General features: G+C 69.7%; 107 protein-coding genes and 1 pseudogene (2 of these 108 running past the window's edge). 51 read left to right on the forward strand and 57 right to left on the reverse strand.

The window, feature by feature from the left end:
- Positions 1–326: the end of an MFS transporter gene (locus A3CU_RS43050; RefSeq protein WP_052371359.1), read on the forward strand. The gene continues 1,093 nt to the left of window position 1, outside the view; only the last 326 of its 1,419 coding nucleotides appear in the window; the start codon falls outside the window, past its left edge; its stop codon occupies positions 324–326.
- A gap of 128 nt (positions 327–454) precedes the next feature.
- On the opposite strand, the gene A3CU_RS0101625 is transcribed toward A3CU_RS43050, so the two are convergent.
- The 5 genes from A3CU_RS0101625 to A3CU_RS0101645 all read right to left on the reverse strand — a co-directional run bounded on the left by A3CU_RS0101625 (position 455) and on the right by A3CU_RS0101645 (position 6,229).
- Positions 455–1,627: an ROK family transcriptional regulator gene (locus A3CU_RS0101625; protein WP_027940784.1), complete on the reverse strand. Its 1,173-nt coding sequence runs from the start codon at positions 1,625–1,627 to the stop codon at positions 455–457.
- A 22-nt stretch (positions 1,628–1,649) separates the two neighbouring features.
- Complete coding sequence (locus tag A3CU_RS0101630; RefSeq protein ID WP_027940785.1) at positions 1,650–3,080, reverse strand: sugar ABC transporter permease; 1,431 nt, start codon at positions 3,078–3,080, stop codon at positions 1,650–1,652.
- 174 nt (positions 3,081–3,254) lie between these two features.
- On the reverse strand, positions 3,255–4,028 hold the full coding sequence (locus tag A3CU_RS0101635) for an ATP-binding cassette domain-containing protein (RefSeq protein WP_027940786.1): 774 nt from the start codon (positions 4,026–4,028) through the stop codon (positions 3,255–3,257).
- Between the two features lie 84 nt (positions 4,029–4,112).
- Positions 4,113–5,240 carry a sugar ABC transporter substrate-binding protein gene (locus A3CU_RS0101640; RefSeq protein ID WP_027940787.1) on the reverse strand — a complete coding sequence of 376 codons (1,128 nt, stop codon included), beginning with the start codon at positions 5,238–5,240 and terminating at the stop codon, positions 4,113–4,115.
- 92 nt (positions 5,241–5,332) lie between these two features.
- A complete protein-coding gene (locus tag A3CU_RS0101645; protein WP_027940788.1) occupies positions 5,333–6,229 on the reverse strand; it encodes a LysR family transcriptional regulator in 897 nt (298 codons plus the stop codon).
- A gap of 71 nt (positions 6,230–6,300) precedes the next feature.
- On the opposite strand from A3CU_RS0101645, the gene A3CU_RS0101650 reads away from it, so the two are divergent.
- Complete coding sequence (locus tag A3CU_RS0101650; RefSeq protein WP_027940789.1) at positions 6,301–8,097, forward strand: gamma-glutamyltransferase family protein; 1,797 nt, start codon at positions 6,301–6,303, stop codon at positions 8,095–8,097.
- 21 nt (positions 8,098–8,118) lie between these two features.
- Here A3CU_RS0101650 and A3CU_RS0101655 read toward each other — a convergent pair whose 3' ends face one another.
- On the reverse strand, positions 8,119–9,696 hold the full coding sequence (locus A3CU_RS0101655) for a hypothetical protein (protein ID WP_027940790.1): 1,578 nt from the start codon (positions 9,694–9,696) through the stop codon (positions 8,119–8,121).
- The gene (locus A3CU_RS43055) at positions 9,599–11,650 is read right to left on the reverse strand and encodes a hypothetical protein (protein WP_245616842.1); all 2,052 of its coding nucleotides are present in this window, start codon (positions 11,648–11,650) and stop codon (positions 9,599–9,601) included. Before A3CU_RS43055 ends, A3CU_RS0101655 begins: the two co-directional genes overlap by 98 nt.
- 133 nt (positions 11,651–11,783) lie before the next feature.
- Between A3CU_RS43055 and A3CU_RS0101665 the strand changes: the two genes are divergently transcribed.
- On the forward strand, positions 11,784–12,722 hold the full coding sequence (locus tag A3CU_RS0101665) for a ribose-phosphate diphosphokinase (protein WP_027940791.1): 939 nt from the start codon (positions 11,784–11,786) through the stop codon (positions 12,720–12,722).
- A 9-nt stretch (positions 12,723–12,731) separates the two neighbouring features.
- On the opposite strand, the gene A3CU_RS0101670 is transcribed toward A3CU_RS0101665, so the two are convergent.
- On the reverse strand, positions 12,732–13,493 hold the full coding sequence (locus A3CU_RS0101670) for a CE1 family esterase (protein WP_027940792.1): 762 nt from the start codon (positions 13,491–13,493) through the stop codon (positions 12,732–12,734).
- A 293-nt stretch (positions 13,494–13,786) separates the two neighbouring features.
- On the opposite strand from A3CU_RS0101670, the gene A3CU_RS43060 reads away from it, so the two are divergent.
- The 10 genes from A3CU_RS43060 to A3CU_RS0101725 all read left to right on the forward strand — a co-directional run bounded on the left by A3CU_RS43060 (position 13,787) and on the right by A3CU_RS0101725 (position 23,914).
- Positions 13,787–15,232 (forward strand): class I adenylate-forming enzyme family protein, encoded by a 1,446-nt coding sequence (locus A3CU_RS43060; RefSeq protein WP_169739577.1) that lies wholly within the window; start codon positions 13,787–13,789, stop codon positions 15,230–15,232.
- Complete coding sequence (locus A3CU_RS0101680) at positions 15,229–16,389, forward strand: acyltransferase (RefSeq protein WP_027940793.1); 1,161 nt, start codon at positions 15,229–15,231, stop codon at positions 16,387–16,389. The genes A3CU_RS43060 and A3CU_RS0101680 overlap by 4 nt, the downstream gene beginning before the upstream one ends.
- Complete coding sequence (locus A3CU_RS0101685; protein ID WP_027940794.1) at positions 16,382–16,780, forward strand: VOC family protein; 399 nt, start codon at positions 16,382–16,384, stop codon at positions 16,778–16,780. Before A3CU_RS0101680 ends, A3CU_RS0101685 begins: the two co-directional genes overlap by 8 nt.
- Positions 16,781–16,837: 57 nt before the next feature.
- Positions 16,838–17,464: an L-threonylcarbamoyladenylate synthase gene (locus tag A3CU_RS0101690; RefSeq protein WP_027940795.1), complete on the forward strand. Its 627-nt coding sequence runs from the start codon at positions 16,838–16,840 to the stop codon at positions 17,462–17,464.
- A gap of 108 nt (positions 17,465–17,572) precedes the next feature.
- On the forward strand, positions 17,573–20,338 hold the full coding sequence (locus A3CU_RS43065) for an AfsR/SARP family transcriptional regulator (RefSeq protein WP_043840470.1): 2,766 nt from the start codon (positions 17,573–17,575) through the stop codon (positions 20,336–20,338).
- Positions 20,339–20,384: 46 nt separating this feature from the next.
- The gene (locus A3CU_RS0101700) at positions 20,385–20,693 is read left to right on the forward strand and encodes a hypothetical protein (RefSeq protein WP_027940796.1); all 309 of its coding nucleotides are present in this window, start codon (positions 20,385–20,387) and stop codon (positions 20,691–20,693) included.
- Positions 20,690–21,979: a hypothetical protein gene (locus A3CU_RS52120; RefSeq protein WP_027940797.1), complete on the forward strand. Its 1,290-nt coding sequence runs from the start codon at positions 20,690–20,692 to the stop codon at positions 21,977–21,979. Before A3CU_RS0101700 ends, A3CU_RS52120 begins: the two co-directional genes overlap by 4 nt.
- Positions 21,972–22,727: an ESX secretion-associated protein EspG gene (locus A3CU_RS0101710; RefSeq protein ID WP_027940798.1), complete on the forward strand. Its 756-nt coding sequence runs from the start codon at positions 21,972–21,974 to the stop codon at positions 22,725–22,727. Before A3CU_RS52120 ends, A3CU_RS0101710 begins: the two co-directional genes overlap by 8 nt.
- 189 nt (positions 22,728–22,916) lie before the next feature.
- Positions 22,917–23,366 (forward strand): YbaB/EbfC family nucleoid-associated protein, encoded by a 450-nt coding sequence (locus A3CU_RS43075; RefSeq protein WP_052371361.1) that lies wholly within the window; start codon positions 22,917–22,919, stop codon positions 23,364–23,366.
- A 143-nt stretch (positions 23,367–23,509) separates the two neighbouring features.
- Positions 23,510–23,914 (forward strand): hypothetical protein, encoded by a 405-nt coding sequence (locus A3CU_RS0101725; protein ID WP_027940799.1) that lies wholly within the window; start codon positions 23,510–23,512, stop codon positions 23,912–23,914.
- A gap of 123 nt (positions 23,915–24,037) precedes the next feature.
- On the opposite strand, the gene A3CU_RS43080 is transcribed toward A3CU_RS0101725, so the two are convergent.
- The 6 genes from A3CU_RS43080 to A3CU_RS49595 form a co-directional block, all read right to left on the reverse strand.
- On the reverse strand, positions 24,038–25,246 hold the full coding sequence (locus A3CU_RS43080) for a sensor histidine kinase (protein WP_052371362.1): 1,209 nt from the start codon (positions 25,244–25,246) through the stop codon (positions 24,038–24,040).
- Positions 25,243–25,908 carry a response regulator transcription factor gene (locus tag A3CU_RS0101735; protein WP_027940800.1) on the reverse strand — a complete coding sequence of 222 codons (666 nt, stop codon included), beginning with the start codon at positions 25,906–25,908 and terminating at the stop codon, positions 25,243–25,245. Before A3CU_RS0101735 ends, A3CU_RS43080 begins: the two co-directional genes overlap by 4 nt.
- Complete coding sequence (locus A3CU_RS0101740; RefSeq protein WP_027940801.1) at positions 25,905–26,603, reverse strand: FAD:protein FMN transferase; 699 nt, start codon at positions 26,601–26,603, stop codon at positions 25,905–25,907. The genes A3CU_RS0101735 and A3CU_RS0101740 overlap by 4 nt, the downstream gene beginning before the upstream one ends.
- Positions 26,603–27,016 (reverse strand): FMN-binding protein, encoded by a 414-nt coding sequence (locus A3CU_RS0101745; RefSeq protein ID WP_027940802.1) that lies wholly within the window; start codon positions 27,014–27,016, stop codon positions 26,603–26,605. The genes A3CU_RS0101740 and A3CU_RS0101745 overlap by 1 nt, the downstream gene beginning before the upstream one ends.
- A gap of 28 nt (positions 27,017–27,044) precedes the next feature.
- On the reverse strand, positions 27,045–28,373 hold the full coding sequence (locus tag A3CU_RS43085; protein ID WP_211246307.1) for a ferredoxin reductase family protein: 1,329 nt from the start codon (positions 28,371–28,373) through the stop codon (positions 27,045–27,047).
- Between the two features lie 84 nt (positions 28,374–28,457).
- The gene (locus A3CU_RS49595; RefSeq protein WP_027940803.1) at positions 28,458–28,817 is read right to left on the reverse strand and encodes a peptidase inhibitor family I36 protein; all 360 of its coding nucleotides are present in this window, start codon (positions 28,815–28,817) and stop codon (positions 28,458–28,460) included.
- Between the two features lie 167 nt (positions 28,818–28,984).
- Here A3CU_RS49595 and A3CU_RS53835 point away from each other — a divergent pair, with 167 nt between their 5' ends.
- From A3CU_RS53835 to A3CU_RS43095, 3 genes are all read left to right on the forward strand, one after another.
- Complete coding sequence (locus A3CU_RS53835) at positions 28,985–29,617, forward strand: 5-oxoprolinase subunit B family protein (protein WP_027940804.1); 633 nt, start codon at positions 28,985–28,987, stop codon at positions 29,615–29,617.
- The gene (locus A3CU_RS0101765) at positions 29,607–30,467 is read left to right on the forward strand and encodes a 5-oxoprolinase subunit C family protein (protein ID WP_027940805.1); all 861 of its coding nucleotides are present in this window, start codon (positions 29,607–29,609) and stop codon (positions 30,465–30,467) included. Before A3CU_RS53835 ends, A3CU_RS0101765 begins: the two co-directional genes overlap by 11 nt.
- A 222-nt stretch (positions 30,468–30,689) precedes the next feature.
- Positions 30,690–31,769 (forward strand): glycoside hydrolase family 172 protein, encoded by a 1,080-nt coding sequence (locus A3CU_RS43095; RefSeq protein WP_052371363.1) that lies wholly within the window; start codon positions 30,690–30,692, stop codon positions 31,767–31,769.
- Between the two features lie 40 nt (positions 31,770–31,809).
- Here the strand turns inward: A3CU_RS43095 and A3CU_RS0101775 are convergent, their stop codons facing one another.
- Complete coding sequence (locus tag A3CU_RS0101775; RefSeq protein WP_027940806.1) at positions 31,810–33,693, reverse strand: GMC family oxidoreductase; 1,884 nt, start codon at positions 33,691–33,693, stop codon at positions 31,810–31,812.
- A 104-nt stretch (positions 33,694–33,797) separates the two neighbouring features.
- On the opposite strand from A3CU_RS0101775, the gene A3CU_RS0101780 reads away from it, so the two are divergent.
- Positions 33,798–34,940 carry a sulfite oxidase gene (locus tag A3CU_RS0101780; protein WP_245616843.1) on the forward strand — a complete coding sequence of 381 codons (1,143 nt, stop codon included), beginning with the start codon at positions 33,798–33,800 and terminating at the stop codon, positions 34,938–34,940.
- 48 nt (positions 34,941–34,988) lie between these two features.
- Here A3CU_RS0101780 and A3CU_RS0101785 read toward each other — a convergent pair whose 3' ends face one another.
- The gene (locus A3CU_RS0101785; RefSeq protein WP_027940808.1) at positions 34,989–35,603 is read right to left on the reverse strand and encodes a hypothetical protein; all 615 of its coding nucleotides are present in this window, start codon (positions 35,601–35,603) and stop codon (positions 34,989–34,991) included.
- A 96-nt stretch (positions 35,604–35,699) separates the two neighbouring features.
- Positions 35,700–36,227: an SHOCT domain-containing protein gene (locus tag A3CU_RS54260; RefSeq protein ID WP_245616844.1), complete on the reverse strand. Its 528-nt coding sequence runs from the start codon at positions 36,225–36,227 to the stop codon at positions 35,700–35,702.
- Here A3CU_RS54260 and qcrB point away from each other — a divergent pair.
- Positions 36,205–37,854 carry a cytochrome bc1 complex cytochrome b subunit gene (gene qcrB, locus A3CU_RS0101795; protein ID WP_027940810.1) on the forward strand — a complete coding sequence of 550 codons (1,650 nt, stop codon included), beginning with the start codon at positions 36,205–36,207 and terminating at the stop codon, positions 37,852–37,854. The genes A3CU_RS54260 and qcrB overlap by 23 nt on opposite strands.
- Here the strand turns inward: qcrB and A3CU_RS43100 are convergent.
- The gene (locus A3CU_RS43100) at positions 37,849–38,118 is read right to left on the reverse strand and encodes a DUF3040 domain-containing protein (RefSeq protein WP_043840472.1); all 270 of its coding nucleotides are present in this window, start codon (positions 38,116–38,118) and stop codon (positions 37,849–37,851) included. The genes qcrB and A3CU_RS43100 overlap by 6 nt on opposite strands.
- Here A3CU_RS43100 and A3CU_RS54265 point away from each other — a divergent pair.
- Both A3CU_RS54265 and A3CU_RS0101810 read left to right on the forward strand, forming a co-directional pair.
- Positions 38,117–38,545 (forward strand): LapA family protein, encoded by a 429-nt coding sequence (locus A3CU_RS54265; RefSeq protein WP_245616845.1) that lies wholly within the window; start codon positions 38,117–38,119, stop codon positions 38,543–38,545. The genes A3CU_RS43100 and A3CU_RS54265 overlap by 2 nt on opposite strands.
- A 58-nt stretch (positions 38,546–38,603) precedes the next feature.
- Complete coding sequence (locus tag A3CU_RS0101810; protein WP_027940811.1) at positions 38,604–39,476, forward strand: LLM class flavin-dependent oxidoreductase; 873 nt, start codon at positions 38,604–38,606, stop codon at positions 39,474–39,476.
- 328 nt (positions 39,477–39,804) lie between these two features.
- Here A3CU_RS0101810 and A3CU_RS0101815 read toward each other — a convergent pair whose 3' ends face one another.
- The 3 genes from A3CU_RS0101815 to A3CU_RS0101825 all read right to left on the reverse strand — a co-directional run bounded on the left by A3CU_RS0101815 (position 39,805) and on the right by A3CU_RS0101825 (position 42,805).
- Positions 39,805–40,743: a GNAT family N-acetyltransferase gene (locus tag A3CU_RS0101815; RefSeq protein ID WP_027940812.1), complete on the reverse strand. Its 939-nt coding sequence runs from the start codon at positions 40,741–40,743 to the stop codon at positions 39,805–39,807.
- A 122-nt stretch (positions 40,744–40,865) separates the two neighbouring features.
- Positions 40,866–41,531, reverse strand: coding sequence for a response regulator (locus A3CU_RS0101820; protein WP_027940813.1), 666 nt, complete (start codon positions 41,529–41,531; stop codon positions 40,866–40,868).
- Between the two features lie 8 nt (positions 41,532–41,539).
- A complete protein-coding gene (locus tag A3CU_RS0101825; RefSeq protein ID WP_245616846.1) occupies positions 41,540–42,805 on the reverse strand; it encodes a GAF domain-containing sensor histidine kinase in 1,266 nt (421 codons plus the stop codon).
- A 236-nt stretch (positions 42,806–43,041) separates the two neighbouring features.
- On the opposite strand from A3CU_RS0101825, the gene A3CU_RS0101830 reads away from it, so the two are divergent.
- Positions 43,042–43,680: a GntR family transcriptional regulator gene (locus tag A3CU_RS0101830; RefSeq protein ID WP_027940815.1), complete on the forward strand. Its 639-nt coding sequence runs from the start codon at positions 43,042–43,044 to the stop codon at positions 43,678–43,680.
- A 61-nt stretch (positions 43,681–43,741) separates the two neighbouring features.
- Here A3CU_RS0101830 and A3CU_RS0101835 read toward each other — a convergent pair whose 3' ends face one another.
- From A3CU_RS0101835 to A3CU_RS49600, 3 genes are read right to left on the reverse strand one after another with little or no spacing between them, the layout of a single operon-like run.
- Complete coding sequence (locus A3CU_RS0101835) at positions 43,742–44,497, reverse strand: SDR family NAD(P)-dependent oxidoreductase (protein ID WP_027940816.1); 756 nt, start codon at positions 44,495–44,497, stop codon at positions 43,742–43,744.
- 48 nt (positions 44,498–44,545) lie between these two features.
- Positions 44,546–45,376 (reverse strand): SDR family NAD(P)-dependent oxidoreductase, encoded by an 831-nt coding sequence (locus A3CU_RS43110; RefSeq protein WP_043840541.1) that lies wholly within the window; start codon positions 45,374–45,376, stop codon positions 44,546–44,548.
- A gap of 27 nt (positions 45,377–45,403) precedes the next feature.
- Positions 45,404–46,408: a zinc-dependent alcohol dehydrogenase gene (locus A3CU_RS49600; RefSeq protein ID WP_084143030.1), complete on the reverse strand. Its 1,005-nt coding sequence runs from the start codon at positions 46,406–46,408 to the stop codon at positions 45,404–45,406.
- Positions 46,409–46,538: 130 nt separating this feature from the next.
- On the opposite strand from A3CU_RS49600, the gene A3CU_RS0101850 reads away from it, so the two are divergent.
- Complete coding sequence (locus A3CU_RS0101850) at positions 46,539–47,435, forward strand: amidohydrolase family protein (RefSeq protein WP_027940817.1); 897 nt, start codon at positions 46,539–46,541, stop codon at positions 47,433–47,435.
- A 163-nt stretch (positions 47,436–47,598) separates the two neighbouring features.
- Here the strand turns inward: A3CU_RS0101850 and A3CU_RS43120 are convergent, their stop codons facing one another.
- The 3 genes from A3CU_RS43120 to A3CU_RS0101865 form a co-directional block, all read right to left on the reverse strand.
- Positions 47,599–48,627, reverse strand: coding sequence for a transketolase family protein (locus A3CU_RS43120; RefSeq protein ID WP_052371366.1), 1,029 nt, complete (start codon positions 48,625–48,627; stop codon positions 47,599–47,601).
- Positions 48,624–49,520, reverse strand: coding sequence for a transketolase (locus A3CU_RS0101860; protein ID WP_084143032.1), 897 nt, complete (start codon positions 49,518–49,520; stop codon positions 48,624–48,626). Before A3CU_RS0101860 ends, A3CU_RS43120 begins: the two co-directional genes overlap by 4 nt.
- Before the next feature lie 268 nt (positions 49,521–49,788).
- Positions 49,789–51,189, reverse strand: coding sequence for a 3-oxoacid CoA-transferase (locus tag A3CU_RS0101865; RefSeq protein WP_043840473.1), 1,401 nt, complete (start codon positions 51,187–51,189; stop codon positions 49,789–49,791).
- Between the two features lie 280 nt (positions 51,190–51,469).
- Between A3CU_RS0101865 and A3CU_RS43125 the strand changes: the two genes are divergently transcribed.
- The 6 genes and pseudogenes from A3CU_RS43125 to A3CU_RS55530 form a co-directional block, all read left to right on the forward strand.
- Entirely contained in the window at positions 51,470–52,147 is a 678-nt protein-coding gene (locus tag A3CU_RS43125; RefSeq protein WP_084143033.1) for an ABC transporter permease, read from the forward strand.
- Complete coding sequence (locus A3CU_RS0101875) at positions 52,144–52,950, forward strand: SDR family NAD(P)-dependent oxidoreductase (RefSeq protein ID WP_052371368.1); 807 nt, start codon at positions 52,144–52,146, stop codon at positions 52,948–52,950. Before A3CU_RS43125 ends, A3CU_RS0101875 begins: the two co-directional genes overlap by 4 nt.
- An 11-nt stretch (positions 52,951–52,961) precedes the next feature.
- On the forward strand, positions 52,962–53,426 hold the full coding sequence (locus A3CU_RS0101880) for a Rieske (2Fe-2S) protein (protein WP_027940821.1): 465 nt from the start codon (positions 52,962–52,964) through the stop codon (positions 53,424–53,426).
- Positions 53,427–53,428: 2 nt separating this feature from the next.
- Entirely contained in the window at positions 53,429–54,499 is a 1,071-nt protein-coding gene (locus tag A3CU_RS0101885) for an amidohydrolase family protein (RefSeq protein WP_027940822.1), read from the forward strand.
- Positions 54,500–54,659: 160 nt separating this feature from the next.
- Positions 54,660–55,706, forward strand: a complete 1,047-nt coding sequence (locus A3CU_RS43130) for an amidohydrolase family protein (RefSeq protein WP_043840545.1) — start codon at positions 54,660–54,662, stop codon at positions 55,704–55,706.
- A gap of 27 nt (positions 55,707–55,733) precedes the next feature.
- Positions 55,734–55,859 (forward strand): annotated as a pseudogene (locus tag A3CU_RS55530) (IS982 family transposase); the annotation flags it as partial.
- An 11-nt stretch (positions 55,860–55,870) separates the two neighbouring features.
- Here the strand turns inward: A3CU_RS55530 and A3CU_RS0101895 are convergent.
- The 9 genes from A3CU_RS0101895 to A3CU_RS0101935 form a co-directional block, all read right to left on the reverse strand.
- Positions 55,871–56,245: a hypothetical protein gene (locus tag A3CU_RS0101895; RefSeq protein ID WP_027940823.1), complete on the reverse strand. Its 375-nt coding sequence runs from the start codon at positions 56,243–56,245 to the stop codon at positions 55,871–55,873.
- A 147-nt stretch (positions 56,246–56,392) separates the two neighbouring features.
- Positions 56,393–56,875: a GreA/GreB family elongation factor gene (locus A3CU_RS0101900; RefSeq protein WP_027940824.1), complete on the reverse strand. Its 483-nt coding sequence runs from the start codon at positions 56,873–56,875 to the stop codon at positions 56,393–56,395.
- A gap of 99 nt (positions 56,876–56,974) precedes the next feature.
- Positions 56,975–57,979, reverse strand: a complete 1,005-nt coding sequence (locus A3CU_RS0101905; protein WP_027940825.1) for an amidohydrolase family protein — start codon at positions 57,977–57,979, stop codon at positions 56,975–56,977.
- An 18-nt stretch (positions 57,980–57,997) separates the two neighbouring features.
- Entirely contained in the window at positions 57,998–59,113 is a 1,116-nt protein-coding gene (locus A3CU_RS0101910; RefSeq protein ID WP_027940826.1) for a zinc-dependent alcohol dehydrogenase, read from the reverse strand.
- A complete protein-coding gene (locus A3CU_RS0101915; protein WP_027940827.1) occupies positions 59,113–60,417 on the reverse strand; it encodes a phenylacetate--CoA ligase family protein in 1,305 nt (434 codons plus the stop codon). Before A3CU_RS0101915 ends, A3CU_RS0101910 begins: the two co-directional genes overlap by 1 nt.
- Before the next feature lie 50 nt (positions 60,418–60,467).
- Positions 60,468–61,592, reverse strand: coding sequence for an NDMA-dependent alcohol dehydrogenase (locus tag A3CU_RS0101920; protein ID WP_027940828.1), 1,125 nt, complete (start codon positions 61,590–61,592; stop codon positions 60,468–60,470).
- On the reverse strand, positions 61,589–62,518 hold the full coding sequence (locus A3CU_RS0101925; protein WP_052371401.1) for a TIGR03560 family F420-dependent LLM class oxidoreductase: 930 nt from the start codon (positions 62,516–62,518) through the stop codon (positions 61,589–61,591). The genes A3CU_RS0101920 and A3CU_RS0101925 overlap by 4 nt, the downstream gene beginning before the upstream one ends.
- 28 nt (positions 62,519–62,546) lie before the next feature.
- Positions 62,547–64,013: an aldehyde dehydrogenase family protein gene (locus tag A3CU_RS0101930; RefSeq protein WP_027940830.1), complete on the reverse strand. Its 1,467-nt coding sequence runs from the start codon at positions 64,011–64,013 to the stop codon at positions 62,547–62,549.
- A gap of 194 nt (positions 64,014–64,207) precedes the next feature.
- Positions 64,208–65,323 (reverse strand): NDMA-dependent alcohol dehydrogenase, encoded by a 1,116-nt coding sequence (locus A3CU_RS0101935; protein WP_027940831.1) that lies wholly within the window; start codon positions 65,321–65,323, stop codon positions 64,208–64,210.
- 138 nt (positions 65,324–65,461) lie between these two features.
- Between A3CU_RS0101935 and mdlC the strand changes: the two genes are divergently transcribed.
- The 3 genes from mdlC (at position 65,462) to A3CU_RS0101950 (ending at position 69,223) form a co-directional block, all read left to right on the forward strand.
- Positions 65,462–67,048, forward strand: a complete 1,587-nt coding sequence (mdlC, locus tag A3CU_RS0101940; RefSeq protein WP_027940832.1) for a benzoylformate decarboxylase — start codon at positions 65,462–65,464, stop codon at positions 67,046–67,048.
- A gap of 237 nt (positions 67,049–67,285) precedes the next feature.
- Complete coding sequence (locus A3CU_RS43135; RefSeq protein ID WP_043840474.1) at positions 67,286–68,599, forward strand: MFS transporter; 1,314 nt, start codon at positions 67,286–67,288, stop codon at positions 68,597–68,599.
- A 69-nt stretch (positions 68,600–68,668) separates the two neighbouring features.
- Entirely contained in the window at positions 68,669–69,223 is a 555-nt protein-coding gene (locus tag A3CU_RS0101950) for a UGSC family (seleno)protein (protein ID WP_027940833.1), read from the forward strand.
- 74 nt (positions 69,224–69,297) lie between these two features.
- On the opposite strand, the gene A3CU_RS43140 is transcribed toward A3CU_RS0101950, so the two are convergent.
- Positions 69,298–69,894, reverse strand: a complete 597-nt coding sequence (locus tag A3CU_RS43140; RefSeq protein WP_043840475.1) for a VanZ family protein — start codon at positions 69,892–69,894, stop codon at positions 69,298–69,300.
- Between the two features lie 174 nt (positions 69,895–70,068).
- Positions 70,069–70,659: a helix-turn-helix domain-containing protein gene (locus A3CU_RS0101960; protein WP_027940834.1), complete on the reverse strand. Its 591-nt coding sequence runs from the start codon at positions 70,657–70,659 to the stop codon at positions 70,069–70,071.
- A 91-nt stretch (positions 70,660–70,750) separates the two neighbouring features.
- Between A3CU_RS0101960 and A3CU_RS43145 the strand changes: the two genes are divergently transcribed.
- The gene (locus A3CU_RS43145; RefSeq protein WP_052371402.1) at positions 70,751–71,758 is read left to right on the forward strand and encodes an NAD(P)/FAD-dependent oxidoreductase; all 1,008 of its coding nucleotides are present in this window, start codon (positions 70,751–70,753) and stop codon (positions 71,756–71,758) included.
- Complete coding sequence (locus tag A3CU_RS0101970; protein ID WP_027940835.1) at positions 71,755–72,951, forward strand: MFS transporter; 1,197 nt, start codon at positions 71,755–71,757, stop codon at positions 72,949–72,951. The genes A3CU_RS43145 and A3CU_RS0101970 overlap by 4 nt, the downstream gene beginning before the upstream one ends.
- Positions 72,952–73,059: 108 nt before the next feature.
- Here A3CU_RS0101970 and A3CU_RS0101975 read toward each other — a convergent pair whose 3' ends face one another.
- Complete coding sequence (locus A3CU_RS0101975; RefSeq protein ID WP_027940836.1) at positions 73,060–74,661, reverse strand: ABC transporter substrate-binding protein; 1,602 nt, start codon at positions 74,659–74,661, stop codon at positions 73,060–73,062.
- A gap of 283 nt (positions 74,662–74,944) precedes the next feature.
- Between A3CU_RS0101975 and A3CU_RS43150 the strand changes: the two genes are divergently transcribed.
- Complete coding sequence (locus tag A3CU_RS43150; RefSeq protein ID WP_342668879.1) at positions 74,945–75,748, forward strand: IclR family transcriptional regulator; 804 nt, start codon at positions 74,945–74,947, stop codon at positions 75,746–75,748.
- 8 nt (positions 75,749–75,756) lie between these two features.
- On the opposite strand, the gene A3CU_RS0101985 is transcribed toward A3CU_RS43150, so the two are convergent.
- Positions 75,757–76,215 (reverse strand): MarR family winged helix-turn-helix transcriptional regulator, encoded by a 459-nt coding sequence (locus A3CU_RS0101985; RefSeq protein ID WP_027940837.1) that lies wholly within the window; start codon positions 76,213–76,215, stop codon positions 75,757–75,759.
- A gap of 47 nt (positions 76,216–76,262) precedes the next feature.
- Here A3CU_RS0101985 and A3CU_RS0101990 point away from each other — a divergent pair, with 47 nt between their 5' ends.
- The gene (locus tag A3CU_RS0101990) at positions 76,263–76,661 is read left to right on the forward strand and encodes a DUF5313 domain-containing protein (RefSeq protein ID WP_027940838.1); all 399 of its coding nucleotides are present in this window, start codon (positions 76,263–76,265) and stop codon (positions 76,659–76,661) included.
- Between the two features lie 38 nt (positions 76,662–76,699).
- Complete coding sequence (locus A3CU_RS0101995) at positions 76,700–77,062, forward strand: DUF488 domain-containing protein (RefSeq protein ID WP_027940839.1); 363 nt, start codon at positions 76,700–76,702, stop codon at positions 77,060–77,062.
- A gap of 11 nt (positions 77,063–77,073) precedes the next feature.
- Here A3CU_RS0101995 and A3CU_RS53375 read toward each other — a convergent pair whose 3' ends face one another.
- Positions 77,074–77,394 (reverse strand): DUF3040 domain-containing protein, encoded by a 321-nt coding sequence (locus A3CU_RS53375; protein WP_169739578.1) that lies wholly within the window; start codon positions 77,392–77,394, stop codon positions 77,074–77,076.
- Positions 77,395–77,567: 173 nt separating this feature from the next.
- Positions 77,568–78,431, reverse strand: a complete 864-nt coding sequence (locus A3CU_RS0102005) for a sigma-70 family RNA polymerase sigma factor (protein WP_027940841.1) — start codon at positions 78,429–78,431, stop codon at positions 77,568–77,570.
- A gap of 272 nt (positions 78,432–78,703) precedes the next feature.
- Between A3CU_RS0102005 and A3CU_RS0102010 the strand changes: the two genes are divergently transcribed.
- A complete protein-coding gene (locus A3CU_RS0102010; protein ID WP_027940842.1) occupies positions 78,704–79,264 on the forward strand; it encodes a YceI family protein in 561 nt (186 codons plus the stop codon).
- Positions 79,265–79,287: 23 nt separating this feature from the next.
- Here A3CU_RS0102010 and A3CU_RS0102015 read toward each other — a convergent pair whose 3' ends face one another.
- The 3 genes from A3CU_RS0102015 to A3CU_RS0102025 form a co-directional block, all read right to left on the reverse strand.
- Complete coding sequence (locus A3CU_RS0102015; protein ID WP_027940843.1) at positions 79,288–79,869, reverse strand: TetR/AcrR family transcriptional regulator; 582 nt, start codon at positions 79,867–79,869, stop codon at positions 79,288–79,290.
- Positions 79,866–80,063, reverse strand: coding sequence for a DUF5708 family protein (locus tag A3CU_RS0102020; protein ID WP_027940844.1), 198 nt, complete (start codon positions 80,061–80,063; stop codon positions 79,866–79,868). The genes A3CU_RS0102015 and A3CU_RS0102020 overlap by 4 nt, the downstream gene beginning before the upstream one ends.
- 79 nt (positions 80,064–80,142) lie before the next feature.
- Positions 80,143–81,048, reverse strand: a complete 906-nt coding sequence (locus A3CU_RS0102025; RefSeq protein ID WP_027940845.1) for a phytoene/squalene synthase family protein — start codon at positions 81,046–81,048, stop codon at positions 80,143–80,145.
- Between the two features lie 368 nt (positions 81,049–81,416).
- On the opposite strand from A3CU_RS0102025, the gene A3CU_RS0102035 reads away from it, so the two are divergent.
- Together A3CU_RS0102035 and A3CU_RS0102040 are read left to right on the forward strand one after the other, a co-directional pair.
- Entirely contained in the window at positions 81,417–82,451 is a 1,035-nt protein-coding gene (locus A3CU_RS0102035; protein WP_027940846.1) for an LLM class flavin-dependent oxidoreductase, read from the forward strand.
- A 32-nt stretch (positions 82,452–82,483) separates the two neighbouring features.
- Entirely contained in the window at positions 82,484–83,032 is a 549-nt protein-coding gene (locus A3CU_RS0102040) for a Chromate resistance protein ChrB (protein ID WP_043840476.1), read from the forward strand.
- A 4-nt stretch (positions 83,033–83,036) separates the two neighbouring features.
- Here A3CU_RS0102040 and A3CU_RS43155 read toward each other — a convergent pair whose 3' ends face one another.
- Positions 83,037–83,990 carry a DNA adenine methylase gene (locus A3CU_RS43155; protein WP_169739579.1) on the reverse strand — a complete coding sequence of 318 codons (954 nt, stop codon included), beginning with the start codon at positions 83,988–83,990 and terminating at the stop codon, positions 83,037–83,039.
- A gap of 80 nt (positions 83,991–84,070) precedes the next feature.
- Here A3CU_RS43155 and A3CU_RS0102050 point away from each other — a divergent pair, with 80 nt between their 5' ends.
- Complete coding sequence (locus A3CU_RS0102050) at positions 84,071–84,478, forward strand: PaaI family thioesterase (protein WP_027940848.1); 408 nt, start codon at positions 84,071–84,073, stop codon at positions 84,476–84,478.
- A 149-nt stretch (positions 84,479–84,627) separates the two neighbouring features.
- On the opposite strand, the gene A3CU_RS0102055 is transcribed toward A3CU_RS0102050, so the two are convergent.
- Together A3CU_RS0102055 and A3CU_RS0102060 are read right to left on the reverse strand one after the other, a co-directional pair.
- A complete protein-coding gene (locus A3CU_RS0102055; protein ID WP_052371370.1) occupies positions 84,628–85,143 on the reverse strand; it encodes a cupin domain-containing protein in 516 nt (171 codons plus the stop codon).
- Positions 85,144–85,525: 382 nt separating this feature from the next.
- Positions 85,526–86,434: a LysR family transcriptional regulator ArgP gene (locus tag A3CU_RS0102060; RefSeq protein WP_027940850.1), complete on the reverse strand. Its 909-nt coding sequence runs from the start codon at positions 86,432–86,434 to the stop codon at positions 85,526–85,528.
- Between the two features lie 60 nt (positions 86,435–86,494).
- Here A3CU_RS0102060 and A3CU_RS0102065 point away from each other — a divergent pair, with 60 nt between their 5' ends.
- Positions 86,495–87,106 carry a LysE/ArgO family amino acid transporter gene (locus tag A3CU_RS0102065; protein ID WP_027940851.1) on the forward strand — a complete coding sequence of 204 codons (612 nt, stop codon included), beginning with the start codon at positions 86,495–86,497 and terminating at the stop codon, positions 87,104–87,106.
- A gap of 218 nt (positions 87,107–87,324) precedes the next feature.
- Here the strand turns inward: A3CU_RS0102065 and A3CU_RS43160 are convergent, their stop codons facing one another.
- Positions 87,325–88,017, reverse strand: a complete 693-nt coding sequence (locus A3CU_RS43160) for a TetR/AcrR family transcriptional regulator (protein ID WP_052371371.1) — start codon at positions 88,015–88,017, stop codon at positions 87,325–87,327.
- Between the two features lie 278 nt (positions 88,018–88,295).
- Between A3CU_RS43160 and A3CU_RS0102075 the strand changes: the two genes are divergently transcribed.
- Positions 88,296–89,870, forward strand: a complete 1,575-nt coding sequence (locus A3CU_RS0102075; protein WP_027940852.1) for a Re/Si-specific NAD(P)(+) transhydrogenase subunit alpha — start codon at positions 88,296–88,298, stop codon at positions 89,868–89,870.
- 3 nt (positions 89,871–89,873) lie between these two features.
- The gene (gene pntB / locus A3CU_RS0102080) at positions 89,874–91,322 is read left to right on the forward strand and encodes a Re/Si-specific NAD(P)(+) transhydrogenase subunit beta (RefSeq protein ID WP_027940853.1); all 1,449 of its coding nucleotides are present in this window, start codon (positions 89,874–89,876) and stop codon (positions 91,320–91,322) included.
- A gap of 118 nt (positions 91,323–91,440) precedes the next feature.
- Here the strand turns inward: pntB and A3CU_RS0102085 are convergent, their stop codons facing one another.
- On the reverse strand, positions 91,441–92,910 hold the full coding sequence (locus A3CU_RS0102085) for an amidohydrolase family protein (protein WP_052371373.1): 1,470 nt from the start codon (positions 92,908–92,910) through the stop codon (positions 91,441–91,443).
- Positions 92,911–93,269: 359 nt separating this feature from the next.
- On the opposite strand from A3CU_RS0102085, the gene A3CU_RS43165 reads away from it, so the two are divergent.
- The 3 genes from A3CU_RS43165 (at position 93,270) to A3CU_RS55050 (ending at position 98,235) form a co-directional block, all read left to right on the forward strand.
- Positions 93,270–93,623: a hypothetical protein gene (locus tag A3CU_RS43165; protein WP_052371374.1), complete on the forward strand. Its 354-nt coding sequence runs from the start codon at positions 93,270–93,272 to the stop codon at positions 93,621–93,623.
- Between the two features lie 3 nt (positions 93,624–93,626).
- Positions 93,627–98,000: an HAD-IC family P-type ATPase gene (locus A3CU_RS43170; protein ID WP_052371375.1), complete on the forward strand. Its 4,374-nt coding sequence runs from the start codon at positions 93,627–93,629 to the stop codon at positions 97,998–98,000.
- Between the two features lie 109 nt (positions 98,001–98,109).
- Positions 98,110–98,235 carry a hypothetical protein gene (locus A3CU_RS55050; protein WP_281174074.1) on the forward strand — a complete coding sequence of 42 codons (126 nt, stop codon included), beginning with the start codon at positions 98,110–98,112 and terminating at the stop codon, positions 98,233–98,235.
- A gap of 59 nt (positions 98,236–98,294) precedes the next feature.
- Here A3CU_RS55050 and A3CU_RS43175 read toward each other — a convergent pair whose 3' ends face one another.
- The gene (locus A3CU_RS43175; RefSeq protein ID WP_027940855.1) at positions 98,295–98,693 is read right to left on the reverse strand and encodes a hypothetical protein; all 399 of its coding nucleotides are present in this window, start codon (positions 98,691–98,693) and stop codon (positions 98,295–98,297) included.
- A 724-nt stretch (positions 98,694–99,417) separates the two neighbouring features.
- On the opposite strand from A3CU_RS43175, the gene A3CU_RS43180 reads away from it, so the two are divergent.
- Positions 99,418–100,917, forward strand: a complete 1,500-nt coding sequence (locus A3CU_RS43180) for an MFS transporter (RefSeq protein WP_052371376.1) — start codon at positions 99,418–99,420, stop codon at positions 100,915–100,917.
- A 273-nt stretch (positions 100,918–101,190) separates the two neighbouring features.
- Positions 101,191–102,399 carry an FAD-dependent oxidoreductase gene (locus A3CU_RS0102115; RefSeq protein ID WP_027940856.1) on the forward strand — a complete coding sequence of 403 codons (1,209 nt, stop codon included), beginning with the start codon at positions 101,191–101,193 and terminating at the stop codon, positions 102,397–102,399.
- A 242-nt stretch (positions 102,400–102,641) separates the two neighbouring features.
- Here A3CU_RS0102115 and A3CU_RS0102120 read toward each other — a convergent pair whose 3' ends face one another.
- The 5 genes from A3CU_RS0102120 to A3CU_RS0102140 form a co-directional block, all read right to left on the reverse strand.
- Positions 102,642–103,451: a class I SAM-dependent methyltransferase gene (locus A3CU_RS0102120; RefSeq protein WP_027940857.1), complete on the reverse strand. Its 810-nt coding sequence runs from the start codon at positions 103,449–103,451 to the stop codon at positions 102,642–102,644.
- A gap of 50 nt (positions 103,452–103,501) precedes the next feature.
- Positions 103,502–104,344 carry an SAM-dependent methyltransferase gene (locus A3CU_RS0102125; protein ID WP_027940858.1) on the reverse strand — a complete coding sequence of 281 codons (843 nt, stop codon included), beginning with the start codon at positions 104,342–104,344 and terminating at the stop codon, positions 103,502–103,504.
- A 66-nt stretch (positions 104,345–104,410) separates the two neighbouring features.
- Positions 104,411–105,268 (reverse strand): bifunctional 5,10-methylenetetrahydrofolate dehydrogenase/5,10-methenyltetrahydrofolate cyclohydrolase, encoded by an 858-nt coding sequence (locus A3CU_RS0102130; protein ID WP_027940859.1) that lies wholly within the window; start codon positions 105,266–105,268, stop codon positions 104,411–104,413.
- A 51-nt stretch (positions 105,269–105,319) separates the two neighbouring features.
- Positions 105,320–106,189 carry a formyltetrahydrofolate deformylase gene (purU, locus tag A3CU_RS0102135; RefSeq protein WP_027940860.1) on the reverse strand — a complete coding sequence of 290 codons (870 nt, stop codon included), beginning with the start codon at positions 106,187–106,189 and terminating at the stop codon, positions 105,320–105,322.
- 46 nt (positions 106,190–106,235) lie between these two features.
- The gene (locus A3CU_RS0102140; protein ID WP_027940861.1) at positions 106,236–107,117 is read right to left on the reverse strand and encodes a methylenetetrahydrofolate reductase; all 882 of its coding nucleotides are present in this window, start codon (positions 107,115–107,117) and stop codon (positions 106,236–106,238) included.
- 368 nt (positions 107,118–107,485) lie between these two features.
- Between A3CU_RS0102140 and ligM the strand changes: the two genes are divergently transcribed.
- Positions 107,486–108,886: a vanillate/3-O-methylgallate O-demethylase gene (gene ligM, locus A3CU_RS0102145; protein WP_027940862.1), complete on the forward strand. Its 1,401-nt coding sequence runs from the start codon at positions 107,486–107,488 to the stop codon at positions 108,884–108,886.
- 87 nt (positions 108,887–108,973) lie between these two features.
- Here the strand turns inward: ligM and A3CU_RS0102150 are convergent, their stop codons facing one another.
- On the reverse strand, positions 108,974–109,513 hold the full coding sequence (locus A3CU_RS0102150; RefSeq protein WP_027940863.1) for a DinB family protein: 540 nt from the start codon (positions 109,511–109,513) through the stop codon (positions 108,974–108,976).
- Positions 109,514–109,937: 424 nt separating this feature from the next.
- Here A3CU_RS0102150 and A3CU_RS0102155 point away from each other — a divergent pair, with 424 nt between their 5' ends.
- The gene (locus A3CU_RS0102155; RefSeq protein WP_027940864.1) at positions 109,938–111,209 is read left to right on the forward strand and encodes an HNH endonuclease signature motif containing protein; all 1,272 of its coding nucleotides are present in this window, start codon (positions 109,938–109,940) and stop codon (positions 111,207–111,209) included.
- A gap of 206 nt (positions 111,210–111,415) precedes the next feature.
- Positions 111,416–111,712, forward strand: the 5' end (the start) of a protein-coding gene (locus A3CU_RS0102160) for a phosphotransferase family protein (RefSeq protein ID WP_027940865.1). 456 nt of this gene lie beyond the right edge of the window; 297 of the gene's 753 nt are visible here — the first part of the coding sequence; it begins with the start codon at positions 111,416–111,418; its stop codon lies off the right edge, out of view.

The raw sequence follows: 111,712 nt of genomic DNA on the forward strand, positions 1-111,712 counted from the left end.
CGACGGCGTTGGCGCTCAACGGCGCGGCGCTCGGACTGTCCATGCAGGCTTACACCGTGTTCGCCCAATCCCGTGCGCCGAAAGACATCCTCGGCGCGGGGATGGCCACCCTGACCTTCGCGCGCCAGATCGGCGGGTCCGTGGGCATCGCCGCATTCGGCTGGACCACGGTGCTGTTTGACGGCAGTGGCGGACTGTCCATGGTGTTCCTGCTCGCCGCCGTGGCGCTGCTGGCCGGTGTCGTCATCGCGCCACGCGCGAAGCACGATCCGCCGCCTTCCCTGCCGACCGGCACGGTCGCCGGAAGCGGGAACACGAGTGCCTGAACCGGGAACTCGGACGCCTGGAGCGGGGACACGCCGACCGGAACCGGGATTTCGCGTGGCTGGAGCGGGGATTCGCGTGGCTGAAGGGGGTTCGTGTGAAGGGGCGGGGGCGGGCGGTGTGGGTGGGGCTACCAGGCGGAGAGGACGGTTTCGAAGGCGAGTTCGGCGGCGCCGAGCAGCTTCGCGTCCGGGCCGAGGGCCGAGGTCACCACCCGGGTGCCGCCGAGGGCACGGCTGACCAGGCTGCGTTCCCGCACGGTCCGCTCCAGGTCGGCGACCAGCGCCGGGGGCAGCGCGGTGAACAGGTCGCCGAGCACGACGAGCTTGGGACACAACAGGTTCACCACGTTGGACAGGCCGATCGCGAGCCACTCGGCGAACTCGCCCAGCCGCTCCGGCGCCGACAGGGTGCGGGCGGAGCGCAGTTCCGCCACGATGGCGCCGACGGGCGAGTTCTCGTCGAGGTCGAGCGCGCGGCACAACGCCCGCTCCCCGACCTCGGTCTCCCAGCAGCCGTACGACCCGCAGTAGCAGGGCAGCCCGCCGGGCCGGACCACCATGTGCCCGACCTCGCCGATGTGGTGCCCGCCCGCGCCGCGCATCGACACACCGTTGGAGATCACGCCGCCGCCGACGCCGACGTCCGCACCGATGTAGACGATGTCGTCGGCCCCGCGGGCGGCGCCGCGCAGGTGCTCGGCGAGCGCGCCGAGCTCCGCGTCGTTTCCCATGTGGACATTCACCTCGAGCGCCCGGGACAGCCACCCGCCCAGCGGAACGTCGCTCCAGTGCAGGTTCGGCGCCTCGTGCACGAAGCCGTCGGAGTGCCGGACCACGCCCGGCACGGACACCCCGACCGCCACGGGACGGACCGCCAGTTCGTCGATCAGCGGGCCGGCGGTGTCCACGATCTTGGTGAACACCTCGGCCGGTTCCCGCCTGCCCTCCCGCGCGTTCCAGCTGCCGCGGGCAAGGATCGCGCCGCCGATCCCGACCAGCGCCATCGCCACGCGCTCGACGCGGATGTCGACCGCGAGCACCACGGCGGCCTGCGGCTGCGGCAGCACCAGCAGCGACGGCCGGCCGGCACCGCTGCGCTGCACCGGCACCCGCTCCTCCACCACGCCGTCCTCGGCGAGGCCGTCCACCAGTGCCTTGATCGTGCTGCGGTTGAGCCCGAGCGTGCTGGCGAGCTTCGCCCTGGTCGCCGGGCCGTCCACATGCAACCGTCGCAGCAGGGCGGCACGATTGTGCCGGCGAACGTCGTCCGGGCGGGTTCCGGCCGTGGCTGTGGTCGACAAACCTGGGCTCTTCTCTGGCGCTTTAGCCGGTCACGCTGGCGCGGCGGCGGGACAGCGCATCCACCGTGGCCGCGAACAGCAGCACCAGGCAGGTCACCATGTTCACGATCTCCGCCTGGTACCCGAGCAGCCCGAGTCCGTTCTGGACGGTGGCCAGCACGAGCCCGCCGATCACGGCGTCCCGCAGGCGGCCCCGGCCGCCGAACAGGGACGTGCCGCCGATCACCGCGGCACCGACCGCGAACAGCAGGGTGTTGCCGCCGCCGGAGTTCCCGTCCACGGCACCGACCTTCGACGTGTAGACGATGGCGCCGAGTGCCGCGACCGAAGAGCAGATCACGAAGACACTCATCCGGATCTTGTCCACTTTGACGCCCGCGCGACGGGCCGCTTCCGCATTGCCGCCAACAGCGTACACGTGCCGTCCGTACTGGGTACGGTCCAGCACGAAGGTCCCGACGACCAGCAGCACCAGGATGATCGGCACCACATACGGGACGCCCTTGATGACGCTGTTGGCGTTGCTCGCGCGGTTCAGGGTGAACAGCGCGGTGGCCACGCCGCCGAGGACCACGACCGCTCCGGCCTTGACCGCGACCAGCGCGGTGGGCTGGGCCACCAGGCCGTTGCGCAGCCGGGCGAAATGCCGGTACAACACGACCACGGCGTAGCCGCCGCCCAGGATCACGAACATCACCCAGCTGCCCAGCGTGCTGAGGTTGCCGTTGGCCACCTGGTCCAGCACGTGCGACGAGCCGACCGGGACGGTGCCGTCCTTGCCGACCAGCGCGAGCAGCAGGCCGTACCACCCGATGAACAGTGCCAGGGTGACCACGAACGCCGGGATCCGGATCTTGGACACGAGCGCGCCGGTGAGACTGCCGATCACCGTGCCCACGCAGACCGCCAGGACGATCTCCACCCACGGGTTCGCCGGGAACCCGGCGAGCAGGATCACCGCCGCCACCGCGGAAAGCGCGGCGCCGGCCCAGATCCGCAGCACGGCGCACAACGCGACCGCGGCGAGCGAGCCGATCACGAACCCGTAGAACACGACCGGCCCCATCGCGCCGAGCAGGTTGCCGTGCTGCTTGAGATGCAGCGCCAGCACGCCGGCCGCCACGCCGGACGCGGTGCCGGCGGACAGGTCGATCTCGCCGAGCAGCAGCACCGGCACGATGCCCATGGCGATGATCGTCTGGCCGGCACCCTGCGCGAACAGGTTCCCGATGTTGTTGAGCGTGAAGAAATTGCCCGACAGCGCGGTGAACACGATGACCAGCACGAGCAGACCGAGCAGCGCAGGCAGCGCGCCCAGCTGGCCGCCGCGTACCCGGCGGAAGTAATCGCCGATCGCCTCCAGGGTGGAGCGCGACGTCGTGTCGATGCCGAAGTCGGAGACGACCGCGCCGGTGGCCACCTTGCTGGGAGTATCAGTGGGAGTGTCAGTCATGGCATTTCCTTCGCGAGTTTGCGCGCGACCGCGATCGTGTCGACAGGGCGCTCCAGACGAATTCGAGTCACCTCACCCATAGCGGCGCCCTGCCGCCCCGATAGCGGGACAGAGGCGCGCGCTCGGTGGTCACCGTGACTGCCGCGGGTTGACACAAGGGGTTCCATGTTTGGCTTAAACCGCCGCGGCTTCCGGCCGCGCCAGGCCGAGATCACCGGAACGGCCCGTGGTGATGAGCTCGACGATCTGGCTGTTGGTGACGTCCTTGGTGGCGACGTCCGCGGCGAGCCGGCCGAGGTAGAGGGTCGCGATCCGGTCCGCGACCTCGAAGACGTCGTTCATGTTGTGGCTGATCAGCACCACCCCCAGACCCTGCTCGGCCAGCCGGCGCACCAGGTCGAGCACCTGGCGGGTCTGGGCCACGCCGAGCGCGGCCGTCGGCTCGTCGAGCAGCACGACCTTGCTGTCCCACAGCACGGCCTTGGCGATCGCGACGGTCTGCCGCTGGCCGCCGGACAGCGCCGAGACCGGTGTCCGCACCGATTTGACCGTGCGCACCGAAAGCGAAGCCAGGGTCCTTCGGGCGTCGAGTTCCATGGACGCCTCGTCGAGCACACCGCGCCGGAGCCGTTCCCGGCCCAGGAACATGTTCTGGACGACGTCCAGGTTGTCCGCCAGCGCGAGGTCCTGGTAGACGACCTCGATGCCGAGCGCGGCCGCGTCGCGCGGGCTGGAAATGTGGGCCGGCTTGCCGTCGAAGAAGATCTCGCCGGAGTCGGTCGGGTGGATCCCCGCGATGCACTTGACCAGGGTCGACTTGCCCGCGCCGTTGTCGCCGACGAGCGCGGTCACCTCGCCCGGCCGCACCGAGAAGTCCACATCGTGCAGCACGTGGACGGGGCCGAAGCTCTTGTTCACGCCACGCAGGGCCAGGATCGGCTCGTTCACTTCGTCAACCTCCACAGTGGATCACCGAGCCGGTGATGGCGGGAACTCCGACGGCCCCCGCCACCACCAAACGAACGGGCATCGCTACGAGATGTTCAGCGTGGCGCAGACACTGGCGGTGTCCCCGTCGCAGATCTCTGACGCCTTCACGTAACCGGCGTCGACCACGGTCTTCACGTTGTCGTAGGTGATCATCTGCGGCGTCAGCAGCACGGACTTGACGGTGCGGTTGCCGGTCGGGTCCGTCGAGGAGTCCTTGGCGACCTTGTCCGCGGCGGCGGTGTCTCCCTTGACCAGGTCCGCGGCGAGCTCGGCGGTGGCGTCGGCCTCCTGCTGGATGGGCTTGAACACCGTCGAGTACTGGACCTTCTGCAAGATCGCCTTCAGCCCGGCGGCGCTGGCGTCCTGCCCGGTCACCGGAATCTTGCCGGCGAGGTTGTTCTTCCGCAGCACGGTGATGATCGCGCCGGCCAGGCCGTCGTTGGCCGCGAGCACGCCGTCGACCTTGCCGCCGTTGGCCGACAGGAGCTGCTCGAAGGTGTTGCCGCCCTTGGCGTTGTCCCAGCCGTCGATCCGCTGGCTGTTGACCAGCTTGAGTGCGCCGGAGTCGTAGAGCGGCTTAACGATGTTCTGCTGGCCGTTGTAGAACAGCGTCGCGTTGTTGTCGGTGGGCGAGCCTTCGATCTCGATCACCTGCGCGCCCGGCTTGTCCGCCAAGGACTGCTTGAGCGCCTGGCCCTGCAACTCGCCGACGCGCACGTTGTCGAAGCTGACGTAGTAGTCGGCGCTGCCGCCCAGGTTGAGCCGGTCGTAGTCGATCACCGGCACGCCCTGGGCCTTCGCCTTGCGCTCGACGGTCGCGCCGACGTCCCCGTTGGGTGCGGCGATGATCAGCACCTTCACGTTCTGGCTGAGCATGCTGTCGGCCAGCTGCGAGAACTTCTGGTTGTCGCCCTGGGCGTTCTCGATGATCGGGTTGAGACCGGCCTTGACCAGCGCGGATTGGAGCATCGGCTGGTCGAAGGCCTCCCACCGGGCCGAGGTGGCCGTCTCCGGCAGGATGACCCCGACCTTCGGGCCGTTGCTGGCGGCCTGGCCGCCGTTGGTGTCGGCACCGCTGGAGCCACCGGAACTGTTCGCCCCACACCCGGCCAGGGCCAGGACGAGCCCGGTGCCGGCGGCCAGGAGGGCAAGGGTCTGACTGCGCTTCATTGCGTCCCCTTGATAAATGTTGTGGTCAGCAACATTCAAATGTTGTGGGCGACAACATACTGCGCTTCACAGATCGCCGGAACCCCTCGGAGTCACAGTCCCGTAACACCCGTGGCCTGGGCGAGCGTGGTCTCCACGAACGCCCGGGTGGCCGCGCTGAGCGGGCCGGTGCGGTGGATCAGCCACTGCGGAAGCCGCTCCGGCGGGTCGAACCGGTACACCTCGGCGCCCGCCCGGCGCGCGAGGTCGTCCCAGCCGTCCGGCATCAACCCGACCCCGATCCCCGCGAGCACCATCGGCAGGACGACGCTGCGGTCGCCCACCTCGGCCACCACGGTCAGGTCGCCGACCTGGGCGGCGAGCCGGTCGAACAGGGCGCGGACGGCGCTGGTCGGCCGGGTCATCACGAACCCGAGGCCACGCAGGTCCGCCGGGTGCACCCAGCCGCGCCGGCCGAGCGCCGTCCCGGGCGGGGCCACCACCAGGAACTCCTCGTCCCGCAGGTGATACGCGACCAGCCCCGGCCCGGCGGGCCGCTCCGCGCTGCCGCACACCCCGACCTCGCAGCGTCCCCGCACGACCATCCCGATCACCTCGGCCGCCGACAGCGCGGACGACGTACTGACCGTCACGCCCGGCTGGCGCCGGCGAAGCTCGGCGACCGTGCCGGCCACCGGGTCCAGCGCCGAGGAGGGGGTCGCGGCGACGTCGACCCGCCCGACCGCCCCGTCGCCGATCGCGTGCGCGGCCGCGCGCAACGCGTCGAAGTCACGCAACACCAGGCGTGCCCGTTCGACCAGCAACTCCCCCGCGGTGCTGAGCACGGCGTTGCGGCCGACCCGGTGAAACAGCGTGACACCCAGGTCGCGTTCCAGGTTGCGGATCGCGCGTGACAGCGACGGCTGGGCGACGCGCAGCGATCGCGCGGCCAAGGTGAACCCACCGTGCTCGACGATCGCCACGAAGTATTCGAGCTGCCGCCGTTCCATAGCGAGAAGCTATTCGACCGGTGCCCGGCATGTCTTGGACGTCGCCGAAGATCGGGTGTTTTACTCAGGATATGTTCAGCACTCGCCCCACTCTGCAAGGCACCTTCGGCATGGTGTCATCCACCCACTGGCTCGCCTCGGCCACCGCGATGGCGGTACTGGAGGACGGCGGGAACGCCTTCGACGCCGCGGTGGCCGCGGGGTTCGTGCTGCACGTGGTGGAGCCGCACCTGAACGGGCCGGCCGGCGAGGTGCCGATCATCCTCGCCCCGGCCGGCGGCCGTCCGACGGTCCTTTGTGGACAAGGTCCGGCGCCGGCCGGCGCGACGATCGGGCACTACACCGCCCTCGGCCTGGAGCTGGTGCCGGGCACCGGCCCGCTGGCCGCCGCCGTGCCGGGCGCCTTCGACGCGTGGATGCTGCTGTTGCGCGACCACGGCACGAAGCGGCTCGCCGAAGTCCTCGGCTACGCCATCGGCTACGCCGAACGCGGGCACCCCGCGGTGGAACGGGTCGGCGAGACCGTCGAAACCGTGCGCCGCCTGTTCGAAACCGAATGGACCACCTCGGCCGAGCTCTACCTGCGCGACGGCAAGTCCCCCGCGCCGGGTGCGCTGCTGAAGAATCCCGCGCTCGCCGCGACGTGGAAGCGGCTCATCGCCGAGGCGGAGGCGGCCGGGCCCGGCCGGGAAACCCAGATCGACGCGGCCCGCCGGGTGTGGCGCGAAGGCTTCATCGCCGACGAACTGGCCGCGTTCGCCGCACTGCCCACAATGGACACCTCCGGCGAGCGGCACGCCGGCACGCTCACCGCGGATGATCTCGCCGCGTTCTCGGCGAGCTACGAGGAACCGGTGACCCACACCTGGCGCGACTGGACGGTCGCCAAGGCCGGGCTGTGGAGCCAGGGACCGGTCTTCCTCCAGCAACTCGCGCTGCTGGGAGACGATCTGGAGTACGGCACGCCTGACTACGTGCACACCCTCGTCGAAGGCACGAAGCTGGCCATGGCCGACCGCGAAGCCTGGTACGGCGACAGCACGGACATGTCCGTGGATGCGCTGCTTTCGGTGGAATACAACGAAAAACGGCGCGCCCTGATCCGCGAGCAGGCGTCGCCGGAAATACGCCCGGGCAGCCCCGATGGCCGGGAGCCGCGGTTGAGCCGGCAATCCCGGCGCATCAGCGAGGGCGGCGACCTGGAGGTGCCGGCCGGTGCGGGCGAGCCGACGGTGGCCATGTCCGTGGCGATGAACGGCGCCACCCGGGGCGACACCTGCCATGTCGACGTGGCGGACCGGTGGGGCAATTTGGTCGCCGCGACGCCCAGCGGCGGCTGGCTGCAGTCCAACCCGGTGGTGCCCGGCCTCGGCTTCCCGCTCGGCACCCGGCTGCAGATGGCCTGGCTCGACGAGGGCCTGCCCAACTCGCTGATGCCCGGCAAGCGTCCGCGCACCACGCTGACCCCGTCGCTGGCGCTGCGCGGCGGCGAGCCGGTGCTGGCGTTCGGCACGCCCGGCGGCGACCAGCAGGACCAGTGGCAGGTGCATTTCTTCCTCGCGGTCGCGCTGCGCGAAAAGGTGCGCGGCGGCCTCGACCTGCAGGGCGCGATCGACGCGCCGAACTGGCACAGCGAAAGCTTCCCGAGCTCGTTCTACCCGCGCTCGATGGTTCCCGGCGGGTTGACCGTGGAATCGCGGATCGGCGAGGCGGCGATCGCCGAACTCCGCCGCCGCGGGCACCGGGTGACCGTCGCGGACCCCTGGTCGCTGGGCAGGTTGTGCGTGGTCGCGCGCGACCCGGAAACCGGGGTGCTCTCGGCCGCGGCCAATCCGCGTGGCATGCAGGGATACGCCGCGGGGAGGTAGGGGAAACCGTCGCCTCGGCGCTCACCGGTAGGCCCAGTGGCCCAACCAGAACTCGCGCCAGGCGACGGTCACCTCGCTCACACCGTCCACACCGGACTTCTCGACGCGCGCTCGCCACGCGTCTTCGAGCGCGGCGCACAACTTGGCCGCCGGGGCTTCCGCGCCGGGGCCGGAAAACCGCCGGAGCACCGCCTTGGGCACGGCGAGCTTCGCCTTCCCACGTACCACGGACTGCTCGGTCGCCCGGCAGATCAGGTAGTCGACCCCCGCCACCTCGCTCAGCGGCACGCCCGGGGAGTCCGGCACCTCCGGCACCACGTCCCCCAGCGCCTGGTACAGGCACCGCAGCGGCGCGGCCAGCCCGTCGTCCCGGCGCGCCACCTCCCAGGAAACCCACACCGCGAGGGACTCCGGCCCGGCGCCCGGCCGGGGGGCGAAGGCCGGCCCGGCGAAGGTCTGGTAGTCGCCGGCCGGATCGGACGCCCCCGGCTGGGCCTGCGGCCCGGCCTCCTCCGGCCGCAGGCCCAGGCGGCTGAACAGTTCCTGGAGCAGTCGGCGTGGTCGCGCCGGCGCGCCCTGCTCGTGAAGGAGCTTGCCGAGGATCCGGTTCAGCCGCTCCGTGCCCACCCCGGGTACCGACAGCAGCAGGTGGATGAAGGCCACGTCGGAAAGCGAAGTCTCGGCGCAGCCGATCACGCCGACCCGGGGATAGCGTTGCAGGAACGACACGATGGCCAGCGTCGACCCGGCGCGTGCCGGCCCGGCGCAGGTGATCGGCAGGCAGGTGCCGACCCGCTGACGGGGCCGGAGATCGCCGTTGTAGAGCGGGGAACGCGCGTCGTCGGCCGGGCAGACCTCGAACCAGTTTCCCGGCCGGTGGCCGGGGCGGGTGTCGGCGATCCACAACCCGAAGCCCTGTTTCTCGCACAGCTCACGGATCCGGTCGCCGAGCTCGAACCGCATCGTTGCGGAAACGTCCCGCAGGGCGATCGCGAACCGCACCGCCAGCGACCGCGGCGACGACGGGGTCTCCTTGCGCGTGGACAGGTCGTGGTTGCGAGTCTTGACGATCGTGGGCAGCTGCGCCGGGCACTGCACGGAAACCAGCGGCGCCCCGGCCACGGCGACCGCGGCCTCGGCGATCTCCTTCACCACGTCGCGGACGGCCAGGCCATGCCACTCCCCCACCTCGCGCGCGGCCGGGTCGATCGCGACCAGCCCCTCGAACGTCTCCGCCGACTCGTAGATGAACGTCGGGTTGGGCCACGCCGTCTGCCCGAAGATCCAGCCGTCGGCGCCGGGTTGCGGCGGCTCGGCCCGCTGCTGCCCGTCGTGGGGCCCGACGGCCTCCGCGTCGTCGGCCCGCTTGCGGGTGCGCGTGCCGATCGCGACCCCGACCCCGGCCGCCGATGAGCACAGCGTCTCGAGGAAAGCCATGGTCTCCTCGCCGCCACCGGCGAGGTCGCGGAGGTAGCCGGGGCGGTCCCGCACGTGGTGGACCTCAAAGTCCACTTTGGTCACCGGCTGGCGGGCGATTTCGAAGCCGGCCCTGGCCAGATCGGCGAGGGTGCGGATCGAGGGGCGCGGGTTGAGCGACATCACCACTCCCGGACGAGTCGAATCGGACGTTCGCATCCACCGGGCGCCAGCGTTCCGCGCCATCGGCCACGGCCCAGCGCGGCAGCCCGATTCGGGACAGGGGGACGGCGGACGGGTGCCACGAGCGCTGTCCCAGCAACAGTAGCGCCGCCAGCACCGGGAGCCCGACCGCGAGGGTCAGGGACACCTGCACCACCTCGCCCGGGCTCTTCGTGGCGATGGTGGCGGCCAGCGCCGCAGCGGCCACGACGCTCAGCTGGCCCAGCGTGCGGGGCAGGGTGGCGAGGTAGCCGACCACGGTGCGGTGCGGCGGCAACGACAGGCGCGAGTAGAGGAAGCCCGGCACCAGCAGCAACATGGTGATCACCGACTGGCCGTCGCCGACGTCGCCGAGCGCCTCGGTGGCCGCCCGGCCGTAGGGCCAGGGGCTGCCGGCCAGCAGCCAGCCGAGCGCGAAGGAGACCGCGCCGACCGCCAGCGCGTAGAGCATCACGCTGAACGGCCTGGACTGCGTGGAGTCCTTGAGCACCAGCCCGGCGCGTACCCGGATCTGCTCGCCACCCCGGTGGCTGCCGCCGGAGTGTCGCCAGTGTGCGCGGCCCTCGTTGTCGGTGATGCTGTTGTCCAGCACCAGGTCGTGGGCGAACTGGAGGTCGGTCAGTTCCTTCGCCGCTTCGCGGAGGTTGGCGGCGTCGAACTGCGGATGCCGCAGCAGCGAGTTGTCGACGTTGGTCTCCGTCCGCACCGCCTCGCCCGTCGTCACGGCGGCGGCCAGGCGATGGCAGGCGGGCATCGCCCGCTCCGGCAGCCGGCGACCGGACCGGCCGGCCTCCCACTTCCGGCGGCGCAGCAGGTCGGCCAGCTTTCGCACCGTGGTTTGCGCCTGCAGTTCCAGGATCTTGTGCCATGCGCCGCCACTGTCCCGAGACTGGGCGGCCCCGGTGCGTTCGGCGAGCGCCCCCAAGTCCGCGACGAGGGAGTCCACCAGCTCCCGGTCGGCGTCGGTGGACAGGTACATGTGGGACACCCCGGCTTCCGGCGAAGTGCTGGCCACCAGGTGATAGGACTTGACCGTGGCCGGGATCGTGGTCTCGTAGCTGACGAAGTAACCGCGGCGGCCGGCCAGCAGCCGCTGCCACTGCTCCTTCAAGGGCGGCGCCTTCGCCTCAACGTACAGCGGCGTCTCGTAGGTGAGCAGGTGCTCGTCGACCGCCGCGTCGAGCAGCACCACCAGCAGGTAGTCGTTGACGGCGATATCGAGCAGTTGCGCGTATTCGGCCAGCAGCTCCGCATGGGTGTCGAGAATGTTCAGCGCCATGGCGCGGCACTGGCTGCCGTAACCGGAAACGGTGCCTTCCGCGGGCGGGAGCGAGAAGTTCTCCGCCGGCTGATTCCGCTCGGTCAGCAACGTCATCAGCGCCTGCTGGACCAGCCAGCGCGGCTCGTGCACCCGGAACAGGAACGTGTTCAGCTCGTTCTTCGCCGACTGGGCGTGCTCGTCACCGGCGAGGATGCCGCGCAGCAACCGGTACAGGCCAGACGCGATCAGCCGGGACGCCTCGTGCTGGGTGAGCCGCGGAAGCTTGCGGCCGCCGCTGTCGAACACGTCCACCGGCGTGACGTAGCGGCGGGGCAGCCGGGCCAGCGGCACCCACAGCTGGTGCGTCCCACGGGCGCCGGCACGCTCGCCGTGCTCGCGGCCGATGAGGTCTTGCAGCGCCGCGGTGGCCTGCCGCTGGCCCTCGTCGAGCAGCCGGAGACTGACGTCGATCTCGGTGGTACGGCGGGCGGTGCCGTGTTCGACCACGGTGAGCCGTTCGGTCAGCCGGCGCACGTGGTTGAGCCGCAACGACGTGTCGAGCAGCGCGAGGCCGACTGCCGCGCCCTGCTGGGAAAGGCGGGGCGGGGCACCGGGAATCGGTATCGTCTCGATCGCATGCCGGAGGCTGTCCATCCCATTCACAACTGTGTGACGCACCCGGATAGCGCTGAGCAACGGCCGTCGCCGAAGTATGCGGGAAATGCGGCCAAATGGCCTAACGTGGTGGCCCGGCTGGCATTCGCACGGCTGCGATAGGGTTCGAGGCGTGCGGGACATCACAGTCTTCAGCGGGCAGGCGCACCCGGAACTGGCGGCCGAAATCTGCGAACAGCTCGGGGTCGAATTGCACCCGGTACGCCTGGAGCGATTCGCCAACGACTGCCTGGAGGTGCAGTTGCAGGCGAACTGCCGGGAGCGCGACGTGTTCCTGATCCAGCCGATCGTGGCGCCCGTGCAGGAACATCTCGTCGAGTTGCTGCTCATGCTGGACGCCGCGCGGGGCGCGTCGGCGGCGCGGACCACGGTGGTGCTGCCCCATTACGCGTATGCGCGGTCGGACAAGAAGGACGCGCCGCGGATCTCGATCGGCGGGCGCCTGGTCGCCGACCTGATGGCGACGGCAGGCGCCGACCGGGTCCTCACGATGACCCTGCACTCGCCGCAGGTGCACGGGTTCTTCAGCGTCCCGGTGGACCACCTGCACGCGCTGCGGGAACTCGCCGAGTACTTCCGGCAGTACGACCTGACCGCCACGACGGTCGTCTCGCCGGATCTGGGCAACGCGAAGGAGGCCGCGCATTTCGCCCGGCTGCTCGGGGTGCCCGTGGCGGCCGGGGCCAAGGAACGCTTCACCGACGACCGGGTCACCATCAGCTCGGTGATCGGCGAGGTCGCCGGCCGCGACGTGATCGTGCTCGACGACGAGATCGCCAAGGGCAGCACCGTGATCGAACTGCTGGAACGCCTGCGAGAGCTGGGCGCGCGGTCGGTTCGGGTCGCCTGCACGCACGGCCTGTTCGCCGCCGGCGCGCTCAAGCGCATCGGCGACCAGCCCGACGTCGCGGAGATCGTCTGCACCAACACGGTCCCGGTGCACGACCAGCACCCGAAGCTGACCGTGCTGTCGATCGCTCCCGCCCTGGCGGAGGCCATGCGGCGGATCCACAACGGCGAGTCGGTCAGCGCCCTGTTCGACACACAGTAGAGGTTCGCGTCAGGCCGCGTGCGCGGTGAAGAAGTTCCACATCACCGTGGCGGCCGCCGCGCCTGCGCCGACGGAAACGGTGAACGGCGCCTGGCTCGGTTTCGCCACGGGCCAGGGGTGCCCGATGCCGGCGTAAAGCGCGGAAGCGACCGCCGAACCGCCGCGGCACCGCGTCCACGTGGTCATCGTGAGCGGTCCGGCATGGGTCGTCGTGGCGTCCGGGCCGCAACCGTCACGACTGCGCCACCACGCGACGGCGTTCGTGACCGAGCCCTCGCTGTGCATGATCGAGTCGTTCGCCCCCGCGCCGATGAACACGCGCACGGGCGGCCCGCCCGGACATTCGGTGGGCGGCAGCGCACCGTAGGTGGCGAACGCGGCGAACAGCGCGGGATGCCCGCACACCTCCTCGAACGCCAGCCGGCCACCGTTGCTGTACCCCACCAGGTACACCCGTTTCGGGTCGCTGTGGAAGAACTGGGACGCATCGGCGACGACCTTGGCCACGAAGCCGAGGTCGTCCACGCCCGTGGCGCTCGCCTTGCCACAGCAGCCGTGCCCGTCGTTCCACGAATTGGCCGTCCCTTGTGGATAGACGAGGTCGGCCATGCCGCGCTGCGCGTAGGTCAGGAATCCTGTTCGCTTGGATTCCTGCGACGCGGTGACTTCCCTTCCGTGCAATACCACCAGCAGCGGCAATCCGGCATCATGGGACGGACCGATCGCAAGGTAGGTGCGCGGCATTCCGCCGAGGGTCACGGTGCGCTCCACGCTTCCTCCCGCGGACAGGGTTGCCCGAGAGGGTGGCGGAACCGGGTGAGCCGGCGCGGACCCGGCGCCGGAACACGCCACGACCGCAAAAAGGGGCAACAACATCAGCAACCCGATCCGCCCCACTGAACACCTCGACATGGGGACAAGTCTGCCTTGCGCGCCCGGCAAAACACGACAGGGTGATGATTGGGGTTTTCATCGTTCTCTCAGGTCGCTTTCATAAAGCTGCCAGCACGTTCCCATAAAAGCTCAGCAGACTCGGTGCAGTGTTGGAAAACAACCGTTTGCCCGTGAAGTCGCCATTGTCCCGGTTGCTGTCCACGCGGGCGGATGAGCGCCCGGAAACAGTCGCGTTCCGCGACGCCACGGACGGCCGCGCACTCACCTGGCGGGCGGTGGCCGCGCAGGCCGGGCACTGGCGGCGACTGGTCCACACCGGCGAGATCGCGCCGCAGTCCCGGGTGGGCCTGGTGATCGGCGGACCGCTCGAGTTCACCGCCGCGTACCTGGGCTGCGTGTCCGCCGGCCTGACCGCCGCGCCGATCGACCCGCGCCTGGCCCCCACCGAACTGTCCGCGATGCTGGCGAGGCTTCGCGTCGACGTGGTCGCGACCGACGATCCCGAGAACGCGCGGAGCGAGCTGTCCGCGTGGCAGGTCGGACTCGACGACCCGAAACAATTGTGGTCCACCGCCGCGCGGCCGAGCGATGGTGCCGCGCTGCGGCCGGCGGTACTGCTCACCAGTTCCGGGACCACGGGCCGCCCGAAAGGCATCCCGCTGTCCGAAGCGCAACTGCTGCATGCGGCCGGCCGGGTGGCCCGCCACCACGAGTTCTCCCCGGCCGAAACCGGCTACACGCCGCTGCCGCTGTTCCACGTCAACGCCCAGGTGATGGGCCTGCTGGCCACCGTGGTCAGCGGCGCCTCCCTGGTCATCGACCGGCGTTTCGACGCGGACGAGTACTGGGCGCGCGTCGCCGAGTGGCGGCCCACCTGGCTCAACGCGGTCCCGGCGATCCTCGCCTCCCTCGCCGGCCGGCCCGCACCGGAGGTGCCCGGCATCCGGTTCGCGCGGTCCGCGTCGGCGCCGTTGCCGCCCACCACGTCGCTGCGCTTCACCGAGCGGACCGGCATCGGCGTCCTCGAGACGTACGGCATGTCCGAGGCGGCCGGGCAAATCACCGCCAACCCGCTCGATCCCGCGCGGCGCCGCGTCGGGTCGGTCGGCCGGCCCGTCGAGGTCGACCTCGAAATCGCCGAGGACGGCGAGGTGCTGCTCCGCGGCGACCAAGTCGTCAGCCACTACCTGGAGCTCGACGAGAACGGGCCGGAACGCACTCGCCCGGCACGCACCGCTTCGGGCTGGCTGCGCACGGGCGACGTCGGTTCCCTCGACGACGGAGGCTTCCTGTGCCTGGCCGGGCGCGTGGACGACGTGATCAACCGGGGCGGCGAGAAGATCTACCCGCAGGAGATCGAAAACGTGCTGCTCGCGCACCCGGACGTGGCGGCGGTCGCGGTGGTCGGCGCACCGCACGACCGGCTCGGGCAGGTGCCGGCCGCCTTCGTGACCGCGCGGGGCGGCGCCGCCGACGGGCTGACGGAGTCGCTGCGCGCCTGGTGCGCCGACCGGCTCACCCGCTACAAGCGGCCGTCCGTGATCGAGGTGACCGACGCCCTGCCCGTCGGCCCCACCGGCAAGATCCTGCGCCGGGTGCTGGCGGAAGCGCTGTGAGCGCCCGGGCCGGGATCTCGCACACCGGCGAGCACCTGCACTACGTCGACCTGGTCCGCGTGTTGACGGTCGGGCTGGTCATCGGGCTGCACGTGCTGGCCCTCGCGCCGGTCCCGCCGACCGTCGGCCTCGGCGCGCTGATCATCGTCTTCCACGTCAGCCGCGAGGTGTTCTTCCTGCTCACCGCGTTCGTCCTGACCTACGGCACGAGCCGGCGCAAACCGCACTGGCCGTCGTTCTGGCGCAAGCGCTACCTGTTCGTGGTCGTGCCGTACCTGACCTGGACCCTGCTGTACTTCTTCGCCGACGGTCCTCCGTTCAAAGTGGACGTTCTCGGCCAGCAGCTGCTCACCGGCACCGCCCGCTACCACCTGTACTTCCTGCTCGTCTCGATGCAGATCTACCTGGTTTTCCCGCTGATCCGCGCGCTGCTGCGGGCGACGGTGCGGTACCACGGGTGGCTGCTGGCCGGCGGCGCCGCCTTCCAGTTGCTGTTCTCCCTGGCCGTGCAACAGGACTGGCCGGCCGGGGTGCTCACCGGGTGGCTGCACTTCCCGGACGCGCTGTTGCCCAGCTACCTCGGCTACGTCCTGGCCGGCGCGATCGCGGGCTGGCACCGGGAGGAACTGATCGCGTGGACCCGGGCACATGCCCGGGTGGTGTTCGCGGGGTGCGCGGGTGCGATCGCCCTCGGCGTCGGCGGCTACCTGGCTCAGGTGTTCCTTGCCGGCCAGACGCCGCTGGCGGCCAGCATGGTGTGGCAGCCGGCCGTGGCGGTGGAAAGCGTCGCGATCGCCTGGGCGTTCCTCGCGCTCGGCCTGCGCTGGCAGGACCGCGGCCGGCCCGCACACCGGCCGATCGTGTCCACTTCGGACGCTTCGTTCGGGATCTACCTGATCCATCCCCTCGTCCTGCAGGGCGCGCTGCTCGGCGCCGGCGCGACCGGCCTCGTCGACGCCGCGCAGGCCGCACCGACCGCGCTGGTCCTGCTCTTCCTGGTGGCCGTGGCGCTGCCGGCGATCTACCTGGTCTCCGGACTGGTCACGGCCGTCGTCCGGCGCACCCCGGCCAGCCTCGCGCTGAGCGGCCGGGCCCGGCGCCGGGCTGTTCCTGTCCACACAAAGCCCAGCCCGGCAAGGAGAACCGTGAATGCGTGACCAGCTTGACGCCTGCCACATCGCGATCCCCGCGCGGGATCTCGACGAAGCCGTCGAGTTCTACGTGTTCGGGCTCGGCGCGAAGCTTGCCCGCCGATACGGCGACCGGGTCACCTTCGACTTCTTCGGCGACCAACTCGTCTGCCACCTCTGCGACGAGGTGCCGGACGAGGCGGTGGCCTATCCCCGCCATTTCGGGGTGAGCTTCGCGCGGGCGGACGACTTCGACCGCCTGGTGCGGCTGGTCGAGACGCGCAAGCTCCGCACGCTGTCCGGGCCGTCGGTGCGGTTCGAGGGCACCGCGGAGCAACACCGCACGATCTTCCTCGCCGATCCGTCCAACAACGTCCTCGAGTTCAAGAACTACGACGACCCGCGGCTGCAGTTCTGAGGGTCAGGCCGCGTTGCGAGTTCGGCCGATGCGTACTGCAGCCGCTACATTCGTCCCATGGCGAAGTATTTCGACGTGCATCCGGACAACCCGCAGCGCCGCGCGATCGGCCAGGTCGTCGAGGTCATCCGGGGTGGTGGCCTGATCGCCTACCCCACCGACTCCTGCTTCGCGCTGGGGTGCGGGCTCGACAACGCCGGCGGCATCGCGCGAATGCGGTCGATCCGGCGGCTCGACGACCGGCACCACTTCACCCTGATGTGCCGGGATTTCGCGCAGCTGGGGCAGTTCGCCTACCTCGGCAACACGGTGTTCCGCGCGATCAAGGCGGCGACGCCGGGCAGTTACACGTTCATCCTGCCGGCCACCAAGGAGGTGCCGCGGCGCCTGCTGCACCCGAAGAAGAAGACCGTTGGCGTGCGCATTCCCGACCATGTGGTCACCCGCGCCCTGCTGGACGAGCTCGGCGAACCGCTGCTGTCGACCACCCTGCTGCTGCCCGGCGAGGAGGAGCCGCTCACCCAGGGCTGGGAGATCAAGGAGGAGCTGGATCACGCCGTGGACGCGGTGATCGACGGCGAGTGCGGCACCGACCCGACCACCGTGGTCGACTTTTCCAGCGACGAGCCCGAAATCCTGCGCCGTGGAGCCGGCGACACCGACCGGTTCGAGGCGGTCGGCTGAAAAAAAGTTCCACCAAGGTGCACTTGGGCCGGAAACCGGGAGCCGAGGAGGATGAAACCGCGTCCGAGTGGGGGTCATAGCCCCTCTGGTACACGGTGGGAGTACCCGGTGGAATTCCGGATTCTGGGGCCGCTGGAGGTGATCTCGGCCGGCGGTCCGGTCGAGCTCGGTGGCCCCAAGCCGCGGGCGGCCCTGGCACTGCTGCTGGCGCATGCCGGCACCGTGGTGCCCGTGGAACGGCTGATCACCGCGATGTGGCCGGAGCGCGCGCCGTCCTCGGCCGCCAAGAACCTCCAGACCTACGTCTGGTCCCTGCGCCGCGCACTGGCTCAGGCCGACGGCGACCCGCGGATCGTCGCGCGAGCAGGCGGGTACCTGATCGCGCCGGACCCGGGCGAACTGGACCTGGCGGTGTTCACCTCCCTGGCCGTCCAGGGCCACCAGTTGCTGGGCACCGATCCGGCGGCCGCCGCGGCGAAACTGCGGTGTGCGCTGGAAATGTGGCGTGGGCCGGCACTGACGGACCTGCGCGTGCCCGAGCTGGAAATCGAAGCCGGCCGCCTCGCCGAGCAGTACCAGACGGTGTTGGAGGACCGGTTCGAGGCCGAGCTCGCGCTGGGCCGTGACGCGGAACTGGTGCCCGAGCTGTCCGCGGCGGTGGCCGAGCACCCGGCGCGGGAACGCCTGCGCGGCCTGCTGATGCTGGCGCTCTACCGGTGCGGGCGGCAGGCCGACGCGCTCGCCACGTTCCTCGCGGCGCGGGAGTACCTGGTCGAGGAGCTCGGCGTGGAACCCGGCCGCGAACTCCAGCTGCTGCACCGCAGGATCCTGGCCGCGGACCCGGAGCTGGACCCCGGCGCGGCGTCCCGGCGCGGCCCGGTTCCGGCGGAGCTCCCGCACGACATCGCGGGGTTCGCCGGCCGGAAGGCGGAACTGGCGCGCCTGCGCGAGCTGACCCGGGACACCAACATCGTCGTGATCGAGGGTGTGGGCGGGGTGGGCAAGACCGCCCTGGCGGTCCGGTTCGCGCACCGGATCGCCGCCGAATTCGCCGACGGGCAGCTGTCGGTGAACCTGCGCGGCTTCGACCCCGCCCAGCCGCCGATCGCCCCCGAAGAAGCACTGCGGTCGCTGCTGCGCGGGCTCGGCGTCGACCCCCGCGCCATGCCACCCGGCCTGCCCGACCTGGCCGGTCTGCTGCGCAGCCAGCTGTCCGGCCGGCAGGTGCTGATCCTGCTGGACAACGCGGCGAGCGCGGAGCAGGTGCGCCCCCTGCTGCCCGGCGAACCCCGCTGCCTGGTCGTGGTGACCAGCCGGCACCGGCTCGGCGGCCTGGTGACCAGGGAGGGCGCCCGCCGGCTCACCCTGGATGTGCTGGGCGAGGCGGAATCGGCCGAGGTGCTCGCGCACGTGGTGGGCGCGGAACGGGTCCGGGCCGAGCCACGCGCCACCACTGAGATCGCGCGGCTGTGCAACGGCCTGCCGCTCGCGTTGCGGATCGCCGCGGACCGCGCGGGCATGGTGCCCGGGGCGCCGCTGTCCGGTCTCGCCGGCCGGCTCGCCGCCGAGCGTGAACGCCTCGACCTGCTCTGCGTTCCCGGCGACGAAACGACCGCGGTCCGGTCGGCGTTCGCGCTGTCGTACCGCGCGCTCGGCACCGAGGAAGCGCGGCTGTTCCGCCTGCTGTCCCTGCATCCCGGCGGGGAAATCAGCGAGTCCGCGGCCGCTGCCCTTGGCGGGCTGCCGGTGCCCGCGGCGCGGCGCCTGCTGGACGCGCTCGCCGGGGCGCACCTGGTGGAATACGCGGCGCTGGACCGGATCCGTTTCCACGACCTGATCCGGTTACATGCCCGGGAACTCACGCTCGCGCAAGACCCCGGCGCCGACCGCCTCGCCGCGCGCCGGCGGGTTGCCGAATGGTACCTGCACACGGTGCACGCCGCCGGGCGCGTGCTGCTGCCCAGCCGGATCCGCCCGGAGCTGGCCCCGCCACCCGGCGGCACGCCACTTCCCTTACCTACCAAGGAGGAAGCGCTTTCCTGGTTCGACCTGGAGGAGACCAACCTGGCCACGCTGATCCGGGAAACCGTCGACGAACTGCCCTTCCTGGCGTGGCAGGTGCCCTTGGCCGCGTGGGATTTCTACTACCTGCGAAGACCGTGGGCACCGGACCTGCCGGAGCTGCACCGGCTCGGCCTGCGGGCCGCCCGGGAGGTGGGCGACAAGCGGGGCCAGGCATGGGTGCTGACCAGCATGGGCTTTCTGCCGTGGGCGCTGCGGCATCCGGACCAGGCGATCCAGCACCTGGCCGACGCCGTCGAGTTGTGGGAGGCCGACGGGCTCTCCCGCGGGCTCGGCGCGGCCTTCATCGCCCTGGGCATCTGCCACCGCGCCCAGCGCCGGTTCGCCGAGGCGAACGGCTACTGCGAGCGGGCGGTCGAAATCTTCCACGCCCTGGGCGACCACCACGGCGAGGGATTCGCGCTCACCGGGGTCGGCGCGGGTTTCCTCGGGCAGAAGCGGTACGCGGAAGCGGTCCCGCACCTGGAACGGGCGCTGGAGATCTTCCAGCGCCACGACGAACCATGGGGGCAGGCGATCGCCCTGATCGACGCCGGCAACGCCCACCGAAACCTCGGTCGCACCCGGGAGGCGCTGGACTATCTCGGACGTGCCCTCGAGCTGCACCGCGCCATCGGGGACCGCAAGCGGCAGGCGGTCGTGTTGCGGCTGCTCGGTGAAACCCACGCGCAGGCAGGCGAAACGGAGCGGGCGCGCGCCCGGTTCACCGAGGCGCTACGGGCGTATGAGGAGATCGCCGACCCGCACGCGGAATCCGTACGCGACCTGCTCGCCGCGATCGACGCTCGTTGACCTGCGTTTATACCGAGTTTGGAGCATCACGGCCCATTGTTGGTCCATGGCCGAGCAGTTCCAGTTCGATCCGGCGCCCGTCGACCGGGCCATCGCGCGGCTGAACAAGCTTCTCGAGCAGGTCACCCGCGACGCGCAGCGCGTTGGCCAACTGGGGCATGTGACGCGCCCGGGCGACGCGCCCGACACCTTGGCATTCCACGGCAAGCTGACCTCGTCGATGAGCCGGCTGGCCGATCAGCACCACGCCTTCGCCCAGGCCGTCGAGGCACAGATCGAACGGCTCCAGCTGGTCAAACAGCAGTACACGAAGACCGACCAGTCCGCCGCGGCGCAACTCGGGGGGTACCGGTGACCTCGTCCGAATGGATCAACGAAGCGCTCACCACGGCCGTGCAGACCGCGCAGGGCATCATCTTCGCCGACGGCTCCCGCCCGGCCGGCACCGATCCCGCGCAGATCTACGCGTGGTTCCACAATGGACCGGGCACCGGGTCTTACAGCACCGCGAGCACGAACCTCGCCGCCCTGGCCGCGGCCTACCCGGACTACACCGAACAGCTCAAGGCGGCCCGCCGCGAGATCTCCGACGGCTGGCACGGCCCGGCCGCCGAGTCGGCGATCACCTCCTTCGAACCGGCGCTGAAGGCCGCCGACAAGCTGACTCACCACGCGAGCACCGCGAACAGGGCGTTGACCGACCAGATCACCTCCTTCGCCGACACGAAGAACCGGGTGATCAGCGTGGCGGCCCAGCCACCCAAGGGGCCGGGGATGAACCAGTTCGTCAACCCGCTCGCCCTGGACAACTACACGGCCGACGCGGCGGTGGCCGCCTACCAGATCGGCACGCACAACAACCAGGACGCCTACGGCGCCTACCAGGGCCAGACCACCCACCACGCGTCGACGCTGCCGCAGGACGGCGCGGACTCCACCAAGACGGACCAGAACAACCAACAGCAGAACGATCAGCAACAACAGAACGATCAGCAACAACAGAACGACCAGCAGCGACAGAACCAGCCGCCGCACGACAAGCAACCGCCAAAGCAACCGCCCGACGACCAGCAACCGCCCACCGGGCAGCAACCCGCACCCACGCCGCATCCGCCGCCCGAGCCGCCAACCGTGCCGGGCCAGACCGGCCCCATTCCCGGCCGGCCGTCCACACCGGACCAGACCACCAGCTCGAGCGGCTTCGAGCCGCCACGGCCGATTCCCGTGTCGGAGGCGGGTTCGCCGCTGGGCGGCCCGGGCGGCTCCGGTCCGGGGCTCGGCTCCCCGAGTGGCGGTTCCGGCGGTTTCGCGAGCATCTCACCGGGGCAAGGATCCGGCGCATGGGGCTCTGCGGCGCCGGGCGCCGGGTCGGCATCGGGCCGGCTCGGCGCGGCCGGCGGGACGGGTTCGGGACCGGGCGCCGCCCGTGGCGCGGCCGGGGGTGCGGCGGGCCGCACCACCGCCGGATCGCCCGGGATGCCCGGCCTGGGCGGCCAGGGCCGGGGCCGCGACGACGAGGAACACCGGGGCCGCGGACTGGTCACGCAGGACTGGGAGAACGAGCTGATCGGCAACCTCCCCCCGCACGTTCCCTCGGTCATCGAATGCGGGCCGGACGGCTACTCCGACGACGATGACTAACGCGGCCGAAGTCTTCCCGATTGCGCTCCCGGAACTGACGTTCGTGGTGCTGTGGGAGAAGCAGGGGCTCGGCGACCTGCCGCCCGCCCTGTTCGTTCCCTCGCCCGGCGCGACCGGCCGGCAGCGGGCGGAGGTGGAACGGGCCGCCGCCCTGGAACTGGTGCGGCACGGCATCGGCTACGGCGGCGTGGCGGACGAGCGGGTGGGACGTGCGCTGAAAGTGCTCGCCGCACCCGCGACGGAATACTACGGATGGCTCGTCCCGCCCGGCGGGGACACGATCGGTTTCGTGGCCGCCTCCGACGGCCGCGAGTCGCTGTTCGCCAAGTTGTCCGGCGGTTTCGTGCACCTGATGCCCGCCGGCCCGCAGGGCCTGGCCGGGGCACTGTGCCGCGAGTTGCCGCTCGAAGCCGGTGCGCCGGCGGCGCCGGTGACCCTCCCCCGCACCGCGCCGCGCCTGGCCGAGCTGATCTCACCACCGCTGGGCACGCGCGCCCAGTTCTTCGTCGCCGTGCGGGACCGGGCCGGACACCGCCGCCGCTGCGAGCATCCCGTCGACTACGCCCAGACCCGGCACGGCAACCTGATCTTCCACGCCCTGGACGGCCGGGACCGCGTCACCGTCGTGCCCGCGAGCGTGGATGCCCTGGCCACCGCGCTCGACCAGACCTGTCTGCGGCTGCGGCCCGCCCGTACGGACCGGGCCAGGCGCCTGCGCGAAGAACGTGACCAAACCAGCAACACCTGACCCGCAAAAGGACTGATTCGTGATGACACCCCTCGTGCCAAGTCGCGGCAATCACGGTGACCACCGAGCGCGCGCCTTTGTCCCGCTGTCGAGGCGGCGGGGCGCCGTCCTCGAGGAAGTGACTCGATTCCGGATGGAGCGCCCCGTCGACACGATCGCGGTCGCGCGCAAACTCACGGAGGAGCAAGCATGACCGATCCCTTCGCCGAAAAGAACGCCGAACTGCTGCGTCACGCCGACGATGTCGCGGAAAAGGCCAGGCGCTACCAGGAAATGCGGGCCGGCCTGGCCACGGTCGCGGTGACCGAGTCCTCGCCCGACGGGGCGGTCACGGTGACCGTGGACGCGAGCGGCCTGCTGACCGGCCTGCGCATCGAAGACCGCGGCGCGCCCCAGCCCGGCCGGCAGGTCGCGGCCACCGTGCTGGCCACCCTGCGCCGGGCGCAATCCCGGCTGCCGCAACTGGCCGCCGAGGTCATGCGGTCCATTGAGGACGATCCCGCGGCCGTCGACGAGGCCCTCGCCGGCTACCGCGACCGCTTCCCCGAACCGCCGCCCGCGGACGTCGTCACTTCGCCCGCGCCGTCACCGGCCATGAATGCTCGCGCCGACAACGGCGCATGGGGCGCCCGGAGATAGCCCAGCCCCAAGTCCATCTTCGAGGTAGCGTGCTCCGGTCCTTTGCCGACGGTATCGGAAACCGGTCAGTTCGCCGCGGCTCTTGAAACATGACTTCGTCCATTCCGCACGCGCGCACTCCATTCCTGTGCTTGGATCACTCGATGGCGACTTGGCGCAATCTCGTGACCTTCATCAGGCGAGAGTACGAAGTGACCCGGGATGAACCGGACGAAATCCGAATCGAGATCCGGTTCGGCGACGAGGAAGGCATCCACCGAACCCAGACGGTGGTCATCGCCCGGGAAGTCCTCGACGGCCGGGAGGAGTGGGTCCAGATCGCCTCGCCGTTCGCCCGGGTCGACCAGGTCGACCTGGCGAAAGTGCTGGCGGAGATCGGCAGCACCACCGTCGTCGGCGGGGCCGTCATCATGGGGCCCTACCTGGTGCTCCGGCACTCCCTGCCGCTGATCAACCTCGACATCAACGAGTTCGTCGACCCGCTGGAACTGGTCGGCCTGACGGCCGAGGACCTCGAAGAAATGTTCACCGGTCGCGACGACTACTGACCCGCCGGCGCCCAAGGCCTTCGCCGCCGTCGAGGCCCTCGACTCCCGCGGCCATGTCCTCGGCCGCTCCGAACCGGTCCCGGCGCTCGACGAGGAGCCCAAGGCGTCTTGGGCCACGGTGACTCAACGCGGCAGGAGCAGGCGCAGGATCGCGCCCCCACCGTCCGCGTTGCGGGCCGAGACGGAGCCGCCATGGCGGGCGGCGATGTCGCTGACCAGGGACAGGCCCAGCCCGTAGCGCCGGCGCTGCCCGGGCGCCTGCTCGGCCGGACCGGACGCGAACCGCCGGAACATGGTCGGCATGATCGCCGGGTCGAGGCCGGGCCCGTCGTCGACGAAGTCCACCCTGGCCTGACGGCCGAGCGGCCCGACGACCACCCGCAGGGTCGCGCGCGCGTGCCGGATCCCGTTGTCCAGCAAGGCGTTCACCGCGCGGCGCAGGCCGGCCTCGTAGCCGGAGACCTGGATCGGCTCGCTGTCGACCACCAGCGCTACGCCGTGTTCGGCCGCGGCGGGTTCGGCGGCGGCGACCGCCTGGCGCACCAGTTCGGCCAGATCCACCGGCTGGCGCGGCACCTCCTGCCGTGGGTCGGCCGCCAGCAGCAGGTCTTCCAGGATTTCGGTCAGCTGCGCGGCGTCCTGTACCAGGTCGTCGGCGTCGGAGGAGAGCGCGACGGGGTCACCGCCTTGGCGGGCGCGCCGGCGCAACAGCTGCGCGCGGGTGCTCAGCAGGGTAAGCGGGGTCCGCAGTTCGTGGCCGGCGTCGGCGACGAACCGGCGCTGGATGGCCAGCGCCTCGGCGAGCGGGGTGACCGCCCGGCGGCCCAGCCACACCCCGACGACGCCGGCCAGCACCAGGCCGCCGAGGCTGGTGATCATCAGGTCCCGCAGCAGCCGGTCGCGTTCCTGGTGCGCGGAGCGCAGATCCAGGATCGCCTGCACGACGTAGTCGTCCCGCCATTGGGTCAGGACGGCGTACTCGTGCGGTCCCGCCCGGACCTCCTCCGCGACGCGGGTCATCCCGTCGGTCGCGGTGGCCGCCAGATCCGGTTCGTACGGGAGCCCGAGCGGCATTCCCGGGGTCGCCGCGCGGTGCGAACCGCGCTGCATCACCAGCCACATCCCGGCGGGTGGGTCGTTGACGTCGTCGACCCGCGCCAGTGTCGTGGTGAGCAGATCCTCCTGCTGCTTGTGCTGGCTGCTCAACACGACCAGGACGGCGACCCCGCACAGCAGCGCGACCGCGACGGCGACCACGAGGGCGGACTGGATCCCCATCCGCAGCGCGGTCCTGCGAATCAGCCGGTCGTCGCCGGACGAGGGGCGGCTCACGGCGTCCGGCCCAGCTGGTAGCCGCGCCCCCGCACCGTGTCGATGATCTTCCGGCCCAGCTTGCGACGAAGGTAGTGCACGTAGGTGTCCACGACGACGTCGCTTTCCGCGTCGTCGAAGACGAGCCCGAGCAACTGGCTCCGCGAGAGTATCTGCCGCGGCCGGGTCGCGAGCGCCGCCAGCAGGGCACATTCCCGCTCGGACAGCCGGACCGGCTCGGCCGTGTCGCACACCACCTGCCGGGTGTCCAGGTCGAGGCGCCCGCCGGGCAGGGGCAGCGAGCGCGCCACGTCCAGGTGCCGCCGGCGCAGGGCGCGCAGCCGGGCCAGCAGTTCGTCGATGTCGAACGGCTTGGGCAGGTAGTCCTCCGCGCCCGCGTCGAGCCCCGCCACCCGGTCGGCGGGGTTGCCCAGCGCGGACAGCACCAGCGTCGGGGTCACCACGCCGCGTTGCCGCAGGCGTGCCAGCAGGTCCAGGCCGTCGATCGCGGGCAGGCCGCGATCCAGCACGAGCACGTCGTAGTCGCGGGTGAGGCCCAGGTGGAGGCCGCGCTGCCCGTCGGCGGCCGGGTCGACGGTGTAGCCCTCCTCCGTCAGCAGGGAAGTGAGCATCTCGAGCAGCTGTGGGTCGTCCTCGACGACCAGCACGCGCGGCGCGTTCACAAGGTGATTGTCCCCGCGGTGGAAAACACCTTGCGGTCGGCATCGACAGCGAACACCGTGCAGCCGGGCCGGGCGGCGGCCCACTCGATGCCTTCGGCGCCCATCGCGAACGCGGCCGTCGAGGTCGCGTCCGCGATGGTCAGGTCGTCCGCGATCACCGTCAGGCTGACCAGCTCGCCTGCCGGGCGGCCGGTGCGGCCGTCGATGATGTGCGCGCCCCGCTCGTAGCTGCCGGAGGTCGCGACCGCCCGGTCCCGGATCGCGAACACCGCGCACACCTCGTGGGGCAGGTCGGGGTGGCGGATGCCGACCGACCACGGCCGCCCCGGCTCCGGTTCACCCGCCGCGACCACGTCCCCGCCCGCGTTGAGGCAGAAGTCGCGGATTCCTTCGGCGCGCAACAACTCCGCCGCGCGCTGCACCGCCCAGCCCTTGACCACACCGCACGGGTCGAGCGGCCGGCCGGGCAGCCGCGCGCGGAAGGCGCCACCGGAGTCGCGTTCGAACTCGGCGCACAGGTCGAGGATCTCGATCAGTTCCGGGCTCGCCTCGCCGCCGCAGACCTCGCTGCCGGGGCGGAACGGGCTGAACCTGCGGTCCGCCTCGCGCAGCCAGGCGAAAGCCGCGTCGCCGGGTTCGCCGTGCGGGGTGTGCAGGGAGACGGGCAAGCCCATGATGTGCTCGACACGTCGCATCAGTTGCCCTTCGCGTCGATGGCCGCCTGCAGCGACTGGGCGTAGGCCTCGCTGGTCGCGGTCGCCCCGGAAACGGTGTCGAGGTGGGCGCTCTGTGCTTGCAGGGCCTCCTGGCGCAGGGTGGGGGCCGCCCGCTGGGCGATCCGCTGGCTGTGCCGGTCCGACGGAGTGGTGATCATCTGCACGTCGGTGAGGCGGCCGCCGGAGAAGGTGGCGCGCACCTGGTACGGCCCGTAGTCGCTGTCCACCACGGGACCGTCGACCGTCTTGTCACCGCCGGGGCCGGTCGAAACCTGGGGCGGCGCGGCGGCCACGGGCGCAGCGGCCTGGACGGACGACGGACCGGGGTGGTACCGCAACAACGGGATCAGCCCGGCGAACAAGAGGAACAGCACGACCACGGTCTTGCGCACGAGTCTCTCCTTAGCTGTTCGGAGCCGTTCAGGAGGCGAAGGCGAAACGCTCCGAGTGGAGCTGTTTTTCGGGGACGCCGAGCCGGACGAGGGTGCCTTTTACCGCGTTGGTCATCCCGGGTGGCCCGCACACGAAGACGTCACGGCGCCGCACATCCGGCACCATGCCCGCGATGTGGTGCGGCCCCATGACGGGCCCGTACCGGCCGACGGCGGTGGGCGGGCCGAGCACCACGTGCAGGCGCGCCCCGCACCAGCGGGCCAGCTGGTGCAGTTCGTTGGCCAGCACGGCGTCCTGCCGCCGGTTCGCGCGGTAGATCACCACGATGTCGTCGCGGGCCCAGGCGAACTCCTCCAGCAGGGCGCGAATCGGTGTCACGCCGACGCCACCGGCGATCAGCAACACGTGGCGGCCGGTGCGCTTGTCCGAGGTGAAGGCACCGTACGGTCCTTCGGCCAGCACCCGGGTGCCCGGCGGGATCCGTTGCAACCACGCGCTTCCGTCCCCGAGCGCCTTCACGGTTATCCGCAGGTACTTCCCGTCGGGCATGGCGGAAAGCGAGTACGGGTGGGCCTCCCACCAGCGGTCGCGGGTGAGGAACCGCCAGAGGAAGAACTGCCCGGCGCGCGCGGGCAGGCGTTCCAGGTGCCGGCCGCCGATCCACACCGTGACCACGTCCCGGCTTTCCCGCACCACCGACACCACCCGCAACTGGTGCCGCAGGTTGCGCAGCACCGGGACGCCCACCCTGGACAGGGCGACCGCGGTGAGGGCGGCGCCGTAGAGCGTCCACCAGTAGGCCTGGCCGACCGGCGAACCGGTGAAGTCCTGACCGGTGGTGACCTGGTGGAAGAACGCGAGCACGATCGCGCCGTAGCCGAACAGGTGCACGAAATGCCAGGTCTCGTAGCGGATCCGGCGGCGCATCGCGCGGGCCGAGGTGAGGCCGAGCGCGATGAGCAGGCTGATGGCGATGGTCGCCTTCCCCACGTCCTCCGTGTGGAACACGAGCGTGTCCAGCTCCGGAACCACGGAGGTGCCGTCCTGTGCGGAGTAGCCGAGCGTGATGAACACGACGTGCGCGACGACGAGCCACACCACCCAGAAGCCGCTCCACCGGTGCCAGGCGGTAAGCCGGTCCATCCCGAGGCGGGACTCGAGCCACGGCAGCCGCGCGATCAGCACGAACTGGAGGACGAGGGCGAGCGCGCCGTACAGCCCGGTGAGCCTGCCGAGGCCCATCAGCAGGCCACCGGGGGCAGCCAGCTCGGTCAGACCGTTACCGAGCACGAACAGATCGGTCGCCCAGGCTCCGTTGAGCGCGAGGAGGGCGAACAACCACCAGGTCACGGTCACGGATCAAGTGTGGGCTGACTTTCTGGGTGAAGTCTTGGAGCCGCCGGAGGGCCCTCGGCCGGCTCCCCGCCCCACCGGCGGCGGTCAGCCAGGCAGCGGGGTCAGCCGGTAGGACGCCGCGGAGATGTCCGGCAGTTCGGTGAAGACGGTGCCGATCGAGGTGGTGCACTGGGTGTCGGAGTACAGCGTGAGTGCCGCGCCGTCACCGAAACCGCGCGCGGCGGACCGCGCCACGGGAAGGCCGAGATCGCTCACCGGATGGCAGCCGGTGTCGGACGAAACGGTAACCCGCGTGCCGGTGAATCCGGCACCGGAGAACAGGCAGTAGCCGCTCTGCTGGCAGTGGGGGCTGACGTCGGCGAGAGCCGCCGGGGCGGCGAGCGCGCTGCCCGCGAGCGCCAGTGCCGCCACCGCGCCGGCTATCCCGATCTGTCGAGTACGCATGGTTCCTCCCAGTTTTGCGGACGACCTCGGCAGCGGCCGCTCCGACATCGTTACCTTCCCGGCGCCGCCCCGTCCTGGCAAGGCCTCGCGATCAAAAGGGCCCAACAAGAGCATTGACGGATCGTTGAACAATCCTTAGGTTCAAGGTTCGAACTAGGAGTGCTGGGATGAACGTTCTACCCTGCGGCGACCAGGCGTTCCTGGTCGAGGCCGGCGACACCGCGACCGTACTGGGCCTGTACGCGGCGCTCGCCGATCCGAGACCGGACGGCGTAACCGACCTGGTGCCCGCCGCCGAGACCCTGCTGGTCCGCTTCGACCCCGCCCGCATCGACCCGGGCGCGCTCGTCCAGCGCATCGCGCGCACCGAGCCGGCCACCGAGGCGGGCACCGCCGGTACGCGCGGCGGTGAACTCGTCACCATTCCGGTCGTCTACGACGGGCAGGATCTCGCCGACGTCGCCGAGCGCACCGGACTCGCGATCCGTGACGTGATCTCCGTGCACACCGCCGCCGAATACACCGTCGCCTTCGCCGGTTTCGCCCCGGGCTTCGGCTACCTGACCGGGCTCGATCCCCGGCTGCGGCTGCCCCGCCTGGAAACCTCACGGACCCGCGTGCCGGCCGGGTCGGTGGCGATCGCGGGCGATTACAGCGGTGTCTACCCGCGCACCTCCCCCGGCGGCTGGCGGCTGCTCGGCCGCACCGGCATCGCGCTCTGGGACACCGGCCGCACGGTGCCGGCGTTGCTGCGGCCGGGGGTCCGGGTCCGGTTCACGGCGGTCGCCGGTGAAGCTTGAGGTTCTGCGGCCGGGCCCGCTGACGACCGTGCAGGATCTGGGCAGGCCGGGGCTCGGTGCGCTCGGCGTCAGCCGGTCCGGCGCCGCCGACGAGAGATCGTTGAAGCTGGCGAACCGGCTCGTCGGCAACCACGAAGGCGCCGCGTGCCTTGAAGTCACCTTCGGCGGGCTGGCGCTGAAGGCTCGCCTGGCGACGTGGATCGCGGTCACCGGAGCGGTGTGCTCCCTGCGCCGGAACGGCCGGGCGGAGGGCATGAACGCGCACCTGCGCGTCGAGCCCGGCGACGAGATCGTCTTGGACCCGCCGTCGGCCGGGTTGCGCAGCTACCTCGCCGTCCGCGGCGGGATCGGCGTCGCCCCGGAACTCGGCTCCCGCTCGACCGACCTGCTGTCCGGGATCGGCCCGTCCGCGGTCGCCGCCGGAGACCTGCTGCCCGTCGGCCGGGACATCGCCGGCCCGCTGCCCGCGATCGACGTCGCCCCGGTCGCCGCGCCGTCACGCGCGCCGCTCACCGTGCGGGTGCGCCTGGGCCCCCGGGCCGACTGGTTCACCCCGGACGCCCTGCGGACCTTCACCGAGGCGGAATACGTCGTCACCCCGCACAGCAACCGGGTCGGCGTCCGCCTGGACGGGCCGCCGCTGGCCCGTGCCCGCACCGGCGAACTGGTCAGCGAGGGCATGGTGCCCGGCGCGGTGCAGGTGCCGCCGTCCGGGAAACCCGTGCTGTTCCTGGCCGATCACCCGGTCACCGGCGGCTACCCGGTGATCGGCGTCGTGCTCGCCCGGGATCTGCCGGTGGCCGGCCAGGCCGCGCCCGGGCAGGCCGTCTCGTTCCGGGCTGTGTCGTAAGTACGGGAGTCGCCGCGTCGCAGAGTGCTTTCTCAAAGTCCGTGTTTCCGTTCGAGATAACCAGGGGCACGCGCGCCGGAGGCCTCGGATTCGGGGAGGCAGGCCGCCGGCCTGGGAAGGCAAGGATCGCGCGGGAGCCACGGCCTGGCTACCCGAATCCGATCGCGTGCACTTTCAAACCCAGCCTATGGTCGTGGGTGGGACCAGACCAAGGGAGCGCTCATGGCGGAGATCTGGCGGCTGGAAAACGGGGTCACGCGGTCGGTCAGCGCGGAGAACTTCACCGGCGCGAAGGGCGGCGGCGGCGCGGCCACCAGCGGCACCGGCGCGGGAGCGGCTCGAGACCTCGGCCGGGGCTGGAAGGTGTCGCCGTCGATCGACCTCGCGCGCGGCGACACCGCGACCCTCGCCGACGTGGACGGCCCCGGGATCGTCGAGCACATCTGGCTGACCACCGACCGGGGGAGCCTGCGCGACCTGGTGTTCCGGATGTACTGGGACGCAGAGGAGCACCCGTCGGTCGAGGTGCCGCTCGGTGACTTCTTCTGCAACGGCTGGGGCGAGCTCGCTCTCCTCGACTCGGAAATGATCGTGGTCGCCCCCGCCGGCGGGCTCAACAGCTACTGGCCGATGCCGTTTCGCCGGCACGCACGCATCACCCTGGAAAACCGGAGCAAACGCGGCGTTCCGGTGTACTACCAGATCACTTTCACCCGCCGGGACCTGCCCGAGGAAGCCGCCTATCTGCATGCCACGTGGCGGCGCGTGAAACCGCTGGGCAGCCCGGCAATCCATACCATTGTGGACGGTGTGCGCGGCCGGGGCCACTATGCCGGCACGTACCTGGCGATCGAGCCGGGCGCGCCCGGCTGGTGGGGCGAGGGCGAGTTGAAGTTCTTCCTCGACGGCGACGAGGAGTTCCCCACCATTTGCGGAACCGGGACCGAGGACTATTTCGGCGGCGCCTGGAACTTCGACGTCAACGGCCGGTATGTCCCCTATTCCACCGCGTATCTCGGCCTGCCCCAGGTGTTGCCGCCGGAGGAGATCTACCAGCCGCACCAACGGTTCGGCGCCTACCGCTGGCACGTACGCGATCCGATCCGGTTCGAAACGGACCTGCGGGCGACCGTCCAGGCGCTGGGCTGGCAGTCCGGCGGGCGCTACCTGCCGCTGGAAAACGCCGACATCGCCACGACCGCCTTCTGGTACCAGACCGAACCGCACGTCCCGTACGATCCCCTGCCCGGCAAACTCGGCGGGCAGCCCAGCCGGTTGAAGGCATTGTTCCGCCGCAGCTGAGCGACACGCCGGAGAGGCAACTGCGGGCAGTGCACCGGCGTCACAGGTAGCGCGGGGCGTCGTAGAGGATCCGGTCCGCGGCCTTCTCAGCGAGCATGTAGACCGCCGTGCCGAGGAAAAACCCGGGAATATGCGGGAAAACCGAGGCATCGGCAACGCGCAGGCGCCGGGTACCGAAGACCCGGAACCGGCTGTCGACGACCGCGCCCGGATCGCTCGGGACACCCATGCGCGCGGTTCCGCATGCCTGATGCCCCCACGCCTCGTCACGCACGAAACGGCGCAACTCGTCGGTGCCTGAGACGGCGGCTCCCGGCACAATTTCCTTGTGTACCACCGTTCTTGCGCGGTGCATGATGTCGCGGGCCAACTCGATTCCGCGCACCATGCCGTCAAGGTCCTCCCCTGTCGCGTCCTCGGATTCCTCGAAGTAGTGGAAAAAAACCCGCGGCGGCACCCGGGGATCGTTGCTGACGAGTTCGACCCGCCCCGCCCGGTTGGCCGTGTGCGCCTTCAGCACGGTCCAGGTGAAGTGCCGCCGGTTCCGCTCCAGTTCCGCGGCATAGCCGGGGTGATACCCGTGGAAGTTCGCGGGCAGCCCGTACAGGAACAGATCCGGCACCGGCAGTTCGGGCCGCGACCGCGCGGTGAGCGCGGCGACCGCGCCGTTGGAGGTGTAGACGCCACGGCCCGTGGTCCAGTCGTTGAAGCATCGGTCATAGCGGCTGCCGCCCGGCGGGGCGAACGTGCAGTCGTCGAACGCGCCGAAATCCCGGTTCAACTCGTAGACCACCCCGGCCTCGTAGTGATCCTGCAGGTTCGCACCGACCCCCGGCAGGTCGAGGCGGACGTCGATCCCGCACCGGTGCAGCTCGTGGCGCGGCCCGATACCGGAGAGCATCAGCACTTGCGGCGTGTTGAACGCGCCCCCGGCGAGGATCACCTCGCCCCGCACGTCGACCTGCTCGGTGGGTGGCGGCCAGACGTCGCGCTTGGCACGGGGGTCCGCGCCGTAGGCATGCGGCTGCCGCGCGAACTCCACGCCGCGGGCGACCGTGCCCAACCGGTCGAACAGGACCCGGGTGACCAGGCAACCGGTGCGGACGGTCAGCTTGTTCGGGTAGAGGCGTTCCACCTTCTCGACCAGTTCACGCGGGCCCGAGCGGCGGCCGCGCGCGGTGGCCAGCGGTATCCGCCACAACCCGGCGCAGGCGTCCCGCCGGACCCGCCAGTCGTTGGGATCGGGACAGCCGCGGAGGGTTTCGAACCCGGTGAGCGGACGGTCCAGCATCGCGGCGAGCGCACCCTCGGCCGCCTTCAGCAGGAGCCGCACCAGTGCCGGGTCGCGCAGCGCGTCCGTGGGCTTGGCCAGCGAGGTGCCCAGCCAGCCGTCGAACCCGTGACGGCTGCGGTTCGCCAGCCAGTTCGGCAGGGGCAGCCGCGCCAGGACCTCCGCCAGCACCGGGTTTTTCGACGTGAGCAGCGGTCGACGGCGGTAGGTGCAGTGTTCCAGCCGCTCGAACCAGCGCCGCATCCAGATGGCCCGCCACGACTGATCGCCGGTGGCGCGCGCGATCGCCTCCCAGTCGAGGTCGTGCGGGTACCAGGTGATCATCGCGTTGTGCGCGGTGCACCCGCCGAGCGAAGCGGCGCGCGGATACCAGACGCCGTCGTGGGCCGCGAGATACTTGCTGTCCCGCTGCTGCTGCTCGTCGTCGGCCCAATGGCGGACGTAGAAATCCCACCGCAGATCCTCGTTCTCGGTGGCGAACGCGTGGAAGGCCGGCACCTCGTAGTCGGGCCCGGTCTCGCGGCCACCGGCCTCCAGCAGCAGCACCTCGAAGCCGGCCTCGGCGAGCCGGGCCGCGATCGGGCCGCCGCCCGCGCCCGAACCGACCACGACGTAATCGTATTCCTCGCTCACCGCGGGAAATTCGCCGCTTCCGGAATCACCATGGAGTCCTCCCTGGCTCGGCGCCTCAACAGAGTTTGGCAGCAAAAGCGATCAAGAGACGTCACCCGTGGCCGGTGAACGTGCGCGGCCGTGCATTTATGGGGCAAACTGTCCGCGTGGATACACGGCTTCGTGACGTGAGCATGCCGGCGCGCACGCCGGTCGACACGGAAGAAATCGGATACGACGAATTGGCGCTGGCGGCGCGAAATCACGGCATGCCGCTGGAAGCGCTGCGTTATGACATCACTCCACCCGGCTTGCATTACACCCTCGTTCACTACGATATTCCGTGGCTCGACGAGCGCGAATGGCGATTGTCCGTCACGGGCCTGGTCACCGCGCCCGGCGAGTTCTCTCTCGACGACCTTCGCGCACTGCCGTCACGAACGGTCCGCATCACCATGGAATGCGCCGGCAACGGGCGGGCCCGGCTGCGCCCGCGACCGGTCAGCCAGCCGTGGCTGGTGGAAGCGGTGGGCACCGCCGAATGGACGGGCGTGCCGCTGGCTCGCGTGCTCGGCGAGATCGGGATGGCCCGCGGCGCGGCTTCCGTCGTGTTCACCGGCGCCGACCACGGCACCGAACGCGGCGTCGAACAGGATTACCAGCGCGGGCTTTCACTCGAGGACGCGCTGAACGAGGAAGTGCTGCTCGCGTACGAAATGAACGGCGCTCCCCTGCCACCGCAACACGGTTACCCGCTGCGGCTGATCGTGCCCGGCTGGTACGGCATGACGAATGTGAAATGGTTACGCGCGATCGAACTGACGGAGGCGCCGTTCACCGGGTTCCAGATGCTCGCCTACTGCGAGCGGCAGGACGCCGACGACCCCGGCGAACCGGTCACCCGGATCAACGTGCGCGCACTGATGGTCCCGCCGGGAATGCCCGACTTCATGTCCCGGGCCCGGATCGTGCGGCCCGGGCCGCTGACCCTGACCGGCCGCGCCTGGTCCGGTCACGCGCCCGTCACCCGGGTCGAGGTCAGCACCGACGACTGCCGCACCTGGCAACCGGCGACGCTGACGGAAGGCGGGTCCCGGTGGGCGTGGCGGGGCTGGACCTTCGACTGGACGGCCACACCCGGCCGGCACGTGCTGGCGGTCCGCGCCACCGACGCCGCCGGGGACGCCCAGCCGATCGGCCAACGCTGGAATCGCGGAGGTTTCGCCAACAACGCCGTGCACCGCGTTGCCCTCGCCTGCATCCCCTGACCCGCAAAGAAGTTCGATCAAACCGCCGGCGCGGTTCGAAACGCGGGGTCAGCGGTGTGCGGCGAAGGACGGGTGGTGCAGGTCGACGAAGGCAGGATCGTCCAACAAGGACATCTCCTCCCGGATCACGCGGGCCACGCCGGGGGCGATCTCCGCCCGTTCCGCTTCCCTGGCCGCGGCTTCGGTGGTGAAGGCGACGGTTTCGGTGAAGAAGTCGTCCTCGTCGATGGCGACCATCGCGCCCATGATGTCCGGCCGGTGACGGGACATCAGGTCGCCGGACGCGTCGACCAGTTCGTGCGCCCGCTTACGGTCATTCCGGTCACGCAGGTGGCCCTGCAGGATCTGCACGAAACCCGCCTCGTCCAGGCCGCCGCCGGCCAGAAGCGTCACGTCCCGGCAGTTGTGGAACGTGACGTCGCCGGCGAAGTTGGCGCTCAGTTCCCGCCACCACTCAGCCTGCTCGGGCCGCTCGCTGTTGCGGCGCGCCGCCTCCTCGGACTCGAAGCGCACCACCGCGATGTACTTCCCGTCGTCGGTCAGGCCGTAGGTGGCGTCGAGCCACCCTTCGGCGCCGGGTCCGAGGTCGCGGGGCCAGCGGTCCATCGCCGCCCGAACGCCTTCCGCGTTGCCGACTTCGGCCTGGATGATCTGCATGAACATGGCGGCGATCTCCTAGTCAGTGTTTCAAAGCGCGCGCGGAGACCTCCCGCGCGCCCGCGGTCACCTCGGGCGGAAACACGGACTTCGAGACACGCTCTAGTCAGTCGGTGCCGACGAGTGATGCTGGCGCAGGGTGTCCATCGCCCGGTGGAACTCGTTCTCGTCGATCTCGCCGCGGGCGAACCGCTCGGCCAGCAACTGCTCGGGGCTGGGACGTGGGGGTTGCGAGCCCCGTGGCCCCATGCCGTGGAACACAGGGCGCCGGCTGAAGTAGCGGACCAACGCCACCAGGCCGGCGATCACTACTACCCAGAACGCAATGGTGCTCACCGTCCACAGCACGTAACCCCAGCCGCCCATGCCGTTTCCGTACCAATACATCATGACGGCGTCTCCATGTCTTCGGTCCGCGATTCCTGCTTCCAGCGTGCCCGCACGCATCCGCCGGGTCGATGGACCAACGGCTCCACGGGTCAGGCCCAAAGTCCCGGCCAGGTTGTGCTGATGGTGCGCCACCAGATCGTGCGCGACCTCGGCACCGGTGGCCGTTGCGGACCCGAACCGCGGGTTTGCCGGGGAAACGGCGGGGTAATCGGCGGCGGTGAGCAGGCTGACCACGCCCACCAGGGGGTCGAGCCTGGCCCAGCGGCAGGCGGCCAGGGCGGCGGAGGACGCCGACCAGCGTTATCACCTCGCGTCCGGCCTGCGGCGGCAGATGAACAAGGTGTTCCCGACGCACTGGTCGTTCCTGCTGGGCGAGATCGCGCTCTACAGCTTCATCGTGCTGATCGCGACCGGCGTGTACCTGACCTTCTTCTTCGACCCGTCCATGGTCGAGGTCACCTACCGCGGCAGCTACCCGCTCCTGCAGGGAGTGGAGATGTCGCGGGCGTTCGAAAGCACCCTCAACATCTCGTTCGACGTGCGGGGCGGGTTGTTCGTCCGGCAGTTCCATCACTGGGCGGCGTTGGTCTTCGTCGCCGCCATCATGGTGCACATGTTCCGGATCTTCTTCACCGGAGCGTTCCGCCGGCCCCGCGAGGCGAACTGGGTGATCGGCGTCCTGCTCCTGATCCTGGGCATGTTCGAGGGATTCTTCGGCTACTCACTGCCCGACGACCTGCTCTCCGGTACCGGCATCCGGGTGACGCTGTCGGGCATCGTGCTCTCGATTCCGGTGATCGGCACCTGGCTGCACTGGGCGATCTTCGGCGGCGAGTTCCCCGGCGACCTCATCGTGCCCCGGATGTACACGCTGCACATCCTGCTGCTGCCCGGCATCATGCTGGCCCTGATCGGGATCCACCTGGCCCTGGTGTGGTACCAGAAGCACACCCAGTTCCCGGGGGTACGGCACAAGGAGACCAACGTCGTCGGCATCCGCATCATGCCGATGTTCGCGCTCAAGTCCGGCGCGTTCTTCGCCGTGGTCACCGCGGTGCTCGCGATCATGGGCGGGATCTTCCAGATCAACCCGATCTGGCTCTACGGTCCCTACAACCCGGCCATGACCAGCGCGGGCTCACAGCCCGACTGGTACCTCGGCTGGGCCGACGGGCTGCTGCGGATCTTCCCGTCGTGGGAGCTGTACCTGGGCAACTACATGGTGCCCGCGGTCTTCTTCGCCGGGGTGTGCGGCATGGGCGCCATCTTCACCGTGCTGTTGAGCTATCCGTTCCTGGAACGGAAGCTCTCCGGCGACACCGCGCATCACAACCTGCTGCAACGGCCGCGGGACGTGCCGGTGCGCACCAGCCTGGGTGCCATGGGCCTGGCGTTCTTCGCCGTGATCGAAGCGTCCGGCTTCAACGACATCATCGCCTACCAGTTCCGCATCTCGCTCAACGCGACGGTCTGGGCGGGCCGCATCGGCGTGCTGCTGCTCCCGCCGCTGGCGTACTTCGTGGCGTACCGGATCTGTCTCGGACTGCAACGCGCGGACCGCGCGGTGCTCGAGCACGGCCTCGAAACCGGCATCATCAAACGGTTGCCGCACGGTCAGTTCATCGAGTTGCACCAGCCGCTCGGCGGCGTGGACTCCCACGGTCACCCGATCCCGCTGGAGTACCAGGGAGCGCCGGTGCCGAAGAGGATCAACAAGCTCGGGCTGGGTGGCCAGCCGGTGCCGGGCACCCTGCTGCGGCCCGACCCGCCCGAGGAGGTCCAGGCGTTGGAGCGGGCCCGCACCGAACAAGCGAAGCGCCGCGAGGCGGCCTTGACCAGCGGTCGCGGAGAGTCCGAGGAGTCATAGCCTGCTCGTGGGCGGCCACAGGATGTGCGCGGCCAGGGCCGTGACGACCACCGCGGCGCTGGCCAGCAACAACGGGAAGCTGGCCAGCACCACGCTCGCGACGAACAACGCCGTCCCCGCCAGGTCCGCGACGAGGCAGAGGGCCCCGCGCTGACGGCGATGCGGCAACACCGCGTCCCGCAACGACCGTGCGAAGCCCGGGTCCTCGGTCTCGAACCACCGCTCGATGCCGCTGAGCTGCTCACGCTCCCAGGAGCTGCCCATGCGACCGGGCTACCCGCCGGCGTCGGCGTCAATCCCGGCCAATCCCGTCGTTGTGGAAAAACCTCACCCACAGCAGGCGATCCGCGAATCGCCGCATCGCGGCACGGTGCGAGGCAGCGGGCTTCCCGGACAGGCCACGCACCGGCGCGCGGGCGGCAGTGGTGACAGCCCCCGGCGAGGAGACGTCATGTTCACGCACCACCGGTCTCACTACCAGGCCACCAACCGGACCAGGGTCCCGATGAGGTGGATCGCGGCGCTCGTCGTACTGGCGATCGCCATCACGTTCGTCGTGCAGAACCGCGAGCGGGTGACGGTCACCTTGTTCATCACGGCGGCCTCCGGACCGTTGTGGATCGCGCTCGCCTGTGTCCTGTTCTTGGGCGTGACGTGTGGGTACCTGCTCGCCCACCACCGGTGCAGGTAGTGGGGGGCGTCGGGAGAAATCCGTTGCCGCACCGGCGATCTTCGGCTACAACGGTTCCGTGGTTGCTCTCGGCGCGGTCTTCCGGCCCCAGTCCCCTCCCGAACAACTCCGCGACGTCGCCGTCGCCGCCGACGAGGCCGGGCTGGAGCAACTATGGCTGTGGGAGGACTGCTTCTTCGAAAGCGGGATCGCCAGCGCTGCCGCGGTCCTCGCGTGGACCCGGCGGCTACGGGTGGGCATCGGCGTGCTGCCCGTACCGCTGCGCAACGTCGCCCTGACCGCGATGGAAACGGCCACGCTGGACCGGATGTTTCCGGGGCGGTTCATGCTTGGCCTTGGCCACGGCGTTCAGGATTGGATGGGGCAGGTCGGCGCGCGAGCCGGGTCACCGCTGACCTTGCTGCGTGAGCAGTTCACGGCGATCCGGGCGCTGCTGCGGGGCGAACGCGTGACCACCGACGGTCGTTACGTGAAGCTCGACGACGTCGCCCTCGGCTGGCCACCGTCCACCGCGCCGGCCGTGTTCGCCGCCGCGGGTGGCCCGCGGACGCTGCGACTGGTCGGGGAGGTCGCGGACGGAACCATCCTCGACGAGCGCAACTCGCCGGACACCGTCCGCCGGGCCGTCGAGCTCATCGACGCCGGCCGCGCGGCGGCGGGTCGTACCGATCACCACGAGGTGGTGTCGTATCTCAACGCGGCGACCGGACCGGACGGCCCGGACCGGCTGCGGGCCGAGCTCGAATCCCGGGGCCAGGCACCGAACTCCGAAGTCGGGGTCGCCGGAGACGCCGAAACCGTGGCGAAGGCCGTCCTGCGGCTGGTGAACGCCGGGGCAGGCACGGTTGTCCTGGTGCCCACCGCCGACGAACCGGATCCAGCCGGTTTCGTCCGTTTCGTCGCCGAAAAAGTCCGCCCCCTCGTCCCCTAGCTCCCCCGTCCGCCCCGCCCGTCCGCCCTGCCCGTCCGCCCGCCTCGGCGTGTCCCCGGCCCAGGCACGCGAGTTCCCGGTCCAGACGCCTGAGTTCCGGGCCCAGGCACGCGAGTTCCCGGTTCAGGCACCTGAGTTCCGGGCCCAGGTGCCTGAGTTCCCGGTTCGGGAAGGTGTGTCCCCGGTTCGGACACGCATGTCCCCGGTTCAGGGCAACAAGTTGTACCTTCGCGAGGCCAGTTTCCCCGACAAACTCCGCATTGACACGCAAAGTCCATTATGGACAGTAGCGAGACACTCCGGTCGGCCGGGATGCCCGGTCCATGCGTTATCTCGCAACCTTGATCAGCGGCACGTCGTGGCTCAACTCGCGAAAGCCCACGCCGTAGTACATGTTCCGGGCGGCCGGATGGGCCGGCGCGCCGAGACAGGCGACCAGCATGCGGTCCGCGCCGACCGAGCGGGCCAGTTGCATACCGTGGAGCTGCAACGCGGTGCCCAACCCCTGTCGCCGGAATTCCCGGTGCGTGCCCACGGGCTCGAACTCGGCGGTTCGGGTCACCTCGTCCAGCCAGATGATCGCGGTCGCGGCGAGCGTGCCGTCCGGTGCCGCGATCAGCACATGCAGATCGGCCCGATACGGCCAGGTCCGCCGGACCCGCTCGAACGCGGCCTCGGTGAGGCTGGACGAATGCCAGGCGTCACAATGCGCCTTGACCGCGTCGGCCACCGATACGTCCCCGGCCGTCAGAAACCGGAATCCCTTGGGCAGCACCGGTTCCGGCACGTCGGTCAGCTCCCGCACATTGAACTGGTGCCAGGACCCGTCGTCCGAACCGGTTTCCGCGTCGAAAGCGTAGCCGTGTGCGGTGGCGATGGCACGGGCCTGGACATCCGCGTCCTGCAGGATCAGCGACCGGTCGGCGTCGCCCGCCGTTTCGTCGTACCAGTCCAGGATCTCGGTCAACAGCTCCGGCCGGTCCGGATGCACCTGGCAGATCAGGTTCGCCGTCTTGACCGCACGGAACTTCCCGTCGCTGCGCGGGATCCGGTAGGGCAGCTGCACCCACCCCCATCCGGTCAGCCGCCCGTCGACGAACCAGAGCCGGTGCCGCCAGAACCGGTTGAGCGCATCGAAGTCCTTGGCCCAGACCCAGGCCAGTTCGCCGACGGTCGCGTCGCCGTTCACCAGTTCCGGCCGCAGTGCGGTCACCTGCTGGGCCAGGTCCTGCATCAGGCGGAGGTCGACCGGGGCAAGATCACTCATGCGGCGACTGTGACAGGGCCGGACCGTCCTGTCGACGGAATTCGGTCAGGGCAAAGGCATCCGACCGTCGAGCAAGGACGCCAAACCGTTGTCGTTGTCGCGCACGCACCCGTGTGCGCCGATCAGCTCGGCGCGTCGATCAGCCCCTCGCGGATGGCGAACAGCGCCGCCTGGGTGCGGGACGGCAACTGCAGCTTGGTGAGCACGTGGCTGACGTGGGTACGCGCGGTCCGTTCGCTGATGGACAGCTCAGTGGCGATCTGCCGGTTCGACATCCCCCGGCCCACCAGGGTCAGGATCGTGCGCTCGCGGGCGGTCAGCGCGGCCAGCCCCATCGGCGGCGACACCAGCTGCCGGGTCAGCCGCCCGGCCACCGCCGGGTCCAGGTGCACCTCGCCCCGCGCGGCCGCCTTGATCGCCGCCGCCACCTCGTCCGGGTCGGCGTCCTTGAGCAGGTAGCCGGCGGCGCCCGCCTGCAACGCGGCGTGCACCCGTTCCGTCTCGCCGAAGCTGGTCAACACGACGACGCGGACTTCGGGGTACTTCGCGACGATCGAGCCGATCGCGCTTATGCCGTCCAGGCGGGGCATCAAAACGTCCATCAGCACGACCTTCGGCAGCGACCGCTGGCTGGCCAGCCGCGCCAGCTGGGCGAGCGCATCCTGGCCGTCCACCGCCTCGGCGACCACCTCGATCCCGTCGGCGCTCTCCAGATACGCGGCGAGGCCGCGGCGCACCACCGCGTGGTCGTCGACGACCATCACACCGATCACGTCATGTCCCGTCATGGCCGGTGTCATGCCTGACCGTCCGCGTACGGCACCATCAACCTGACCCGGACCCGCGCACCGTCGGCGGTGTTCCCGATTTCCATCGTGCCCCTCCATCTCTGCGCTCGTTCCCGCATCGATACCAGGCCGAGCGCGTTGGCGCGTGGTTCACCGGCCAGCCCGACGCCGTTGTCGTTGATTTTCACGGTGAGCTGGCGGCCCGTCGCGGCAAACGAGACGACGGCCTTCGTCGCCTGCGCGTGTTTGACCACGTTGTGCAGGGCCTCCTGCACGATGCGATAAAGATCCTCGGCGAGTTCGGTGGGCAGCTCCGCCAGCTCGCCCGCGCGGATCTCTATGCGGACCCCCGAGGAAGCCTGCACCGACTCGGCCAGGGTCCGCACGGCATCGATCAGGTTGCGCCCGCCCAGTTCCAGCGGATGCAGCTGCAGGATCAGGCTGCGCAGGTCGGCGAGCGCGTTCTGGGCCAGCCCCAGCAGTTCGTCGGCGACCAGGCGGACCTTGTCCCCGCTGGCGGTGTCGGCGTCCCCGACCTGCGCGCGCAGCGCCTTGGCGTGCATCCGCATCGAAAACACCTGCTGCACCACGGAATCGTGCAGCTCGCGGGCCAGCCGGGCCCGTTCCTCCAGTTGCGCGTCCTGCCGCGAACGGGCCAGCAGGTCGGCGGAGTCGACCGCCATCGCCGCCTGGTCGGCCATGGCTTCGAGGAACTCGAACTCTTCCTGGCTGGGATCCTCGCCCGGCGAATAGAAAGCGTTGAGGACGCCGAGCGCGCGACCCCGGACGATGAGCGGCACCGTGGCGAAGCTGTCCCACTGCGGCGCGCCCATGATCCGGTGCAGCGGCCCCCAGCGCGGGTCGGCCATCACGGCGGCCTTCCGATGTGGCACGACGATCGTTTCCTGGCTCTGGAACGACTCGACGAAATACATCCGGGCGCCGAGCTTGCGGCATTCCTCGAACCGTTCGGGGAAGTCGTCGGCGTCGATGAACCCCGCCTTCCCGATCAGGCGCATGGTGCCGCCCTCGACCCGCAGGATCTGGACGGCGGAGATGTGCGTGGCCTGGACGACCTCGCGGGCGACGACATCCAGCGTGACGCTCAGCGACGCTTCGTCGGCGACGCTGGAGGCGGCCCGGGCGATGGCCGCCAGCCGCCGTTGGCGTCGCCGCACGCCGTCCTCAGCGGGTGGCTGGCCGCAATCGGGGCACACTGCGTTGGTCATCGCCTCGGCCACGCTGACTCCTTCGTGCAGCGTCGTCATCCGCATCGGTCACCGGGTTCCTAGTTTGTGTGCATCGGCATGGCATTCGCAAGTACGATGCCGCCCGGCCCCGGGGCCGGGCGCAGACGACTCGAACCCGCCGAGACAAATGTCGCGCCGCCGGTGCGGCAATTCTTCGAACTCCCGGACACCGGCCCGGTAAATGCCGCGCGAGTATGGCTGACAATGCGTTCGCTGCCGCACAATCGGCGCATGTCCCGGGAAGCGATCGTCAGCTAGGAATGTCCGAACCCTCCGCGGTCGGCGGCCTGGCCGAAACCCTCCGGCTGGCCATCCATCACGGCGAGCTGACCCCGGGCCAGCGGCTGGTCGAGGCCGAGCTGGCGAAGCGGTACCGCACTTCACGCGGCACCGTGCGAGAGGCGCTCGTACTGCTCACCAACGAGGGACTCGTCTCCCGGGAACCGAACCGCGGCGCGCAGGTCCGGCCGGTCTCGCTCGCCGAGGCGATCGAGATCACCGAGGTGCGCGCGATGCTGGAGGGGTTGTGCGCGGCCAAGGCGGCGCAGGCGATCACCGCCACCGAACGGCGGCAGTTGCGGGCCATCGGCCGCCGGATGAACGAAGCGGCGGAAACCGGCGACATCCTCGTCTACGGCCGGCTGAGCCAGCAGGTGCACATCCGCGTCCGCGAGATAGCCGCGCAGGACACGATTTCGGGGATTCTCGAGCGGTTGCGCTGTCAGAGCGTGCGCTACCAGTTCCAGGTCGCGCTGCTGCCCGACCGCGCGGCGCATGGCGCACGCGAGCACAGCGCGATCATTGACGCGGTCTGCTCGCGCGACCGGGCAGCCGCCGAGCATCTGATGCGCGTCCACCTCGAGACCGTCGCGGATGTCCTGCGCGGACTCGAAACGTGAGCGGCCTGTAGAGGCGGCAATCAAAGCGACCACGGTCGCGCGAACTCGCGGAAGACGAGGCTCACGCGTTGAGCGCGCCGTCGATCAGGTGGGTCGCCCCGGAGACATAGGATGCCTCGTCCGAAAGCAGCCACACGGCGAGGTTCGCCACCTCTTCGGCGGTGCCGTACCGGCCGAGCGGGATCGACTTCGAGACCCGATCGAAGACGCCGTCCGGGTCGTCGGGGTCGATCTGCGCGGTGAGGTCCCGCGCCATGCGAGTGTCGATGTGGCCGGGCGCGATGCCGTTCACGCGGATGCCGAACGGAGCGCCCTCCAGCGCCGCGCACCGGGTGAGCCCCGCCACCGCGTGCTTCGCCGCGACATAGGGCGAGAACGTCGCGCTGCCCCGGATCGCCGCCATCGAGGCGGTGTTCACGATGGCGCCGGACTTCTGCGCCTTCATGACCTTCAGCACCGCACGCAGGCCCAGGAACACGCCCCGGCCGTTGACCGCCCACACCCGGTCGAAGTCGTCCACGGACAGCTCGGTCATCGGGGCCATGCGACCTTCGATACCGGCGTTGTTGAAGAACAGATCGATCCGGCCGAACTCCGCGGTCGCGCGCGCCACGTAGGCGTCCACTTCGGACTCATGACTGACGTCGGCGACCACCGGCACCGCCCCGGGGACCGGCGCGGCCGCCTGCTTCAGTGCCTCGGCGACCCGGTCGACCATCACCACCCGTGCCCCCTCGGCCGTCAGCCGGGCCGACACCGCCAGGCCGAATCCCGCCGCGGCACCCGTGACCACCGCGAACCTGCCCTCGAACCTCATGACCGGACCTCCTTCGCAGCAGCATTTACCGCGAGTTTGTGCGCTTCTTCACTCCACCGCGCCGGCCAGGATCGCCTCGTGCCGGGCGATCACCCGCTCATCCCATTCGTGGTCGGTCAACAGGTAAAGCGCGTCGCGGCGCACCGCGTCGACCACCTTGTCCGCGACCTCTTCCGGGGACATGCCCTTCGCGAGCACGGCGTGCATCCGCTCGCGCAACGCCCGGCCTTCCCGCGCACCGGGTGTCTCGACCTCGTTTCGCAGGTCCACGGGCCGGTTACGGCTGCCGTGAAACAGGTTCGTGGCGATGGTTCCCGGGCACAGCGCGGTCACGCCGATCTTCGCGTCGCGGGCGCGCAGGTCCGAGTCGAGTACCTCGGTGAGCGCCAGCACCGCGTGCTTGGTGATGCCGTACATGTTGCCGGGGGTGATCACGGCGGTCATCGACGCGGTGTTCACGATGTGCGCTTCTTCGCCGTGGGCGAGCATGAGCGGGACGAACGTGCGGATGCCGTGCACCACGCTCCAGAAGTTGACCTCGGTGGTCCAGGTCCAGTCCTTGTCGGTCGCCTCCCAGATGGCGCCGTCGAGGTAGCCCTCGACACCGGCGTTGTTGCACAGCAGGTGAACCGGGCCGAACGCGGCGATCGTCTCGTCCGCGAGCCGCTTGAGGGCCGCGGGGTCGGCGACGTCGGTGCGGACCCCGATGGCTTCGCCGCCATCCGCGCGGATTCCGGCGACGGTCTCCTCCAGCGCGATACCGTCGATGTCCGCGGCAGCCACCTTCATGCGTTCCCGGGCGAAGCGCCGCGCGAAAGCCCTTCCCATCCCGCTGCCCGCTCCGGTGACCACGGCGACTTTGCCGGCCAGCTCTCGCATCTCCACACTCCTTCTCGGGTTTCGTGCCTACGGCTTGGCGAGGACACGGACGAGTTCCCCGGGCGTGCGTAGCCGGACGAGCGCGTCGGGGGTGGTCTCCAGGTCCACCCGTTCGCTGATGAGCTCGGCGACCGGCACGCGCCCGGCGGCGATGTGCTCGACCGCCTCGTCGTAGACGTCATTGCTGAACGCACAGCTGCCGCTGACCCGGAGCCCCTCGGCGACCATGCGGCTCATCGGCACTCCGGTCACCTCCGCGCTCAGCGCGACTTCGACACAGGTCCCGCCGGGTTCGAGCACGCCGAGAGACTCGGCGATGGCGCCCGGTGCCCCCGAACATTCCAGGACTGCGGCGAAGGGCCGGCCGGAGTCGCGGACGTGATCACCGATCGAGACCTCGCGGGTGTCGATGACCTCGTCCGCGCCGACCTTCGCCGCGGCGGCGCGGCGCCCCGGCGAGCGCCCGGCCGCGACAATGTGGTCGACGCCCGACAGCCGCAGCGCCATGACCGCGTTCAGCCCGATCGGGCCCACGCCGTAGACCAGAACGCTGTCCCCCGGACCGGCCATGGCGCGCCGCACCGCGTTGAGGGACACAGCCAGGGGCTCCGCATGGGCGCCGAACTCCGTCGGCAGCCCGGACGGCAGGGCGACCAGTTGCGTCGCCGGCACGGCGACGTACTGCGCGTATCCGCCCGGGGCGGTGATTCCGAGGTTGGGCCTTTCCGGGCAGCGGAAGGGCAGGCCCTTGGCGCAGGCCCGGCAGCGGCCGCACGACCCCAGCGGGTTCACCGCGACGGTCTGACCCACCTTGACCGGGCGGTCGACACCGGCGCCCACCTCGACGATCCCGCCGCCGAACTCGTGCCCGAGCACCTGGCCTTCGAAGGTCGTGCCGCGTTCGAGGGCGTGCACGTCCGAACCGCACAGGCCGCAGGCGTCGACCTCGACGATCACTTCGTCACGGGCGGGTTCGGGATCGGCTGTTTCGACGACTTCGGCGCCGCCGCTCGTGCACACCACAGCTTTCATGGACCGGCTTTCGGCTGAACGATCGGCAAAACCCCCGGCGAGAGTAACCGGGAAAATTCGTTGTTGTCAACGATTCCGCCTGCGTGGAATGCTCGTCGGTGGGTATTACCGACCAATTAGGAGGTACGTCGTGACAGAACCGGAAACCGGCGCGACATTTGACCTGGCAAACCTGCGGGCAATCGACGTACACACGCACGTGCACCGCTCCGTGCGGGCGGCCACCACCGCGGAATCCGACCGGTCCATGACGGACATGGCCAAGTACTTCAAGACGGAGGCGAAAAGCTACACCGTGGACGAGTTGGCCGCGTACTACCGCGAGCGGCGGATGGCGGCGGTGACGTTCACGATAGACATCAAGGACAAGCCGGAACACCCGCACGCGCCGAGCAACGAGGAGATCGCCGAGCGGGCAAGGGCGAACGCCGACGTGATCATCCCGTTCGCCAGCGTGGACCCGGCACGGGGCGCCGAAGGCGTCGCATGGGCCCGGCGGCTCATCTCCGAACACGGCGTCCGCGGGTTCAAGTTTCACCCGACGGCGCAACACTTTCAGCCCAACGACCCGGTCGCCTACCCGTTGTACGAGGTGATCTCCGAGGCCGGCCTGCCGGCCCTGTTCCACACCGGGCAGACCGGCGCGGGCGCCGGCACCCGGGGCGGCGGCGGGCTGCGGCTGCGCTACTCCAATCCGATTTATCTCGACGACGTCGCGGTCGACTTTCCCGACCTGACCATCATCATGGCGCATCCGTCCTTCCCGTGGCAGGAGGAGGCGCTCTCGGTGGCCCTGCACAAACCGCGGGCCTACATCGATCTCTCCGGCTGGTCGCCGAAATATTTCCCGCCGATTCTGGTGCAATACGCGAACACCCTGCTGAAGGACAAGGTGCTGTTCGGCACGGATTTTCCCGTCCTCACCCCGGAACGCTGGTTGACAGACCTGGAAAAGACCGCTATCCGGGACGAGATCAAACCGGGATTGTTCAAGGACAACGCGGTGCGTGTACTCGGGTTGGCTTGACCGGGCCGTGCTATTCGCCGAGGTAGGCGCCGTTGCGCGCCAGACGTTGCTGCAGGGCCGGAATGTCGATGTCGCCGCCGGAAACCTTTACCGTGACAGGGCGAGGTCCGCGGGCGTGCCGGCGGCCTCGAACTCGCCGTAGACCGGGGTTTCCCGGCTGGGCTCAACTATGGGCGGCAAGCTCACCAGCATCCTCCCGTTGCTCGCCGTCGATGAGCGCAAGCGCTTTTCGCACCACGTTGTCCACGGTCAGGCCGTAGTACTCATACAGCTCGGCGGGCGCCCCGACCTCGAGGTCCACGTCGGGCAGCGCCACCCTGTCCAGGTCCACCGGCAGCTTCCGCCGCCCGGCCACCTCGGCGACGATGCTGAACAGGCCGCCTATTTCGTTGTGGTCCTCGACGGCCAGGATCCGCCCGGTGCGCCTCGCGGTCTCGATGATCGCGTTCTCGTCGAAGGGCTTGAGGTAGGCGGCATCGTAGACGTCGGCCTCGATGCCCTGGCCTTCCAGCTGCGCGGCCGCTCGCACCGCCAGCCCGGTGCCGATCCCGTGGCCCACCAACGTGATGTCGGGTCCCCCGCGCAGGTGCGGCCAGCGCCCGAACTCGATCCGCGGCGGCGTTTCGTAGACCGGTTCGGTCCCTTCCGCGAGACGGATGTAGGCCGGGCCGGGCAGGTCCACCGTGGCGCGCAGCAGGCTCATCACCGCGTTGCTGTCCGCGGGCGCGATCACCGTCAGGTTGGTCAGCGTGCGCGCGATCGCGATGTCCTCGACCGCGTGGTGGCTGGTCCCGAAGTAACCCATCGCCAGGCCGGTCAGGCGGCCCACCAACCGCACCGGCAGGTGGTTGTAGGCCACGTCGGTGCGCAGCTGCTCGGCGCACTTGAGCACCCCGAACGGCGACATCGAGAAGATGTAGGGCAGGTAGCCGCAGGCGGCCAGGCCCGCCGCCACGGAGATCGAGTTGGTCTCGGCGATGCCGAGTTCGACGTAGCGTTCCGGGTGGCGTTCCCGGAAGTCCGCCAGCACCGCCGAAAGATCCGCGGTCAGCGTCAGAATCCGCGGGTTCTCCTCACCCAGCCGCGCGATCGTGTAACCGCCCGGGTTGGTCGCCAGCGCCTTGTCGATCTCGACGTCGGTGAAGACGTCGACCATCTCTTTCGGCGCGGAATCGTCGCTGGTCTGGGTCATCGCAGTCGCTCCGAGATCTCTTCGAGCACCTTTTCGCGCACCTCAGGCTCCAGCAGTCCGAGGTGCCACGCCTGCGGCGCCTGCTCCATCATGGCCACGCCCTTGCCCTTTCGGGTCCGGGCGATCACGCAGACCGGCTTGCTGTCACTTGGGTCGGGCAGAGCATCCAAAGTAGACACCAGGGTCGGCACATCGTGTCCGTCGACTTCGTGGACCTGCCAGCCGAACGCCTCGAACCGCGCGCCCAGCGGCTCGATGTTCATCGCCTCCGAGGTGGGGCCGGCGCCGGAGAAACCGTTGGCGTCCACCACTGCCACCAGGCTCCCGAGCCGGTAGTGGCTCGCCGCCATGACGGCCTCCCACACCTGACCTTCCTGCAGTTCGCCGTCGCCGGTCAGGACGAACGTGCGGTAGTCCCGCCGCTGCATCCGGCCGGCCAGCGCGATTCCCGTGGCGACCGAAAGGTTGTGGCCCAGCGAGCCGGACGAGAAGTCGATCCCCGGCGCCAGCCGCATGTTGGGGTGGTCGTTGAGCGGCGAGCCGACCTGCCCGAACCGGCCCAGCCACGCTTGGGGGAAGTAGCCGAGATCGGCCAGCACCGGCCACAGGCCGGTGGCGACGTGGCCCTTGCCCAGCAGGAAGCGGTCGCGGTCCGGCCAGTCCGGCTCGGCCGGCCGCAGGCGCAGGGTGTGGTAGTAGAGGACGGCGAGGATCTCCGCGCACGAGAAGGTGCTGGAGTAGTGGCCGAGACCGGCCTGGTCGATCAGCCTGACCGTGTGGTACCGGATCCAGTCCGCTCGCCGGGCGAGCTCGCCGGGTGCGGCGGGACGGCCACGATCCAGCGTGGCCGTCCCGCCGGAAGCGCTTGCGGAATAAGTCGCGTCGACTGACATGAGGCCTTGTCCGCTCCCTGCCGAGGGTTTCACGACCCGCGGCACCGATGGCGTGATCTGTCTTCTATAGCTTCACCACATCGGACCCGCGAATACAAGTTCTCGCCCGGCAAGGGTTTTACCGTTATGCTGGAATACCCGCGAAAACGCCAATCGCGACGCATGACTTACTTGCCGCCGACATTCGTCTGTCGCCATTTTCCATGGACAATTAGTAGCTTGGGACGACATGAGGACCAGGGCGGCGGCAATCCTCCAGGCGCCTCGCTCACCAGTTGTCCTGCATGGTCCCGACGTGCTCTCCGACCGTGACGCGCATCCGGGTCTGGGCCAGCACCTCGTCCACGGTGAACCCGCGGGCGATCTCGTCGAGACGGAATCCCTCGGGCGTGCGGGTCAGCAGCGCCAGATCGGTGACCACCGTGTCGACGCAGCCGGGAGCGGTCAGCTCGAACTCACAGCCCTCGACCAGCTTGGAATTTCCTTGCGAATCCGTGTGTTCCAGCAGCGCGATGACCCGCCGCGCCCCGACTGCGAGATCCATCGCGCCGCCGATGCCGCCGCCGGTCATCGTCGGCAGCGTCCAGTTGGCGAGGTCTCCGTTCGCCGCCACCTGGTACGCGCCGAGCACCACGGCGTCGAGCCGCCCCGACCGGGCGATCTCGAACGAGGTGACGCTTTCGAAGAACGACGCTCCGGGGCGCACACCCACGAAGAAACCGCCGGCGTCGTGCACGTCCGGGTCGAAGGTGTCGTCACGGATGATCTCGCCGTAGTTCAGCATCCCGTTCTCGGCGTGCAGGATCACCGAGCGGTCACCGACGAAGTTGGACACCAGTACCGGCAATCCCGCACCCAGGTTCACGATGGCGCCGTCGGGCAGCAGAGCGGCCGTGCGGCGTGCCATCTCCTCGCGGGTGAGCGCCGGCTTACCCGCGTACGACCGCCCGCTGCCGGCCGCGCGGCTCGGCCTCATCGGCAGGTTCTTCACGTCGAGTTGCACGGTGCTGCGCACCACCCGGCTGACGAAGACGCCTGGCAGGTCGACGTCTTCCGGCGAGATCTCACCGGCCGGCACGATCTCGTCCACCTCGGCGATGGTCACCGCCGCCGCCTTGGCGAAACTGACGTTGAAGTTGCGGCTGCCGCCGCGCATCTGCAGGTTGCCGAACTCATCGGCGCGATGTGCGCGAACGAACGCGAAATCGGTCCTGATCGCGCGCTCGAGGACGTGGGGTTTCCCGTCGAAATACCGGATTTCCTTGCCCTCGGCGATCGGCGTGCCGTACCCGGCCGGCGTGTAGAACGCGGGAATGCCCGCGCCACCGGCGCGCATCCGTTCCACCAGGGTGCCCTGCCCAACGAGCTCCAGTTCCATCAGCCCGGCACGGATCTGCCGCTCGGCCTCGGAGACTATGCCCGGCCGGGCGGAGAAACAGGTGACCAGGCGGGCGATCTGCTTACCGTCGGCGAGCAGGTGGGCGGTGGGAGCGCCGGGCTGCCCCAGCCCGTTGCAGTAGACGGTCAGGCCCGTGGTGCCCTGTTCGTGCAACGCCACCACCAGGCTGGACGGAAACCGGTGTGCCACCCCGAAGCCGGCGATCGCGATGCTCGCGCCGTCACCGATGTCGCTGACCGCCTCGGCGGGCGAAGCCTTGACCTTGTCCATGACGGTGCCTCCGCTCCTGGAGTGCAGAGATGCCGAGATAACGGTATCAGATGTTGTCGACGAAAATGTTGACAATAAATCATACAACAGCGATCCTCACCTCGGCCAGGTCGATCCGCTTCCTGCTCGGCGTTCGCGAGGGGAATGAGTCCGATGAGCAAAAAATGGCTTCACCGCGTCGTGAGCCGTCCGCGGGTGGCGTTCGCCGCACTCGGTGTCGCGCTCGCCCTGATCGTCGCCGCGTGTTCGTCCTCCGCTCAACACCCAGCACGGCGTCGGCATCGCGACCGCCTGTCTGATCGGGCTGGCCGTCGCCGTCCTCGCCGGGTTCCTCAACGGATTCTTCGTGGTCAAGTGCGACACCAACGCGCTGATCGTGACGCTGGGCATGGGCACGGTGTTCACCGGCCTGATCTACTGGCTCGCCGGCTCGAACACGATCGTCGGCGTCGACGTCGCGCTGTCGAAGTGGACGTTCACCAACAAACTGCTGGGCATTCCCGTCGAGTTCTACTACGGGCTCGTCATCATGCTCGTGGTGTGGTACGTCGCGGAGTTCACCCCGCTGGGCCTGCGCGCACTGTTCGTCGGCCAGTCCCGCGACGTCGCCCGCCTGTCCGGTATCCGGGTCTCGCGGATGCGCATCGGCGGTTTCGTGCTCGGCGGTCTCGTGGCCGGCATCGCCGGGGTGCTGTTCCTCGGCACCACCGGCTCGGCCGACCCGACCGCGAGCGGCCCGTACCTGCTGCCCGCCTACGCGGCCGTGTTCCTCGGCGCGACCAGCATCAAGCCGGGCCGGTTCAACCCACTGGGCACCGGGATCGCGGTGTACTTCCTGGCCACCGGGGTCAACGGGCTGCAGTTGCTGGGCGCGTACAACTACGTGCAACAGCTGTTCTACGGCGCCGCGCTGGTGATCGCGGTCGTCCTTTCGCGACAGTTGAGACGGAAGAGGTGAGCGCGCTGCTGGACGAGATCTTCGACGTGGCCGGCTCGGTCGGGCTGGTCACCGGCGCCGGGTCGGGCATCGGCCGCACCATCGCCGAGACGCTCGCCGCCTGCGGCGCCACCGTGATCGGCGCCGATCGTGACGAAGACCGGTTGGGCGAAATCAAGGACACACAAGGCGTCGAGCCGGTCCACCTGGACGTGGCGGATGCCGGTGCCGTCGACAACGTGGTGAACAGCATCGTCGAAAACCACGGCCGGCTCGACGTGGTGTTCGCGAACGCGGGCATCGCGCGGGGCGGCGGCCTGACCACCCCTCAGGGCACCATCGATGCCTTCGACCTGACGGCCTGGCACGAACTGCTCGACGTCAACCTGCACGGCGTCGTGCACACCGTGCGCGCCGCCGCCCGGCCGATGAAGCGGCAGGCCTCCGGCAGCATCGTGGTGACCGCCTCGACCGCGGGCCTGCGGGCCGACCCGCTGGTCTCCTACTCCTACGTGGTGGCCAAGGCCGGGGTGGTGAACCTGGTCCGCCAGGCCGCGCTGGATCTCGCCCGGTGGCAGGTCCGGGTGAACGCGATCGCGCCGGGGCCGTTCAAGACCAACATCGGCGGCGGAGGGCCGATCGATCCGGCCGTCGAGGCGCGGTGGGGGTCCACCGTCGCGTTAGGACGGATGGGCGAGACCCGGGAACTGCGCGGGCTCGCGCTGCTGCTCGCTTCGAACGCGTCCAGCTTCATGACCGGATGCGTCTATCCCGTCGACGGCGGTGCGCTCCTCCAGTCGTTGTCCCTGGACCCAGCTGAGTAAGGAGGCGGCGGATGCGGATAGTGGTGGCCAAGGTTTCCGAGTTCCCGCCCGGGGACCGCAAGGTCGTCCGGGTGGGCACCCGGACGATCGGGGTGTTCCGGGTCGGCGAAAAGTTCTACGCGCTCAACAACTACTGCCCTCACCAGGGTGGCCCGCTGTGCCTGGGCCGCACACAACCCACCGCGGTGTCGGAGGGGCCGGGCGACTTCGGGATCAACGAGGACGAACTTTTCCTCGCCTGTCCTTGGCACGGCTGGGAATACGACATCAAGACCGGCCAGTCCTACTTCGGCCCCGGGCAACCGCCGGTGCGCAGCTACGGGGTCGCCGTCACACCCGGAGTGGGCCTGGCCGAGGACACCGCAATCCGCTTCCCCGACCGGATTCCCGGCCCGTATGTCGCGGAGACCTTCGACGTGCGCGTGGAAGAAGACTACGTAGTGGTCGACACGACCGCCCGGCAGACAGCGAGGTGACCATGACGATCGCACACGCCCGGCAACGAACCGCCGTGGTGGACGCGGACATCCACCCGAGCATCCCCGCCGGCGCGCTCGCCGCCCGCCTGCCCGAGCCGTGGCGCAGGCGGTTCGAGACGTTCGGCACCCGGATCGCTCCGCCCCCGGCGATCTACCCGCGGGTGCGCAACGGCGGCATGCGCCTGGATTCCTTCCCTGCCAACGGGATTCCCGGCAGCGACCTGCAGCTGGTGCGGGACCAGGTGCTCGACGCGTTCGGCATCGGCTACGGGGTGCTGATCCCGCTGCAGAGCCACAGCTACGGCGCCGAACAGCCCGAGTTCGCGCAGGCGCTGTGCCGCGCGCTCAACGAGGCGCTGCGTGAAGAATTCCTCGACCCGGAGCCGCGGCTGGTCAGCAGCATCTGCATCCCGCACGAAGCTCCCGAGTTGGCGGTCGAGGAGATCGAGCGTTACGCCGAGGACCCGCGGTTCGTCCAGGTCCTGTTCCCGGGCGGCGCGGAAACGTATCTGGGGCACCAGAAGTACCTGCCGATCTACCGGGCCGCGGCGCGCGCCGGGTTGCCGGTGGCGGTCCACCTCGGCGGGATCGAGCAGCACCGAGCCGACGGCTGGCCGTCGTTCTACCTGGAGCACCACTGCTGGTTCGGCAACTCGATGGCCATGACCGCGGCCAACCTGGTCATCGAGGGCGTCTTCGAAGAGGTGCCCGACCTGCAGGTGGTGCTGGTGGAGGGCGGCATCACGTGGTCGGGGCCGCTGATGTGGAGCATGGATCAGGCGCACTCGCTGCTCGGCGACGACGTGCCGAAGCTGCGACGCAAGCCCTCGGAGTACTTCCGCGAGCACTTCTGGTTCAGCACCCAGCCGATCGAGGAGCCCGGCGATCCCAGGCAACTCGCCTGGGCGTTGCGGCAGACCGGGATGGTGGACCGGATCATGTTCGCCACCGACTATCCGCACTGGGACTTCGATTCGCCTGACACCGCGCTCCGTGCCCTGCCCAAGGACCTGCGGCAGCAGATCATGTCCGAAAACGCTTACCATCTCTATGGTTTGGAGCGGCCATGACACCCATGCCGACTCGCGGCAATCACGGCGACCACCGAGCGCGCGCCTTTGTCCCGCTATCGGGGCAGCGGGGCGCCCTCGTCGCGGACGTGACTCGATCCCTATGGAGCGCCCCGTCGACACGATCGCGGTCGCGCGCAAACTCGCGAAAGGACAGCCCGTGAGCGACGTTATCGACACTGATGTGCATTGCGCGCCCGCTTCGATCGAGACGCTTTTCCCGTTCCTGGACAGTTACTGGCGGGCCTACATCAGCGACGCGAACCTGAAGTTGTCGCCATCGTTCGGCAATGCGTACCCACCCGGCGCACCGACCTCGGCCAAGCCGGAGGCGCGAGCCGCGGGCACGTTCCCGCCGGACAACGTCGACGGCCTGCGCAAGCAGGTGCTGGACAATGACGGTCCGCGGCGGGCGATTCTGAATTGCACGACGTCGTTCGACATCAGTTACAACCCGTACTACGAGAACGCGCTAACGCGCGCTGTGAACGACTGGCTGCGCACCGAATGGCTCGATCAGGACGACCGGCTGCGGGCCTCGATGGTGGTGTCCACTATGGACGTCGAAGCCGCGGTGGCCGAGATCGACCGGCTCGGACCGGACCAGCGGTTCGTCCAGGTGCTGCTGCCCGTGCGCGGGCAGGACGTGCGATACGGCAACAAGCGGTTCCGCCCGTTACTGAAAGCGGCCGAGCGGCACGATCTGGTGGTCGGCCTGCACGCCTGGGGCCGGATCTCCAGCTCACCCACGCCGACCGGGTTCGCGCACAGCTACTTCGAGGACTACCTGAGCAACAGCCAGGTGGTCCAGGGCCACGTGGCGAGCCTGATCGCCGAAGGGGTGTTCAGCGAGCTGCCCGAGTTGAAGGTGTGCCTGTCCGAGTGCGGGTTCTCGTGGCTGCCGTCCCTGCTGTGGCGCTTCGACAAGGAGTGGCGGGCGGTCTGGCGCGAGGTTCCGTGGGTGAAGGAATCACCGGAAACCTATCTGTACCGGCATTTCCGCGCGACCACCGAGCCGGCGCACCTGCCCGGGGACGACGACGAGCTGGCCCAGGTGCTGGAAATGATGCGCGTGCCCGAGTTCCTCATGTACGCGAGCGACTACCCGCACGACCACGGTGACGGAGCGTCCCGGCTACTGGAGACACTCGACGAGGAAGCCCGCCGGAAGGTGTTGTCCGGCAATGCGACCTCCTTCTACCGCTGAACCGGCGTCCGGACCTCAGGTCCGCCACGCACACCGGAAACCAAGGGCGCAGCGATCCGCGTCGCCCAGCGTGCCCTGGCGATGGCCGCGGCAATCTGGCACAACCACCACATCCGAGCAGCCACCAGACCTCTGATCGGATACGACCACTGACCACGTCGGACTTACTCGTCCCGGTAAGCCGGGCCCGTGCGGCGGTTCAGGTGGAAGACCAGGGCGAGCAGGCCGAGCGGGGTAGCCACGGCCAGTGCACCGACCGCCTGGTGCTCCCGGACGGCGACCATCTCGGCACATCCGGTCGCCTTCATCGCGTTGAGTTCCTCGTCGGAGCTGTGCAACTGCTCCGCGAAGGCCGACCGGTCGAACAGCGCAGGCACGCCACACGGGACAGGCTCGGTGAAGGCTCCGTGGTTGTCGAAGGACGGCGGCAAAAGCATCAGGCCGAGCGCCAGGAGGAAGCCGCCGATCGCCGGGAGCGCAGAGATCCAGGTCAGTCCGATCAGGATACGGCGCAGACCACGAAGGTCGGTGTCGTTCATATCCGGACAATATCGGCACCGCCGGCTGCCACCCGCTCATGGTCGCGATCAGCCCAGACGGCGGACTCGGTCATCCGGGCGGTGTTTCCGAGGCCTCCGGTGCGCCCGTGGTCACCTCGGGCGGGAACACGGACTTCGAGACTCGCTCTAGTCCGGCGGCAGCAGTTCCAGGATGTCGGCCCGCACCATGCCCATCGGTGCGGAGAACGTGATGGTGTCCCCGGCCTTCCGGCCGGCCAGCGCCAGGCCGAGGGGGCTGTCCGAGGTGACCATGGTGTCCTCCTGCCCGGCCGGGATCTCCTCGGGCACCGCCACCACCCGCAGGGTCTGCACGTCGTGCTCGGAGAACCGCAGCGTCACGGTCGTGCCGTCGGCCACGCCCCGGGTGCCGCGGCCGGCGCCGGCCAGCAGGTCAGACAGCTCGATGATGCGGTCGTCGATCGCGGCGATGTCGTCTTCGAGCCGCAGCAGGTACGCCTCGTCGGCCTGGTCGCCCACCGGGTCCTTCGCGCGGATCTGGGCGGCCATGCGCTCCCGCTGGTCCCGCAGCGTGGTGAGCTCGGCTTGGAGCCGCTCCCGCGCGACCGGACTCAGTCCGCGCCCGGTTCCGCGATCGTTGCTGCTGGCCATCTCGTTCCCTCTGCGTTATTCAGCGTTCCTTCTGAATGAATATCAGTATGCGTTCACCGGCGCGGACGCGCAGGTCAACGAGGGGACGAGCGTGACGGATCAGGCCGGTGGGTCAACGCCGAGGAACCGGAACGCGTTGTGCCAGGTGATGTCCTCCAGAGCCGCCTCGGGCAGGGCGAGCGAGCGCAGCGTCCGGCCGGCCGGCTCCTCGCGCGGCATCGCCGGGAAGTCCGAGCCGGCCAGCAGGCGGTCGTGGCCGAGCAGGTCGATCAGGTATCGCAGGGCACGGGCGTCGAACACCATCGAGTCGTAGTAGAACCGTCGCGCGTAGTCCAGCGGTGACGGTCCGTCGTCGTGCGCGATGGCCTTCTCGGGCACCGGCGGCTCCTCGTTCCAGGTGCCGCTCCAGAAGTACTGGGCGCGGGTCACCATGAGGCCGAAGCCACCCGCCGCGTGGCTGAACGAGATCCGCAGGTTCGGGCATTTCGCCGTGATGCCGCCGCTGATCAGCGAGGCCGCCGCCAGTGCCCCTTCCAGGCCCACCACGTAGGTGCCCATCGCCGAGGCGGGCAGGCGGTCCGTGGCGGCCGGCATGGCGTGCACGAAGACCGCCAGGCCGAGCCGCTCGGCTTCGGCGAAGAACGGGAGGAACTTCTCGTCACCGATCGAGGAACCGAGGACGTTCGAGGCGATCTCGACCCCGTGCAGCCCGGTCTCGGAGAACGAGGCAAGCTCCTTGGCCGCCATTTCGGGGTCCTGCAACGGGACCATGCCGAGCCCGAAGAACCGCGTCTGCGCGGTCGCGCACAAAGCGCCGGTGAACTCGTTGACGTGACGGGCCAGTGACAGTCCGTCGGCCACCGGAAGGTCGTAACGCAGCAACGGCGGCATCGGGCTCAGCACCTCGACGTCCACTCCGGACTTCGCCATCTCCTCGAGCCGGCGCTCGGCGTCGAAGAAGGCGTCCCGGGCACGGAACTTCGTCCGGCCGAACAGTAACGTGCGGGCCGTGTCGCCGTCGATCGGTTCCATGCGCGGAAAGCATTCCGGCGCGTCGGCCGGGTAGTCGCGCGGCAGCAGGTGGGCGTGGGCATCAACGAGCATGCGCGGGCCTCCGGATGATCAGGAGTTGGGGTGGACCGAGACGTGGACTGCTTGCTCGCCTTCGACCTCGCCGGCGAGCGTCTCGATCGCCTGGGAGACCTCGTCCAGGCCGAACGAATGGGTGTGCAGCTTCTCCAGCGGGAAGCGGCCGGACTCGATGATCCCGATCGCCTGCTCGTTGGCGCTCGCGTCGACCCCGAAGGCGCCCAGCACGGTCAGCCCGCGCTGGATGATGACGTCCGTGCGCAGGGAAATCTCGCGCCCACCCTTGAGCCCGGCGAGCACGACGCGGCCGCCGTGACGCGCCGAAGACAGTGCGTCGCTGATCGGCTGGGCGGCCATCGGGGTCAACTCGAGGACGACGTCTGCCATCTTGCCGTTCGTGATGTCCGCGACCCGCTCGACGGTGTTCACTGTGTCGTTGCCGTCTTCGCCGTCGACGACGATCGTGTAGTCCGCGCCGAACTCGCGGGCGAGTTCGAGCTTGTGCGCATCGGCCGCCAGGCCGGTCATGATGATCGTGCCGGCGCCGGCGATGCGGGCCGCGATGACCGAGGCGATCCCGCGCTGCCCGGCGCCGAGCACCAGCACGGTGTCGCCGAGCTGGATCCCGCCGAGCTGGGCGGCCCAGCGCACGCCCGCGCCCAGCGGGTTGTACATGGCCGCGACCTCCACCGGCACGTTCCGGTCGATCTTGTGCACGAGCGTGCCGGGCGAGAGGTAGAGGTACTCGGCGAAGCCGCCCCACAGCGAAGGAGCCACGTCGACGCCGGTCACGCCGTGGCCGAGGGTGCGGTTCGGGCAGAACTGGTAGCGCCCGGTCAGGCAGTTCTGGCAGTAGTGGCAGGGCACGATCACTTCCAGGGCCACCCGGTCGCCGGGCGCCACGCCCCAGCGCTTCGCCGCCTGCTCCCCGATCTCGGAGATGATGCCGAGCGGCTCGTGCCCGGGAATGAACGGGCCCCGGCCGGGCCGGCCCAGGTGTCCTTTGAAGGTCTCCACGTCGCTGCCGCAGATGCCGTTGGCCTCCACCTTCAGCAGCGCGTCGTCGGCCCCGGTCCTGGGCCGCGGGAACTCACGCAGCTCCAACCGGCGGGGTCCGGTTTGCACCGCGGCGCGCACGGTTTCTCCCATCACAACTGCCTTTCTGGATCGGCCAGCCGGGTCAGGCGGGACTTCATCTCGGAACGTTCGAGCGAGCCGGGCGGGACGAGGGTGACCGAGGCCCGCACGGACAGCCGCGACCGGATCAGCGCCTCGATCTCATGGCGTAGCTGCTCCCGGTCACCGGGGTCCTCACCCCATTCGGCCTCCACCCGCAGCGGCGGCTCGACCCGCGGGCCCTGGCTGGGCAGCACGATCTGCACGGCGCCGGTGGTGCGCGGATGCTTGGTCTGCACGAGATCGCGGACCGCGGAGGGAAACACGTTGACGCCCAGCACGATCAGCATGTCGTCGGTGCGGCCGACGCAGCGGATCAGCGGGGCACCGTCGCCGGCCCGGCCGGTGATCTTGACCCGGTCGCGGGTGCGGAACCGCACCAGCGGGCAGCACTGCCGGTCGACAGAGGTATAGACCAGCTCGCCGGTCGCGCCCGGCTCGGCTTCGACCGGCTCGCCGCTGTCCGGGTCGATCAGCTCCACCAGCACATGGCGGCCGCCGGTGAAGCGCATCCCGCCGGAGCCCGGCGCCTCGCCGAAGATCACCGGTGCCATGTCGGCGTTGCCGAGCCCCTCGGTGACCCGCGCGCCCCATTCCTGTTCCACACGTGCCCGGAACGCCGGCTCTCCCCCGCCCGGCTCACCACCGACGAAGACCTTCTTGATGCCGAACTCGCGTGGGTCACGCCCCAGCCCGCGCACGTACTCGGCCAGATAACGCGCGTACGAAGGCGTTGAATGCAGTGCGGTGACGCCCAGCGTTTCCAGGGCCAGCACCGCCTTCTCCGAGGCGCCGGTCCCGATCGGGATCACCGTCGATCCGATGTCTTCCAGCGCGTCGCGGATGGGCAGTCCGCCGACGAACAGGGTGAGTCCGGCAGCGTGGAGCACGACGTCCTCTTTGGACGCGCCCATGGTGCGGAAGGCACGGGACACGATCTCCGTCCACGCCGCCGCGTCGGACCGGGTGACCCCGACCCAGCTCGGCTTGCCCGTGGTGCCGGTCGAGGCGTGCACCCGGATGACCTCGGTCAGGCCGGTCCCGGCGTGCCGGCCGAGCGGCGGCGCCGCCGCCTGCGACTGCCGCAACATTTCCTTGGTGGTAAAGGGAAACTTCGCGAGGTCGCCGAGCGAGACCAGCGCCGCGGGCTTGATCCCGTGCTCGGCGAACTTCTCGGCGTAGAAGGGGGAACGGGTGGGCAGCGCGTCGAGCTGTGCGCGGAGCAACGAGGTGACGGCCTCGCGGTCCGCGGGCGCGACGAAGCTGGGTGTGGGCACGGAACTTCCTTCGCTGGTCTCGATTTCGGGTGCTCAGCGCCAGGTGGTGTTCAAAACACTCCTTCGTGGATGACGACGCCGCGGATGTTCTTCCCGTCGTTCATGTCCTGGTAGGCGGCGTTGACCTCGTCCAGCCGGTACTTGCGGGTGATCAGCTCGTCGAGCTTGATCTCGCCGGCCCGGTACAGCCCGAGCAGCTTGGGCACGTCGTAGAGCGGGTTGCAGTCGCCGAACAGGGCGCCGCGCACCGTTCGCTGGTAGCCGATCAGGAAACCGGCGTGCACGTGCGCGGTGTTCACGCCCCGCTTGCCGACCGCGGTGATGGTGACCTTTCCGCCCTTGCCCACCATCTTCACCGCCGCGTCCACGATCTCCGGGGTGAGCACGCCGGGGGTGAGGATGGCGTGGTCGGCGAGCTGGCCCCAGGTGGTTTCGACGACGAAGTCGTGGGCCTCGCGCGCGTCGGCGAACGTGTGCGTGGCACCGAAGACCTGCGCCATCTCCCGCTTGAACGACACCGGGTCCACCACGATGACGTTCTTCGCCCCGGCGTAGCGCGCACCCTGCACGGCATTGCTGCCCACGCCGCCCGACCCGAAGATCACCACCGTGTCACCGACCCCGACACCCGCCGCGTACACCGCCGAACCCCAGCCCGTCGGCACGCCACAGCCGACCAGCGCGCCGATCTCGAACGGGATGTCGTCGGGCAGCGGGATGCACGCCCACTCCGACACGACGGCGTACTGGGAGAACGTGCCGAGCGTGCAGAACCCGCCGAGGTCTTCGGCACCGAGGTGGAACCGGAAGGTGCCGTCGAGGAACATGCCGGTGCCCGCGTTGAGGCCCTTGACGCACATGTTCTGGTGGCCGGTGGAGCACGGGCGGCACGCGCCGCAGGCGGGAATGTAGGAGCAGACGATGCGGTCGCCCGGCTTGACGCGCCGCACGTGCGGCCCGACCGACTCGACCACGCCCGCGCCCTCGTGGCCCCCGACGATCGGGAAACGCGGCATCGCGTCGCCCTTGGTGATGTGGTCGTCGGAATGGCACAGGCCCGCGGCCGCGAACTTGACCCGCACCTCGTGCTCCTTCGGCGGGTCGAGGGTCAGTTCGGCCAGTTCCCAGCCGATGTGCGGGCCGCGGGCGATGGCGGCCTTGGTCGTGATCTTCATGTCTCCACCAGTGCGGGATCGGTGACCTGCGGCAGGACTTCGGCGCCGAGCAGCGCGATGTGGTCGAGGTCGTGGATGTCGTAGATGTGGAAGTAGACGGTGTCGGCCCCGGCGTCGCGAAGCTCGGCGATCCGCTCGGTGACCTGGCCGGGCGTGCCGATGCAGGCGCTTTCGCGGATACGTTCCGAGCCCATCACCGCACCGCGCCGCTGCGCCTGCGCACGCGTTCTCCCGCAGGCAACCGGAAGCACGGCCGACAGCCGTGGCTCCCCGGGGTCGCGCCCGATCGCCTCGCAGGCCCGGGCGAAGACCGCGAACCGCTCGCGCAGGTCCCCGCCCAGCGCCCCGTTGAACTCGCTGGCGTAGCGGGCGGCGATGGCCGGGGTGCGCCGGGGGCCGCTGCCGCCGATGATGATGGGCGGGTGCGGCGACTGCGCGGGCCGCGGCGGCGTGTGGTTCTCCTCGATCGTGTAATGCTTGCCGGAGAAGGAAAAGCCCGTCTCGTCGCCGGTCGGGGTGCGCCACAGCCCGGTGATGACCGCGAGCTGCTCCTCCAGCCGGTCGAACCGCTCGCGGGTGTCCGGGAACGGGATGCCGAAGGCGGCATGCTCGCGGGCGTACCAGCCGGTGCCCAGCCCCAGCTCGACCCGCCCGCCGCTCATCTCGTCCGCCGACGCGACGATCGTCGCGAGCAGCCCCGGGGTGCGGAACGTGGCCGCCCCCACCAGCGCGCCGAGCCGGACCCGCGTGGTCTCGCGGGCCAGCCCGCCCATCGTGGTCCAGCAGTCGGTGGGCCGGTACGTGCGGTCGGCCGGGTCCACGCCGAAGAGGTGGTCGGAGCGGAAGAAGGCGTCGAACCCGGCCTCCTCCGTGGCCAGCGCGAGCGCGAGGATCTCGTCGTAGCACGCGCCGTGGCGGGGCTCCATCAGCACCCGCAGCCGGAAATTCTTGCCGTTACTTCGTGCCACGCAAGGACACCGCCTTCACCTGGGTGTAGTTGCGCACCATGTCGGCGCCCATGGTGCGGCCGAAGCCGCTGCGCTTGTAGCCGCCGAACGGCGCGCCGATCATCCCGGCGCCCAGCGCCGCGTTCACCGCGACCTGGCCCGCCTGCAGGCCCTTCGCCATGCGCACCGCGCGGCCCACGTCGCGGGTCCACACGGAGGCGACCAGCCCGTAGTCGGTGCCGTTCGCCACTTCGAGGGCTTCGTCCTCACCGGCGACCGGGATCACCGACAGCACCGGGCCGAAGATCTCCTCCTGCGCAATGCGCATGCTCGGTGCCACCTCGTCGAACAGCGTCGCCTCGACGAAGTAACCCTTGTCGAAGCCGTCCGGCACCCCGCCGCCGGTGACCAGCCGGGCGCCCTCGTCCTGGCCGCTGCGCACGTAGCCGAGCACGCGTTCGTGCTGCTTGGCGTTGATCAGCGGGCCCATGTCGACCTTCTCGTGCCAGTGGCCCACCCGGACCTGCGCCAGCCGTTCGGCCAGCCGCTGCACGACCTCGCCGTGCACCGAGCGGTCAACCACGACCCGGGAACCCGCGGCGCAGATCTGCCCGGTGTTCAGCGTGATGCCGCGCGCGATCGCGGGGATCGCGGCGTCGAGATCGGCGTCGGCGAAGATCACCTGCGGCGACTTGCCGCCCAGCTCCAGGTGCAGCGGCACCAGGTTCTTCGCGCAGGCCGCCATCACCGCGGACCCGGTCTGCGGGGAGCCGGTGAAGCTCATCCGGCGGATCCCGGGATGGGCCGGGATGGCGGCGCCCGCCTCTGGGCCATACCCGGTGACGACGTTGAGCACGCCCGGCGGGATGCCCGCTTCGAGGGCCAGGCGGGCCAGCGCCAGCGGGGTCAGCGGCGCGTCCTCGGCCGGCTTGATCACGATGGTGTTGCCCGCGGCGATGGCTGCCCCGGCGTCAACGGTGAACGTCGGCCCCGGCGCGTTCCACGGGATGATGCTGCCGACCACGCCGTAGGGCTCGCGCAGGGTCAGCCCGAGCACGTCCGGGCTGTGCCCGGGCAGGGAGGTGCCCTGGACCTTGTCCGCCTGCCCGGCGATGAAGGTCAGCTGGTTGGCCATCGGCGGCGGACCCCAGCTCGGGCGCCCGACCTCCTGCGACTCCAGCTGGTCGAGCTCGGTCTCGTGCTCGGCGATGAGCTGGGCCCAGCGCAGCAGGAGCCGGGCGCGCACGCTCGGGCTGGTGTCGCGCCAGGCGGGAAACGCGCCGGTGGCCGCTCCGACCGCGGCGTCCACGTCAGCGGCCCGGCCGCGCGGCACACGCGCCAGCGTCTCCCCGGTCGCCGGGTTGAGCACGTCGATGGTTTCGCCACCGGCCGCCGACACCCATTCACCTCCGATGAGCTGGGCGTTGTCGGCGACCAGTGCCCCGATGCCGGGACTCGGCGCAACGATGGTCAAGGCGGGCTCCTTCAGGTGGTTTTTCGAAGCGGCGGAGCCGCTTGCGGTGAGGCCGTCAGCTTGCACCGCTGCGGGTTCTGAGGTGGTTTCTCGCGAGGACAGCGCCGACGTGGTGAATTGGCATTCATGAGGAGGCGATCCCGGAGTGAGAAACCGCCTCAGGTTCCGCTACCCGCACCGCCACGCAAACCACTTCACAGTCCTCCCCCGTGGATGATCACGCCGCGGATGTTCTTTCCGTCGAGCATGTCCTGGTAGCCGTCGTTGACCTGCTCCAGCGAGTACCGCCGGGTGATCAGCTCGTCGAGTTTGAGGTCGCCCGAGCGGTACAACCCGAGCAGGCGTGGCACGTCGTGGAGCGGGTTGCACGCGCCGAACACGGCGCCCTTCACCCGCCGCTGGTAGCCGATCAGCATGCCGGACGGCACGTCGAGCGCACCGTTGCCGACCGCGGTGATGGTGACCTGCCCGGACTTGCCGACGACCTTGACCGCGTCGGCGATGACCTCGTCGTGCAGGACGCCGACGGTGATGATGGCGTGGTCGGCCAGCTCGCCCCAGGTGGTCTCGATCACGAAGTCGTGTGCGGAGGCGGCGTCGGCGAACGTGTGCGTGGCGCCGAAGACCTGCGCCATCTCCCGTTTGAACGGCACCGGGTCCACCACGATCACGTTCTTCGCGCCCGCGAACCGCGCACCCTGCACGGCGTTGCTGCCCACCCCGCCGGAGCCGTAGATCACCACCGTGTCCCCGGCCCGCACCCCGGCCGCGTACACCGCCGAGCCCCAGCCCGTCGGCACGCCGCAGCTGACCAGCGCGGCGACGTCGAAGGGAATGTCGTCGGGAATGCGGATGCAGGAGTATTCGGACACCACACCGTACTGCGAGAAGGTGCCCAGCACGCAGAGCCCGCCGAGGTCCTGACCGTCCAAATGGAACCGGAACGTGCCGTCCGGGAACATCCCGGTGCCCGCGTTCTTCCCGGCGTCGCAAAGGTTCTGGCGCGCGGTCGAGCAGTAGCGGCACTCACCGCAGGCCGGGATGAACGAGCACACCACGTGGTCACCGACCGCGACCCGGGTCACCCCCTCCCCGACCGCGTCCACCACGCCGGCACCCTCGTGCCCGCCGACGACGGGGAACCGCATCGGGGCGTCGCCCTTCTGGATGTGGTCGTCGGAGTGGCACAGGCCCGCGGCGCGGAAGGAGATCCGTACCTCGTTCGCCTTCGGCTCGTCCAGCTCGACTTCCGTGATCTCCCAAGGCTTTCCGGCCTCCCGGCAGATCGCGGCCCGCGTGGCCATGCTCATTTCCGCCCCGTTTCCCAGGTTTCGCGAAGTGCTCCGACTATCCCGCCGCGCGCGCCTGGCGCGCGATACGCCTTTCATGACGCGGAAAAGTCACGCGGCCACCGCAGGTGGCCAGGAGGGCGGGTTAGCTTGGGAGGTATGACGACGGTGCGCGACACGGTCCACGAACTGCTCCGCGGCTGGGGACTGACCACGGTTTTCGGCAACCCGGGCTCCAACGAGCTGCCCTTCCTCGACCGGTTCCCCGCGGACTTCCGGTACATCCTGGGGCTGCACGAAGGCGCCGTCCTCGCGATGGCGGACGGCTACGCGCAGGCCACCGGCAAGCCCGCGCTGGTCAACCTTCACGCCGCCGCCGGGCTGGGCAACGCGATGGGCAACCTGGCCAACGCCCGGGAGATGCACACCCCGCTGATCGTCACGGCCGGCCAGCAGGCCCGCGGCATGGTCGGGCTCGGCGCGATGCTCTCGGACGCGGAACTGACCACGGTGCCGCGCCCGCACGTGAAGGCCGCATTCGAACCGTTGCGGGCCCAGGACGTACCGCGCACGCTCGCGGAGGCGTATCACCTCGCGACGCTCCCGCCGACCGGGCCGGTGTTCGTGTCGCTGCCGCTCGACGACTGGTCCGCCGAGGTGGACCCGGCCGAGGTCGAGCACCTCGCGCGGCGCCGGGTCCACGCGCTCGGCGCGCCGGACGAGGCGCGGCTGACCGGCCTCGCGGCCAGGCTGGCGGCGGCGAAGTCACCGGCGCTGGTGGTCGGCCCGGAGGTGGACACCGAGCCCACCTTCTCCCGGGTGGTCGAGCTTTCCGAGCGCGCGCGGCTGCCGGTGTGGCTGGCGCCCAGCCCGCCGCGCGCCGCCTTCCCCACCACTCACCCGCACTTTCAGGGCGTGCTGCCGGCCAGCGTGGCCGGGGTCAGCCAGACCCTGGCCGGTCACGACCTCATCCTGGTGCTGGGTGCCCCGGTGTTCCGCTACCACTTCAACCAGCCCGGCCCGTACCTGCCGCCCGGCGCGGAACTGGTCTTCGTCACCAGCGACCCGGTGCAGGCCGCCCGCGCGCCGATGGGCGAGGCTCTGGTCGGTGACGTCGGCCGGGTGGTCGCCGGGCTGACCGGGCTCACCCTCCAGGCGCCGGACCGGCCCCCGGTCGTCCCCCGCAAGGCGCCGGAGCCGGTGCCCGCCCACGAGGCGCCGCTGCCGCCGGAGGCCGTGTTCGACACCATCGGCGCGAACCTGCCGCAGAACGCGCTGGTGGTCTACGAGGCCACTTCGCACACCGCCGAGTTCTGGGCGCGCACACCGCTGCACAGCGCGAACAGCCTGTATTTCCCCGCCGCCGGCGGACTCGGTTTCGGCCTGCCCGCCGCGGCCGGGATGGCACTGGCGCATCCGGACCGCCGGGTCTTCGCGATCCTCGGCGACGGATCGACCCAGTACGGCGTGCAGGGCCTGTGGACCGCGGCGCAGCACGAACTGCCGATCACGTTCATCGTGCTGCGCAACGACGAATACGGCGGCCTGCGGTCGTTCATCGGGCCACTCGGTGTCCGGGGCGTGCCGGGTCTGGACCTGCCCGGGCTCGACGTCGTCACCGTCGCCCGCGGCTACGGGCTGCCCGCCGAACGCGTGGATACCTTGGCAGCACTGGAAAAGGCGCTCACCTCGACGCTGGCCGGACCACTGCTGCTGGAGGTCCCGATACCACCACGCGGCAAATAAAGCCAAGACAGTGTTGTTCAGAACGTGTTCGGGTAGCCAGGCCGTGACTTCTTCTCGTGCAGCGTTGTGCCAAGTCGACCAACGTGCTCATCTCGCGTTTTGAACGAAACCAAGACATTTGTCCCGGGTGTCGTGGTGCCGTCGCCGCATTGACGGCACCACGGCGCCCTTCTTTACTCATTGTTCACAACAGTATGGACAGCGCTTGGCCTTCATCACGCGGAGGGTGGTTCCGCCATGCCCGGGTCGCCAAGCAGGGGCTCGATCCTGCTCGCCAGTTGTGTCGGCACTTCGATCGAGTGGTACGACTACTACGTCTTCAACAGCGCCGCCGCGCTGGTGTTCGGTTCGCTGTTCTATCCCTCGTTCTCGCCGGTGGCCGGCACGCTGGCGGCGTTCGGCACGTTCGCCGTGGGCTTCATCGCCCGGCCGCTCGGCGGCGCGGTGATCGGCCACTTCGGCGACCGGATCGGCCGCAAGACGATGCTGGTGCTGACCCTGATGCTCGCCGGGGTGTCCACGTTCCTCATCGGCCTGCTGCCGACCTACGCCACGATCGGCGTGGCCGCCCCGATCCTGCTGGTGATCCTGCGGCTCGCGCAGGGCTTCGGGGTCGGTGGCGAATGGGGCGGCGCGCTGCTGGTCGCCACCGAGAACGCCACCCCGCGGCAGCGAGCCGTGTACGGCAGCTTCGCTCAGTTCGGCGTGCCGATCGGCGTGCTCACCTCGAACCTGGTGTTCCTGTTCGCGGTGCAGATCTCCGGCGACAGCCTGAAAACCTGGGGCTGGCGGATTCCCTTCCTGCTCAGCATCGCGCTGCTGGTGGTCGGCATGGTGGTCCGGCGCAGGGTGTCCGAAAGCCCGGAATTCCAGCGGGTGAAGGAAAGGCGCGAGGTCAGCAGGCTGCCCGTGGCCACCCTGCTGCGTGAGCGGCCGGGCACGCTCATCCTGGCCAGCCTCGCCGCGATCGCGCCACCGGCCGTGGGTTACACGGTGATGGTGTACATGCTGAACTACGGCACCGCCGCGGTCGGGTTCGACCGCAGCACGCTGCTCACCCTGATCCTGATCTCCGCGGTGCTGTGGATCGCGATGATCTACGTGGCCGCACGGTGGGCCGACCGCTGGGGCAGCAAGCGGATCTACGCCATCGGCGCGCTGACCGCGGTGCTGTGGGCGTTCCCGTTGTTCCTGCTGGTGAACACGAAGAGCGTGCCGGCCGCGCTGTTCTCGTTCCTGATGGCCGCGGTGGTGCAGGCCATCATGGCCGGCGCGCAGGGTGCGCTGTTCACCGAGATCTTCGACACCCGCACCCGGTTCTCCGGCGCGTCCATCGCCTACCAGCTCGGTGGCCTGATCGGCGGCGCGGTCACGCCGATCGTGGCGACCGCACTGTTCGGCGCCTACCACTCCTCGACGCCCATCTCCCTCTACTTAGGACTGGTCTGCCTGGTCAGCCTGCTGGCGGTGCTGGGTTTGCGCGTCCGGACCGGGCAACGCGCCGACGGCAGCGACCAGCAGGCCGCCCTGCACGACCCTTCCGGTGTGTGAAAGCACGGTGGACCGGTCGCGGAATGCGGGCCTACCTTCGGATGCGAATCGTCGAGGCAGGAGTTCGTCATGTTCGAAGCCATGATCGATCCGACCGCCCACCTGGGCACCACCACCGGTTCCAGCGCGCGGGCGCCGCGTCCGGCCGACCTGCGCGGACTGACCGTCGGGCTGCTCGCCAACACCAAGAAGAACGCCGAGACCTTCCTCGAAGCGGTGGGGGAAGCGCTGATCTCCGAACATGGGGTGGCGAACCTGGTGCGCCGCAAGAAACTCAACATCGCCCAGCCCGCGCCCGCCGAAATGGCCGAGGAACTGGTCTCCTCCTGTGACGTGGTCGTCGTCGGCGTCGGCGACTGCGGTTCGTGCAGCGCGTCGGCCGTCGCGGACGGGCTGGTCTTCGAGGCAGCCGGGGTTCCCGCGGTGGTCATCTGCAGCGACGCCTTCAAGGCGACCGCCGACGCGATGGCCTCCCTCAAGGGGTCCCCCGGCTACCCCTATGTCCAGACCCGCCACCCGGTCGCGCCGCTGAACGGCGACGAGATCCGGGACCGGGCCAGTGCCGCGCTACCCGAACTCGTCGCGATTCTCACCGACCGGCCGGCCACGACGGCGGCCGCATGACCGGCGCCGCCTGATATTCCAGCCGGAGACCACAACTGGTCGACGAGCTGGTCGCCGACGGCACCGCGGGCGGCTCAGCCTCCCGGTACCGGGCCCGCTCGAGGCCGGTCTGACGAAACTCTGGCCGTAGCGCGCCACCAGCGGCGCGACACCAGCGCGGCCAGCCCGGCGCCGGCGGCGTTGAGCAGTACATCGTCCACAGAGGACACCCGGTCCAGCCGCAGAACGTACTGCGCGGTCTCGATCAGGACCGAGCAGCCCGCCGCGAGCGCCAGTATTCGCGGTACCGACGCCAGCGCCGCGAACCGCAGCGGGGCGAAGAACCCCAGCGCCGCGAACACCAGCAGGTTGCCGACGATCTGGACCGTCGCCCGCACCGGCTCACTTGAGAGGATCGCGAACAGGTCCCGCAGCGGTACCAGGCTCGCCCGGCCGGGGACGGCCCCGGCCCGGTCGCCCGGCAACATGGTCAACCACACCCACGGCACTGTCCCGTAGACGATGCCGACCTCGGCCAGCGACCTGCGCCACGCCCACGCCGGCGTGCTGCCGGTGGCCCTTCGACGGCGGGCCAGAGCCCACACCGCCAGCGCGGCCAACGGCAGTACGGCCACCGTGATGAGCGCAACGCCGGTGAACGTACCGACCCAGCCGTGCCACCCCTTGACCATGCCACCTCCGCTTGGCGTCCGACCGCGAAATCTACCCGCGGGCCAAAACGATGTCTTCGTGCGCAGAAGATGTGACGGTTGTCCGGCTGTACGCCGCACCGTGTCGGATGCGGTGGAGTTCCCGAAGGCCAACGGGCGGTGCCAACGCCGGCCGGTGACGGCCTGCGTCTCCCGCTAAGCGGACTGCGCCCGGGAGCGGGCGCGAATGTGCATGCGTTCGCCTTGGGGACCGAACAGGTTGAGTACTTCCACCGCGGACTCGCCGGTTGAGCCGAACCAGTGCGGCAGTCGGGTGTCGAACTCCGCGGCCTCCCCCGGCCCCAGGGTCAGGTCGCGGTCGGCCACGACGAGCCGCAGACGCCCGGACAGGACGTAGAGCCACTCGTAGCCCTCGTGCGTGCACGGCTCGGGCCGGCTCTGCCTGGCCGGAATGATCGACTTCCAGGCCTGCAGCGGCCCCGGCTGGGTCGACAGCGGGATCACCGTGCGTCCGTTGTGAACGCGGGGCCGGTGCCGGATCCGCGGGTCGCCGACCTCCGGCGCCCCGACGAGTTCGTCCAGCGGTACCTGGTGGGCCTGCGCGATGGGCAGCAGTAGTTCCAGGCTCGGACGGCGTTGTCCCGACTCCAGCCTGGACAGCGTGCTCTTCGAGATGCCGGTGGCCTCGGCCAGCGCCGACAGGGTCACGCTGCGCTGCATACGGATGCGCTTCAGTCGAGGCCCGACCTGGGCCAGCGCGGCGGCGATGGGGGATTGCCCGTCCATGCGCCCAGTCCACACCCGCGTCCCAGAAATGGCAACAGAAGTTGCCGCTTTGCCGACACAGACCGCAGCATCGGCCGTGGAGGTGATCGCCATGATCGAGGCGACGAACAACCTGAACAACGAAGAGGGGACGTACGACGTGGTGGTGGCCGGCGCGGGAGCGGCCGGCCTGAACGCCGCGCTGCTCCTCGGCCGCGCCCGCCGCAAGGTCGCGGTCGTCGACGCCGGCGAGCCGCGCAATGCACCCGCTTCGCACATGCACGGTTTCCTGTCCCGCGACGGCCTGCCACCCGCAACCCTGCTCGATCTCGGACGAGCCGAGATCGCCCGCTACGGCGTGCGGTTCCTTCGCGGCCGGGTGGAGCGGATCGACCGTGGCCACGCCGGCTACCAGATCCGCATGGCGGACGGGGCGAAGCTCACGGCACGCCGCGTCCTGGTGGCGACCGGGTTGCGCGACGAGTTGCCGGACATCCCAGGCGTGCACGAGCGGTGGGGCAGGGACCTGCTGCACTGCCCGTACTGCCACGCCTACGAGGTCCGCGAGAGGCCCCTGGCCGTTCTCGGCACCCAACCGGGAGCGGTGCACCAAGCCCTGCTCCTGCGCCAGTGGAGCGACGACGTGATCTTGTTGCCACACACCCTCGGCCTCACCGTGGAGGACCGGGAACGGCTGGAAGCACGCGGGGTGCGCCTCGTCGAGGGAAAGATAAAGCAACTCGTCGTCGACGGTGACCGGCTGCGCGGAATCGAGCTCACCGACGGCCGCGTCGTACCCCGCGCCACCGCGTTCCTCTTTCCGCGCCCGATCCCGAACGACGAGCTGCTGACCCGCCTTGGCTGCGACAAGGACGACAACGGCTGGGTCGTCACCGACCGCACCGGGCGCACCAGCGTGGCCGGCGTCTGGGCCGCCGGCAACGTCATCGACCCTCGCGCCCAGGTCGTCACCGCGGCCGGCATGGGATCCGCGGCCGGCTTCGCCATCAACACCGGCCTGCTGGACGAAGACGTCGACCGCGCCGTCGCACAGCGCCGCGCCAGCGCCGCCACCCAGCCGCTCGACTCGACCTCGCAGGTCGGGGGCGAGGGCCGATGAGCGTCGAAACCCCACAGCAGCCACGGGTTGCTCGCGGGAGGCTGCCGCTCGGGGTCTACCTGCTGGCGTTCAGCCTGTTCGCCATGGGCAGCGCGGAGTTCCTGCTCGCCGGGGTGCTTCCCGCGGTCGCGGACAACCTGAAGATCGAGTTGTCCGCCGCGGGCGCGCTGATCTCGACGTTCGCCGCTGGTGTCGTCGTCGGCGGGCCGCCCCTGGCCATCCTGACCCTGCGCTGGCCACGGCGGACGACGCTGGTGATCACGCAGGCCATCTTCGCCGCTGCCGTGACGATCGGCCTGCTCACCGACAGCTACGCGGTGCTGCTGGCCACCCGGGTCATCTGCGGCCTCGCCTACGCAGGATTCTGGGCGGTCGCCGCGGTCACCGCGATCGGCCTGGTCACGCCCGACCGCACCGCCCGCGCCTCCGGCGTGGTCGTCAGCGGGCTCAGCCTCGCCATGATCGCTGGTGGCCCGGCGGGCGCGCTGGTCAGCTACTTCACCGGTTGGCGGGGCGGGTTCTGGGGCGTGGTCGCCCTCACGGTCGCCGGCGCGATCCTCACCCTCCTCGTGCTACCGGCGACGAGCACGAACACGGAACCAAGTGTGCGGCGGGAACTGCGCACCATGAGACGACCGCAGCTGTGGATCATCTATGCCATCACCATTCTGAGCACCGCCGCCTACATGATTTCCTTCAACTATTTGGCGGCGTTTTTGACCGGCCTCACCGGCGTCCCGGGCGTCTGGGTTCCCGCGGTCCTCGCGCTGTTCGGTGCCGGCGCCTTCATCGGCCTGTCCATCGGTGGCAGGGTCGCCGACCGGTGGCCCTCGCACGCGCTCCTGGCCGGAGCGGCAGGAATCCTGCTCGCTTCGGTCCTGCTGGCGATCCTCGCCCGGCACGCGGTGGCCGTTGTTCCCCTGGTCCTGCTGCTCGGAATCGCCGGATTCGTGCTCAACCCGGCCATCTACCGGCGAGCCTTCACCATCGCGTCGGACGCGCCGACACTCGCCGGGGCCACCACGGTCTCCGCGTTCCAACTCGGTATCAGCCTCGTCCCCGCGCTCGCCGGGACCGCGCTGGACGCCGGCGCCGGAATCGTCTCGGTCACCTGGATCGGTGCCGCGCTGGCCGCGGTCACCGTGCCGGCCATCCTGGCCGACCGGGCGACAGCTCGTAACCGTGCGCGCTAAGTGGTGTTTCCGAAGCGACGGAGTCGCCTGCCACTTCCAACCGGTCTGCAGGGTTGACGGCTGGGCGCGTTCTCGGGGAGGCACCGGGAACGCGCCCAGCCGAGCCACTTACCGGCTGCTGCGCCAAACCTTGTCCCACCACACGCCGCTGTTGACCGCCAGCGACGGGATCCGGGTGGTCAGGCCCGGTCCGTAGACACCGTTGACTGCCAGGTTCGCGGTGGCGAAAGCCAGGCCGAACGGCGCGTACGCCTTGTCGCTGATGTACTTCGCGGCCTCCTGGTAGATCGTGTCCCGCTGTGCCGGGTCCACAATGGCCGCGGCCTGGTTGAGCAGGTCGTCGAGGTGCGGGTCCGACACGCCGGTGAACGGCGAGGTGGAGGCGAACCGGAAGGCCACCCCCACGCCGGCGGCCGGGTCCCAGGCCCCGGCCGTCTGCAACATCGCCTGCCACGGGCCATTGAACTGCTGGACCAAAGTGGACAGTTGGTAGCTGTCGATGCGGACGTTGATGCCCGCGGCCTGCCACTGGGTCTGCAACGCGGTCATCACCTGCTGGGCCACGAAGCCGCTCAGGGTGCCCAGCTGCACGGTCAGCCCGCCCAGCTGCTGCACGATCTGCTTGGCCTTGTCCAGGTTGAACGTCCGGTAGCCGGGCACGGTCGGGTGGTGGAACAGCCCGCCCGGTCCGGTGAACATCTGGCTCACCGGGTACTCGCCCTTGAACAGGCCCTTCGCGATCGCGTCGAAGTCCGTGGCGTAGTAAATCGCCTCCCGGGCCAGTTCGTTGTCGAACGGCGCGGTCTTGGTGTTGAGCTGGATGACGTAAGGGGACGTCGGCGGCTGGATGGTGACCGTGAGCCGGTCGTTGCCCTTCGCCTGCTCGATCAGCGGGACCGTGCCCATGCCCTCGTAGGCCTGCGCCTGCCCGGCCAGCATCGTCTGGTACGCCGGCTGGTCACCACCGACCGAGGAGAAGGTCAGCTTGTCCAGGTAGGGCAGCCCCGGCTTGAAGTAGGCCGGGTTGCGCTCCAGCACCAGTTGCGAGCTGAGCTGGTCGGACACGACCTTGAACGGGCCCGCGCCGACCGGCGCCAGCTTGAACTGGTCGGGCCCCATCTTCTGCAACGCCGTCGGCGAGACGATCCAGTTCACGTTCGAAATCGGGAAATTGTTGACTATCGCGGCGTTGGGCTGGGTGAAATGCAGCACCACGGTGCGCGGGCCTTCGGTGGTGATGCCGTCGGGCGCCAGCCGCCATTGCGGCGCGCAGGTGCAGGTGGCATCGCTGTCGCGCTTGAAGTTGAAGGCGACCGCGTCGGCGTCGAACGGCGTGCCGTCGCTGAACTTGATACCGTCCCGGATCGTGATCTTCAGGGTTTTTCCATCGTCCAGGAATTCGTAGCCTTCGGCCTGGTTCGGCACGATCCTGGCGTTACTGCCGTCGTCGTCGGCCTCCAGCAGGAACAGCCCACCAAAGATCGCGTTGAGCTGCGAAATGTTGGCTCCGCCGGTGGTGTTCGTCGCCGGGTCCAGGCCGGAGGGCCAGCCGCCCGCGAACGAACTGGCTTCCAGAACCGTGACCTCGCCACCACGTTGCGGTGGCCCGGCGGCCGCGTTGTTTCCCGTCGACGTGCCCTGGCCACCACACGCGGCGAGCCCGAGAACCACCGCGGCCAGAAGCGCCAGTCGCTGAAGCTTGCTTCTCATTCGTCCTCCGGCTTCGTGAGGCAGGTCACTGAAGGTGGCCCTCCAGACTGACCAGCGCCCCTAACACCGAAAAGCTCGATTTCACGTGGCGGAAATACGGTTGCCCGCTGCCGGAATGCCGGTGCGCCGCGGGTACCACGGTGGATACATCATCCGTCGCGGTCGCGGTGAGCGGTTCCGGCGGATTCCCCGCCACCGTCCCGCAATCCCTTGTGCGCGGCGAGTTCGCGTAGTGAAAATGGATTAATCACGGAAACTTCACGTCGAGGAACAGAGGTCAGCGTTGACCAAGCACATGGTTGTCGACGCCGCGCCCCGGCCGACCGCGGCCGCCCGCGTGCTCGCCGTGCTCGGCGCGTTCGGTCCACAGCACCGCAGGCTGTCCCTGAGCGAAATCGCGCGCCGGGCCGGGCTGACCCTGCCCACGGCCCACCGGCTCGTGCGCGAGTTGGTGAAATGGCGCGGGCTCGAACGCGACGAGAACGGGCTCTATTCGGTCGGCTTGCGGCTGTTGGAACTGGCCGCGCTCTCCCCACGCTGGCTTCAACTTCGCGAAGCCGCTTTCCCGTATATCGACGACCTGCACGAGACCACGCGCGGCAACGTGCAACTCGGCGTGCGCGACGGCCTGGAGGTCATCTACGTCGAGGCATTGCGGGCCAGGGAACAGAACGCGGTCAACAGCCGGGTCGGCGGCCGCTGGCCGATGCACGCCACCGGCACCGGGCTGGTGCTGCTCGCCCACGCCGAGGCCGATCTCCAGGCGAAGGCGCTCCAGCCGCCACTGCGCCGGTACACACCGTTGACCGTCACCGATCCCGTCGAGGTGCGGCGGCACCTGGCCCACATCCGGCAGACCGGCGTCGCGGTGGCGCGCGGCCAGATCACCCCGCACGACCTGGTCGTCGCCGTTCCGGTGCTGGATCCCGCGGGCGAGGTCACCGCGGCGCTGTCCGTGGTGGTGGAGACCGAGCGCGCCCGGCCGCGCGAGCTGGCGAAGCTGCTCACCGAGGCGTCCCGATCGGTCTCGGCCCGGCTGGCCCGCACGCCGATCTCCCTGCCCGTCCCCCGCCGGGCACCGGGCTGAAAGCGCTTTCAGGACCTGGCCGCGGCCTGGTCGGTGGCGGCGATGACCCGGGTCAGCACCGTGTGCAACTCCACCAGCTCGGCCACGTCCATGCCGAGCGCCTTCACGACCTGGTAAGGGATCTTCTCGGCTTCGGCGCGCAACGCCCGGCCCGAGTCGGTGAGGTCGACGTCGAGCACGCGCTCGTCGGCCCGGCCACGGCGGCGGCTGACATATCCCAGCACCTCCAGCCGCTTGAGCAGCGGCGAAAGCGTCGCGGGCTCGGCCCGCAACGCGCTACTGAGGTCCCGCACCGAGCGCGGCGCCTTTTCCCACAGCGCGAGCATGACCAGGTACTGCGGGTGAGTCAGCCCGAACGGCTTCAGCAGGGGCCGGTAGATCCCGATGACGCTGCGCGAAGCGACGGAGAGCGCGAAGCAGACCTGGCGGTCCAGGGCCAGGGGGTCAGCACCGAGATCGATCCGCATCACACCATCCTAGAGTACTTAGTGAGCTAACCATTAGCATGTTAACCATGGCTGACAAGCGACCGAATCCGGCGCAGTGGGTGTGGTACGCCCTGGGTGGCCGGTTGCCCATGCGGTACCGGGAATGGGTGCTGCACGACGTGACCGCGCGGACCTGGATCTGGCGCCACGCGGCGCGAAGCTCCGTGCTGCTGGCACCGCTGTGCACGGTGTGGCTGCTGCTGCCCGGTCCACTGTGGATCCGCGGCGCGATGGTGGTGCTGGCCGTCATGGTCGGCTACTTCTATTCCTTCGTCTACATCGAGGAAAGCGCCGAGCACCGCCTGGCCAAGCACGGCTACCCGCGGGGCACCGGCAAGCAGATCCGCATGGAGGCGAAGGCCGAAGTCGAAGAAGAGATCCGGCAGCGTTACATCGCCACCCATCGTCGCCCGCCCGAAGCATAGGCCGTGCGCGGCGGGCGGATCGGCGTCACGATGGGGCCATGGCCAAGCACATCAACTACCGCAGGATCTACGACGAGCCGCGCGCCGGCGACGGCACCCGCATCCTGGTAGACCGGGTCTGGCCACGCGGGCTGCGCAAGGAAAGCGCGCACCTCGACGAGTGGATGCGGGAGGTCGCCCCGTCCACCGAGCTACGCCGCTGGTACGGCCACGACCCCGCGCGGTTCGACGAGTTCCGCCGCCGCTACCTGGCCGAGCTGGCCGACCCGCAGCGGCAGGCCGCCGCCCGGCACCTGCGCGAGCTCGCCGGCCGGGGCGACCTGGTCCTGCTGACCGCCACCCGCGACGTCGAGCACAGCCAGGCCGCCGTGCTCGCGCGCTGGCTGGGTGAGCGGCCCTGACTCCGAGGGCCTCACCAGAGCCACATGATGGGCGGCGGGTCGCCCGAGGCGTCCGGCGGGTCGGTCACCGCCAGCCGGATCATGACCACGGCCATCGCGGTCACCACGGCGATCCCGGCGCCCAGCACGATCAGCGCGGGCTGGTTGATCACCGCGCCGGTCACGGCCAGCGCGATCAGGCCGAGCTCGACCGCGATGAGCACGAGCACCCAGCGCCGGCGCAGGGAGAACACCACGCTACGCACGGTGAGCCGGGTGGCGAACCACCGGTCGTCCTGGCGCAGCCCCCGTTCGATCTCCTGCAGGATCCGCTGTTCTTCCACGGAGAACACGGTCGCCACCTCCAAGCTCGCCGGCCTCCGGCATCGGCCGGCGAGGATGTCTGAGGTGAAACAGTAAGGCGCATCCCGGCGCGTGACTACCGGCGAACGACCTTTCCTCGAAAGCCACACGAAACGGTGACGCACCCAAACCCGCGTCCGGGGCACTGCGGGGCCGCCAGAGCTCACCGGAGACCGAGCCGTGCCAGGCGTTCCGGGTCGGCGAGAATATCGAGCGCCACGATCTTGCCGCGCGCAACCGTGAACGCGGCCACGGACAGCGGCCGGCCGTCCAACATCGCCACCGCACCGGCGACACCGTTGACGATTGCGGGGTGAGTGTGTGCGACGAGCCGTCCGAAGGCGGAGGCCCCCTGGGCCACTGCCTGCGCGCCCCGTAGGAAGGTGCTCGGGCCCGTCGCGCCGCCGTCGCCGCGGAGCACCACGTCCGGATCCAGCAGTTCGACCAGCGCCTCCAGGTCGCCGCCGCGGGAGGCGGTGATGAACGCATCGACGACTTCGCGTTGCCGTGTCAGGTCGGTGTCCGGCGCCGGAGCGCCCTGGACGCGGCGACGGGCCCGGCTGGCCAGCTGCCGGGTCGCGGCCGGGGTGCGGCCGATGACCGGGGCGATCTCGTCGAACGGCACGGAAAACATGTCGTGCAGGACGAACGCGAGCCGCTCGGCCGGGGCCAGCGTTTCCAGCACCACCAGCAACGCGAGCCCGACGGAGTCGGCCAGCAGCGCCTCGTGCTCCGGGCTCGTGCGCTCGGCGAAGTCGACGACCGGGTCGGGCACGTACGGGTTCAACGGCTCCTCACGCCGCCGGACCCGCGACCGCAGCATGTTCAGGCACACCCGGCCGACGACCGTGGTCAGCCAGCCGCCCAGGTTCTCCACCTCGCCGACGCCGTTCCGGGACAGCCGCAGCCACGCCTCCTGCACGGCGTCCTCGGCCTCGCTCAGCGACCCCAGCATGCGGTAGGCCACCGCGCGCAGGTGCGTCCGATGCTCCTCGAACCGCTCCGCCAGGAATTCACGTTCGTCCATCGGTCAGGCTCCTCCGTCGCCTCGGGTCACAGCAGTGACCCCGGAGGTCCCGCCGATGTGACGGCGCTGTGGGGTAGGCCGCCCTTCTCCCCCGCCAGGTCGATGGTCGATCACGGCCGGACCGTGCAAAAAGGATTTTCGCGGGTGCCACCGCTTCTCGGCCGCCATCGACAACACTCAGGCACCCTATCTTGCTCCCCGGGACGGCCGGCGACCTCGCCCGGACCCGCGCGAAGCCTGACGTGGCCGCCGCAGGCCGGTACGCTGCGGATATGGCGCTGCAGGATGGCACCTACCGGATCGGACCGGATGTGGGGCGGCTGCTGGTGCACACCGGCCGCACCGGTCTCGGCTCCAAGGCCGGGCACGACCTGACGCTCGGGGCGACGTCCTGGTCCGGCACGGTGGTGGTGGACACCGGTGATCCCGCGCGATCGTCGGTGACCATCGACGTCCGGGTCGCGTCCCTGCACGTGGTCAGCGGCAGCGGCGGGGTCAAGCCGCTCACCGACTCCGATCGCGCGGACATCGAGCGCATCATGCGCGACAAGGTCCTCGATGCGGCAAGGCATCCGACGATCACGTTCCGGTCCACCCGGGTCTCGGGCACCCTGGAGTCCTTCACCGTGGACGGCGAGGCGACCATAATGGGCACCCCCCGCCCGGTGACGGCGAGCGGAAGCGCCGACGCGGACGGCCGGGTGCGGGCGAGGGCGACCGTGCCGCAGAGCCGCTGGGGAATCAAGCCCTACTCGGCGTTCTTCGGGGCGCTCAAGGTCGCCGACGACGTCGTGATCGAGGTCGAGGTGGCGCTGGAGGCACCCAGCCCCTGAGCCGGGTGGGGCTGGACTACGTACTACGTCGACATCTTCTTACTCGCCGGAATCTCCTCACCGGGTCGTCCAGGCGGCGATGCCGATGCCGGTCGATCACGGCCGAGTAGGAATGGCTCCAGTGTTCGCTCGACCAGGGCCTGACGGTCCGCCATCGGTAGCATCAGACACTGGAGCGTGACGCCGTCGATCAGCGCAAGCAGTTGCGCGGCGACGACTTCCGTCAGGCCGGCGTCCACAAACCATTGCCGCAGGTACGCGTCGAGCCTTGCGGCCTGCTGCGTCAACGCCGGGTCGGCCATCGCGCTCGCCGCGTGCGCGAGCCACACTCGAGCACGCCGTTCTCGCCGCTCGTCCAGCGGAAGCCAGCGCACCACCATCTCACGCAACGTGTCCGCTTCCGCGGCTTCGAGGTCGGCCAGGAACTGCTCGCCCGCGTACTCATAACAGTCCAGGACAAGGTCGTTCTTGGTTCGGTAGTAGTACTGCACCTGCGCCGGCGACACCCCGGCCGCGGCGGCGACGGCGCGGATGCTCAGGGCGCTGACGCCCTGCTCCACCAGCACTGTCATCGCGGCCTCCAACAGGTACGCCCGTCGCGTCATCGCTCCCCGACCGACGGCCGCAGCAACCTGGCCACGGACACCGCCACCTCGATCACTCCGAGCACGGCGACTACCGCCCCAACCTGCCGCAAACCGACCACCGGCGTCTCGACGTCATGGAACACGAAGTACAGCACCAGCCCCACGGCCACCATGACCGCACCGGCGACCACCGACCACGCATGTTTCCGCATAACTCCTCCTATACAGACGTACAATACGATCGTACAGGATCGGATATCGCCATTGGTCCATAGTTCCTGGTCTCCGGAATCAGCTCGCTCGACGCGCCCACAGCGCCCGCGCAACCGCGCCGGCCGCCACCCGCGCCCGTCGCGCGCGACCGACCCTGGCCCGGTGGGTGAACACGGCGAAGCCGCTGTCCTCGATCCGGTCCAGGATCTCCGAGTACAGCACGAGCGCGGTGGCCACGCACGGCCGCGACACCGGCCGGAGCAGTTCCACCCCCTGCCGGGCGAAGTCGTAGACGGCGCGGGTGATGGCGTGCTGGTCGGCCAGTGCCGCGCGCACCCTCGGCTCGGTGCGGCCGGTCCGCCGGCACCAGCCGAGCAGGTCCTCGTCGACGCCGAACGCGGCGAGCTCGTCGGCCGGCAGATACACCCGTCCCCGGTCCAGATCCTCGGCCACGTCCCGGACGAAGTTGGTCAACTGGAACGCCTTGCCGAGCGCGGCGGCGTAGGGTGCGACCTCGGCGGGCGGGGCGACTGTGCCCAGCACCGGCAGCACCTGCAGCCCGATCACCTCGGCCGAGCCGTGCACGTAGACGTCCAGCGCGGCGCGGTCGGGATAGTCCGTGACGGTCAGGTCCATCCGCATCGCGGCGAGGAAATCCTTGAACAGCACCGGATCGAGGTCGTACCGGGACGCGGTGTCCACCACGGCGGCCAAAACCGGATGGTCGCTGTGCCCACGGCGCAGTCCGGCGTGCAGCACGCCGCCCAGTTCGGTCAGCCTCGCGGCGATCTCGTCGGGGGTGGTGCCGGGCGGCGGGGTGTCCACAATGTCGTCCGCCCAGCGGGCGAAGCCGTAGAGCGCGTGCACGGCCGGGCGCCGCGCGCGGGGCAGCAGCTTCGTGGCCAGGTAATAGGTCCGCCCATGCCGGGCGTGGAGCCGCTCGCACCGCAGGTAGGCGGCGTCCAGCTCGGTTCCGTCAAGCATTCGATCGTTTCTCACGTACCGCACGAGGCGTGACCGCCCGGTCACGGCCGTTGCAGCCGAGGTAGGCCGGCAACTCGCGGACCGGTCTCCAGGGAATCGTGTCCTCGCGGACCTCCTCGGCGGAACCCGCCATAACGGGCGGCCGGTCCGATCCCTTCCGACGCCAGAACGCCATGCCGCCTCTCCTGTCTCGCCGATCCCGGCAATCCGGTCATTGCCGTGCCAGAGCGTACCGACCGCCTCCAGGCAGCCGGAGAACCGGAACGCCCCGGGGGAGCGCCGCCTGGCGTTTCCGCCTGCCGGAAGGCGGCACCCACGGGCGGCCGAAGTGTTGCCACGCTGGGGAACGGCGGCGGAGAGGAGACGGCATGGAGTTCGGGATCTTCGATTCCTTCGACCTCGGCGTGCACGACCCGGGTGAGGTGCTGCGCACCCGCCTGCGGTTCGCCGTCGAGGCGGAGCGGCTCGGAATCGGCCATTACCACGTGACCGAACATCACGGCACCCCGCTGTCGGTGTGCCCGTCACCGAACCTGTTCCTCGCGGCGGTCAGCCAGGACACGCGGAAGATGCGGATCGGCGCACTGGTCAACGTGCTGCCCAGTTACGACCCGTTCCGGCTCGCCGAAGAGATCGCCACGCTCGATCAGCTCAGCGCCGGCCGGATCGACTTCGGTGGCGGTGCCGGCGTGAGTCCGTACGAACTGGCCATTTTCGGAATCGACGCGGAACAGGCGAAGCCGGTTTATCGCGAAACACTTCAGGCGGTGACGACCGCACTCCGAACGGGCCATATGCGCCATGCGGGACGGTTGCTGCGTTCGTACGACGCGGAATTGTCAATACTTCCCGTTCAGCGCCCGTACCCGCCTTTGTGGTATGCGTCGGGCAACCCGGCCACGGCGGCATGGGCCGGGCGCCACGGCATCAATTTCATCGGCCGCTGGAACGGCGGCGCGATCACCGAGGCGATCCGGACTTATTGGCGAGCATGGGAAACACACCGACACGAGGACGGGCGGCTCAACGAGCACGTCACCACGCCGCGGGTAGGCCTATCGAGCCGGGTGGTGATCGCGCCCACCGAAAATCAGGCCCGCGAGATCTTCGAGCGCGCCAACGACCTGTTCTGCGCGCGAGTGACTCACCTGTGGCACCGCAATTCCGATCATCGGATCGACCGGACCTTCGCCACCGAGCCCGCCCTGGCCAGCGGGTTCGCCTGTGTCGGCACGCCTGATTCGGTGCGCGACCAGATAGTCGATCAGCTCCGGGTATGTAGCGCAAACTATTTCGAAGCGTCGATGTTCTTCGGCGACCTGACCTTCGACCATGCGCTGTACACCCTGCGCGCGTTCACCGAGCAGGTCGCCCCCGCGGTGGCACGGGCCGATCGACCCTGATCCGGCCGGGCGCGCCTGCTACCTTCGCCAACGTGACTGACCGCAACCGGTCCCGGTGGACGGTGCTCGTGGTGCGAGTGCCGGCCGAGCCGTCCCGCCATCGCGTCGCCGTGTGGCGCGAGCTGCGGCGCATCGGCGCACTGTCGCTGGGCCAGGGCGCCTGGGTGGTGCCGGACGTGCCGGTGTTCGCCGCCGGGGTGGCCAGGGCCATCGAACTCGCGCACCGCGGCGACGGCGAGGTGCTGGTACTGGACGCGACCGGGCACGCCGAGCCCGACACGGCCCGGCTGGAGGCGCTGTTCACCGCGGAACGGGCCGAGGAATGGGCCGAGTTCCTCGCCGACTGCGACAAGTTCGACGCCGAGATCGACGCCGACATCCGCAAGGCCAAGTTCACCATGGCGGAACTGGAGGAGGACGAGCAGAGCCTGGAACGGCTGCGGCGCTGGTACCGCGAGCTCAAGGCACGCGACGTGTTCGGCGCACCCGCCGCGACCGAGGCCGAGCGCAGGCTCACCGAGTGCGCCGACCGGCTCGCCGGCTACACCGAGCGGGTATTCCAGGCCCTGCACCAGATGTGACGCGCTACCGGCCCGCTCGGCGCAGGCACGCGTCGACGGCCTCCGCACCGCCGAGGCGTTGCACCAGCGCGGGTGAAAGGTACAGCGACTCGATGGTCGTCCGGGTCTGGCCCATGAGCGTGCCCTGGGTGGAGATACCGGCCATGACGTGACGGTGGGTGAGGCCGAGTTCGCCGGGCAGCGCGTAGCCGTATCTGTTGTCGTCGGTCACCACGTCGTAGGACACGACGAAGGAAACGTTGTTGTCCACGGCCTTTTGCAGCACCTCCACGAACAGCTCACGCCGCAGGCCGGACGAGTAGCGGTGGTCGCGAACGTCGCTGGTGCCCTGGTAGGGCGGGTCGAGGTAGACCAGGTCGTCCGAGCAGGCGCCGGTCAACGGGTCCTCGTAACCACAATTGTCCGCTGTGGAGCCCCGCAGCAGGGCGGACACCCGGCCGATGCGGTCGGCGATGATGGCCGGCCTGGCGCCGAGCCGGCGGTGGTCGGCACCCTGGTTGAAATGACCCGTCTTCGGGCTGTACCGCACGGCGGCCTTGACGCACCGGGACAGCAGGTAGAACAGCAGCGCGGGTTCCCGGGTGACGTTGAACCTTTCGCGAACCCTCAGGTAGTAGCCGCGCGGGTCGTCGAGCTGCTCGTGCCACAACCGCGCGTACTCGGTAACAAGTCGCCCCGGCTCGTCGAGGATGAGCCGCCACATTCCCACCAGCGGCGCGTTGACATCGGACAGCGCCACCGAACAGGCGAGCCCGTGGTGACGGGCCGCCACCGAGACGGCCGCGGAACCGGCGAACGGCTCGATCAGGCGCGGCACCCCGCCGTCGGGGAAACAGGAAAGGATCCGGGAGGCGAGCAACCGCTTGCTCCCCTGGTACGGGAAGGCCTGCGGCACGGCGCGAGCACCGGTCGCTCTCCAGGGCGCCCGGTGGTTTGTGGCGCCGATCACAGCGGTCACCACCCGAGAGTAGCCCCGAAACGCCACCTGACCGCAGAAGACGCTCGCGTGTCGCGAGCCGCGACTGCTACAAGTGGACCATGAGTGAAGTCGACGAAGAAGGCACCGCACTGTTCCACCAGACCATGCCGTTTACGAAACTGCTCGGCGTCGAGGCGCTCGAGCACGGCAAAGACGTGGTACGCGCCCGCCTCGCCTGGGACGAGTCGCTGTGCACGCTCGGCGGCGTGCTGCACGGTGGCGTGCTGATGTCGCTGGCCGACGCGACCGCCGCAGTGTCGGCTTTCCTCAACCTTCCCGAGGGCGCGCAGGGCACCACGACGATCGAGTCGAAGACGAACTTCCTGCGCCCGGTGCGCGGCGGCCACGCGCTGGCCACCGCGCGGCCACTGCACGCCGGGCGGCGGGTGATCGTGGTGGAAACCGAGATCCACGACGACGCGGGCGCGCTGGCCGCCAAGGTGACGCAGACGCAAGCGGTCCTGTAGCCGGCCCTCACCAGCGCAAGGTGATCTCGATCCGTTCACGGGCAGTGGGGCCTGGAAGTCGCAGCACCTGTCGTGGAACAACGGCCCTATGGACAACTGGGTGCCGAGTCGTCCACCGGTGTGCAGTTGATCGAGCGGACGAACGCTGGTCAGCCTCGCGACCACTTCTGCTGGGCCCACGGGATGGTGGCTGGCGCAATCCAGTAGTTGTTGAAGAACCTCGTAACCTGCGTGGAGTCCGGCGCATCCAGCCCTGGTGGGGGCAGTTCGCGGCGCTCCGCCGGTCGGGAGCACCCCAGAATGGCCTGTTCGAATCCGGCCGGGGTGTAGAAGTTGAGACAGTGACAGACTTCCGTTCCGGTCACCTTGAACTCATGCACGACGTTCCGCGGGATATGGCCCAGACTGCCCGCCCCGAAGACGACTTCCTGCCCGCCGACGACGGCTGTCATCTCCCCGGCCAATACGTAGAACGCCTCGTCCTCATACGAGTGGACATGCGGAGGTGGGCCGGACCCAACCGGCATGAACTGTTCGATGACGGAGTATTCGCCGTTGGTGTCCTCGCCGGTGGCCAAGACCAGCCACAGGATATCGAGCAGCCACCGCGCGGGGGCGTCGTCTCTGCTACGGGTAAAGGGATTGCTGGATACGATCGGATTCATGGCGACGACCTCCAGAAGCTGCGATCGAACGTCAACCGTAATCCCGCTCCGGGATATAGAGTTATTCCGGCCAGTCACTTATTCACCGGGCCGCCAGTTGGCTCGTTTTGAGCCATGAGCACTGTACCCGGTCCAGTAAACGGCTGGTTCGCCTGACTGATTAATTCCAAATCTTGAATTACCGTCGGAACATTTTATCATGCGGCCGTATTCGGCGCGTCTAACCTATCGCCGGCAGGAGCCACCGCCAGGCCGGGGAGAGTGTGTTGCGCTGGAACCAGCCCGAAACCGTCTACGCGATCCGGCGTCGTGGAGCCGAACATCAGCGCGTGGCGCCGCAAGACGCTCGGCGGGAATCGCCCGCACACGCACTGACTGCGGGTCAGCCAATCCTCGCTCGGGCGGGGTGCAGGGCCTCGGCCGCGGCGGCGGCCACGGCTTCGGCGGTGGCCGCCAGCACCGGCGAGTCGAGCTTCCACTGTTGCCAGTACAGCGGCACGTCGACCGCCCGCTCGTCGATCCGAACCAGGTTGCCGGCCCGCAGCCGCGGTTCGGCCTGTGCGGTGGGCAGCATGCCCCAGCCGAGGCCGGCGGTGACGGCACGCGCGTAATCCTCCGACGCCGGAACGTGGTGACGCAGCGGCCCGGCGCCGCGGCCCCGGGTCAGACGCCGGGCGAAGCTGTCCTGCAACTCGTCCCGCCGGTCGAACACCACCACCGGGATCTCGCCCACCGCCTGCCGCAGCGGGCGGTCCAGCCACCGGGCCACGAACTCCGGGCTCGCCACCGGCAGGTAGCGCATGCGGCCGAGTGAGCTGACCGAGCAGCCCTGCACCGGGTCCGGCGACGAGGTCACCGCCGCCATCACCACCCCCTCGCGCAGCAGCTTCGTGGTGTGGTCCTGGTCCTCGCGGTGCAGTTCGAAGCAGACCCGCAGGCCGGCCGGAACCCGGGTGAGTGCGGACAGGAACCAGGTGGCCAGCGAGTCGGCGTTCACCGCGATGGGCACCGCGGCCGGTTCCCCGGTGCCGGCCATGCCCAGTTCCGCCCGCGCGTCGGTCTCCAGCCGGGCGAGTTGGCGGGCGAACCGGACCACGATCTCGCCGGAAGAGGTCAGCCGGACCGGCTTGGTGCGCTGCAGGAGCACCCGCCCGGTGGTCTGTTCCAGTGCCTTGATCCGCTGACTGACCGCCGACGGCGTGACGTGCAGTGCGGCCGCGGCGGCGTCGAAGGTGCCCTCGTCCACCACCGCGAGCAACGTGCGCACCTGGTCCAGCGGAATCACAATCACTGATGTTACTTAAGAATCTTTAGCTGGACTGCATCTGCGGACCTGCTTAGCGTCGAGCGCGTGACAGCCGTCCTGCTCGCCGTGGCCGCCGGGTTCGGCACGGGTCTCTCGCTCATCGTCGCCATCGGCGCGCAGAACGCGTTCGTGCTGCGGCAGGGCATCCGCCGCGAGGCGGTGCCGCTTGTGGTGGCGATCTGCACGGCCTCCGACGCCCTGCTCATCGCGCTGGGCGTGGCCGGGGTCGGGTCGCTCGTGCAAGCCGAGCCGACGGCGCTGCGGGTGGTCGGCGTCGGTGGCGGCGTGTTCCTGATCTGCTACGGCGTCCTCGCCGCCCGCCGGATCGCGCGGCCCGCTGCCCTGACCACCACCGGGACGACCATCGGCTCCGCGCGCCGGGCCGCGCTCACCTGCCTGACCCTGACCTGGCTCAACCCGCACGTCTACCTGGACACCGTGCTGCTGGTCGGTTCGATCGCGGCCACGCACGGACCGCTGCGGTGGAACTTCGCGTTCGGCGCCACGCTGGCCAGCGTGTGCTGGTTCGCCGCGCTCGGCTTCGGTGCGCGCCTGCTCACCGGATTCTTCACCCGCCCGTCGTCCTGGCGGATCCTCGACAGCCTGGTCGCCATCACCATGCTCACCGTCGGCGTGACCCTGCTCGCCGGCGCCTGAAACTCCGTGTCCCCGCCCCAGGCCACCGAATCCCCGCCTCAGATCGATGAATTCCGACTTCAGGACGCCGAGTTCCCGCCTCAGGTCACCGAGTTCCCGCTTCAGGACGTTGACTTCCCGCTTCAGGACGTTGACTTCCCGCTTGAGGCCGCCGTGTTCCGGCCTGAGGCGGGAACTCAGACGCCTGGACCGGGAACTCAGACGCCTGAGGCGGGAACTCAGACGCCTGAGGCGGGAACTCGGGCGCCTGGACCGGGGACACGGGTGCCAACGGCGCGGACGGCCGACTCGGTCAGCCGCGCCACGTGGTCCAGCAGCATGTCCCGGGTCTGCTCCAGCGGTTCGGTGGTGCGCCGCACCTTCGTCAGCAGCAACGCGCCCTGGACCGCGGCCAGCGTCGCGGTGGCCAGCCCGTCCGCGTCGACGTTCACCGGCAACTCGCCGCGGCGGTACATGTCGCGAAAGGCGGCCCGGATGCCTTCCTCCCACCGGGTGAACGCCGCACCCACGCCCGTTCTGGCGCCCGGGTCGAGGTCGGCCAGCTCACCCGCCAGCAGGCCGACCGGGCACCCGCGGTGCCCGCGCCGGTGCTGGTCGGCGATGAGGAAGTCGAACCAGGCCCGTAACCCCGCGGGCTTGTCGAGGTCGGCCAGCGTCAGCTCCTGACCGCCGACGACGGTTTCGTTCTGGTACTCGACGACCGCGTGCACGAGCGCCTGCTTGTCCACGAAGTAGTGGTAGATCTGCGAGCTGCTCACCTGCGCCGCGGCGCGCACCTGCTCCATGGTCGTACCGGTCACCCCGCGCTCGAACATCAGCCGGGCGGCCGCCGCGACGATGCGCTGGCGGGTGTCCGCACCCTTGACGGTCAGCGCGGGCGCACCCGGCGATTCCGCACTCTTCACGCTCATGTGTGTTTCTCCGCGACCCTGCGCGCGACCGCGATCGTGTCGACGGGGCGCTCCATCCGAGAACTCATACCGGACAGTGTAAAAGGCTTCTGGAACGTCTAATCCATAGTCGGGAAAACTCGCCATCTCCGCAGGTACCGGCTTGCGTCGTGCACTGGCGCGTGCTTTCATCTAGATCAGTACCGGCCGCGTGGCGAGCCGGAGGCGGCGACGCAAGCGAACTCTGCAGAAACGAGATGGCTATGCCAGAAACGCAGAATGGATCGCACAATCCAGAATTGGACGACGAGACGTCCGCGTCTCCGCCCAAACGGATCGGCGTGCCCGCTGAGTCGACACCCGGTGAGACCCGCGTCGCCGCCACGCCGGCGACGGTGCGCCAACTCCTCGCCCTCGGCTACGACGTCCTCGTCGAGTCCGGCGCCGGGCTGGAGTCGAGCTTCACCGACGAGGCGTTCACCGAGGCGGGCGCGAAGATCGGCGGACGGGAAGACGTGTGGCGCAGCGATGTCGTGCTCAAGGTCAACGCACCCTCCGACGCCGAGATCGGCTCCCTCGCCGAGGGCGCCACGCTGGTCGGCCTGATCTCCCCCGGTCTCAACCCCGGCCTCGTCGAGACGCTGGCCGGCCGGCCGGTCACCGTGCTGGCGATGGACGCGGTGCCGCGCATCTCGCGGGCCCAGTCCCTGGACGTGCTGAGCTCGATGGCCAACATCGCCGGGTACCGGGCCGTGATCGAGGCCGCGCACGCCTTCGGCCGCTTCTTCACCGGCCAGGTCACCGCGGCCGGCAAGGTACCGCCCGCCAAGGTGCTCATCGCCGGCGCCGGGGTGGCCGGGCTCGCCGCCATCGGCGCGGCGAGCAGCCTCGGCGCGGTGGTCCGCGCCACCGACCCGCGGCCGGAGGTCGCCGACCAGGTGCGCTCGCTCGGCGGCGAGTACCTCGCGGTGAACGTCGAGCAGGAGGCCAGCACCGACGGCTACGCCAAGGCGACCTCGGCGGACTACGACCGCCGGGCCGCCGAGATCTACGCCGAGCAGGCCGCCGACGTGGACATCATCGTCACCACCGCGCTCATCCCCGGGCGCCCGGCGCCGAAGCTCATCTCCGCCGAGCACGTCGCGAGCATGAAGGCCGGCAGCGTGATCGTCGACATGGCCGCCGCACAGGGCGGCAACGTCGAGGGATCGGTGGCGGGTGAGGTGGTGGTCACCGCCAACGGCGTCACGATCATCGGCTACACGGATCTCGCCGGCCGCCTGCCCGCCCAGGCATCGCAGCTCTACGGCACCAACCTGGTGAACCTGATGAAGCTGCTCACGCCGGGCAAGAACGGCCAGCTCACGCTCGACCTCGAGGACGTCGTGCAGCGGTCGATCACCGTGGTGCACAACGGCGAAAAGCTGTGGCCGCCACCGCCGGTGCAGGTCTCCGCCGCGCCGGCGGCGCCGCCCCCGGCCGCCGCGCCCGCGGCGGGCAACGGCAGTGTCAGTGGGAAGCGCACCCTCACCCCGGCCCGCGCCTACGCGATCACCGGCCTCGCGGTCTCGGTCCTGTTCCTGCTCACCGCGTTCGCACCCGGCCAGCTGCTCGGGAACTTCACCGTGTTCGTGCTGGCCGTCGTCATCGGCTATTACGTGATCGGGAAGGTGCACCACGCCCTGCACACCCCGCTGATGTCGGTGACGAACGCGATCTCCGGGATCGTGATCGTCGGCGCGCTGCTGCAGATCGGCCACGAGCACACCGCGGTGACCGTGCTGGCCGCCATCGCGATCTTTTTGGCCAGCATCAACGTCTTCGGCGGCTTCGCCGTCACCCGCCGCATGCTCGGCATGTTCTCGAGGAGCTGACCCATGAGCGCCGCCGCTTCCGCAGCGTATGTCGTTGCGGCCCTGCTGTTCATCCTCAGCCTGGCCGGACTGTCCAAACACGAGACTTCCCGCTCCGGGGTGGGCTTCGGGATCGCCGGCATGGCGATCGCGCTGGCCGCGACGATCGGGGTGGCCGTGCAGAGCATCCAGGCCGCCAGCATCACCCTGATGGTCGTCGCGATGGCCGCGGGGGCCGTGATCGGTCTCCTGCGCGCCAGGCGGGTCGAGATGACCGGGATGCCCGAGCTGATCGCGTTGCTGCACAGCTTCGTCGGCCTCGCCGCGGTGCTGGTCGGCTGGAACGGTTACCTCGACGTGGAGGCCCAGCCAGGCCAGACGGAGATCTCCGGGTCGCTGCTGGGCATCCACCACGCGGAGGTGTTCATCGGGATCTTCATCGGCGCGGTCACCTTCACCGGCTCGATCGTCGCCTACCTGAAGCTGTCCGCCAAGATCAACAGCCGCCCGCTGATGCTGCCCGGCAAGAACCTGCTCAACCTCGGCGCGCTCGCCGCGTTCGTGGTCCTGACCGTCGCGTTCGTCATCCAGCCGGGCCTAGGCCTGCTCATCGCGGTGACCGCGGTGGCCGCCGCGCTCGGGGTGCACCTGGTGGCCTCGATCGGCGGTGGCGACATGCCGGTGGTCGTGTCGATGCTCAACAGCTACTCCGGCTGGGCAGCCGCGGCGTCGGGCTTCCTGCTCGACAACAACCTCCTGATCGTGACGGGGGCGCTCGTCGGGTCGTCCGGTGCCTACCTGTCCTACATCATGTGCCAGGCCATGAACCGCTCGTTCATCTCGGTCATCGCGGGCGGGTTCGGGATCGAGGCGCCCGCCGGTGACGGCCCCGACTACGGCCAGCACCGCGAGATCACCGCCGAGGAGACCGCCGGACTTCTGCGCGACGCCGGCAGCGTCGTCATCACCCCCGGCTACGGTATGGCCGTCGCACAGGCCCAGTACCCGGTCGCCGAACTGACCCGCACGCTGCGCGAGCGCGGCGTGCAGGTGCGCTTCGGCATCCACCCGGTGGCCGGCCGCCTGCCCGGGCACATGAACGTCCTGCTCGCCGAGGCGAAGGTGCCCTACGACATCGTCCTGGAAATGGACGAGATCAACGACGACTTCGCCAGCACGTCGGTGGTGCTGGTCATCGGCGCCAACGACACCGTCAACCCCGCCGCCGCCGAGGACCCGTCCAGCCCGATCGCCGGCATGCCGGTCCTGCGGGTGTGGGAAAGCGAGAACGTGGTGGTGTTCAAGCGTTCCATGGCGGCGGGTTACGCCGGTGTGCAGAATCCCCTGTTCTTCCGGGAGAACACCCAGATGCTGTTCGGCGACGCGAAGGAGCGCGTGGAGGACATCCTCCGCGTCCTCGCCGCGGACCAGCCCAGCCGCGGGGCCTCCCTGTCGGCCGCCGGACGCGCATGAGTGACCCGTTCGTGCCGAATTTCGACAGTAACGAGTCACTCATGCCAAAAACGCGCGCGTGTCCCCGGCCCAGGCTCACGAGTTCCGGGTTCGGGCACGCGAGTTCCGGGTTCGGCTATCACTCCGTGTGCTGCACGGCGACGCCCTCGCCGCGGTACTCGCTGTAGGTGTAGGGGTTGGCGATCACATTGGTTTCCGGAATCTCCGGTTCCATGGCCTGCTGCCAGGCTTGTTCACCCATCTCCTTGCGCGCGTGCTCGACCGTCGCCTCCACCGGCCCACGAGCCCGGTCGAGATCGATCCCGACCAGCTCGTGGCGGTACTTCACGACCTTCCCGTTGACCAGCACCGTGTGCACGTCCCCGCGGCCGGCCTGGTAAACGACGTGACCGTAGGGGTGCAGGATCGGGAACATCACCGGGGAGCGGTCGTTGTGGATCAGCACCAGGTCGGCCTGCTTGCCCGGGGTCAGCGAGCCGATCTTCTCGTCGAGACCGAGCGCGCGGGCACCGCCGATCGTCGCCCACTCGACCACGTCGCGGGACCGGAGTTTGTTGTGTACCACGGTTTCGCCCGCGCCGTGTGCTTCAAGATGCTCGCGTGAACGGTCCGCCGACAGCGTGGCCCGCATGGCCGAGAAGAGATCGCCGCTCCACCACACGCTGGTGTCCATGGACAGCGACACTTCGATCCCGTGACGGCGCAGCTGCCAGGTGGGCGGGTAGCCCTGGCCCGCGCTCTGCTCGCTTTCCGTGGAGACCGACACGGTGCCGCCGGAAGCTGCGATCCGCTGATAGGAGTCCTCGCTGAGCGTCGCGGCGTGCACGTAGGTGACATTCGACTTCATGAAGCCGTGCTCCCACATCAGCCGGATGCCGTTGTCGTTCGTCGCGCCCCACACGCCGGCATGCGTGGTGACCCGCAGGTCGAGCTCGCGCGCGGCCTCGAACGCGCCCTTCTCCGGGAATTCCTCGTCTCCGGTGACGTCGAAGGCCAGCTGCAGCCCGAGCATGTCGTCGCGAGTGGCGAAATGACGGTCCACAAAGGACCGAAATCCGGCCGAGTTGGCCCATTCCCATGGTGCGCCGAGCAGATTGCCGTAGGCCAGCACGAACCGGCCGGGCACCGCGCGCAGGGCCTCGACAGCGGCATCGCCGTGCTCGGGGGTCTGCAGTCCGTGGGACCAGTCCACCGTGGTCGTGACGCCCGCGTCGAGGGCCTCGATCGCAGAAAGCAGGTTCCCCGCGTATATGTCCTCCGGCCGGAAGATCTTGCCCCAGTTGAGGTAATAGAAGACGAAGTACTGGGAAAGCGTCCAGTCGGCGCCGAGCCCGCGCAGCGCGGTCTGCCACATGTGCCGGTGCGTGTCGACCATGCCCGGCATCAGGATTCCGCCGGTCGCGTCGATCACGACCGCGCTTTCCGGCGCTTCGATCCCCTGTCCCACACGCTCGATGCGTTCGCCTTGGACAAGCACGTCTCCGCCGTTCAGCACACCGATCGCCGGATCCATGGACAGCACGGTCGCATTGCGGAACAGGATCGGGCGCTCGGGCGTGAAGTCGGCACCCCGCGGCTCATTGCTCATGTGGTCACCTCGTCGTGGCCAACGGACATATGTCCGCTGTACGGTCGCCTGTGCTGCGTGACGATGCTCTGACGGTTGCGGAATGTCAAGTCCTCGTGTCAAAGCCGTTAACAGCTACCCAATGCCGGGACGACGAAGGCTTACGGACGAATGTCCGCATCACGGTTGAGCTGAACAGGCCACCGCTTGAGCGGGGCACGGGACAAGGTAGACGCCACCGGGGGGCACCGGTGGACCGGAGGCCGGCAGGCCATCGTTGGACCGAAAGACGCAAGCACGAATACGCTTAATTGTTCAGTTGATATTGGACCGAACGTAGCATTGGAGAATCGCGAGAGTCACGGACGAGGAGAGCGCCGATGCCCACCAAGGCCAGAACCCGGCAGCCGGCGACCGAAGCGCGGAGGACCCGGGAACGCGAGACACCGCGCACCGCGAAGGTCGACCTGCCGTTCGTCACCGCCGAGTTCCGTGTTCCACAGCTACCGAACCGGGAGGACATGGCCGAGACCGCGCGATCGCTGATGCCGTCCGCGCGGGAGGCCGCCTACTACGGCGGTCTCATGCTGCTGGCCGCCTTCGAGATGATCGAGTGGCCGGTGGCCGCCGCGATCGGCGTCGGTGCCGCCGTGCTGGGCCGCGGCCACGACCGCGGCGAGCGCGAGGAGCACGAAGCGGCGGCACACGCCCGCGTGCCCACACCACGGCAGTAGTCGATGGCGCTCCCGGCTCTCACGGGCATGCTGACGGCTGTCACGCGGCTCGCCAAGCCCGTCACCGACACGCTCGGCGCGGTCCTGGGCGCGTCGACCGGGCGCCGGATGCGGACGGCCGGCGACCGGCTGGACGTCGAGGTCCGCGGCGTGCACCGGCCCGGAACCGAGGAAGCCGTCGAGGCGCTGCGGCAGCGGTTGCTCGCGCTCGACGGCGTGAGCGCGGTGGAAGTCAACGGGCACTGGGGCCGCGCGGTGATCACCCGTGACCCCGAGGTGACCGACTCGCGGGACATCGTCGACGTGGTGACGGCCCTCGAGCAGGAGTGGGACCTGGCCCGCTACGGACAGGCGCCCGCCAGCGCCCGCCATCCGGCGAATTCCGGCCCGGCGATCCGGGAACTGGCCGCGCTCGGGATCAGCCTCGCCGGCGCCGGCTACACGGTCGCGACGCGGGCCCTGCCCGGGCGCCTGCCGACGGTATGGCCGTCGCTGTTTTCCCTGGCGGAGTCGTCACCGCGGATTCGCGCCATCGTCGCGCGACAACTGGGCCGTCCGGTGGCCGACACGATCTTCGCCATCGGTGGCGCGACCGGCCAAGCGCTCGCGCGCAGCCCGCTGGGGCTGCTGACCCATACGACGCGCCGGTTGTTGCAGCACCGCGAGGTGACGGCACGGCAACAAGCCTGGCAGCACTGGGAAAGCACGACCGCCGGGCGGCCGGGACTGCACGAAGCCGCAGCGCTGGAGAGCCCGCCGCGCCCCACCGCGCTGCCCGCCGGTCCCATCGAAAGGCTGGCCGACATCTCGGTAGCCGCCGCGCTCGCCGGTTTCGCGACGGCGCTGGTGGCGACCCGTAACTCCGATCGCGCCACGGCGCTCCTGACATCCGGTACACCGCGCGCGGCATTCGTCGGACGAGAAGCCTTCGCCAGCCAACTCGACACGCACTTTTCCCGGGCGGGCAGCCTGGTGCTCGAACCCGACGCGCTGCGCCGCCTGGATCGCGTCGACACCGTCGTGCTCGACGGGTCGATCCTGACGACCGGACGATACATTGTGGACAGTGTGGCGCCGGTCGGGAAGAAGCTGGGAGAAACGGAACTGTCGCAGCGGGCCCATGATCTGCTCGATACCCGGCATCCCAAGGTCTCCCGGGAACGCGATGGCTGGGTACTCGCTCCGGTCAACGGCGCCTCCCCCGCCCACGTCCGGCGCCGCGCGCAGCAACTGTCTATTTCGGACAATGTGATGCTGGCGCTACAGAGCGGGAACCGGGCCGTCGGGCTCGTCCGGGTCGTGCCGGAGATCGACCCGATGGCCGAGGCACTTCTCGACGCGGCACGCCAGGCCGGGCCGGTGCTGCTGGCCGGTGGCCGGCCAGGGCTGCGCGAGCGGCTGCCCGCCGACGGCGCGGTGGCCGGGGGCCACCGCCTGCCGGAGGTGGTTCGCGGGTTGCAGGCCCAGGGGCGGGTCGTCGCGGTGGTCAGCCGGCAGCGTGCCGCGCTGGCCGCGGCGGATGTCGGCCTGGCCGTGCACGGCCCGGGTGGCACCGTGCCGTGGGACGCCCACGTCGTCTGCCCGGACGCCGGCCAGGTGGCCCTGCTTCTTTCGGCAGCGGGCGTCGCCCGCCGGACCTCCACCGACGTGGCTCGCGTGTGCATCGCGGGATCGGTGATCGGCGCGCTGCTGGGCGGGCTCGGGCCGGCCGCGGGGGCGACCACGCGGGCCTCGGTGCCCGTCCACCTCGGCGGGATGCTGGCGATCGCACTGGGGGCGTGGCGTGCCGTCACGGCGGGCACGCGCCCGGCGCCACAGCCCGTCGATCGCACGCCATGGCACGAGATGTCGCCACGCGCCGTGCTGGCGCTGCTGTCCAGTTCCCGCGACGGGCTCACGGAAGCGGAGTCCGCGCGCCGGCACGGCCGGAGCGCGGAACCCGAAGACGTCGGCGAAACCGGCCTCGTGCAGGCGTCGGCCGACGAGCTCGCGAACCCGCTGACCCCGGCGCTGGCCGCCGGCGCCGGCATATCGGCGAGCCTCGGTTCGATCACCGACGCCCTGCTGATCACCGGCGTGCTCGCGCTGAACGGGTTGATCGGCGGGGCACAGCGGGTCGGCGCCAACCGGGAACTGCGCCGGTTGCTGGAAACCAGTTCGGCGCCGGTCCGGTTGCGCCGCGAAGGTGTGGTGCGCGAGGCGCGGGCCGCCGACCTCGCCCCGGGTGACGTGATCGAGTTGCGGGCGGGCGACGCCGTGCCCGCCGACTGCCGGCTCATGGAGGCCACCGGGCTGGAGGTGGACGAGTCCAGTCTGACCGGCGAGTCGCAACTGGTGGTCAAGACCGCGCAGGCCACGAGCGCGGACGAGGTCGCCGACCGGGTGTCCATGATCTACCAGGGAACGGTCGTCGCGTCCGGCCACGCCGTGGCCGTGGTCGTGGTGACCGGGGAACGCACCGAGGCCGCCCGCGGCGCGCGAACGACCGGCGAAGCGCCCCGGACCGGCGTCGAAGCGCGCCTGCGTGAGCTGGCCGGCCGCACCCTGCCGATCGCCGCCGTCGCCGGGGCGTTGCTGATGGGTGTGGACCTGTTGCGCGGACGTGGTCTGGGCAAGGCACTGAGCCAGTCGGTCGGTCTCGCCGTCGCCGCGGTCCCGGAGGGTTTGCCGTTCGTCGCCACCGTCGCCGAACTGGCGTCGGCGCGGCGGCTGTCCCACCAGGGTGTCCTGGTGCGCAGCGCCAGCACCATCGAGGCACTCGGCCGGGTCGGCGTGTTGTGTTTCGACAAGACCGGGACCCTGACCGAGGGCCGGATCGGCCTGCGGAGGGTGTCGGACGGCGCCGTCGAATCGAGGATCACGAACCTCACGCCCGCGCTCGAAGCGGTACTCGCCACGGCGGTGCGGGCGAGCCCGTGGCAGGAGTCCGACGCCCGCGTGCCGCATCCGACCGACCGCGCCGTGCTCGAAGGGGCGCGCGAGCTGGGCATCACCGCCGGGCACGGCATGCAGGACCTGCAGTGGATCACCGAGATCGCCTTCGAACCGGCGCGCGGCTACCACGCGACGTTGATGCGGCACGCGGACGGATTCCTGCTCAGCGCCAAGGGAGCCCCGGAGATCATGCTCGGCCGGTGCGTGCGCTGGCAGCGCCCGGACGGGTACCACCCGTTCAACGCGGACGCGCTGCGGCAGGTGGAGGGGCAGATCGAACGGCTGGCCAGCCGCGGCTACCGGGTGCTCGCAGTGGCCGAACGCAGCGCGTCGGACCGGGCCGAGCTCGATGACGAGCGGGTTCAGCGCCTCGACTTCCGCGGCCTGGTCGCGCTCGCGGACCGGGTCCGGCCCACCGCGGCCGCCGCGGTGGACCGGCTCAGGCGGGCCGGCGTCGACGTGGTGATGGTGACCGGCGACCATCCCGGCACCGCGGCGGCGATCGGCGCCGAACTCGACATGATCGACGGCCGGGGGGTGCTCACCGGAGCCGAGCTGGACTCGCTCGACGAGCGGGCACTCGCCGAGGTGTTGCCCGAGATCGGCGTGTTCGCCCGGGTCAGCCCGACACAGAAGGCCAGCCTGGTGCGCCAGTTGCGCAAGGCCGGCCGGGTGGTCGCGATGACCGGGGACGGGGCCAACGACGCGCCCGCCATCCGGCTCGCCCACGTGGGCATCGCGCTCGGCTCGCGCGCCACGCCCGCCGCGCGCGAGGCCGCCGACCTCGTCGTCACCGACGACCGGATCGAGACGATCACCGCCGCGCTCCTCGAGGGCCGGGCGATGTGGTCGTCGGTGCGCGACGCGGTCGGAATCCTGCTCGGCGGCAACCTCGGCGAGATCGCCTTCACGCTCCTCTCGGGCCTGTTCGGCACCAGCGACACGCTCAACGCCCGCCAGTTGCTGCTGGTCAACCTGCTCACCGACGTCCTCCCGGCGATGGCCGTCGCCGTGCGTCCGCCACCCGACGTGACCGCGGACGAACTGCTCGAGGAAGGGCCGGAAGCCTCGCTGGGCGGCGCGATGCTGCACGACATCTACCGGCGCGCCGCGGTCACCGCGGGTGCCGCGACGGCCGGCTGGATGCTGGCCCGGCCGGCCTCCACCCCGGGCCAGGCGAGCACCACCGCACTCGTCTCGCTGGTCGGCGGCCAGCTCGCCCAGACGATCGCGATCCGCGGGCGCACTCCCCTCGTGGTCGGCGCCGGGCTCGCCTCGCTCGTGGTTCTGGGCACGGTGGTGCAGGTGCCCGGGCTGAGCCAGTTCTTCGGCTGCCGCCCCCTGCTGCCGCACCAGTGGGCCATCGCCGCCGGCGCGTCCGGCGCCGCGGGCGGCGCGGAACTGCTGTGGCGGGTCCCGTTCCGGAAAATGATCTCCCGGTAAGCGGACATTCCTCCCGAGTTCACCTTCTCCTTACCTTTTCCCCGCCTGCACAACACGTACGTGCTCGACCCTGGCACCGTAGAAAGACATCGGAACAGGAGTGTTTTCCATGCCTGAACTGTTCGCCACGGTCCTCGCCAGGGCGGGAATGCTGCTTCTCGAGGCCGTCATCGTGCGCGTGGTACAACAGATCTTCGTGGCCTTCACCAAGCCCAGCGCCACCGCCGTCGCGTAACGCCCAGCGGCTGGTAACCGGCCCCGCCGAGTGGGTTCTTCCAGGCTGACCTCGACGCCTTACAGCAGTTCATCACGACACTTCAGCAGTCGGCGAAGGATGGAGTCCGCGCTCGACGCGTTGAAGTCCGCGGACGGTGCATCGGCACCAAGGATCTCGACGACGCGGCCGAGGATTTCCCGCCCAACTGGCGCTATGGCCTCGGCGAGCTGAAGAAAAAGACCAAGGACACCAACGACGGGGCCGGCCAGGCCCACCGCGCCTACCAGGAAACGGAGCAGGAGCTGCGGAACTCGCTCCAGCAACCGGCCGGGGCCGGTCGAGGGGGCCGACGCGTGAGTTACGCCGAACACCCGAATATCGGTTCCGACCCCGTGCCCGGCATGCCGGACGCGGTGGAATCGTTGCACGGCTGAGCCGGCCCACGCGCACCAGTCGCTCGGCAAGGCCGTGGACATCGTCCGCGGCCGGCACCGCGTACTGGTGGACTTTCAAGGACTCCGCGAACGTCCTGCGGGTGCGCTGAGCCGGGGACGAGCGGCAAATGTCCATTGTGGACTCGGCTTGACTCGGCAACCCGGAATACGTTCAAGCCGTCGCCGAACGCGCCCGGATCTGAGCCGCGCCGGGATCTGAGCAAGGTCATGACGCCCATGCACCCACCCCCGGGCCACCTCCTACCACCCCCACCGTCCTATCTGGACTCACCCGACCCATGACTGGTCGCCCCCTGCCAAACCGCCGAAACACTGAACCCGACGCAAACACCCGTGTCCCCGCTTCAAGCACCCGAATTCCCGCCCCAGGCGCCCGAGTTCCCGTCCCAGCCACCTGAGTTCCGGGTCCAAGCACCCGAGTTCCCGCCCTAGGCGCCCGAATTCCCGCTCCAGACACCCGAGTTCCGGGTCCAAGCACCCGAGTCCCCACTCCAGGCCCCTGAGTTCCGGGTTCAGGCACCCGAGTTCCCGCTTCGCCACGGAGTTCGACGAACGCGAAACGGCCTGACGCCTCCCTGTTGACGGAGTGAGCGCTCACTCCGTACGGTAGGTGCGTGGTTGACACCTCTTCAACTGACTCCCGGTTCGACCGGGAACCCCTGCTCCTCGCCCCGGATCCCCCCACTAAGGAAGAATTGGTGGACCTCTTCCGGCCCGCCGGACTTACCAACCCCGCCGCGGCCCGATGACACCCGACGCGTACGACAAGCTCGCACCCCGCCGCCGGACGCTGATCACCTTCGCCCTGCTGGGCTGCGCATTCCTGGCCATGCTGGACGGCACCGTGGTCGGCACGGCCCTGCCGCGCATCATCGAGCAGGTCGGCGGCGACGGCTCCTCCTACGCCTGGCTGGTCACCGTCTACCTGCTGACTTCCTCGGTCAGCGTGCCGGTCTACGGCCGGTTCTCCGACCTGTACGGCCGTCGCCGCCTGCTGCAGGGCGGACTCGCCGTGTTCCTGCTCGGCTCGCTCGCCTGCGGACTGGCCGGCTCCATGGAAATATTGATCATTTCCCGCGCGGTGCAGGGCCTGGGCGCCGGAGCCCTGCTCACCCTCGGCATGGCCCTGATCCGTGACCTCCACCCGCCCTCCCGTGCGGAGGGGTTGATCCGCATGCAGACGGTGCTGGCCACCATGATGGTGCTCGGTCTGGTCGGCGGCCCGCTCGTCGGTGGCCTGCTGGCCGACCACGCCGGTTGGCGCTGGGCATTCTGGCTCAACCTCCCCATCGGCCTGGCCGCCGCGGCGATCCTCACCCTCGCGCTGCCCGACCGTCGCCCCGCCAAGGCACCGGCCGGCCGGCTCGATGCGGCCGGAATCCTTCTGCTCACCGCCGGTCTCTCTCTGGTTCTGACCGGCCTCAGCCTCAAGGGCAACACATCCGCCGGGCTCCCGATGACGTGGACAGATCCCACCGTCGCCGGTTGCCTGCTCGGTGGTCTGGCCTTGCTCGCCCTGCTCATCCCCGTCGAGCGGTGCGCCGAGGTCCCCATCCTGCCGTTGCGGCTGTTCCGCCGTCGCACCTACGCCGCGCTGCTGGCCGCCGGCTTCTTCTTCCAGGTTGCCGCGCTGCCCCTCGGCGTCTTCCTGCCGCTGTACTTTCAGTACGTCCGTGGTTATTCGGCCACCGTCTCCGGATTCCTGCTCCTCCCCCTGCTGATCGGCATGACGCTGGGCAACCGGCTCACCGCCACCGCCGTTCTGCGCAGCGGCCACGCCAAGCCCGCTCTCCTGACCGGTGCCGGACTCCTCACCCTCGGCACCGTCGCCTTCTTCACCCTGGGCACTGCGACATCCCCGGCGCTGACCTCCGTCTGGCTGCTCATCGCGGGACTAGGCACCGGACCGGCCATGGGCGGCATCACCATCGCCACCCAAAACTGCGTCCCGCACGACGACATGGGCACGACCACCGCGGGCTCAGCCCTCACCAAGCAGATCGGCGGCGCGTTCGGCCTGGCCTGCGCCCAGTCCCTGATCAGCCTCCACACCGCGGCCGCACCCACCGCGTCGGCGATCGGCTCCACCGTCGCCTGGAGCGGAACCATCGCCGGACTTCTCGCCCTGGCCGCTCTCCTTGCCATGCGCAACGTCCCCATCTCCGCGCCCGGAAGCCGCAGCGCCGCGCCCGCCACCAGGGCCGCCGCTTCCGCCGCCCCCACAGTCGGCGGGCCTGCCGCATAACAGCTTGGTGCGTGTCGGCGAACGAGCGTCCGCCGAAGACACCACACGGCACGCCGCGTCCCAGTGTCCAAATCGGATGGTCTGGTCACCGAGCGGGCCGCGTGGTCGGCCGGCCTGGTTCAGCCGAACCCGTGATACGGTGATCAACGAGGACGCGCGAAGACACGGTCCGGTATGGGTTAGTCCGGACGGCGCCACGCGCTTCACACCACATCCGACTGGGTGCGACCTGTGCGTCCCTTCCGTTGCTGCTGCACGAAAGGGACTGTGCTCATGTCGAGTCCGCACGTCATTGTCATCGGCGCCGGCCTGGGTGGGCTCGCGCTGGCGCAAGGGTTGCGCCAGGCGGGAATCGAGGTCACCGTCTACGAACGGGATACCTCGCTCACCGCGCGTCGCCAGGGCTACCGGCTACACCTGGACGCCCACGCCCGGGATGCCCTGCTCCGGCTGCTACCGCCACGGTTGTTCGAGCTGTTCCTGGCCACCGCCGGCACCCCGAACCCGCAGTTCGTGCTCCTGGACGACCAGCTCAACCACATCCTGACCCAGGACACCCCCGAAGAGCCGGCGCATTTCGCGGTAGACCGACTGGTGCTGCGGCAGATCCTGCTTGCCGGCCTCGAGGACATCGTCCGGTTCGGCACGCGGTTCCAGCGTTACGAGATCGGTTCGCAGGGCCGGGTGACCGCGTATTTCGCCGACGGAAGCCACGCCGGTGGCGACGTGCTGGTGGCCGCCGACGGAGTGAACTCCGCGGTACGCGGCCAGTACCTGCCGCACGCCCGGATCATGGACACCGGGGTGCGCCAGCTCTACGGCATGATCCCGCTGTCCGACCGCACTCGGCCGCTGTTCGACGACCGGATGCTCGGCATCTTCACCGCGATCACCGGCCAGGACGGCACATTCGTGGGCGTCGCGCCGGTGCAGTTTCCCGAACGTCCCCAGCAGGCCGCCGCCCGGATCGCCCCCGAGTTGCGCCTGCCGCCGGTCTCGGACTACATGACCTGCTCGTTCGGTGCCCGCCGCGAATGGTTCGGCGATGCCGACACCCGCCTGCGCTCGATGAGCGGTCAGGAACTGCACGCGATCATCACCGACGCCGTGCGGACCTGGCACCCGCGGGTACGCAAGATCATCGCCGCCTGCGACCCGGCCTCCGTGTTCGCGCTTCCGTTGCGCACCAGCATTCCCGTCGCAGGGTGGGCCACCACCCAGGTTACGTTGCTCGGCGACGCCATCCATGCGATGAGCCCGGCAGCCGGGGCCGGCGCCTGCGCCGCATTGCGCGATGCCGACCGGCTGACCACCGCGCTGCGCACGGCCGCGGCCGGCCACGATCTCCTTAACGCGCTGCGTGCCTACGAGTCGGAGATGATCGACTACGGGTTCGCCGCGGTACGGGCCGGAGCCAGCAACGGACAGCGATTCCTCGGCCAGGACCCCCTTCCTGATGAACAACCCGCCGCAAGCGCCTGACTCCCGGGTTCGGGCATCAACCCGAACCCGGAACACAGACGCCCGAAGCGGGAACTCGGACACCTGAAGCGGGAACTCAGGCGCCCGAACCCGGAACTCGGACACCTGGGCCCGGAACTCGGGCGACTGAAGCGGGAACTCGGGGGCCTGAAGCCGGAACTGAGGCGCCTGAGTCCGGAATTCGGGGGCCTGAAGCGGGAACTCGGGGGCCTGAGGCGGGGACACGGCTGTTGCGCTGGGAGTTACCGGGGTTTCGTGGCGCGGATCGAGTACATCAGCGGAACCCGGGGTCGCTCGGCGGGCAGCCGGTAGGCGATGCCATCCCGCTCCAGCACGGCGAACCGCGGCCAGAGCGTGTAGTCGTGCTCGTGCAGGAAGTCGATGCGCAGCCCCGCCGCGGCCAGCGCGGTGACCACTTCGCCCAGCCCGTGCGCGTACTCGATCGACCGGGTGTGCCGGACGCGGGCCTGCGGGTCCGCGTAGCTCCCCGCGTCCGGCTCGTCCCACACCTGCGGCCCCTCGGCGAAATAGTCGAACGTGACCGTGCGTCCCTCGGTTTCGTCGAGGGTGTCGGCGAACGGGTGGAATTCGGCTAGATAGAGAAACCCGCCCGGTTCAAGGAGATCAGCGATGACCTTCGCCCACCGGTCCACATCGGGCAGCCAGCACAGCGCGCCCAATCCCGTGTAGACGATGTCGTATGTCTCGCCCAGGACTGTCGCGGCGTCATACACGTCGGCAACGACGAAGCGGGCGAATAAGCCAACATCGTCCGCAACCGTGCGGGCGGCCTCGATCGCCTTCGGCGAGAAGTCCAGTCCGGTCACGTCGGCGCCGCGCCGGGCCCAGGACAGGGTGTCGAGCCCGAAATGGCATTGCAGGTGAACGAGGCGACGACCGGTGACCGCACCGACCTCGACCAACTCGAACTCCCGCAGGCTCGACGCCCCGGCCTTGAATCCGGCCACGTCGTAGAAATCGCTCGCGACGTGGATCGCGACCCGCTCGTCCCAGAGCGGCAGGTTGACCGCGAGATAGTCCGATTCCGGCATGTTCGCGAGCTTACGGGGGCTCGGCCGGAGCCGACCATCCAATTACCCAGCTAGGGTTTGCGCGCGACGCCACCGATGACGCGGGACTCCGACGGTGCGTCGGCGAACACCGTGGTCTCGTCGGGATACCAGGCCGGTGCGTAGACCAGGCCAGGCGACAGGAGTTCCCAGCCGTCGAAGAACCGCGCGAACTCCTCCCTGGTGCGCAGTTGGGCGGGGTTCGTCGTGCCGTCGTAATAGGCGACGAGCGCGGCGAGGTTGTCCCGTTCCTGCTCGGTCCGCGGGTTCTCGTTCGTCATCTGCGACAGCACGATCAGCGAACCCGGGGCGAGGACGGCGCGGCAGTGGTCCAGTGCGGCTTCCGGCCGGTCGGAATCCCGGATGAAGTGCAGCACCGCATTGACCACCAGGGCCAGCGGCTGGCCGAGGTCGATCACCCCGGCCTCGGCCACGCGTTCCCACATTTCCGCCGGCCGCAGGAAGTCGGCCGCGATCGCCTTGTGCCGCAGGGGGTCGGCGGACTCGGCGAGCAGCAGGGTCGAATGCGCCAGCGCGATCGGCTCGTTGTCGACGTAGACGACCCGGACGTCGTGTTCGGGGCGGACTTCGTCGGCGACTTCGTGCACGTTGCCCGCGGTCGGCAGCCCGGAGCCGACGTCCACGAACTGCCGGACGCCCAGCTCCACGCACCGGCGCACGGTGCGGCGCAGGAACTGCCGGCTCGTCCGCATGTAGTCGGGCAGCAGCGGCACCACCGCACGCACCTTCTGCGCGAACGCGCGGTCGATCGCGTAGTTCATCGTGCCGCCGAGGAAGTAGTCATATACGCGGGCGGCCGAGGGTCGGTCCAGACTGCCTTCGATGTCGCGAAGCGCCTTGTCACGGTCGGTCATGGAATGCGGGCTCCTTGTCGCCGCGCCCCATGCTATCGGTACCGGCTGCGCGCTCGCGTCCGAACCTCAGGTCCCGAGGTGGCCTGCGGATCCGTGCTCGCGTGCCGCCTTGATCGTCTGCGCGAGCAGGGTGGCGATCGTCATCGGCCCGACGCCACCGGGCACCGGGGTGATGAGCGACGCCCGTTCGGCCGCCGCCGCATATTCCACGTCGCCCTTGTTGCCGGCATAACCGGCGTCGACGACGACGGCACCGGGCTTGATCCACTCGCCACGGATCAGTTCCGGCCGCCCTACCGCCGCCACCAGCACGTCCGCCTGGGCGACGAGGTCGGCCAGGCCCACGGTCCGGGAGTGACAGTAGGTGACCGTCGCATCCCGCGTCAGCAACAGCATGCCGACGGGCTTGCCGAGGATCGGGCTACGCCCGACCACCACGGCGTGCTTTCCGGACAGCGGAACGTCGTAGGCATCCAGCAGTGCCATGATCCCGCCCGGGGTCGCCGACCGAAAGCCGCCTTCGTCGAACGCCATGGTGGCGAACGAGGTGCGGGTGACGCCGTCGACGTCCTTCGACGGGGCGATGGCCTCGAACGCCGCACGCTCGTCGATATGGCCGGGCACGGGATGCTGCAACAGAATCCCGTCGACCTCGGGGTCGTCGGACAGCTCCCGGATCTTGTTGACCAGCGTTTCCGTGCTGATGGTCTCGTCGAGCTCGATACGCTGCGACCGCATGCCGACCTTCGCGCAACGGCTGGCCTTCATGCGGACGTAGGTGTGGGAGGCGGGGTCGTCGCCCACCAGCACCGTTGCCAGTACCGGAACGCGGCCGTGCGAGCCGACGAACTCCGCCACCTCGCGCTGAACGCGTTCGAGTATCGCGGCGGAAACGGCGCGCCCGTCCAGAATCTGCGCGGTCAATCGATCTCCTCGGCAGGCTAGGTGGTGTTTCAAGCGGCGGAGCCGCTGTCTCTAGAAGACAACGGTGGTGTTGCCGTCCCGGATGACGCGATCCTCGCAGTGCCAGGCCACCGCCCGGGCCAACACCAGCCGCTCCACGTCCGCGCCCTTGCGCTGCAGCTCGCGCGCGGTGTCCCGGTGCGAGACGCGGATCACGTCCTGCTCGATGATCGGGCCCTCGTCGAGATCTTCGGTCACGTAGTGGGCGGTCGCGCCGATCAGCTTCACGCCGCGCTCCTTCGCCCGCTGGTACGGCCCGGCGCCCATGAAGGCCGGGAGGAACGAGTGGTGGATGTTGATCACGGGCATGCCGACCTCGTCCAGGAACTCGCCGGAGATGATCTGCATGTAGCGGGCCAGGACGAGCAGGTCGGCGTTGCCCTTGAGCAGGTTCAACTGCTCCTTCTCGGCGACCGCCTTGTTGTCCTTCTCCACCGGCACGTGGAAGAACGGGACGTCGAACTGCCGGACCTCGTCTCCGAGGTCGGCGTGGTTCGACACCACCATCGGGACGATCATCGGCAGCTCGCCGCGCCGCTGCCGCCACAGCAGGTCGAGCAGGCAGTGATCCATTTTGGACACGAAGATGGCGACCCGCTTGCGCTTCTTCGCCTCGACGAGCCGGAAGTCGAGCTCCAGTTCCCCGGTCAGCTTGGCCTCCAGCGCGGCGTTCAGCGCATCCATCCGCGCGGACAGGCCGGGCAGGTGGAAGACGGTGCGCTGGAAGAACCGCCCGCCGGACGGGTCGCTCGAGGACTGGTCGAGCGAGACGATGTTGGCCCCCTGGTCGGTGAGCACGCTCGACACGGTGGCCACGATCCCCGGGCGGTCCGCGCCTTGCACGATGAGGCGACCGTAGTCGTTGTCGTTCAGCTCACTCATGTATGTCCCTTCGCGAGTCCGCGCGCCACCGCGATGGTGGTGTGTGTCACTGCCGGCCGTCCTTTTCGGAGATCGCGGCCAGCAGTTCCTGCCGCCACACTTCAGTCTTCCGCAGCTCATTGAAAGTGAAGATGTGCAGGCCGCGGATGTTGCTGGTGACTTTCGACACGGCGGTGCCGAGACGCTTGGCCAGCTTCGTGGGGTTGTAGCCACCCGGTAACAGGAACCGCCACAGCAGGCTCTGCTGCTTCTGCAGGAACCGGGCCGAGGCGCCAAGGCCGATCCCGGCCGAGATCCGGATCAGCTTCTGCCGGTTCACCGGCCCCGGCATTCCGACATGGACCGGCGGGTTGATGCCGGAGGCGGCGAGACCCGCGGCCCACGTGGCGGTCGTGGTGGCGTCGAAGCAGATCTGCGTGAGGATCCGGGTCGCCGTCGTCGCCTTCCGCTTCAGGGCGAGTTCGAGCGCGTCCCGCGGGATGGCCGCGTGGCCTTCCGGGTAACCGCCGATGCCGATCTCCTCGAAGGGATGCCCCACCGCCTCCATCGCCTGGAGCAGCGCATATGCCTCGGTGAACTCGCCGACGGGCTTCGCGTCCCCGCCGATGACGAAGACCGAACGGAAGCCGCCCTCACGAAGACGGGCCACCACGTCGGCGACGTGCTTCTGGTCGACGAACTGCCGCGCCGGCAGGTGCGGCGCCACGGTGTATCCGTGCCCCAGCAGGCGTTCGGCGAGATCCAGGGTGGTGTCGATCCCCTTCGCCTCCGTGACCGTGACCGTGAGCGGGACGGTGATCGGCACGTTCTCGACCACGTCGCGCTCGGTGTTCCTGAACGGCATCACCTCATAACTCATGTTGTGTACCAGATCGGCGAGATTCGAATGCCGGCGCCTGGAGCCGGCGGCCTCCCGCTGCGTGGTCATGGGTTCTCCTCGCGTCGCCAACATCGCCCGTAATCAGTAGAGCCGAACGGAGATCGCGTTTCCTCGGGCATCGGGGCAGAGTTGTGCACGACAAATGACCGAGGCATTCGCGCGATTGTCCTACCCGGCCGGCCGGAACCCCCGGGCGAAGTGTGCCGGACGTCACTTCGCCGCGAGGCGCCCGCTAAGCCGCCGGCCAGCGCGAACGCCCCAAACGCAGCGGCGGCCTTACGTCAAATGACGCATTCGCCCTAGCCGGTTACGGCAGTGCCACACCAGCCATTTCTCTATGTCATCCGACACTCGCAATGCGTAGCTTATTGCTGAATGGAATCGCCGATGGCGCCGCAGGGAGAACGGGTAGGTAGATGAGCGCTAAGAACCTGCAGGAAGTGTTGGACCAAGCGGGTAACACGGTGGAACTGCTCCGGAACTCGCAGCTCGGGGCCTACATCTACCCGGTCGTCCCGGCGGAGTTCACGAACTGGCGCCGTGAGACGATCGCATGGGCCTCCTCGGCGGTACTGTTCGACCAGACGCACCACATGGTCAACCTGTTCGTGTCGGGGCCGGACGCGCTGAAGCTGATCACCGACACCGGGATCAACAGCACGGCCAAGTTTCCGGTCGACACCGCGAAGCAGTTCGTCCCGGTCTCCCCCGAGGGCGGCGTCATCGGCGACGGCATCCTGTTCCACCTGGCCGAAGAGGAGTACGTGTTCGTCGGCCGCGCCCCGGTGGCGAACTATCTACAGTGGACGGGCAGTTCGGGCTACAACCTCGACATCCGGCTCGACCAGCGCTCGCCGATGCGGCCCTACGGCCTCCCGGTCAAGCGAGACCTGTGGCGCTTCCAGATCCAGGGCCCGAACGCGTGGAAGATCATCGAGAAACTCAACGGAGCTCCCGTCGAGCAGGTGAAGTTCTTCCGTATGGGCTACATGACCATCGCCGGCGAGCGGGTCCGCTGGCTGCGCCACGGCATGGCGGGTGCTCCGGGCCTGGAGATCTGGGGTCCCTACGACAGCTACTTCAAGATCCGCGACACGATCCTCGAGGCGGGACAGGAGTTCGGGATCGAGCCGTGCGGTTCGCGCGCCTACTCGTGCAACACCCTCGAGTCCGGCTGGATCCCCTCGCCGCTGCCGGCGGTCTACACCCACGAGGATCTTCGCCCGTACCGGGAATGGCTGGGCGCGGACAGCTACGAGGCGACCAACGCGATCGCCGGCAGCTTCGTGTCCGACAAGATCGAGGACTACTACCTGAACCCGTGGGAGCTCGGCTACGGCACCTTCGTCAAGTTCGACCACGACTTCGTCGGACGGGACGCGCTGGCGGCCGTCGACCCGGCGGCCCAGCGGCGCAAGGTGACGCTCGCCTGGAACGCCGAGGACGTCGCCAAGGCCCTGTCCTACCTGGTCGACGACGGCCCCGACTACCAGTTCTTCGACCTGCCCAACGCCAACTACGGCTCGTCCAACTTCGATTCGGTGCTGGACGCGGATGGCAACGTCGTCGGACTGTCCCTGTTCACCGGATACAGCACGAACGAGCGCAAGGTGCTCTCCCTCGCCACGGTGAACCCCGACGTCCCGCTCGGCGCCGAGGTGAAGGTGGTCTGGGGCGAACCGGACGGCGGCAGCCGCAAGACCACCGTGCAGCCGCACGAACAGCTGGCGGTGCGGGCGATCGTGAGCCCGGCCCCGTACTCGGCGATGGCGCGCGAGACCTACCACCCCGGCTGGCGCACCGCGGTCAAGGCCTGATCCGCGGTGGTACCGGCTCTCCCCCAGGCCGGCGCCCCCGGGCCGGGTGGTGACCTAGCCTCCGCCACCCGGCCCGCTCCTTGACGGCTACTCCCCGGTGAGCCCGTCCACCGACTCCCGGATGAGGTCCGCATGACCGTTGTGCCGCGCGTACTCCTCGATCATGTGGACCAGGATCCAGCGCAGGTTCGGCGTCCGGCCGTCGCGCCAGCCCCGCCGGGCCGGCTGTGCCAGGTCGCCGTCCGTCAGCGCCTGGCCGACCAGGGCGCGTGAGCGGTCCACGGCGTCCTGCCAGAGCGCGAAGAGCTGCTCCGGGGTGTCGTCGGCGGCCGAGTGCCAGTCCCAGTCGGGGTCGGCCTTCCAGTCCACCGTGTCCCACGGCGCTTCACAGTCCCGCCCGGACAAGAAGCGAGCGAACCAGTGCGTCTCGACGTAGGCCAGGTGCTTGAGCATCCCGCCCAGGGTGATCGGCGACACGCCGACGGTAGCGCGCAAGCCGGCCGCGTCGAGCCCCGAACACTTCCAGGCCAGGGTGGCCCGGTGAAAGTCGAGGAAGCCCAGGAGGGTGGCGGTCTCGTCCGCCGCGACGGGCGGCTCCGGCCGCCCGTGCTCGTCCAAGTCGGTCATGGCGGCCAAACCTACCGGAGCGAAGAGGAGGCAAGCCACCGCAAAACCGGTCTCTCGCCCGGTAGGTATTTGCGCTCCACATGAACCGAGGGCCTTGACCGACCAACAAGGAGTCCCACGGTACTCCACGTCGACATGGAACAACACACGCGAGAAACCGGCCCACGCATCCTGCTCAGTGAAACCAACTCAACCGGATAAAGCTTCACTGCCGCTGAAGCCCTTGCGATCGGCCGCGCCCTGGTCAAGGTCGGGCGACTCGCCGCCGAAGCGCCCTGACCGAACCTCCGCGACCGGGCGGAAGCGCTGTCCGCTCGCGGTGCCGTGATTCTGTCCTTTCTTGCGGATGCTTGCGTTGATCCTGCTCGGCGCGTTAACTCGAACGTGTGTCGAACGTACGTCCTAAAGTTGATAGGATAGTGGCATGTCCGAGGTGGCTCCCGTTTCCCGGTTGTGGCAGGTTCCCGATGGGGACCTGACCGCGCTGTTGTTGGCGTGTGAGCAAAAGCTGCGGACCGGCTACGCCGAGATGCTCGCGATCGTGGGCGAGAGCGAGCAGCGCGGGCTGGGCAAGTCCTTGGGATTCAAGGACACCTCCGCGTTCCTGACGGATGCGTTGCGGATTTCCGCGCGGGAAGCCAAACAACGCATCGACCACGCCGCGGCCACCATGGCATCCTCGTCGCTGACCGGGGTGCCGCAACCCCCGCCGCAGGCCGCCACCGGCGACGCCCTCACCGCCGGGGACATCAACGCAGAACACGTCCAGGCGATAACCACGACTATGCAGGCGTGCCCGGCTGGGATTCCGGTTGAGCAGCGCGAGGCGGATGAGCGGATTCTGGTGGAGCTGGCTCGACAGGCCGGGCCGGAGGCGGTACGGAAAGCCGGTCGTCGGTTGCGCGCTCTCTGGGACCAGGACACCGCACCCCCCGAGGACAAGGACCGCGAGCAGGCCCATCCGCTTCGTCGGTTGGACATCACGCGCCGCAAAGACGGCAGCATCCGCTTCAGCGGTGAACTCGACCCCGAAACCGCCGAAGAACTCGACGGGCTACTCGGGCCACTGGCCAAACCACACAAGAACCCCGAAACCGGCGAACACGACACCCGCAGCCCCGCCGAACGAGCAGGAGACGCCCTCGCCGAAATCATCACCCTCGCCGCCCGCTGCGACGAACTGGCGACCCAGGGCGGCGAGCGCGCCGTGATGATCGTGTCCATCACCCTCGCCGAACTCGAGAACCGCGCCCGGCACGCCCTCCTCGACATCCCCGGGATATCCAGCGTCGACGGGCTCCGGCGCCTGGCCTGTGAGGCCAAGGTGGTGCCCGCGATCTTCGGCAACAAAGCCACACCCCTGTATGTCGGCGATGCTTCCCGGTTCGCCACCCCCGCCCAACGCCGCTACCTCGCCGCACGAGACCGCGGATGCGCCTTTCCCGGCTGCACTCGCGGTCCTAAATGGACGACACCGCATCACGTGGCGCCCTGGTCAACGGATAAACGCACCGACGCCGACAATCTCGTGCTCCTGTGCGGCCGGCATCACCGGGTGATCCACCACACGCAGTGGGAGGTAAGGATGAACGGGCATCTGCCCGAATTCATCCCACCACCCTGGATCGGCAAAGAGCGAAAACCCATGCGCAACCTCGCGCACACCACCCCACCCCGGTACCAACAAGCCGCATAACCCCACAGTGTCAGCGCCCGACAGACACCGTCGCCCGGGCGCTGGCCCTGTCGTGTACAACCTGACAAGGTCAAAGTGGGCGGGTCGGGAGTTGGCGTGGCTTTCATTGATCGGCGGTAGGGCACGGAGTTGTCGCCGTTGGGATCGATGAATCGGCACGCGATAAACCCGGCGACTTCGACGGTCATCCCGGGATACTGGCCGCCATGGAAGAGGTCAAGGTCGTCGTCGCCCATTCCGAGCGCGCGACCCTGCGCGTCGGCGACGTGTTTCTGAAGGTGGACGGTGACCAGACGCGCATCGACGTCGAGGTCGAGGCGATGGCCCTGGCGCCGGTCCCGACCCCGGAGGTCCTGTGGCGCAAGCCACCCGTGCTCGCGATCGCCGCGGTCCCGGGGACGGCGCTCGGCCGCCTCGGCGAGCCGTCGACCGCGTCGCCGGCGGCGTGGGCCGCGGCGGGTGCCGCCATCCGGAAGTTGCACGACGCGCCGTTGCCGCCGTGG

This window comes from Amycolatopsis taiwanensis DSM 45107, from assembly GCF_000519205.1.
Classification (GTDB): Bacteria; Actinomycetota; Actinomycetes; order Mycobacteriales; family Pseudonocardiaceae; genus Amycolatopsis_E; species Amycolatopsis_E taiwanensis.

Excerpts from the sequence above, each read along its gene's own strand:
- A3CU_RS43170 (WP_052371375.1), top strand. The coding sequence starts at position 93,627 with ATGGCGCTCCCGGCTCTCACGGGCATGCTGACGGCTGTCACGCGGCTC.
- A3CU_RS0101830 (WP_027940815.1), top strand. The coding sequence starts at position 43,042 with ATGTCCGAACCCTCCGCGGTCGGCGGCCTGGCCGAAACCCTCCGGCTG.
- A3CU_RS0101835 (WP_027940816.1), bottom strand. The coding sequence starts at position 44,497 with ATGAGGTTCGAGGGCAGGTTCGCGGTGGTCACGGGTGCCGCGGCGGGA.
- A3CU_RS0101815 (WP_027940812.1), bottom strand. The coding sequence starts at position 40,743 with ATGAGTGATCTTGCCCCGGTCGACCTCCGCCTGATGCAGGACCTGGCC.
- A3CU_RS0101860 (WP_084143032.1), bottom strand. The coding sequence starts at position 49,520 with ATGTCAGTCGACGCGACTTATTCCGCAAGCGCTTCCGGCGGGACGGCC.
- A3CU_RS0101700 (WP_027940796.1), top strand. The coding sequence starts at position 20,385 with ATGGCCGAGCAGTTCCAGTTCGATCCGGCGCCCGTCGACCGGGCCATC.
- A3CU_RS0101970 (WP_027940835.1), top strand. The coding sequence starts at position 71,755 with ATGAGCGTCGAAACCCCACAGCAGCCACGGGTTGCTCGCGGGAGGCTG.
- A3CU_RS0101920 (WP_027940828.1), bottom strand. The coding sequence starts at position 61,592 with ATGAAGATCACGACCAAGGCCGCCATCGCCCGCGGCCCGCACATCGGC.
- A3CU_RS0101900 (WP_027940824.1), bottom strand. The coding sequence starts at position 56,875 with ATGGCCAGCAGCAACGATCGCGGAACCGGGCGCGGACTGAGTCCGGTC.
- A3CU_RS0101990 (WP_027940838.1), top strand. The coding sequence starts at position 76,263 with ATGGCTGACAAGCGACCGAATCCGGCGCAGTGGGTGTGGTACGCCCTG.
- A3CU_RS0102050 (WP_027940848.1), top strand. The coding sequence starts at position 84,071 with ATGAGTGAAGTCGACGAAGAAGGCACCGCACTGTTCCACCAGACCATG.
- A3CU_RS0101880 (WP_027940821.1), top strand. The coding sequence starts at position 52,962 with ATGCGGATAGTGGTGGCCAAGGTTTCCGAGTTCCCGCCCGGGGACCGC.
- ligM (WP_027940862.1), top strand. The coding sequence starts at position 107,486 with ATGAGCGCTAAGAACCTGCAGGAAGTGTTGGACCAAGCGGGTAACACG.
- A3CU_RS0101650 (WP_027940789.1), top strand. The coding sequence starts at position 6,301 with ATGTTCAGCACTCGCCCCACTCTGCAAGGCACCTTCGGCATGGTGTCA.
- A3CU_RS0102035 (WP_027940846.1), top strand. The coding sequence starts at position 81,417 with ATGGAGTTCGGGATCTTCGATTCCTTCGACCTCGGCGTGCACGACCCG.
- A3CU_RS0101865 (WP_043840473.1), bottom strand. The coding sequence starts at position 51,189 with ATGGACAAGGTCAAGGCTTCGCCCGCCGAGGCGGTCAGCGACATCGGT.
- A3CU_RS0101645 (WP_027940788.1), bottom strand. The coding sequence starts at position 6,229 with ATGGAACGGCGGCAGCTCGAATACTTCGTGGCGATCGTCGAGCACGGT.
- A3CU_RS0102055 (WP_052371370.1), bottom strand. The coding sequence starts at position 85,143 with ATGAATCCGATCGTATCCAGCAATCCCTTTACCCGTAGCAGAGACGAC.
- A3CU_RS43165 (WP_052371374.1), top strand. The coding sequence starts at position 93,270 with ATGCCCACCAAGGCCAGAACCCGGCAGCCGGCGACCGAAGCGCGGAGG.
- A3CU_RS0101935 (WP_027940831.1), bottom strand. The coding sequence starts at position 65,323 with ATGAGCATGGCCACGCGGGCCGCGATCTGCCGGGAGGCCGGAAAGCCT.
- A3CU_RS0101960 (WP_027940834.1), bottom strand. The coding sequence starts at position 70,659 with ATGGACGGGCAATCCCCCATCGCCGCCGCGCTGGCCCAGGTCGGGCCT.
- A3CU_RS43135 (WP_043840474.1), top strand. The coding sequence starts at position 67,286 with ATGCCCGGGTCGCCAAGCAGGGGCTCGATCCTGCTCGCCAGTTGTGTC.
- A3CU_RS0101725 (WP_027940799.1), top strand. The coding sequence starts at position 23,510 with ATGGCGACTTGGCGCAATCTCGTGACCTTCATCAGGCGAGAGTACGAA.
- A3CU_RS0101785 (WP_027940808.1), bottom strand. The coding sequence starts at position 35,603 with ATGTTCATGCAGATCATCCAGGCCGAAGTCGGCAACGCGGAAGGCGTT.
- A3CU_RS43075 (WP_052371361.1), top strand. The coding sequence starts at position 22,917 with ATGACCGATCCCTTCGCCGAAAAGAACGCCGAACTGCTGCGTCACGCC.
- A3CU_RS0102150 (WP_027940863.1), bottom strand. The coding sequence starts at position 109,513 with ATGACCGACTTGGACGAGCACGGGCGGCCGGAGCCGCCCGTCGCGGCG.
- A3CU_RS0102140 (WP_027940861.1), bottom strand. The coding sequence starts at position 107,117 with ATGACCACGCAGCGGGAGGCCGCCGGCTCCAGGCGCCGGCATTCGAAT.
- A3CU_RS0102005 (WP_027940841.1), bottom strand. The coding sequence starts at position 78,431 with ATGGACGAACGTGAATTCCTGGCGGAGCGGTTCGAGGAGCATCGGACG.
- A3CU_RS0101905 (WP_027940825.1), bottom strand. The coding sequence starts at position 57,979 with ATGCTCGTTGATGCCCACGCCCACCTGCTGCCGCGCGACTACCCGGCC.
- A3CU_RS43055 (WP_245616842.1), bottom strand. The coding sequence starts at position 11,650 with ATGGACAGCCTCCGGCATGCGATCGAGACGATACCGATTCCCGGTGCC.
- A3CU_RS0101630 (WP_027940785.1), bottom strand. The coding sequence starts at position 3,080 with ATGACTGACACTCCCACTGATACTCCCAGCAAGGTGGCCACCGGCGCG.
- A3CU_RS0101985 (WP_027940837.1), bottom strand. The coding sequence starts at position 76,215 with ATGCGGATCGATCTCGGTGCTGACCCCCTGGCCCTGGACCGCCAGGTC.
- A3CU_RS0102125 (WP_027940858.1), bottom strand. The coding sequence starts at position 104,344 with ATGACCGACCGTGACAAGGCGCTTCGCGACATCGAAGGCAGTCTGGAC.
- A3CU_RS43175 (WP_027940855.1), bottom strand. The coding sequence starts at position 98,693 with ATGTCCACGGCCTTGCCGAGCGACTGGTGCGCGTGGGCCGGCTCAGCC.
- A3CU_RS0101685 (WP_027940794.1), top strand. The coding sequence starts at position 16,382 with ATGCGTGACCAGCTTGACGCCTGCCACATCGCGATCCCCGCGCGGGAT.
- A3CU_RS0101710 (WP_027940798.1), top strand. The coding sequence starts at position 21,972 with ATGACTAACGCGGCCGAAGTCTTCCCGATTGCGCTCCCGGAACTGACG.
- A3CU_RS0101825 (WP_245616846.1), bottom strand. The coding sequence starts at position 42,805 with ATGCGGATGACGACGCTGCACGAAGGAGTCAGCGTGGCCGAGGCGATG.
- A3CU_RS0101885 (WP_027940822.1), top strand. The coding sequence starts at position 53,429 with ATGACGATCGCACACGCCCGGCAACGAACCGCCGTGGTGGACGCGGAC.
- A3CU_RS0102085 (WP_052371373.1), bottom strand. The coding sequence starts at position 92,910 with ATGAGCAATGAGCCGCGGGGTGCCGACTTCACGCCCGAGCGCCCGATC.
- A3CU_RS0102155 (WP_027940864.1), top strand. The coding sequence starts at position 109,938 with ATGTCCGAGGTGGCTCCCGTTTCCCGGTTGTGGCAGGTTCCCGATGGG.
- A3CU_RS0101820 (WP_027940813.1), bottom strand. The coding sequence starts at position 41,531 with ATGACGGGACATGACGTGATCGGTGTGATGGTCGTCGACGACCACGCG.
- A3CU_RS0101995 (WP_027940839.1), top strand. The coding sequence starts at position 76,700 with ATGGCCAAGCACATCAACTACCGCAGGATCTACGACGAGCCGCGCGCC.
- A3CU_RS0101895 (WP_027940823.1), bottom strand. The coding sequence starts at position 56,245 with ATGAACGACACCGACCTTCGTGGTCTGCGCCGTATCCTGATCGGACTG.
- A3CU_RS0102120 (WP_027940857.1), bottom strand. The coding sequence starts at position 103,451 with ATGCCGGAATCGGACTATCTCGCGGTCAACCTGCCGCTCTGGGACGAG.
- A3CU_RS49595 (WP_027940803.1), bottom strand. The coding sequence starts at position 28,817 with ATGCGTACTCGACAGATCGGGATAGCCGGCGCGGTGGCGGCACTGGCG.
- A3CU_RS0101975 (WP_027940836.1), bottom strand. The coding sequence starts at position 74,661 with ATGAGAAGCAAGCTTCAGCGACTGGCGCTTCTGGCCGCGGTGGTTCTC.
- A3CU_RS43110 (WP_043840541.1), bottom strand. The coding sequence starts at position 45,376 with ATGCGAGAGCTGGCCGGCAAAGTCGCCGTGGTCACCGGAGCGGGCAGC.
- mdlC (WP_027940832.1), top strand. The coding sequence starts at position 65,462 with ATGACGACGGTGCGCGACACGGTCCACGAACTGCTCCGCGGCTGGGGA.
- A3CU_RS43100 (WP_043840472.1), bottom strand. The coding sequence starts at position 38,118 with ATGGGCAGCTCCTGGGAGCGTGAGCAGCTCAGCGGCATCGAGCGGTGG.
- A3CU_RS53835 (WP_027940804.1), top strand. The coding sequence starts at position 28,985 with ATGAACGTTCTACCCTGCGGCGACCAGGCGTTCCTGGTCGAGGCCGGC.
- A3CU_RS0101740 (WP_027940801.1), bottom strand. The coding sequence starts at position 26,603 with ATGCGACGTGTCGAGCACATCATGGGCTTGCCCGTCTCCCTGCACACC.
- pntB (WP_027940853.1), top strand. The coding sequence starts at position 89,874 with ATGAGCGCCGCCGCTTCCGCAGCGTATGTCGTTGCGGCCCTGCTGTTC.
- A3CU_RS49600 (WP_084143030.1), bottom strand. The coding sequence starts at position 46,408 with ATGAAAGCTGTGGTGTGCACGAGCGGCGGCGCCGAAGTCGTCGAAACA.
- A3CU_RS0102020 (WP_027940844.1), bottom strand. The coding sequence starts at position 80,063 with ATGCGGAAACATGCGTGGTCGGTGGTCGCCGGTGCGGTCATGGTGGCC.
- A3CU_RS43140 (WP_043840475.1), bottom strand. The coding sequence starts at position 69,894 with ATGGTCAAGGGGTGGCACGGCTGGGTCGGTACGTTCACCGGCGTTGCG.
- purU (WP_027940860.1), bottom strand. The coding sequence starts at position 106,189 with ATGAGTGAGCTGAACGACAACGACTACGGTCGCCTCATCGTGCAAGGC.
- A3CU_RS0102015 (WP_027940843.1), bottom strand. The coding sequence starts at position 79,869 with ATGACGCGACGGGCGTACCTGTTGGAGGCCGCGATGACAGTGCTGGTG.
- A3CU_RS0101950 (WP_027940833.1), top strand. The coding sequence starts at position 68,669 with ATGTTCGAAGCCATGATCGATCCGACCGCCCACCTGGGCACCACCACC.
- A3CU_RS0102115 (WP_027940856.1), top strand. The coding sequence starts at position 101,191 with ATGTCGAGTCCGCACGTCATTGTCATCGGCGCCGGCCTGGGTGGGCTC.
- A3CU_RS43095 (WP_052371363.1), top strand. The coding sequence starts at position 30,690 with ATGGCGGAGATCTGGCGGCTGGAAAACGGGGTCACGCGGTCGGTCAGC.
- A3CU_RS0101655 (WP_027940790.1), bottom strand. The coding sequence starts at position 9,696 with ATGTCGCTCAACCCGCGCCCCTCGATCCGCACCCTCGCCGATCTGGCC.
- A3CU_RS43180 (WP_052371376.1), top strand. The coding sequence starts at position 99,418 with ATGACACCCGACGCGTACGACAAGCTCGCACCCCGCCGCCGGACGCTG.
- A3CU_RS0101910 (WP_027940826.1), bottom strand. The coding sequence starts at position 59,113 with ATGGGAGAAACCGTGCGCGCCGCGGTGCAAACCGGACCCCGCCGGTTG.
- A3CU_RS0102025 (WP_027940845.1), bottom strand. The coding sequence starts at position 81,048 with ATGCTTGACGGAACCGAGCTGGACGCCGCCTACCTGCGGTGCGAGCGG.
- A3CU_RS55050 (WP_281174074.1), top strand. The coding sequence starts at position 98,110 with ATGCCTGAACTGTTCGCCACGGTCCTCGCCAGGGCGGGAATGCTGCTT.
- A3CU_RS43160 (WP_052371371.1), bottom strand. The coding sequence starts at position 88,017 with ATGAGCGTGAAGAGTGCGGAATCGCCGGGTGCGCCCGCGCTGACCGTC.
- A3CU_RS0101690 (WP_027940795.1), top strand. The coding sequence starts at position 16,838 with ATGGCGAAGTATTTCGACGTGCATCCGGACAACCCGCAGCGCCGCGCG.
- A3CU_RS0102010 (WP_027940842.1), top strand. The coding sequence starts at position 78,704 with ATGGCGCTGCAGGATGGCACCTACCGGATCGGACCGGATGTGGGGCGG.
- A3CU_RS43120 (WP_052371366.1), bottom strand. The coding sequence starts at position 48,627 with ATGACCCAGACCAGCGACGATTCCGCGCCGAAAGAGATGGTCGACGTC.
- A3CU_RS54265 (WP_245616845.1), top strand. The coding sequence starts at position 38,117 with ATGCGACCGGGCTACCCGCCGGCGTCGGCGTCAATCCCGGCCAATCCC.
- A3CU_RS0101925 (WP_052371401.1), bottom strand. The coding sequence starts at position 62,518 with ATGGAGCCCCGCCACGGCGCGTGCTACGACGAGATCCTCGCGCTCGCG.
- A3CU_RS0101640 (WP_027940787.1), bottom strand. The coding sequence starts at position 5,240 with ATGAAGCGCAGTCAGACCCTTGCCCTCCTGGCCGCCGGCACCGGGCTC.
- A3CU_RS43145 (WP_052371402.1), top strand. The coding sequence starts at position 70,751 with ATGATCGAGGCGACGAACAACCTGAACAACGAAGAGGGGACGTACGAC.